Below are 115343 nucleotides of genomic sequence, written 5' to 3'. Positions count from 1 at the left end.
GTGCATATGGTTGCACCTAATACAACGTCGTTTGTCATATCAACAAAGAGCTCGCCGTTTTTTTCTGGGGTCATTTCGGCTAACAGGTTGTATAAGTTATTACTGTATAATTGGCTCGATTGCGTAGCTAGGCGACTTGGTAAATCGGTGTAACCAATGATCGACACACCATGACACACGGCAACCTTTCCCGGGACTGTTAGTTCACAGTTTCCGCCTTGTTCAGCAGCGAGGTCGACTATTACGCTGCCGCTGTTCATTGATGCAACCATCTCGCTGGTGATCAACTTAGGCGCTGGTTTTCCGGGTATGAGCGCGGTAGTAACAATTATATCAACGTCTTTAGCTTGCGCTGCAAACAATGCCATTTCGGCTTCGATAAATTCATCGCTCATTACTTTAGCGTAACCGCCTTCGCCTGAGCCGTCTTCATCTTTAAAGTCGAGCATTAAAAACTCAGCGTCCATGCTTTCAATTTGCTCTTTTACTTCAGCGCGCGTGTCAAATGAGCGAACAATTGCGCCCATACTTTTTGCTGATCCTATTGCGGCCAAACCTGCAACACCTGCGCCTATTACAAGTACCTTGGCGGGAGCAACTCTTCCTGCCGCTGTAATTTGTCCGGTAAAAAAGCGACCAAAATGTTGGGCTGCTTCTACAATTGCACGATAGCCAGATATATTAGCCATTGAGCTTCGGGCATCCATTTTTTGTGCCCGAGAAATACGAGGAATGCTATCTATTGCAATGGCGGTGATGCCGCGTTGAGTTAAATCTTTTAGCATCTCTGGATTTTGTGCAGGCCATAAAAAACAGATTAATGTTTGTCCACTTTTTAGTAATGTATTTTCATCACCTTCAGGTGCTTGTACTTTGAGCACAATATCAGATTGTGCCCATATATCTTGTGCTGAGTTAACTACTTCACAACCTGCTGCGATATACGCATCATCTGTGTAATTAGCCGCCATACCTGCACCCGCTTCAATGGCGACATTAAAACCAAGTTTTATTAATTTACTTACAGCATCAGGGGTTGTTGCGACTCGGCGCTCACCTGTGCGAATTTCTTTTGGAACACCGATTTTCATTTTATACCTCAGATTTTAATGCCAAGAGTAGAGATTAGTGTTTTAGGGCGTGGAATCAGTAATACGGTGGTGGTTGTTGCTTATTGGCACGTGTCCACCGTATTTATTGCTATCTAAAGTGTAAAATCAATAACTACGCGAGAAGGGACCTTGCCATTTTTGAGCCTTTCAAAAATGTTATTGATAGCGCTCAAAGGCTGTAATTCAATATCAGCTTTAACTTTGCCTTGTGCTGCAAAAGCCAATGCCTCGGCCATATCTTTGCGATTACCAACGAACGATCCTTTTATAGTGATACAATTTGCTACTACATCAAATAGCGGCGTCGGAAACTCGCCTGGCGGTAAGCCAACTAAAACACATGTACCGTGTTTGCGGGTCATGTTAACCCCTTGCTCAAATGCAGGCAGTGAAGGCGCTGTAATAAGCACGCCATGCGCACCACCTTGCGTTATTTCTTTGACTGTATCAGCGGCATTCGCTTTTTTTGCATTAACAACCACATCTGCGCCCAATGAGGTGGCATGTTCAAGTTTTGTATCATCAATATCAACGGCACAGACTTTAAGACCCATAGCTTTGGCATACTGAATTGCTAAATGACCAAGCCCTCCACAGCCTGAAATTGCTACCCACTCACCTGGTTTAGCATCGGTTTCTTTAATACCTTTGTACGTTGTAATGCCAGCACAAATTATAGGAGCTGCTTGTACTGCTGATAAACCATCAGGAATATGCGCTACGTAATTAGGGTCAGCGATAATATATTCGGCAAAGCCGCCATTTTTAGTATAACCACCAAACTCAGCATCAGGGCAAACGGGTTCATAGGCACTTAAGCAAAACTCACAGTGTCCACAAGCAGAATAAAGCCACGGAACACCGACCCTATCGCCTACTTTTACGCTTGTAACACCTTCACCAATTTTGGTAACTAGCCCAATGCCTTCATGACCAGGAGTAAACGGTGGAGTTGGTTTTAATGGCCAATCACCGTTTGCTGCATGTAAATCTGTGTGGCATACACCGCAGGCTTCTGTTTTAACTAATATTTGCCCTGCATTAGGTGATGGAATATCTAAATCACGTAGAACTAAAGGTTTACCAAATTGCTCTACAACGGCTGCTTTCATTTTTTGGTTCATAATTTTTCCTATAATATTAAAAAGCTAGAGACAGCGCCTTTAAAAAGGCGCGTCAATATCAACAACATTAAATGTTAAGTCGGCTACATCTTTTGCACGAAGTAATATAGAGAACAGCTCCCCATCTCACTGACTACAGGGTGATGTAGCTTGCATTTCATTCACTTGCTGCCGTAAGCCAATTTTCCTTAATCGAACACCTTGTCCGCGACCTTATCGGTAGACGATACCACCATCAGTAATGATTGCCTGGCCAGTTATGTAGTCTGAGTCTGGGCTTGCGAGATACGAAACTAGGCTTGCAACATCGTCAGGTGTTTCTGAACGGCCTAGCGCAATGCCATCCACGAACTTCTTGTAGGTTTCACCAACAGCAGCCCCCGTAACTTCTGAAAAGCGTTTATCAATTGTTACCCACATATCAGTACCCACAATCCCAGGACAATAGGCGTTTACGGTGATACCATCGCTGGCATACTCTTTCGCAGATACTTGTGTTAAAGCTCGGATTGCAAATTTTGTTGCAGAATAAACACCTAACATAGCAAAACCATCATGTCCGGCTATCGATGAAGCATTAATGATCTTTCCTGAATGTCCTAGAGCTTTGAACTTAGCTGCTGCTGCCTGAATTCCCCATAGCACACCTTCAATGTTTATTTTTAAGATACGCGAGACTTCTTCAGGTTCTACATCGGCAATAGGGTTAACCTGTGCGATACCTGCGTTGTTAACCATGACATCAAATCCACCTAGTGTATTTTGAGTATGTTCAACGGCAGCATATACTTCATCGCGGTTACTTACGTCAGCTTTAAACGTCGTTACTTTACGACCAAGATTTTCAATTTCTGAAGCGACTGCTGCCATTTTTTCTTCGTTAATATCAACGATTGCAATATCAGCCCCATCGCTTGCAAGCCGTAATGCAATACCGCGTCCAATACCCTGACCAGCTCCAGTAACAAGTGCTACTTTGTCATTTATATTTTTCATAAAAATGTCCTCTAAACTTGAATTTATAGATATTTATATAAATAATTTTTCTGTATGCTATTTAACAGCGCCTTTAAAAAGGCGCGTCAATATCAACAACATCAATAAGTTTATGATTCACAAATTCTTTAATCCCTAGGCCAATTAACTCACGACCAAAACCAGAGCGGCGTACGCCACCAAATGGTAGGTCTGCTTTAACCATTGTTGGATGATTGACAAAGATCATGCCGGTAGATATTTGCTTAGCGACTTCTAAGCCATGTTCAGGATTTGAAGTAAATACTGATCCACCTAAGCCAAATGGAGAGTCATTTGCAATTTTAATTGCGTCATCTTCATTTTTTGCACGAAATAACATAGACACAGGACCAAAGAATTCCCAGTTGCGAGCCGGATTATCTTCGCTAATATTCGTTAAAATAGTGGGTTGTACAAAGGCGCCTTGACTAGGTACTTTAGGGCCCACTTCAGTGGCAGTTGCACCAAGCTTGATCGCTTCGTTAATTTTAACTTTTAGTTCATCAGCTGCACCTTGTGATGACAATGGTGCCAAAGTAGTAGTTGGATCTAGTGGATCGCCTGCTTGCAACTTAGCAACACCAGCAGTATAAAGTTCAACAAACTCATCATAAACTTCATCTTCGATGATCATTCGTTTAGACGATACGCATACTTGTCCACCGTTCCAATGACGACCAAATACAGCCCAATTAACCGTTTTTTCCATTTCAGCATCAGCAAGTACAACAAATGCGTCTGCACCACCAAGCTCTAATGTAGACTTTTTAAGTGCTTTACCAGCGGTAGAAGCAACGATTGCACCAGCGCTTTCAGAACCGGTAAGTGCAACACCACGAACTAATGGATGAGAAATGATCATTTCTGTTTGGGAATGTGCGGCGTATAGGTTTTTAAAAGCGCCTTTAGGTAGGCCAGCTTCGATCATGAGAGCTTCAAATGCTGCTGCACATTGTGGAACAATCCCAGCGTGCTTGAGTAACATCGTATTGCCCGCTGATAATTGTGGCGCAATGATACGAGCAACCTGGTAATACGGGAAATTCCATGGTTCAACAGCAAGTAGTACACCAAGCGGTTCGTGTACAACAACTGCTTCACCTTCAGCAGGTTCTGCTACGGGTAAATTTGTAGGTGCAAGAAGTTTTTCAGCGTTGTTAGCGTAGTACTCTAAAATAGCGGCTGATAATTCTACTTCGGCTTTTGCTTCTGATGTTATTTTTCCCATTTCTAGGGTTAATAAATTAGCGTATTTAATAACATTTTTGCGTAATAAGTCGGCCGCTTTTTGCATTATTTTTGCGCGTGAAGAAAAAGATGTTCGCTTCCAAGATTGGAATACCGAATCGGCATTTTCTATTGCTTGAGTGATTTCAGCATCAGTAGCATCAGGAAAGGTTTTTACAACCTCACCTGTATATGGATTTGTTGTTGCGTAAGCCATGATAGTACCCTCAATTAAACTAAATAAGATTGTTAACACTTTCATTTTTAATGAATAACGCCGAGAAACTGCGTATGTAACTATCCTAGAGTAAGTATTGAAGTGAAACTATTGGTGATGTTACGTAAAAACATGTGGAAAACCACAGCTTGAAAAGTTAAGTAATTGACTCAATAGAGCTAATTTTATTGTTTAGTTACCTCTTGACGCAAGTGTAAGCGAGGAGGATTATTAAGCAAGGAAGTGCGAGATAAGTAAGTTTACTCGTTATTAATCAACTAGGCGTTAGTGTAAATTCACTATGAACTACAGCGATAAAGAAGCAAAGCTATTTTCCTCATCCCAATTAGCCATTTTATGGTATGCAATAATACTTGGTATGCTGGTTACGTGCTTAATGATTATTATAGTCTTCCATATAGATTCTCAAGAGCGAACATATATTGAACGCATAACCCAAGACACCGCTGAAGGCATTAAAACACTACTTAAAAACGATTTAGAAAAGCGAATAACATCGCTTTCAGAGCAATCTAAACTATCGGTTATTTCAAGTGGTATGTCGCAAAGTGATTGGGATGCGATTAGTAAAAATTTTTATGGTACACAATATGGTTATCAAGCTATTGGCTGGATTGACAACACCTTTCATGTTCGAAAAAGAATACCAAAGCACAATAATGAAGTGACTATCGATTTTAATTTAGCGTTAAACCCACCTGCCTTATTAACAGCAATAAAAGCAAAAGATACACAGCAAAGGGCAGTCATAATGCCTTTGGCGTTTATTCATGGAGATGAAGGGATTGGAATACATATCCCAATTTTTAACGCCAATACAAGAGGCAATAAATTAGATGGTTTTATCTCAGGTGTATTGCTGTTTAAACCTTATATTAAGTCTGTTGTGCCTGATTTTTTACTCAACGAGTATTATTTCACACTGTTTATTGATGGGCATAAAGTGTACTCAGATCAAAGCAACCAACCCGCTATTGCATATGCCTGGAGTAAAAGCTCATCTTATTATTTGCAAGGTCATGAATGGGAAATAAACGTATCGCCCAACGATGAGTTTTTATATATTGCTCACTATAAAGTAATGAGAATTTTAATTGCACTGGGCCTTTTTATCACTTTAATAATTGTATTGGCTGCTTACACCTATTTATTTGCACGTAGTAAACTAAAAGATGAACGTTATAAAATTGAACACTTGTTAAAAAACCTTCCAGGTATGGCGTATCACTCATCTAACACTATAAACAGGCCAATGATACTTGTTAGTGATGGGTGTGAAAATTTAACTGGTTACTCTCGGGCTGAGTTTAAAAAAAATAGAATGCTGTGGAGAAAAATAATACATGAGGATGATTTTAAACGGGTAGAGAAGTCACTTAACGAAGCTTTTAAAGTAAACAGCCCCTTTGAACTTGAATATAGGATCATCACTAAAAATAGCGATATTAAATTAGTATGGGAAAAAGGAGGCCCAGTTAGTTCTATTTTTAATGGCGAAATAATCATTGAAGGGTTTATCAATGATATTACTTCTATTAAGGAGGCTGAGGCTGATTTAATTAGTAGTTATGCCTTCTCTGATGCGGTAGTAAATTCAGTAGTTGAAGCGGTTATTACAATTGACCAGCATGGGCTTATTCAAAGCTTTAATTTTGCTGCACAAGTTATGTTTGGTTATAGCGCTGATGAAGTGAAAAATAAAAACATAACAATACTAATGCCTACACCTTTTTGTGATCAGCACGATCAACATTTAGCTCAATACTTAAAAACAAAGCAAACGCATATTATTGGTGTAGGTCGAGAGCTTATTGCTAAACGCAGAGATGGCACGCAGTTTCCAATTCATTTATCGGTAAGTGAAATACAAAACCATGAAAATACGATGTTTGTTGGTTTAATTCGAGATATCACAAAACAACGGGCTTCTGAAGAACAAGCTCGGCTTCATACTGAACAATTAGCTCATGCCGAAAGGGTAAATGCATTAGGAGAAATGGCAGCAGGAATTGCACATGAGATAAACCAGCCTCTGACTGCAATTTCACTTTTTTCTCAGACAGCTAAAAATTTTTGTGAGAAAGGAAAGTTTGAAAAGCTCCCCTCAATATTTGAAAAACTAAGTTTGCACTCTCGTCGAGCGGGAGCCGTTATTGAGCGTATGCAGTTAATGACCAAAAAAGGGCAGCGCTCAAAAGAAGTCATCGATTGTATATTTATGATAAAAGAAGTAATAAATCTTGCTGAGTCAGAAGCACGGCTTCGCAATATAACTATACGAATGACAGCATGTGATGAGGCTGTTGATGTATTTGTTGATCGAGTTCAAATAGAGCAGGTTATTCTTAATTTGTTGCGCAATGGTATGGAAGCTATGCAGTTAAATACTTGTGATAATGGTTCAAAAATAGAGCTTGAAATAAAACTAAATGAAGATAAAAATGTTGAAATATCAGTGACCGATACAGGGGCAGGATTGGCCCAAGAAATGAGAGAAAGATTATTTAAACCATTTTCGTCAACCAAAGAAAATGGCACAGGTATTGGCCTATCAATATCAAAAAGTATTATTGAAGAGCATGGCGGTCATATTAATTTTTGTGATAATAAACCAACAGGGGCCATTTTTATGTTTACTCTGCCAATTTATGAAAAAAGGAGTCGCGAATGAGTGATAAGCAAAGCGTGTTTATAATTGATGACGATGAAGGTGTGCGTGAAGGGCTTGCAATATTATTAGACTCCATTGGAATAGATGCACAGAGTTTTAGCTCAGGGTCTGCATTTTTAGATGTATATAATGAGAATATGACCGGTTGCTTAGTGCTGGATATACGTATGCCTAAAATGAGCGGCTTGGAAGTGCAGCAAAAACTTAAAAATTTAAACTGCTCACTACCTATTATATTTATTACCGGACATGGTGATATTCCAATGGCAGTAGAGGCTATGCGTTTAGGCGCAATTGATTTTATTAGAAAGCCATTTGATGAGCAGCATTTGATTGATCGCATTAACGAAGCATTGATATTTAATGAGAGCCAACATGAAAAATTACTCGATAAACACAAAAATAAAATTAATGTAGAGTCGCTATCGAGCCGAGAGCGAGAAGTATTTGAGCGAGTGACGGATGGTGCAATGAACAAAGTAATTGCATGCGATTTAAATATTAGTGAACGTACCGTTGAGGTTCATCGCTCCCATGTAATGAGCAAATTGGGTGCTAAAACACTTGCTCATTTAGTGCGAAGTAAAATTATGTATGAGCAATTAAATTAATTATCAGTCCATCTATTTAATAATGCTGAAATGACACAGACTTTTAAACAGCCCCCATGTGGGCCTTTATCTAATATCTAATATCTAACTAATTTAAACTATTATGTCTCGTTTATCAGAGTGTTTTTTGTTTAGCGCTATTAATAAACGTTTAAACTTAGTTTACAGCCTTGTACTTCTATAGATATTGAACAACACTTTAGTTAATAATTTAACGGGTGGCAGGCTATGCAAAAGAGTAAACTCTGGCTTTTCAAGTACTTCAAAGGTATCTCTTTTGTCTTATTTTTAATGATGCTTATTAGTTTTAATTTCGTTTTAAATGATGCATTACATCAAAAAGTTCATGCTTCTGGGCAGCAGTTCGTTAAACACGTTTACGAGCTGAATTTATCTCCTTCTATAAACAATGAAGTGTTGGCCGCATTAGCTAAAAGTGAAGGTTTTGTGTTGGAGGTGCCAAAGCCTGCAGAGCATTTTAGGCATTTAGTGAATATAGAGCGCGAAGTTTTTTCTTACAAAACATTAAGTTTGAGCCTCTATCACTATCCTGCTTGGGTAACACAAAGTTACTTATTTATATTGCTAAACTTGATCATATTAGGCGCCGCTGGCTGGTCTTATCGTTGGTGGGGCTTATTAAATGTAAGCCGTAGAATTACACCCAAAAATACAATGATACAACCTACTAAAACTATTAAACAAAATAAAATACGATTAATTAAACAAGTAAAAAAATGCGAATTAAGTTCTTTGTATGGGGTTAATAGAGCATCACATAGCTTATTTTTACTCATTGAATGTGACTTTGATAAGAAAACCGATAAAGAAGCTATTTTTAAAGTGTTAATCACTCGAAAATTGACTGAATTTAAAGATGTGTCGGTAAAAATACTAAATTCCAGTTACTTGGCCGTCACCTTGCCACATATACCTACTCCCGAGTTAGACAGCTACGTTGAAAAGCTCCATCAGAGCGTGTTTTTACTATGCCAAAATTATCAAAAAAGTATGACTCATAAAAATATTAAAATAGGTGCGTGCGACTATCGATTAGGCGCAGATAAAATTGCGGTTTATCAGTTAGCAAAATCAGCACTTATGCTATCGCAAAACAGCTCAGTACAGCACTCTCACCGCTTAGCGTTAAATTACTGCCAAGAAAAACCACTTTCTAGTAAGCAAGTTATCGAAAATATTAAAAAGAACAAATTTATATTATTCTTCCAGCCTTTATTTAAGCTCTCTAGCGGGGAAATTTTAGAACATGAAGCTCTTATCAGAGTTAGGCATAGCCAACTTGGTTTACTAGCTGCTCGTTATTTTATTAATCAGGTTTATAGTAATCAAGACGCTTTAATATTAGATAAAGCAGTAATAACACAAGTTAAAAAGCTAATGCTGAGTGAATCTTCGGCCTTAACAGTTAGTGTAAATCTACACCCTAAAAATTGGTTTAATAATGTATTTTGGGAATGGTTACCTAGTCAAATAGCAGAGCTTAAATTAAGTGCTAAATTACAATTTGAAATAAGTGAGGCTGAGTTTTTTACTCATAGAGAATCGATAACTAATGCACTTGATGTAATTAAAAAAAACCGTTCACAAATTGTGATTGATAATGTAAAAAGTAGTGAGAAAGTAGCTGTATTAACTGATTATAACCAAGTATGCGGGCTTAAATTATCATGCGAACTAATTCATTTATTAAATGAAAAAACTCAAAATCAAAGGCAAATAAAAAAGATAGTCGAAGCCGCAAACCTTTTAAATTTACCTGTATATGCCGTTGGTGTAGAAACTCAAAAAGAGTTATTTACGCTTGCCAAATTGGGAGTGGTGGGAGCTCAAGGGTTTTACTTTTCCGAGCCATTTCAAGAGTTTACGCAAGCGGTATTTAATTAAATTAACCCTCTGTATTTAAGTCCATTTAGCCCCTGAAGCCCGCCAGTATGAACCGCAATAATTTTACTCCCAGATGGGAAATAATCTTGCTCAATAAGCTGCCACAATGCATACATCATTTTTCCGCTATAAATAGGCTCAAGCGGTAGATTATGTGTACGGCTCATATCTTGGCAAAACTGCCATAACTCAGGTGAAAACTTACCATAGCCACCACCATGAAACTCTGTGAGTAACTGCCAGTTGTTTTGATTATTAGCTTTAGCGCTCAGCTTTTTTATTTCTTCATTTAAATAATTAGCTTGTTTTAATACTGCTACACCAATCACTTGTGTTGTTGAAGCACTGCCTTCTATTAATCCAGCAAGCGTGCCACCACTACCGGTAGGGCACACTAAGTAGTTATGCTCAGGTAAGCTTTGTACTAACTCTTTACACCCTAATAAAGCATGTTCATTTGTACCACCTTCAGGAATAATATAAGCATTTGGAAAGCGCTCTTGCAGAGCATTAAGGTAATCGATGTCGTGGCGTTTTCGATATTCTATACGGTTAACAACATGTAGGTGCATACCGCATTGCTTAGCAAATTGAATAGTTGGGTTGTTGTTATCAAGTTCTGGTCCGCGAATAATTGCATGTGTTTTAATGCTAAATTCTTTTCCTGCTGCTGCGCAGGCGTGAATATGATTTGAGAACGCGCCACCAAAAGTCAGAATTTCTGTTTTATTTATCTTTTGCATATGCGCTAAATTATATTTTAACTTTCGCCATTTATTACCACTTATTAATGGATGCAGTAAATCGTCTCGTTTTACACCTAAATAAATATTTCTCTTTTTTAGAAACGTTGTATCTATTTGCTGAATATAGTTATTTTGGTTAGTTTCAAATGATTTATGCATATTTATTAGTTTTCAACTTGGCAAAGTAATTAAAATGTACGACACTTCGTTAATACATAATTAACAATAGTAGCTATATGAAAGAAAAGCTGTTTTCTTGGTTAAATCGTAGTTTAGATCCTAATACAGCTATTGGTGTTGCGACGTATGCAGATACTGTAAACGCAGTATGTTTAAAAAAACAACGCGACCAATGGATGGTGCATAGTTCACATAGTGTAAATGTATCTGAGCAAACCGATTATACCGCTGCTATTGTTGCTTGCACAAATCAAGTTTCTAACGACGTGTGTGCAGTCAATTTAGTTGTACCACACTATTTTTATCAAATAGTGCAAATGGATAAACCAAACCTTAGTGATGAAGAGATAATACAGTCACTCCCTTGGACTACAAAAGATTTAGTTGATATAGCACCTGAAAACATAGTTGCTGATTTTATCGATTATCCAATAACGTTACCGATGCAAAGTAGCAAAATGAATGTATTTATTACTAATAAGCTGCAGCTACTTCCGTTTATAGATAGTTTTGAGCAAACCAAGCCTGTTTTACGTGCAATGACCTCCGAAGAGATGATTTTAGTTACCTTGTTTGGCGCGTATAAAGAAGCGCATATGCTGATTGTGCAACATGTTAATCATGAGCCTCGAATCTTAATTATTCGTAATGGACAATTAGTATTAGCTAGACGATTAAACGGTTTTTTAGGTATTTCTGATAAAGATCAAAATCAAGAATTAGTAGAAGCGTTAGGATTAGAAATTCAGCGTTCTATGGACTTTTTTGAAAGCCAGCTCAAGCAACCGCCAATTCGCAGCATTCAGTTGCAGTGCGACGACTTATCGTCATTGACTCTTAGGGCTGGTCTTGCAGAGTTTTTACAAGTAAAGGTAGTGGATTTTGCGCCCAATTTAGAATTAGCGAAGCAATTAGAACCTAACTTTTATTATGCACTCGGTGCTGCCTATCAATTAACTGATCCGGAGTCTGTGCTATGAAAACCCGGATTAATTTTTATCAAAAAACCTTACGAGTACGGCGAGATCCAGTCCCTTTATCAGGAATGATTACGCTGTGGTTAGGTGCGCTATTAATTATTGCAATCACCTGGGCTTTTTATAGTTATAAAGCCTATTCAAGTGAGCTTGATTTAGAACAAAACAGGCAATACCTCAAGCAAGGGAAAGCCCAGCTAGAAGTTGTAAAACAGCAATTAGCAGAGAAGCAAAAGAAAACGCTCTTCATTAATGAGTTAAAAACACTTCAGCAAGAAGTTTTACATAAACAGCAAATATTTAGCTATTTAGAGCAAAGTTCGAATCAATCTGCAACCGACTATGCGCAGGTTATGCAAGATTTAGCCAAGTATCACGAGCCTAACATCTGGCTTACCCATATTAAATTTGTAGGGCAAAGTGTTACGTTTCAAGGGCAGGTATCGCAGTCAAAATTTTTACCTATGTGGTTTAATAATTTAAAGCAATCACCTTTTTTCATTGATAAAGAATTTTCAGTTTTAGAACTGTCAACAAAAGATGGTTTGAGTGAATTTAATGTGGCGACCGACCTTACTGATAAAGGCGCTAAACCATGAACAACAAAATAAATAGCCAAAGTAAAAAGAACAAAGGCTGGCCTATGTGGGCTAAGTATCAAGCGCAATTTTCATCGCTGCAAAAGCGTGAGAAGTATTCAACAGTATTTGTTGGCTTATTTGTGGTGATTTACCTTGGCTTGTGGTTTGTTATTTTTCCACAGCAAGATGAAGTTGCTCATATTCGTTCTGAACAAAATGCAGCGCTGCAGGAGTTACAGCAAATAAATGCACAGCTTTCAATGCTAAACCAAGCACTAAATCACGATTATACTAAAATTTTACGTGGTCAAATAGCACAAACAAGAAATGAACTAGAGGACATTAATAATCAGCTCAATAGTTTTAGCCAAGGTTTTATTGCTGCTAAAAATGTACCTGCTGTTTTAAAAGATTTACTCGTAGATAGTAGCGATGTGAGAGTAAGCAGTTTTAATGTAAAACCTGCGCAGGCTATAGATGTTGAAAAATTGGGTGAGCATGATACGCAAACATTATTTTTTGAGCATCAGATGGTGGTTACTTTAGAAGGTAGTTATTTTAGCTTACAAAAGTATTTAGCAGCATTAAAAAATAACCAAGAAAAATTGTTAATACAAGAGTTTAGTTATCAGGTACTAACGTACCCACAAGCTGAGCTAACTTTACAAATTGCTACAGTGAGCGCTAATGAAAAATTTATCGCATTATAATTTATGTTTTTTATTACTTTTGTTCACTTTCGCACCCAGTGCATTAGCGCAATTACGTGATCCTACTCAACCAAATATGTATGTAAATAACAACAAGAGTGTAACTCAAAACACAGAACTTAAATTGCAATCTATTATTAAAAACAGTACCGCATTTAAGGCTATTATTTCTGGCCATATTTATCGAGTGGGTGATGCTGTAGACGATTTTCGGGTGCTAAGCATAAACTCAAAAAAGGTTGTGCTAGCAAATGACGATAAACAAATAAAATTAGAATTATATGACTATGAAATTAAAAAATAATTTATCTTACCCGTGGCTTGTTCTCCTGTTATTGCCTACATTTTTAACGGCTTGCCATAGCTTTAAGCCTGGTAAAGAAGTTAAAACTCATATAGAACAAGAGCTGGCTGAAAAACCTGTGGAAGCTAAAGCGATTGCGCCTTTACAGATGCCAAGTGAGCTTACACAAAGCCTACTATCATCAATAAATAATGAGCAAACTATAAGTGATGATTTATCTATAAAGCGTTTTGATGTAGCCGCTAATGACGTTGAAATAGGCGCCTTTTTTACCGGCTTAACAGACGACACCCCTTTTAGTGTTGCTGTACATCCTGAGGTGAGTGGCACTATTAGTTTAAATCTCAAAAGTGTGACATTTAATGAAGTGATTGCGGTTATTAAACGCATGTACCCTTTAGATATAGTTAACGAAGGGCGTATTGTACAGGTGCTACCAGCTAAAATGCGTACCGAAACAATACCTGTAAATTATTTAATGATGCAACGCCATGGTCAGTCTACAGTGAGTGTTGTTGCTGGTGGGGTGAGTCAATTTGCACAAAGTGGCAGTGGTTCGAGTGGTTCAAGTTCAGGTAGTAGTAACCAGCAAAATAGTGAATTTGGCGGCGATAATCAAAGCTTAGATTTGAATGGTTCTCGTATTCAAACAATTAATAAAAATGATTTTTGGAAAGAGTTAGAGCTTGCTCTTAAGTCGTTAATTGGTGCAAGTGAAGGGCGCTATGTTGTTGCTAGCCCACAAGCAAGTTTGGTAACGGTTAATGCATTACCAAGTGAGATTAGTCAGTTAAAAGAGTTTTTGCGTCAAAGCCAAGAAAACTTACAGCGCCAGGTTATTCTTGAAGCTAAAATTATAGAAATAACCTTAAAAGATGAATACCAGCAAGGGGTTAATTGGGAAAAAATATCAAGTGGGTTAGAAGGTGGTGTATCGTTTGCAACAACCGCAGGTACAACTATTAGTAATAGTATATCGGCTGTTTTAGGCGGGTCATCGTCGTTAACAATTCAAAAAGGGGATTTTAACGGCGTTATTAACTTGCTTGAAACACAAGGTGATGTGCAAATGCTATCTAATCCTCGGGTAACCGCAACTAACAATCAAAAAGCTGTTATAAAAGTAGGACAAGATGAATACTTTGTAACGAATGTATCGAGTACAACAGTGACAGGTACTTCAACAACAACATCGCCTGAGATTGATTTAACGCCTTTCTTTTCGGGTATTGCCCTTGATGTAACACCACAGATTGATAAGTACGGCTCAGTAATTTTACATGTACACCCCTCTGTGACTGAAACCGAAGAGCAATTAAAAGTAATCACGTTAGATGATCAGCGTTTTGAGTTGCCACTAGCGCAAAGCAATATTAGAGAGTCAGATACGGTAATTCGTGCACAAAGTGGTGAGATAGTTGTTATTGGCGGTTTAATGCAAACGACAACAGAAGATGAAGAATCAAAAACACCGGTATTAGGTGACATTCCGATTTTTGGTAATTTATTTAAAAGTATACGTAAGCGCCAAGAGAAAAAAGAGCTGATTATTTTAATCAAACCAACTGTTGTTATGCCGGATACTTGGAAAAAACAGCAAGGCGAAACTCGCAGACTTTTAAATACTTGGTATGAAAATTAACTATGTATTTGCGCTTTTTCAGTTTAAGTGAAATGCCTTTCACGTTAACCCCAAATACGGAGTTTTTTTGTGCGCTTGAACCTCATCACGAAGCTATGCAGGTACTTACAACCGCAATAGAAATGGGTGAAGGGTTTATTAAAGTCACAGGTGAAGTTGGCACAGGTAAAACGCTACTTTGTAGAAAGTTATTAAACCAGCTTGAGCCAGATTACATTGTTGCTTATTTACCTAATTCTTATTTAAGTCCTGAAGAGCTTAGATGGGCCATTGCAATAGAGCTTGGTATGGATGTAGATAAAGCATTAGATCAACAAGCACTTGGGCAGCTTATAAATCATCATTTATTGGATTTACAAGAAGATAATGAGCGTGTAGTCCTTTTGATAGATGAGGCGCAATGCTTGAGTTGGGAGACTCTAGAAGCACTGCGATTATTTACAAACTTAGAGACAGAAAGTGAAAAGCTAATTCAAGTTGTGTTATTTGGGCAACCTGAACTTGATGAAAAACTAGCTAATAATAAAGTAAGACAATTACGCCAACGTATTAGTTTTTCGTATAAGTTACGGGCGATGACTGGCGCTGAGGTTGTTTATTATATTAATCATCGCTTACAAGTTGCAGGATTTAATAGGCCTCCTTTATTTAATAATAGTATGGGGCTTAAGATTGCCAGAGCAAGCCGTGGAATTCCTAGGTTAGTTAATATTTTATGTCACAAAGCACTATTACAAGCTTACGGTGAAGGGTTAAATATAATAACAAATCGCCATATTCAGCTTGCCATAAAAGATACCGAAGACTGCGCAAAATATCGAACCGGTCAATATTGGAGCTACAGCGCGTTAATGTTTAGTGTTTTAGCTATTGCTGCCATATGGGTTTGGAGGCAGTGGTTATGAGCGTTATAAATAATATGCTTAAAAATATTGAGCAACGTGAAGCTAAACAAGTGAATATTCAAGAAGGTATAAGCGTAAAGCCAATATATGATGTAAAAAACATTGTATTTAAAGCCGCAATTTTACTTATTATGCTAAGTGTCATTTTTTTAGCATACCTGTATTTACCGACCGCCGACAAAAAAGAAACTCAACGTGAGTCTGTGCTACCACAGCAAAAAATGGTCGCGGTTTTGAGCTCTAATTTATCTGATTCTCAAGATGAAAAAAGCACTGTAGAGCCTTTAGTTGAGCAAGAAGTTGTGAAGAAGGCTGTGCAAGTTGAGCAAATAAAACCAGAAGTGAATGATTTAGCTGAATCTAAGTTGAGTGAAGCAACATCACTGGTTTCTCAACCAACGGCTGAGCCGGTTGTAATTGCCGAGGTTGAACAAAGCCCTGCACTAGCTAAAGATAATGTGTTAGTGGCTAGCGAAGTTATTGTCAGCAAGCCAAAAATCACTTCAGTGACTAAAACTAAGCCACAAAATACTATGATAAAAAGCGCAGCAGAAACTAAGTCACCACAGGCTTTATTGGTCGAGCAATTAGCAGCAGCTAAACAGGCAATACAGTTTGGCTTATACAACGAAGCTATTAGTGATTTAAACATTATTTTAGCGCAATCGCCTTTACATATTGAGACCCGAAACTTACTGGCTGCAACTTACTTTAAACAACAAGATATAAATTCTGCGCAACAGGTTTTGCAATCAGGTATTCGCCAAAACCCTAACGTACTTGAATGGCGTATAATGCTAAGCAAAATACTCATTATGCAACAACAGTATGAGGGAGTATTACTGCTTTTAAGTGATGAATTTGAATCCCAGGCGAATCTTGATTTTTGGGTGCTGCAAGGTACTGCTGCGCAAAGTGCGAGTAAGCACCACAAAGCACTTGAAAGCTTTAAACATCTTACACAGCTCCAGCCTAGTCAAGCTAAGTGGTGGCTTGCACTTGCAACCTCAAAAGATGCACTGGGAGAGTACCTCGATGCTAAACAGCTTTATAAAGTAGCTCTAGATTTAGGTGGGTTAAATACCGCTATGACCCAGTATGCATTACAGCGTTTAGTTGCACTAAAGGAGGCCGTATGAGACCTAGTTTAAAAATGCGCTTAGGCGATTTACTTGTCCACGAACACATGATCACCGAAGCGCAACTAAGTGAAGCATTAAATGTTCAAGCGGCGACTGGTCGTAAATTAGGTTCCACACTTATTACCCTTGAGTTTATTAGTGAACCACAATTATTACGCTTTTTAGCGCAGCAATTACAGGTACCTTTTTTAGATATATCACAGCGAAAAATATCACACGATGTATCTAAGCTTTTATCTGAGGTATATGCGCGTCGTTACAGAGCACTAGTAATTGAAGACAATGGTGACTCTGTTTTGGTCGGGATGAGCGATCCTGCTGATTTAAGGGGGCTTGATCAACTTGCGACTATGCTTGCTCCTAAACGAATAGATTTAGCTGTTGTACAAGAAAGCCAAATCATGGCTGCATTTGATAACGTATATCGTCGTACAGATGAAATTACCAACTTTGCAGCACAACTCCATGAAGAATACCAAGATGTAGAAGAGTTTGATTTAAACTCTTTAGGTGATGAGACATCTGATGCAACCGTCGTAAAGTTACTGCAATCAATATTTGAGGATGCTGTTCAAGTTCGCGCATCTGATATTCATATTGAGCCAGATGAAGGTTTGCTTCGCATTCGTCAACGTGTAGATGGAATATTACAAGAGCACACTCTTAACCAAGTAAAAATAGCATCGGCACTAGTGCTACGTTTAAAGCTTATGTCGGGATTAGATATATCTGAAAAACGCCTCCCTCAAGATGGCCGGTTTAATATAAAAGTGCGCAGTCATAGTATTGATGTACGCCTATCTACCATGCCGGTTCAGCATGGTGAATCAGTTGTAATGCGTTTGCTTGATCAATCTGCAGGATTATTATCGTTAGATGAAACAGGCATGCCGGCACACATATTAAAACGTGTGCGCAGCATTATAAAACGCCCACATGGCATGGTTTTAGTTACTGGGCCAACAGGCTCGGGTAAAACAACCACACTTTATGGTGCATTAAGTGAGTTAAACCAACAAGAAAGTAAAATTATTACCGTAGAGGATCCCGTTGAGTATCGTATTGGACGTATTAACCAGGTACAAATAAATAATAAAATAGGGCTAAGTTTTGCCAGTATTTTACGGACCGCTCTAAGGCAAGATCCTGACATCATAATGGTTGGCGAAATGCGTGACCAAGAAACCGTAGATATTGGATTAAGGGCCGCTTTAACAGGCCACCTAGTACTATCAACGTTACATACCAATGATGCAATTACCAGCGCTATGCGCTTAATCGACATGGGTGCACCGGCTTACTTAGTCGCAAGTTCACTGCGAGCGATTATTGCTCAGCGATTAGTAAGGCGAGTATGTAATGACTGTAGAGTACCGTACTTGCCAGATCGCCAAGAAATAAGTTGGCTAAAATACTTAGGTGAAGATGTTACTGAAGCTCAATTTTCTAAAGGGCAAGGTTGCACAGCATGTAATCATAGTGGCTATAAAGGACGTGTAGGCATTTTTGAGTTACTCGAAATGGATGATGCGATGATGGATGCCTTACGAGTGAACGACACACAAGGTTTTGCGAAAGCCGCTAAAAATAGCGCAAACTTTTCGCCGCTCTCGGCTATGGCATTAAATTATGCTAAGAAAGGTATTACCTCTTTAGATGAAGTATTTAAAGTGGCTGAATATATCCCCGAAATAGTAGGGGATATTGATGCAACTATATAGCTATAAAGCGAAAGACAGCAAAGGTGTATTAGTAAAAGGCCAATTAGAAGCGAGTAACCAAGCTGGTGTAGCTGATAGTTTAATGAAGCGTCAATTTATACCAATATCAATTTCTTTAGTTGAAACAAAAAATAACATTAAAATTTTCGATAACTTATTTGTTGAAAAAATAACGCTAGACGACATGATTATGTTTTCTAGACAAATGTATTCGCTACTAAAAGCGGGTATTCCAATTATACGAGCAATGATTGGATTGGCAGATACAACACAAAATAAAGAATTTAAAAATGTATTGATGGAAGTTACCAGGCAACTTGAGCAAGGCCGGGACTTATCCAGTGCAATGGCAATTCATAACGAGGTATTTAGCCGTTTAACCGTGTCAATGGTAATGGTTGGTGAAGGTTCTGGCCGGTTAGAGGATGCTTTTTACCAGCTCGCTATTTACTTTGAAAAAGAACAGGAAACTCGCAAACGGATAAAAGCAGCGATGCGCTACCCTACTTTTGTTATTTTGGCTCTTGTAGCAGCTATGGTTATTTTAAATATTTTTGTAATTCCTACCTTTGCTAGCATGTTTGCCAAATTCGATGCCGAATTGCCGTTAATGACTCAAATATTAATTGGTACTAGCAGCTTTTTTGTTAATTACTGGTGGTTATTGTTGGTAATGGGTATTGGAGCGGTATTTGCGTGGAAGCGTTATTTAAATACAGAACCTGGACGTTTTAAGTGGGATCAATATAAATTAAAAATTCCATTTATTGGAGATATTTTAAAACGCACATTGCTTGCGCGCTACAGCCAAAGTCTAGCTATGGTATTGCGATCTGGCGTACCTATGACCACGGGGTTATCGCTAACAGCGCATGCCGTAGATAATAGCTATATGGAAAAAGCGATTATTACTATGCGCCAAGATATAGAAAAAGGCGATAGCTTACTTAGAGCCTCAAAAAGTTCTGAGCTGTTTTCTCAGCTTGTATTACAGATGGTCGCCGTAGGTGAAGAAACAGGCCGGGTTGATGAGTTACTTCAAGAAGCAGCTGATTATTATGAGCGTGAAGTTGATTACGACCTACGTAGTTTAACCGCCAAAATAGAACCTATTTTAACTGTGTTTGTTGCCATTATGGTGCTGATTTTAGCATTGGGTATTTTTATGCCGATGTGGAACATGATGTCGGCAATTAAAGGGAATTAAGGTGAACACAACAATAGCTTACTCAAAAGGTTTCTCATTATTTGAGTTAGTTATTGTTGTTATTTTACTGGCAGTAATTTTGAGTTTTGCTATACCTCAATATATAGGTATTAAAAATCAAGCGCATAATGCAAGCGTAGATGCTATTGCGGGGAGTTTTTCATCGGCTGTTGGCATGGTTAGAGGTCAATGGGAATTAGAGGGAAGGCCAAATAGTAAGTCAAACAAAACATTTGTTAATTATGGAGGTGTAATAGTTGGTGTCGATGGAGTGTTAGGTACACCAACAAGCGATGAAACAGAAAAAAAAGATACTCGGGTAAAAGCTCTAAATGCTAATAAATGTCGCCAAGTATTAAATGTAATTTTACAAGATGCACCCAGTAGTACGTTAAGTAATGAAATATCAAGAATAAAAAGTGTAAGTTTTTTAGTTAGGTACAATGCAGAAAGTTCGCAATGCGTCTATTATTTAACTCATACCATTGATATTAAAAGTATACCTAGCAATACGGGTAAAATATTAGGGTTAACAGGTTTTTCATATTTTGCTAAAACAGGCAAAGTAAAAATATTTAAAAATTAAGTAATTAAAAAGAGGCTTACTTATGAAAACGCAATCGTTAAAAAGTTTACCAATGAATAAACAAGCAGGTTTTACACTTGTTGAATTGATCATCGTAATTGTTATTTTGGGCATTTTAGCTGTTACTGCAGCACCTCGTTTTTTAAACTTGCAAGGTGATGCAAATGCTTCAACACTTGAAGGCTTACAAGGCTCTATTCGCAGTGGTATGAATATTGTGAATGGTAAGGCTATTATTGCTAGCACGCAAAAGGAAGACACAGAAATTGTTGCAGTTGATACAGGAAATGTTGCTATTGTGTATGGCTATCCAGCTGCAACAGAGGCTGCATTTGAAGCATTTTTGGATGTGGATTTCGATGGTACTGGAGCTGATTTGGCAGACTTTAACCTTGTAGTAACGGCTAATGGTACTAACGGCCCGACTAATGCTGGTAGTGTACCAAAAGTTACTATTTACCCTAATAGTTACACTGCAACAGGGACACCAACTACAGATGATGAATGTCGTATTGAGTACACTGAAGCAACGGCATCTACTGGACCAGTGAAAATAACACCACCTAAGGTTGAACTTTTCACGGACGATTGTTAATTTATATAAATGAAAAGCAGTAGTAAGCAACGATTGCGTGGCTTCACACTCATTGAGTTAATTATTACTCTAGTGATATTGGGAATACTGTCGGTAACGGCAGTTCCCAAATTTCTGGGCAGCTCAACAGAAGATGCATACTCATATCGAGACCGTACTTTAAATGCACTGAGAACAGTGCAGTTACGTGCAATGCAAAATACAGCGACAACAAGTTGCCATACTCTTTATATAACCTCCACACTTATTGCTCCCCCCACACCTGATACATGTATCGGTGGCGCTGATACCAACAACACCGATCATTTAGTAGTACAAATAAACACGCAAAGAAGTGATATAACATTTAGCGCTTTAGATAGTAACGCAAATATATTTACCCAAATTAGTTTTGATCCTTTAGGTAAATCAAATCAAACTTGTACTACGCAGTGTCGAATAGACGTTGGATTAGCTGGCGTATGCATAAGTGGTGAAGGGCTTATCTATGCGTGCCCTTAAAGTAAAAGGTTTCACTTTAATTGAGCTTATTATTGGCATAGTCATGTTTGCTATTGCATTAAGCATTATTACCGCGCTCATTGCCCCGCAAGCAAAAAGAAGTGCAGAGCCAATTATTGCTTTAAGAGCGTCTGAATTTGGTCAATCATTAATGAACGAAATTCAAAGTAAATCGTTTGATGAGCACAGCGATAGAAGTGCACCTTTTAGGCGTTGCGGCGAAACAACCTTGGGTGCTGAGCCTTGTACCGCAGAGGGCGATTTAGGCGTCGATAGCTTAGGGGCAGGCCTAGAAACCCGAACCAGTTATAACGATGTAGATGACTATATTGCACTGTCTAACCAGCCTATCACCAATAGCTTAGGTGAGGTGTTAAGCCAATACAGTGACTTTAACTTAGTTGTTACTGTTGAGTACGATAGCGACTTTAACGAATTGACCATCAACGATGGCACAACCTTTAAGCGTATTACTATTGAAGTAACATCACCCTTAGGCGAAGTTTACGGATTTAGTGCATATAAAGGGAATTACTAATGCAAAGAGCTAAATACCAAAATGCATTTACCCTTATAGAGCTATTACTTGTCATGGTTATTATTGGTATTTTAGCCGTAAGTGCATTTTCGTTTATTGGTGCTGGAGTCAGTATTTATTCGCAAGGGGTTGAACGCCAAGAAGCTGTAGCCCAGGCCCGCTTTTTAATAACGCGACTTAGTAAAGAGCTTCGCCACGCTACGCCTAATTCATTAAGGCTCTCTTGCGATAACAGCACTAGCGGGGCCTGTAGTGCTCAGCAGTGTTTAGAATTTACGCCGTTTTTATCGGCCACTCACTATACAAATTACCTACCTACCGTAGCGCCTTTTAATGTTAGCGCTGTTGATTTTGAACTTAATAATTTAACGCAGCCGCAAGCTGGAGATTGGGCAACTATTTACCCATTAAGCAGTGCTGATATATACGATGAAAACAATAATAAGCGCTTGCAAGTATCAGCATTTAATAGTTCAGCGAGCGAAATTGATGAGTGGCAATTTAGCAAAGCATTTACCCAAGAGTCGCCGAGTAAACGCCTTTATTTACTTTCAGAACCTGTAAGTTTTTGCGTTGAAGGGCAGTATTTATATAGATATACCAATTACGGTTTTACTGTTAATCAATTAGATGCCGTGAGCTTACAAATAAGCAGTGGTGTTAAACGTGATTTATTAGGTATTTACATTGCCAATAATTTAGCGAGCGATTTATTTTTTACTCTTGATGCGCTCTCCCTACAAAGAAACGCTGTGCTTAATGTGAATGCGCAAATGCAATTTAACGATACTGAAGTAATGAACTTTAACCATGAGGTACATATTCCTAATGTACCTTAAAAAAAATCCTCACGGAAAAGCCTTACCCAGTAAACAAAAAGGGAACTTAATAATTGTTTCTTTAGTAATTATTGTTGCTTTATTAGCACTAGGATTAGCATTAGTTAAAGTGCTTTCTGGTGCATCTCAACAAAATACGATTGAGTATTATGGGGCTCGCGCTTTTATGGCAGCACAAAGCGGCCTAGAAAGTGGTTTAACGCAACTATTTCCAACAAATAGCTCAGTTCAAAGCTGTACATCAGTTACTACTGATTTAACCTTCCAAACTGCATATTTAGCTAACTGTAAAGTAGTGGTGAGTTGCGATGAATATATAGACTTACCTGATAGCAGTACAACCAACGGGCTTGTGAATATATATTACTTACAAAGCAGTGCAACGTGCGCCGCAATTGATTGCCCTGCAGGTAGTAGCTGCAGAAAAGATTATTGGCAAACACAAAGAACGCTCAGTGTGGAGGCTAAAACTTTACCATGATGAAAAACGCATTGGTCATTATATTTTTTAGCTGCGTGTTACTTTGTAATTACGCAAATGCAGTGCCTCCAAAAATCGAGGGCCGTTATATAGAACTGCAAGATACATATACATCGCCTGTTTGGACAAAAGTTAATTTTCAACAGCAATATATAACGCCTCCTGCTGTTTTTATGCTCTCAACAAACCAAGGCGGAAACCCTGCAATAATAAGAATACGTAATATAACCACAACTAGCTTTGAGGCCTTACCGCTTGAACCTTCAGGAGAGGATGGTGGACATATTAGTATGGGGGCGCACTATTTAGCTGTTGAGTATGGTGTGCATCAATTTCCAGACGGCACAATTATGGAAGTAGGTAATACTGATCTATTGCTCGAATTACAGTATGGCTCTAAGTCTGGTTTTGCTCCACTAACACCTAAAGGCTATAAGCCTTTAACATTTGCTGAACCGTTTACTCAAAGGCCAAACTTTTTTCATTCGTTACAAACACTCAATAGCATAGACAGCAATCCACCAACGCAAGCATTAATACCATTTTTAACAGTTGCAGTTGAAAGTAATTCTCTATCTGCCAGCGGCGTTAATATTGCTTTAGAAGCATCTGAAACAGCACTTGGGCTTATAAAAACCGAAACTGTTGCTTATATGGCTGTGGAGCCCGGAAGTAACCGCACATTTTCTGACGATAATGGCGTTGAGGTATCGTGGGAAACTTTTTTCACAGGCTTTGAAGTTGACGGTTGGAGCAATGGCTGTAATTACTTTAGTTTTACTAATAATTTTAGTGTGGCTCCGTTAGTTGTAGCAAGTAAAAACTCACGCCAAGAAGATGATGGCGGGTGGCTACGCAGCTGTAACCTAAGGACCGACAGGTTAGGGCTAGTTGTTGACGAAGATCGTGATGGCGATAACGAGCGCCGTCACGTAAACGAGGAAGCATCAATACTCGCCATGACCAGTACCTTTGTATTTAATGGTGATATTTTAGATTGTGATACGTTATTCCCGGGCGCTATTTCTACTTATAACAATGGTGAAGTGCAGCTGGTGCAGGGAGTAGAAATAACCGATGGTAATGCGCAGTTTGTCACCACCACAAGTTTAATTTCTACAGCGCTGACGAGCCCTCCTTTGTGTAATGGTCAGGCGTGTGTTGCTGGTGGTTATAACTCTTTAGAACCGAATCAAGCGGCGCAGGTGCCAACGGTTACAAATGATGGTAGCTCAACAGGGCCCGTACCTACTTCTTTAGCTGGCGACTATTATTACGATGAGTTGCAGTTAAGTATGCTGGAAACACAATACAGAGTAACAGCGCCTACACGTATTTTTTTAAAAGACACAACCTCACTTCTATCAACTTCATTTTTGAATATAGGTAAAACAAATATAGTAGTAGAAACTGGCGCGTACTTGGCTATTTATGTGGATGGTGCGGTTGCTATTGCAGCCGATGCAAATATTGCGGGCTATATTGTTGCAACTGGTGAGGTAAGAATCGCTCAAAATGTAACGTATCAGGGATCAATTACATCGGCTACTCAAATTATTACCGAAGGGAGCTCAACGTTTGACGCTTTACCAGTACCCGAAAGTATCCCTGGTTTTTGTGGTATTTATACACCAGAAACACTGGATCATTATCGTTTAACAATAAGCGATAACAAAGGTCTAACGTGTGAAGCTAAAGAAATGACACTAACAGCCTGCGCTAATGATGCCTGCGATTTATTATTTGCGGAACCCTCTAGTTTAAACCTTTCTCCAGATAATAGTGGTCAGCAAAGTTGGGTTACAGGGGAGAATATTAATTTTACAGGCTCAACAACTGTTGAGTTTGCTAAACGCACCACAGGCAGTGTTACATTTGGATATAACACTGCTGATCCTTCTGCACCTCTTCGTTGTTATATCGGTGGTAATAATGTTGGTTTGAGTGGCTGTAAAGTTACGTTTTCTGATGCTGGATTTATTTTTAATAATGATACTGATGGAAATACTACAATTCCAACTCAGTTATCAGCAAAGCCTTCAAATACTGGATTTAATGCAAAAGCGCTATCTATTCAAGCGGTAAAAACAAATACCACTACGGGCGTATGCGAAGCTGCATTTCCCGCTGGTGGCGATGTAAGCTTAGATTTATCGTATACATGCAGTACTGGTGCAAGTTGCTCCGATACGGTTTCACTTAGTAATAACAATAATACCTTTGCGGTAGAGCAAGCCTCTAAATCATTCATACTTAACTTTGATAGTGATTCTAAAGCCCCGATTGTTATAAATTACCCCGATGCAGGAAAGTTGAGTTTAAATGTAAATACCAATTTAATTTTAGACCCACTAACTAATTTATCAGTAAATTTAACGGGTAGTTCAAATGAATATGTCGTAAAACCATTTGGATTAGCCATGGAGGTAGCAAGTGATGGTTATGCAGCAGATGCCAATGGGAGCTTATTTAGATTAACGGGCGAAGCATTCGATTTAAAAATGAATGCGGTGCAGTGGCAAACAGGGCAAGACACTAACAACGATGGTTTCCCAGACAACTACAGCAATATTACAAATAACAACATAGCTAAGCATTTTATTACAGAGCAACCGCTTGTAGAGGCATTACTTAAAGCGCCTACGCCAGGCATTCAAGGTACGCTTGAAGCGATGAGTACTGTTGCGTTTAGTGATACAGGTAGTTTGAGTGAATCTATATCGCAATATAATTACGACCAAGTTGGCATAATTGATTTAACAGCAGGCCTTCAAGATGCCGATTATTTTGGTGCGGGAGATGTAAAAGGTGAGCTATATAACGTTGGTCGTTTTGCACCTTCGCAGTTTCAGGTAGTGGGGGTTCAAGCCGCCGCGCAATGCACGCAATACGGCAGTAATTTAACTTATCTTGATCAACCTTTTGAACTTGGCTTTACAGTACAAGCACAAAATCAAAATGGTGAGCTAATGGCTAATTATAAAGCGGGCTTTAATAAATCGAGTGTAGACGTTAATGCCGAAAATAATGAAGTAGGTAACTATGTACCTGCAACTAATTTTACTAGCCGCTTAGTAAACCTAGGAAATAACAACTGGGGAGATATAAGCGACGGCCAATGGCAAATGAGCCAACTCAACACGACACTTAAAAGATTAGGTGTAGGGCAAGCAGACGGACCGTTCGCTATGGTGAGCTTAATGGCAACGCTTTCTAACATAGAAGGAGCAACACTCATTGATGCAAATGATAAACCTAATACACAAACAGCATGCTCGGGTGGTTGTAATAGCGTACGACTAAATGCATTACCGATAGAGTTTAGGTTTGGACGTTTAGTCCTTGGCAATAACGTAGGCTCCGATCTCGACCCTTTACTTATTCCTATGCAGGCTCAGTATTACAACGGCAGTGGATTTGTAAATAACACTGAAGATAACTGTAGTGTATTTGATCATACCCAAATCACTCAAATATCACCTAGCAGCCCACAATTAACCTATAAATATGGGACTGGTGTATCTGGCCAGCTAGAAGCGGGAGTGTATCCGGCAGATAACGGTATTTATGCACAGCCAAATGGTTTGGGTGAATTTACCTTAGAATATAATACTTATGATTGGTTAAAGTGGGATTGGCAGGGCGATGGAGCACAGCTTGATCCTCGTACTATTTTACAATTTGGACGCTTTAGAGGAAATGATCGGGTTATTTACTGGCGTGAAACACGCGAATAGTTGTAAACTAATATAATAATTGAACAAAGCTTGTGTTTTGTGCTGCAAGTACATAGCATAAGGCTTTAATTATAAAAAATAATAACGACCAAATAATTGCCGCTTTTTGGGACTGGAATATATGCGAATTACTCCTTTATCTCTGTTAATTTCAGCTAGTTTGTTAGCTAGTAGTGCATTTGCACAAGACACAGCTACAGTGACTGGAATTGACTCAGAGATTAGTGTTAAACAGACAGAATACGATAACTCGACAAGAATACTTGAAAAACATCTTAAAGAAGAAAGTCAGTTACAAAATCAATTAGAGCTACTTCGTTCTCGTTCTACAGAGCTAGATAAAGAAAAAAACCAAGCGCTCGATGCGATGAACGAAATGTACCGTCGTTTAATTGACGATCCCACTATTAATATTAGTGCGGCTCAATCACGCTATCAAAAAGCGGTGATTGATCATAAGCAAAATAAAGATGACATTTCTATGCAGTTGGCGGCAATTGCATCCCACCGTAAAGATATAGAACAAATTCGTGTTGCTAAGCATACGCTTTTAAATACATTAGAAAGTTTAAAAGAGCAGTTAACCACAGCCCGCGTAGAGCGTTTACGTAACGAGTTTACACGTGAAGGTACGCTTGAGGTTAACCACACTATTAACTGTAAGCGAACAGAAACGCTAGCAGCATGTGAGCAACGCGGTCAGCAAATGGGTCTACAAAAAGCAACTAAACGCTTTGTTGATCAAATTTTTGCAAATCTAACAGAAGAGCGCATTGTTGAGCCAAAACGCAATTTGGCGGGCGCTCAAGTACAAATATTAAGTAGCCATGTAGTTAACAGTGCATTTAGCGGCCAAGGTAATTACAACGTTAACTTAAGCGTAACTATGCGCGGCGAAGTTAATAGCAGCCGTTTATGTAGCTTATTAAGCATAGATAACCGCTATTGTTCTGAGTACGGCACGCCACTTACGGCTGCTTATCAACCAGCGTATAACAATACATTTACTGATAGTCAGTTAACATTCAGTAATAGCGCGGATAATAGCAACACGGTGTCGGTTTCTCGTTTAAATGAGCAGCCAGTACGTGATTATTCAGTTAAACCTGCATCGGTGAAAAAAGATTACCCTTCTATCCTTAATAAGAAGAAGGATCAATCAGTAGAGCTAACATTACGATCAAACGTATACGACGATGAAGTGTTTATCGATGGTGTAAGCTTTGGCTCAACACGCTTGATTACACGTTTACCGCCGGGCATTCATAACATTGAAATACGTAAACTTGGTTATAAACCTTATCAAGCACGTGTTGATTTGAATAAAGCGCAAACAATTAATGCAAATTTAGTAAAAAAGCCTAAGTCGATTGCTGCACCGACCTATACTCGAGAGCAACCAGAAGTAACAACACGCCAGGTTAGTGAAAACGTTAATGTATTAAATGCAAACGTTGAAACGCCGGTTGTCGTTATTCCTGCAGGCAAATTTAAAATGGGCGATATTAACGGCAATGGTTTAGCTAATGAACGTCCAGTAATTGAAAAAGTAATAGCAAATTCTTTCGCTATGCAAAGTAAAGAAGTAACCGTGGGTGCCTACGAAAAGTTTGTAGCAAATACAGGTTATAAAACTCAAGCGGAAAAAAATAAAGGGTGTGCGTATTATTTAAATGGCGAACCAGTATGGGAAGCAAATTTAAATTGGCGTAATCCTGGTTTTGAGCAAGGCAGTGACTTTCCTGCTGTATGTTTAACTTATAACGATGCAAAAGCTTACGCTGAGTGGTTATCTGGTCAAACAGGACAGCAATTTCGTTTACCTAACGAAGTTGAGTGGGAATACGCAGCACGCGCAGGAACTGAAACAGAATACCCTTGGGGTAACGAAATTGGTAAAAACCTAGCTAACTGTGGTTGGTGTGGTAGTGAATGGTCAAACAGACGTGCATCACCAGTAGGTTCTTTTTCTCCAAATGCATTTGGATTATACGATACCGTAGGCAATGTATGGGAATGGACCGATAAAGAATCAGGTGAGTCTGATGTAGCAGTAAGAGGCGGAGCGTGGAACTTTGCACCAAGCCTTGCTCGTGCATCTACGCGTTTAATTTTAGCGCCTGATTTTAGATCTAACTACATTGGTTTTCGCTTAGTTCGCGAACGATAAAACTCAATTAAGGAAGCTTTGCTTCCTTTTTTCACAAATTCACAAAGGCGCTGCGCTTTATATTGCTCATATAGTTGAGCATGTTAAAGTGAGGCAGCTAATATAAGAACGTATTTCAAAGGTCATCCAGCCTCATGTTTAAAAAACTCCGTGGTATTTTTTCTAACGATCTATCGATCGACTTGGGTACAGCCAATACCCTAATTTATGTAAAAGACGAAGGCATTGTATTAAATGAACCTTCTGTTGTTGCTATCCGCCAAGAGCGTGCTGGTGGACCTAAAAGTGTTGCATCTGTAGGTACAGAAGCAAAGCTTATGTTAGGTCGTACACCGGGTAATATAAAAGCGATTCGTCCAATGAAAGACGGTGTTATTGCTGACTTTTTTGTAACAGAAAAAATGTTACAACACTTCATTAAACAAGTGCATAACAATAACTTTATGCGTCCAAGTCCGCGTGTACTAATTTGTGTACCGTGTGGTGCTACTCAAGTAGAAAAACGTGCAATACGTGAATCTGCAATGGGTGCAGGTGCTCGTGAAGTTTACTTAATTGAAGAACCAATGGCAGCAGCTATTGGCGCAGGCTTACCAGTATCAGAAGCAACCGGTTCTATGGTTGTTGATATTGGTGGTGGTACAACTGAAGTTGCTATTATTTCACTTAACGGCGTTGTTTACTCATCATCTGTTCGTATTGGTGGTGATAAGTTTGACGAAGCTATCATTAATTATGTACGCCGTAACTTTGGTAGCTTAATTGGTGAAGCGACAGCTGAAAATATTAAGCATCAAATTGGTTCTGCGTTTAAAACTGATGAGCCAATCGAAATTGAAGTGCGCGGTCGTAACCTTGCTGAAGGTGTTCCGCGTTCATTCACACTTAACTCACACGAAATCCTAGAAGCTCTACAAGAGCCATTAATGGGTATTGTGAGTGCAGTAATGGTTGCGCTTGAGCAATCACCACCAGAGCTGGCATCAGATATTTCTGCACACGGTATGGTACTTACTGGCGGTGGCGCATTGTTAAAAGATTTAGACCGTTTATTAATGGAAGAAACGGGTATTCCGGTTGTTGTTGCTGATGATCCACTTACATGTGTTGCACGTGGTGGTGGTAAAGCACTTGAAATGATCGATGTTCATGGTGGTGACGTTTTTAGTTACGACTAATGAAATTAATGTTTGGACGCACAGTCTCTTTGCAACTGCGACTTTTTGTCGCAGTGCTTTTGAGTATCGTACTCATTGTTGGAGACAGATATACGCAAGGTGGTACCGTTGTTCGTACCAGCCTCAATACCTTAGTTAGCCCACTAATTTATGTTGCTAATTTACCCTACGAATTATTTAGCTTAAGTGCTAAAAGCCTGCATACGCGAGAGCAACTTCTTACTGAAAATGAAGCGCTGAAAAAAAAGCAAATGCTACAAAGCGAGCAACTTCAGCAGTATCAATTTCTAGCCAGAGAAAATCAAAAACTACGCGCCTTATTAGGCTCATCTGCAAAGCAATCAAATCGTAAAATTATTGCTCAAGTACTTTCTGTGCATTCAAATCCGTATAGCCATCAAGTTGTTATAAATCGTGGTACCACCGATGGACTTAGTGAAAGCCAAGCCGTCATTGATGAGATGGGTGTAGTAGGGCAATTAACTAAAGTAGGGTCAACTACGTCACGCGTATTGCTCATGACCGACACTACGCATGCCACACCTGTGCGTATACTGCGTAACGATGTGCGAACGGTTGTTGAGGGCATAGGTAAAATTAACGTCGTTAAGCTCTCTCACGTTCCGCACAGCTTAGATGTGCGAATTGGCGATGTACTTGTTACATCAGGATTAGGTGGCACATTCCCAGAGGGATACCCGGTGGCTGTAGTAACCGAAATAAACCGTGATGAAGGCCGCCCGTTTGCACAAGTTTTTGCAGAACCTATTGCGCAATTAGATCGCATTCGTTTGCTGGTTATTTTATGGCGTAATCAACAGGAGCAAATCAGCGATGATTAACCGTTATTCATTGTTAATTGCGCTAAGTATCTTTTTTGCGTTAATAATGGCATTAATGCCGCTCCCTTTTTCGTTTGAACCATTTAGACCTGACTGGGTTTTACTTGTACTTATGTATTGGTCGTTGGCAGTACCGCATCGTTTAAATATTGGTACTGCTTGGGTTGTTGGTTTATTAATAGATTTAGCATCTGGCTCACCGCTAGGTGTGAACTCGCTTACATTTTCAATATGTATATTTGTAACCGCGAGCAACTTTCAAAAAATTCGTAACTTTTCGCTTTGGCAACAAAGCTTATTAATTGGTTTGTTTTTAACGCTGTATCATTTAATGCAGTTTTGGCTAAATCACTTTTTGTTAGGGGTTTACTTTAATCCACAGTATTTATGGCCAGTAGCAACCGGAATGGTTAGTTGGTTTTGGGTGTTTTTACTACTTCGTAAATATCGCAGACATTTTAGGATCAGGTAATGACTACCGCAGTATATTTGGCATCAGCCTCTCCCCGTCGTAAAGAGTTATTAAGCCAATTAGGTGTCGAATTTACACAATTTAGTGTTGATGCAGATGAAAGTCCACTTCCAAACGAGCAACCTAGAGCACTTGTTGAGCGTTTAGCTCGCTTGAAAGCCCAAAGCGGTGTAGAGCTTGGATATACCGATCGCCCTGTACTTGGTAGTGATACCGTGGTTGTTATCGATAATGAATCACTGGGTAAACCTCGTGATAAAAACGATTTTATACACACATTAAAACGTTTATCAGGTAACACACATCAAGTACTTACCGCAGTTGCATTTGCGACGCAAAATGATGTGCTTAGCGGTGTTGTAAGCACAGATGTCACCTTTAAAACTTTAACTGATGAAGAAATAAATACCTACTGGGATTCTAATGAGCCACAAGATAAAGCTGGTGGCTACGGTATCCAAGGTTTAGGTGGTCGCTTTGTAACTCACATTGCGGGTAGCTATTTTTCTGTTGTAGGCTTACCTTTATATGAAACCGAACAATTATTAAAAACATTCTTAAGAAGGTAACATGAGTACAGAATTACTGATCAATGTCACACCGAGCGAAAGCCGTGTTGCCCTAATAGAAAACGGTGTACTGCAAGAAATACAGCTAGAGCGAATTGGTAATCTAGGTATTGTAGGCAATATTTACCTAGGAAAAATAAGCCGCGTACTTCCGGGTATGCAGGCTGCTTTTGTTGATATCGGCCTTGAAAAAGCGGCATTTTTGCATGCATCCGATATTGTAAATAGTGCCTCTATTGTTGAAGGCGTAGACGACGTACCAATAAAAAAAGTACAAGATATTAGAGAGTTAGTTCGTCAAGGCCAATACATTATGGTGCAAGTGGTAAAAGATCCGCTAGGCACTAAAGGCGCAAGACTCACCACTGATATAACTATTCCTTCTCGCTATTTAGTGTTTATGCCAGATGCGACCCATGTAGGGGTTAGTCAGCGTATTGAAACTGAAGAAGAGCGTTCACGCCTTAAAAAAATAGTCGCAGAATATGGCGATGAAAATGGCAGCTTTATTGTACGTACAGCAGCCGAAGGTGCTAGCGAAGCAGAATTACGACACGATGCCGGTTTTTTAAGAAAACTGTGGGAAAAAATTACGGCTCGTCGCAAAAAAACCAGTAAGGCCAGCATCCTTCACGAAGATTTAACGCTTGCCTTTAGAACCCTACGTGATTACGTAGGCGAAGATATGGAACGCATTCGTGTTGACTCTAAACTTACTCATGAAGAGCTAAAGTTATTTACTGAAGAGTTTGTTCCACAACTGTCTCAAGTACTCGAATACTATCCAGGTGAGCGACCTATATTTGATTTGTTTGATGTTGAAAACGAAATTCAAAAAGCACTACATCGTAAAGTTACACTAAAATCTGGTGGTTATATAATTATTGACCAAACAGAAGCAATGACGACTGTTGATGTTAATACTGGTGCATTTGTAGGACATCGTAATTTAGAAGAAACAATTTTTAATACCAACGTAGAAGCAACCTCTGCAATTGCTCGCCAGCTTAGGCTGCGTAATTTAGGCGGTATTATCATTATCGACTTTATCGATATGGTAAGTGAGGATCATAAGCGCCGAGTATTGCATTCACTTGAATCAGCACTTGCAAAAGATCGCACTAAAACAAATATCAATGGGCTTTCAGCACTTGGGCTTGTTGAAATGACACGTAAACGTACACGCGAAAGCTTAGAACATATTTTATGTGATGTATGCCCTGCGTGTTCTGGTCGTGGTTCGCAAAAAACAGTTGAAACGGTTTGCTACGAAATACTACGTGAAATAGTACGCGTTAATAGAGCATACGCTGCCGATAAGTTTATGGTATATGCAGCGCCTGCTGTGAGCGAAGCCCTACTAAACGATGAGTACCATAACCTTGCCGAGCTTGAACTATTTATTGGTAAGCAAGTCAATATTCAAACAGAGAGCTTATACAGCCAAGAACAGTTTGATGTGGTAATGATGTAATGAAAGCAAAAGCGGTCTGTTTTTTTTGTTTTAGAAAGTTATGGCAGACCTGCGCCATAATTTTGGTATTACTGGCCGTTATTGTTTCAATTTTAAAATATACCCTCCCGTATGCAAACGAATACAAAGGTAATATAGAAAGCTATTTACACGAAAAGTTTGAAATAAGCTTATCTATTGGCGAAATATCAGCAAGTTGGCAGGGCAGTGGTCCTGCATTAGTACTAGAGAATTTATCGTTTAAAGATAACGAAACTGCACCAATATCACTCACCATTGCTAAAACCAGCTTAGAGCTAAACTTATGGGAAAGCTTAAAAGCACTGCAACTTAGATCTAATTATTTTGTTATTAATGGTTTTCATACCAGTGTAAATATCACCAATTTATTTAAAACCGGTGACAACGACGAAGTCTCTTTTGAGCAAAAAGAGCTAATTGAAGAACTGTTTTTGGGTGAAACGGGTCATTTTGCAATAGAAAATTCCAGTATTAACTTTGTTCTAGAAGACGGTAAAGAGCGTAAGTTACTCCTCAAAAATATTGTTTGGCAAAATGAAGATGAGCAGCATCTTGGTAGTGGGAGCTTAGCATTGCCGGGTATTTCGGTCGGTGATTTTGATGCGCGAATAGCACTTACTGGCGATACCCTAGAGCAAGTTGCGGGCGACATTTATGTGCAGGCTAATAAGGTCGATGTATCTAACTGGTTAGCGCAATATATAAATACGCAAAAGCAACAACTGCATAGCGATATTAATTTACAAGCGTGGCTAAAACTAGATAAAGGTTTTGTAAGCGATATAAAAATGCAGTGGCTACCAAGCTTTGTGCGTTGGCAGCGAGAAGAGCAAAGCCAACAAGTTAGCTTGAGTGAAGGTGGATTCCATCTATATCCCGAGCAAAATAGCTGGCACTTAAAAAGCACCGGTTTAACATTTAATAGTAACGATAAAGCATGGCCAAGTTTAGAGTTTGAAGCTCAACTAGGGGCGAAAAATGAAGTGTGGCTCCATCAAGTTGATTTTGAATTACTGAGTAACCTAGCAGGGCTAAGTAATTTTGATGCACTTGAACCATTTTTAGAGCGCCAACCTAGCGGGCAAATAGATCACGCTTATTTAAATTTTTCTAATGCACAGCAATGGCAATTATGGTTTGAGGCTGACAATATTGGTTGGCAAGAATTAAGATCGGTACCTGCAGCACAAGGACTTAGAGTAAATGGTTTACTTAATCAAAGTAGTGGTCGAATAAATTTATTTGGCGAAAATGGCACATTAGTTACAGGCGAAAGCTTTAGTAACGACATAAATTATAATCAGCTAAATGTAGAGCTAGATTTAGCTAAGCGAGATGATGGCTGGCATATAAGTAGTGACAATATATGGTTTGATAATGATGAAGTTACTCTTGCTGCAGAATTACAAATTAGTCTAACAGATGATCCTCGATTAGATCTTTACGCTGAAGCCTTCGCCCCAGATGCCAAAATTGCAGGTCATTATTTCCCATTAAAAGCAATGAGCCCTGAGCTCGTTAGCTATTTAAATGGGGCAATTAAAGGCGGAGAAGTATCTAAAGCACAAGTCTTATTTGCAGGTCCTTTATCGGGCTTTCCATTCACCGATGGCAGTGGCCAGTTTGGTGTATTAGCGCAAATAGACAACGCAACCTATGAGTTTGATCCTGATTGGCCTTTGGTCACCAATGCCGACGTACAGCTACATTTTGATAATGAGCGTATGGACATATATAGCCAGCAAGGTAAGTTGGTTAATTTAGATATTGGTAATAGTGTACAGGTAAGCATTGCAGATTTAATGCATGCTGATGAACTTATTGTGCAAATTGATAAAAAAGCACAAATGGAAAAGTTACATGATTTTTTTGCCGCGACACCTATTGCCAAACCTCTTGCTGAAATTTTTAAAGTTGTACAGGGCAAAGGCGAAGCCGATGCCAGTATTGAGCTTTTAGTAGGCTCTAAGTTTAAAGGTGGAGCCAGTGTTAGCGGCAAAGTTAATTTAAATGATTTGCCAGTATTTATAGCAACGCCAGGTATTGAGCTTAAAAACTTAACTGGCGAGCTTAATTTTAAAAACGACAACATCACACTTAAAAATGCGACTGCGAAGTGGTTGGGTATGCCGCTAAATATTAATTACAGCAGTAAAAGTGATGCTAAAAATTACCAAGCAAACATAGATATAAACGCCAAAATTGACGCTGATACACTAATAGATAGTGGACAAGGTATATTAAAAAATTATTTAAGTGGGCAAAGCGATGTTGATATTGGTTTAGTACTTAATTTTACCGAACAAGGCTTTAATTACCGTGCACAGGTAAACTCAGAACTACTTGGCTTAACGAGTAACTTACCCGCACCTTATAATAAAAATAGCGAACAAGCGTGGGCACTTGATGCAGTAGTTCAAGGTGATGATATTTCTAATCTCATTACAGCAAACGCTAATCAACAGTTTTACTTTAATGCTATTTTAGAAAATGGAAAATCACAGTTTAGTAATGTCCATTTTGTGCTCGGAAAACAAGATTTAGGATTAAACCAAAAAGACTTAAGCGTAAATATAAATCTTGAGCAGAGTGAATTAGTGCCTTGGTTTGATCTGATTGATCAAATAATTAAAGCAGGTAAAGCAAACCCAGATAAAAAATCAAAAGGGATTATGCCACCGCTTAATGAGGTGGTCGCAAATATAGGTATGCTTGATGCGAGTAACATCATCTTTAATGATTTTGAAATGCGTTTAGCACCATCAAAAGACGATTTATACCTAAAGCTAAATGCTAAAGAACTTAGAGCTGGGGTTTTTATCCCTACATCACAGCCTAGCCAGCCCATACGAATTAATGCCGATTACTTAAGGCTTAATTTTGCACCGCACAATGAGCAAGTACTTGAAATAACAGATGTACTTCCTGAGAAAGACTTGAGCTGGCTTACTAAAATACCTGCCATTGAGTTTGAATGTAGTGATTGCAAAATTGACCGCTACCAACTTGATAAAGTGAGTGCGTCATTATTAGGTGATGGAGAGCGTTTATCAATATCAGAACTTGTAGTCGATAAAGGCGATCATTTACTGCGCACTAAAGGGCAGTGGCAAAATGGATTAACAACGCTAAGTGGCGAGCTTAAAAGTGATGACATAGGCGCACTGTTTGGTGAGTTTGATATAACCTCCGCGATTAAAGACTCAAAAGCCGATCTAAATTATGATCTTACTTGGCAAGCAGCACCTTATGATTTTGATGTGAAAAGTTTAAGTGGCGAGATAGCTTGGGATTTAGGAGAAGGTCACTTAACTGAAGTTAGCGATGGCGGGGCACGCGTATTTTCGTTACTGAGCCTTGATTCATTAGTACGCAAGCTGAAACTTGATTTTAGAGATGTGTTTTCAAAGGGCTTTTTTTATAACAGCATGCAAGGCACTATGCAGTTAGAAAACGGTATTGCTTACACTAAAGATACCAAAATGGACGGCGTACCCGCCGATTTAACCATTAAAGGTTATGCAAATTTAAACACGCTTGATATAGATTATGATCTTGCTGTAGCGCCGCAGGTAACCTCGAGTATTCCGGTTATAGTTGCATGGATGGTAAACCCAGTAACAGGGCTTGCTGCCTTAGCAATTGATAAAGTTATTCATTCTGCGCGTGTCATCTCAGAGATCAACTTTAAAGTAACGGGTAAAATGAACGATCCTATTGTTCAAGAACTCGACAGAAAAAGTCGTGAAGTTACGCTTCCTCAAGCTGCGCAAAATCAGCCACAAGCATCAGTCGATTTAAAACTTAAAGATGCACAAGTAACAGTAACGCAATGAACAAAACTGAAATACTAAGCACTCCCACAATAGTTGCCCTGCAAATGTGTTCAGGGCTAAGCCCTGATGACAACATAGCAAGCTTAAAGCGTGCACTTAAAACACTCCCCGCAACAAGACCATTACTTGTTTGTTTGCCTGAGGCTTTTTTAGTGTTTAGTAAAAGTGGTAACGATACGTTACGTGTTGCTAAGCAAGTTGAGCGATACAAACTACAACTTAGTGAATTGTGCCAACACCATAATATTTGGTTAAATGCAGGGACAATGCCTGAGCCATTTAACGAACATAAATATTATGCAGCATCGCACTTATATAATAATCAAGGCGAGCTGGTTGCAACGTATAACAAAATACATTTATTTGATGTAAACGTAGATGATCAAACAGGTAGCTATCGAGAGTCAGATTTTACCCAAGCAGGTAGCGATGTGGTTGTTGTTGATTCTCCCTTTGGTAAAATAGGCTTAACAGTATGTTATGATCTGCGCTTTAGTGGCTTATTCAACGAACTAGTACGCCAAGGCGCCGATATTATTTTAGTACCAAGTGCATTTACAGTCGTCACAGGACAAGCGCATTGGCAGCCATTATTAGCAGCTCGCGCAATAGAAACACAATGTTATGTAGTTGCAGCAGCTCAGTACGGTACACATGAAAATGGCCGACAAACATATGGCCACAGTATTATTATTTCGCCTTGGGGAAGTATCCTGAGTGAATTGCCAACAGGCACCGGTTTTATAAGCTGCAACGCAGATTTAGACCAGTTACAAAAAATTAGACGAGATATGCCCGTGCAGTCTCATCAACGATTTAGAGAGCATTTATTATGAATTCGGTTGAACAGCATTTACTACACGACAGCCAGCTAAATAGAGAAGAGCTCGAAAAAACGCTCGCTTACATACATCAGCATAAAGTGGATTACGCCGATTTATATTTTCAATCAAGCCACCACGAATCTTGGGTGCTTGAAGACGGCTTAGTTAAAGAAGGCTCTTATAACGTTGAACGTGGCGTTGGGGTACGTGCTGTAAGCGGCGAAAAAACAGGTTTTTCTTACTCTGATGCAATAAATCTTGAAGCACTTAATAAAGCGGCTACAGCAGCACGTAGTATTGCAGATGCTGGCGAAGATAGAGCGATTAAAGTATTTAGTGATGTTAAAGCTAAAGAGCAGTTTGCACCGCATCAGCCAATTTCGAGTATGAGCGATACCGACAAGGTGAGTTTATTACGCGAACTTGAAAACTATATTCGTGAACTAGCACCCGATGCAGAGCAAGTAATTAGTTCAATGTCGGCGGTATACGAAGAAGTATTAATCGCAGCAAGTGACGGTACGTTTGCCACCGATATTCGCCCGCTTATTCGTTTAAACTGCTCAGTGCTGCTTGAAAAAAATGGTCGCCGTGAACGCGGTGGCGCAGGTGGTGGTGCACGTTTAGATTATGGTTACTTTAAAGAACTTGTTGATGGTAAACCACGTTGGATGGAATTTGCTGAAGAAGCTGTACGCCAAGCTAAAGTAAATCTTGAAGCTATTGATGCACCTGCAGGCACGATGGAAGTTGTACTTGGTAATGGTTGGCCTGGCGTGCTTTTACACGAAGCAGTAGGGCATGGACTTGAAGGCGACTTTAACCGCAAAGGCGCGTCTGCGTTTAGTGGTAAAGTGGGCCAAAAAGTAGCATCTGAGCTGTGTACTGTTGTTGATGATGGCACCATGGCCGATCGCCGTGGGTCACTTAATGTGGATGATGAAGGCACACCAGCCGCTTACAACGTACTCATCGAAAACGGTATTTTAAAAGGCTATATGCAAGATAAGCTAAACGCGCGTTTAATGGGTGTAAGCCCTACAGGTAACGCACGCCGTGAGTCGTATGCGCATTTACCAATGCCTCGCATGACTAACACCTACATGTTAGGTGGTGAGCACAGCCAAGCCGATATTATCAGCTCAGTTAAAAAAGGGGTATTCGCGCCTAACTTTGGCGGCGGACAAGTTGATATAACCTCAGGTAAGTTTGTATTTAGCGCATCAGAAGCGTATTTAATCGAAAATGGTAAAATTACCCAACCAATTAAAGGCGCAACGCTTATTGGTAATGGACCAGAAGTAATGCAGCAAATATCTATGGTTGGTAACGACTTAGCACTTGATAAAGGTGTTGGTGTTTGTGGTAAAGATGGTCAAAGCGTACCCGTAGGCGTAGGCCAACCAAGCCTTAAAATTGATCGGTTAACAGTCGGTGGTACAGCTTAAATATTACTCAAGCGCGAAGTGAATTCGCACCTACGTGCTTGATGTTTATTGTAGGTGAGGTTTTACACCTCGCTTTTTACTTTTAAGCTGGGCTCTATGCGCGAAGTAAATTCGCACCTAAGCGCTTGATGTTTATTGTAGGTGAGGTTTTACACCTCGCTTTTTAAATACAGACTTAGAAATAGAGCGCGAAATAAATTCGCACCTACGATTTGTATTTTTACTTTGTGTAGGCGAGGTTTAGGCTTCTCCTTCATCCTCTTTATTTTTTTCAGCCTCTTTGTACCATAACGCAAAAAAGCACTCTGTTAATTTATGCTCTATCTCAAGTGCTTTTTCTGTTGGGCAAAACAAGGTAAAGCTTGCTTTAAATTCACCTAAATCGGTTGTACCAAAGTGAATTACTGGCTCCGGGCCAGATATTTTTGCATCAAGTTTGCGCTCAATCATCGAATTATAACGGCTTGCTACTTCTTGAAACTCTTCGCAGTACAGTTTAGCTTGCTCAGTCAGTGTGTCGTGAATAGGGTACGGATTAAAGCTCTCTCTTCGGACAATAATAAAATGATGTGTAACAAAGCGTTTTACAAAGTTTAAGTTTTTAATAGAGCTGGTAATCAGCTTATTATTAGGTATGTATATCGTTTTTCTAGAAAATTGATAAGTATGTATATCAATTTCATGCATGGTAGTTTTTATCCAATCCGTTTCAGCTACTTCACCAAAATAATCACCAACTTGTATCCAATCACCGACTCTAAACGGGCGAGTTGTTACGAGGTAAAAAAAGCCTATTACACACTGAATAAACTCACGCGTTGCAAGCACAATCGCCACAGCAAAAGCAGCAATAGAAAGTGCAAAGTTTTGAATTTCGGTAGACCACACAAACAGCAGCGATATCATCATTACAAAATTAATAAAATGCTTAATATTGTGTGCGATATAACGAATATCTTTTTCTTTTTTTTCTGCGCGATTTTTAGCCAGCTTATCAACAAGTACTTTTAGTACAAATGCAATTGTGATCATTACAATTGAAAGAAGAAACGGATGCAGTAATATATCTTTAGTCATAATATCCAATTAAACGCGAGTTGATAAAAACAGGCTCAGTATATTGATTTATTAAACCAATTAGCAAATTTAGTGCAAAAAAAGTAACCAATAAAAATGGAGAAACGCTATTGAGTTACTTCATCAGTGCAATGTTTGTGATTTTTAGCCATTCTTGTTAGGCATATGAGTACAAGCTCAATGGCTGAAATAAAGATTAGAGTATAGCCAAGCGTTTCTATACCCTCTTCAACAATGTTTTTTACTGCACGTACGTAGTCATCGCCCATTACTGAATGCCAAAATGCGCCTTTGCCCATCATTCGCGAAAATGCGAGTAAAGTAACCATGCCTGATAAGCAAATTCCATAACTAGGAGTGAGGCTATAGGCTTTTAAAGAGTTAAAAATACTTCCTCTGTTTGTTATTAAATAAACAAACACGCCAGCTAAAATTGAATAGACGATACTTTGCCAAGCGCCATCAAAAAAGTATAAGTCGAGGTAGGTATCAAACTCTCTCACAAACATCATTGCAGATAACGCAGCTAGTAATACAGCTGGTATTTTGAGTTGAAAGTTAATTCGCGAAGCATAAAAAAATAAAATACAACTTAAAAAAGTTAAAATATCTTGCATATGTTCGGTAAGAGTTTCTTCACTGTAAAGTGCATACTGTTTTAATTCAAAACCTTCAAGTTGAATTAAATGAGCAACACCCGCTAGGCATAATAAATAAATAAAAGATCGCAGTAAAAACATAAATAACCAAGAGAAACTATAAATGCGCGGGATTCTAATCGTTAAAATGCTTTAAAGCCAAAACAAAATTTAAACTTTTAACCTTTTTATCGGTCTAAAATTTTTGCTGTTAAAATAATGGCTTGGATATTTATTTAATGTTGAATGGATGTTTTTAATGTGACGTTTTAAGTGGTTTGTTGTGCAAAATATAACAAGCATTAAAAAGCCCTTACTAATTACTTAACAAGGGCTTTTTATAATTGAGCGCTTAGAGTTTAGCGCCTAGCGCATAGTAACAAACTCTTCAGAACCTGTTGGGTGAATCGCAACAACGGCATCAAAATCAGCTTTAGTAGCGCCCATTTTCATGGCAACTGCAAAACCTTGAATCATTTCATCAACCGCAAAACCAATACCATGTAGGCCAACTACTTTTTCGTCTGGGCCGGCACATACAAGCTTCATTTTACAAGGCTGGCGATGTTTAGTTACCGCTGTGTACATAGCTGTAAAACCAGATTGGTAAATCTTAACGTTTTCTTCGCCATACTGAGAAATAGCTTCTTGTTCAGTAAGGCCAATAGTACCAATTGGTGGGTGACTAAATACAACAGTAGGAACTAGGCTGTAATCCATTTTTAAATCATCTGGTAGTTCTTTATTAAATAAACGCTCTGATAAAGTACGCCCTGCTTTTACTGCTACCGGTGTAAGTTCAATACCGTTTTCGATAATATCGCCAACCGCGTATACATTTTTAGCTGTGGTATTTTGAAACTCATCAACTTTAACAAAACCATCGCTGTTAACTTCTACGCCGGCAGCAGCTACATTAATTGCATCTGTTGTTGGCTGGCGGCCAATGGCCCAAATTACTTGGTCAACGTTATGAGTTTTGCCGTTATCTAAATGCAGTGTTACAGAGCCATCATCTTCTTTTACCAATTTATTTGGTACAGATTCTGTATGAAGAGTAGGGCCTTCGGCAGCCATTACTTCAACAAGCGTATCTACAATATATGGGTCAAAACTACGAAGTGGTGCATGCTTACGTACAAATAAATGTGTCTCAGTACCTAAACCATGTAATACACCAGCAAGCTCAACGGCTATGTAGCCTGCGCCTATTACTGCAACGCGTTTAGGTTGCTCTTTTAATTCAAAAAAGCCATTTGAATCGATACCGTGTTCAGCACCTTCAATATGCGGAATGCTTGGGCGGCCGCCTACTGCAATTAATATATGATCGGCTGTGTAGTGCTCGCCGTTTACTTCAACTGTTTTATTATCTACAAATTTAGCAAAACCTTTAATTACAGTAACGCCATTGCTAGCAAGACCACTGTCGTAACCTTTATGAATTCGGCCAATGTAGGCTTCACGGCTTTCTACTAGTTTGCTCCAATCAAAGCCTTTAACTTCAACATTAAAGCCGTAATCTGGGGCATATAAATTAATTGCTTCAGCAACCTGAGCACCGTGCCACATTACTTTTTTAGGTACGCAGCCTACGTTTACACACGTGCCGCCCATGTGTTTTGCTTCTATAAGTGCTACTTTAGCGCCACGCATTGCCGCTCTATTTGCAGAGGCAATACCACCACTGCCACCACCGATTGCAATATAATCAAAGTGTTGTGTCATTTTATGTCCTTAGGCGTTGAGTTTTATGCGCATTAGCATAACATTAAGTTTTAAAAATAAAGAGTGTTTAGGTGACCTATGTTTAGTAAAAAAACATTCGAATTTCTTGCTCAGCTTGATAAAAACAATAATAGAGACTGGTTTAACGATCATAAATCACAGTACGAGGAATACGTAAGAGAGCCAGCTTTAGATTTCATTAGGCAAATGCAAGCACCACTTGCTGAGGTTTCTAGCCATTTTGTCGCATCAGATAAAAAAGTGGGTGGTAGTTTAATGAGAATCCATAAAGACGCGCGTTTTAGTAAAGATAAAACCCCATATAAAATTAATGTAGGGATTCAATTTCGCCATTTTATGGGAAAAGACGTACACGCCCCGGGTTTTTACTTTCACTTAGCAAATGACGAATGTTTTGTAGGTGCTGGTATTTGGCGACCAGAGTCAAAGGTGCTTAACGCAATTAGAACCTGCATAGATGAAAACCCAAATAGCTATAAAAAAGCAATTTATGATGAGCAATTTAAATCTATATTTGAAATGTCAGGAGAGTCGCTAAAACGCCCGCCAAGAGGTTTTGAAAAAGAGCATCCCTTAATAGATGAGCTCAAACGAAAAGACTTTATAGCCATTAGCCCACTTACTCAAAAGCAAATATGCAGTAATAACCTAGTTGATACGGTGTTAGAACGTTATAAAGTGGCCGACTCATTAATGGGTTATTTGTGTTTTGCTTTAGAGCAACCTTATTAAAATTAAACAACTTAAAAGCGGCTGAGTTGTTTTTTTACTTTTAGACCCAATTTAAAATGTAATGCATTAACGCAAAGAGAGTATTTATGAGCAACCCATTAATTGGCCTTGAAGGCTTACCACCATTTTCAAAAATAAAGCCTGAGTACGTAGTACCAGCACTAAAAGACGGTATCGAGCTTTGTCGTAAAGCCATTGATGACGTGTTAGCTAAAGGCTCGTATACGTGGGATGACTTAGTATTACCCCTTGAAGAAGCCGACGATAAATTATCGCGCATGTTCTCCCCTGTATCGCACTTAAATTCAGTAATGAATAACGACGAATTACGCGAAGCTTACGAGCAGTGCTTACCGTTAATATCTGAATATTCAACATTTGTAGGTCAGCACCAAGGTTTATACAACGCGTATAATACGCTTTATAACAGTGACGAATTTAAAACGCTGACTACAGCACAACAAAAAACAATTACTAATGCGCTACGTGATTTTAAATTATCGGGTATTGCTCTGGCGGCAGAGCAGCAAACACGCTACGGCGAAATTAGCGCGCGTTTATCAGAGCTTGCCTCAAAATTTGGTAACAACGTAATGGATGCCACACTTGCTTGGCACAAACATATTACTGATGAGAGTGACTTAGCAGGCTTGCCAGAATCTGCTTTAGCACTTGCAGCTGATACAGCAAAAAGTAAAGAATTAGAGGGTTGGTTATTTACACTCGATTTTCCATCATACTTACCAATAATGGCTTACGCAGATAACCGCGAATTACGCAAAGAAACTTACACCGCGTTTTCTACGCGCGCATCAGATCAAGGCCCTAACGCCGGTGAGTTTGATAACTCTGATATTATGAGCGAGGAGCTTGCGCTTCGCCATGAACTTGCACAGTTACTAGGGTTTAACAGCTATGCTGAAAAGTCACTGGCAACTAAAATGGCCGAAACACCAGAACAAGTATTCTCATTTTTAGAAGACCTAGCAGCTAAATCAAAACCACAAGCAGAGCAAGAAGTGGCCGAGCTAAAAGCGTATGCTGAGCAAAAACACGGTATTTCTGAATTAGAAGCATGGGATTTTGGTTACTACAGCGAAAAGCTTAAGCAAGAAAAGTATGCAATTTCAGACGAAGTACTACGTCCTTACTTCCCAGCAAATAAAGTGCTTAGCGGCTTATTCGAAACCGTTAATCGCTTATTTGGTATTAGCGTAAAAGAAGTTACTGACTTTGATACTTATCACAAAGATGTACGCTTTTTTGAAATTGTAGATAGTAGCAATACTCTACGCGGACGTTTTTATCTCGATTTATATGCACGCGACCACAAACGTGGCGGCGCGTGGATGGATGACTGTATGGGTCGTAAAGTACGCGCTAACGGCGAACTACAAACTCCAGTGGCTTATTTAGTGTGTAACTTTAATAAGGCGGTTGGCGATAAACCTGCGCTGTTTACTCATGACGAAGTAACAACCTTGTTCCACGAGTTTGGTCATGGTATTCATCACATGCTTACACAGGTTGATGCTGCTCCTGTTGCGGGTATTAATGGCGTGGCGTGGGATGCGGTAGAGCTTCCTAGTCAGTTTTTAGAAAATTGGTGTTATGACGAAGAGGCCCTGAGCTTTATTTCAGGTCATTATGAAACGGGTGAGCCGTTACCTAAAGAGTTACTTGATAAATTACTAGCGGCTAAAAACTATAACTCAGGCGTACAAATGCTACGTCAAATTGAGTTTTCGTTATTCGATTTTAAAATCCATAACGATTACAAAGTGGGTGAGCAATGCCAAATTCAAGCAGTACTAAACGATGTACGTAGCCGCACATCAATTGTTAAACCGCCTGAGTTTAACCGTTTTCAAAATGGTTTTAGCCATATTTTTGCCGGTGGTTATAGTGCAGGTTACTACTCGTATAAATGGGCTGAAGTACTTTCTGCTGATGCATTTTCTAAATTTGAAGAAGAAGGTATTTTTAACGCTGAAACAGGGCAAGCCTTCATGCAAAATATTTTAGAAAAAGGCGGCAGTGAAGAGCCAATGGAATTATTTAAAAAGTTCCGTGGTCGTGAGCCAAATGTCGACGCGTTACTACGCCATAGCGGTATTGCTGTTTAAAAATTAATATTTAGCACAAATCAAATTAAAGCGCCTTAATGGCGCTTTTTTATTATTTTAAAATTATTATCTAATAATTTTTAGTAATTTCATCCTACCGTACTATGCTTTTAGCACACCTAATAAAATGGACTAAGGCATGGCAAAGTTGGTATTGGCAATTGATGACGACAAGTATGTTCATCATATAATTGAAGAGTCTTTAGCAGGGTTTTGTAAAATAATTCATGCAAAAGATGGCGATGAAGGATTAAGGCTAACCAATAAATACAACCCAGATATTATTTTACTCGATATTGAAATGCCAGGTATGTCAGGTTATGACGTATGTAAAACAATAAAGCAAAGTCAAAATACTCAGGATATTCCCGTTATGTTTCTCTCATCTAAAATAGAGCTAAGCGATCGGGTAAAAGGTTATAGCGTCGGCGCATCTGATTACATTACAAAACCTTTTAATGCAGAAGAGTTAATAGCGCGAATAAAGGTACTTTACGAATATAGGCAAAAATGCGCAAAACTAAAATTGGATATAGTAAAAGCGAATAAAACAGCTGAAATGGCAATGACAGAGTCAGGCGATATGGGGCGTATAATGCGCTACGTTGGACAAAGTTATCACGCTAATAACTTTCAATCGTTGAGTGAATACTTTTTTACCTTTTTTGCTCCTTTAAATTTAGATGTTGTGGTGGTGTTTTGGTATCAAGGAAAAGGTATTTTTTACAGCCAGCAAAGTGGTGTTTGCCCGTTAGAGCAAGAGCTGCTTGAGCAACATCGAAATGCTCAACGATTTGTTGATATTGGTAGCAGCACTATTATTAATTACCCCAAAGTGTCCCTTTTGATAAAAAATATGCCAGTTGATAACGATGCTTTGTATGGGCGCTACAAAGATCTGTTCCCGCATATATTAGAAGTAACTAACGAGAAGGTTGTTACCATGGAAAGAAGCGAAAGCAGTTATGAGCAGGCAGCTCAAATAAGTACAGCCCTTCAAGATATTGTTAAGCAGTTAACTACTCAAAATGTAGAGCAAAACAAAAGTACTAAAGAGTTTATAGAGCAGCTACATGAACTTGACTGCGCTATTAAGCTACAACAAACACAAGCAAACCCTGCGGATCTCACTTTATATATATCTCAATTGGATCAAACAATGCAGTTATTTGTATCGGCTAATAGTGATTTAGCCTTTATCAAATATCAGCTTAAACAAGTTGCCGAAAGCCGCAATGAACTTATATCTAATTTACGTACTAAAGCGGAAGCCGCAAAGGTCAATACGAATCATCATAGTGATATAGAGCTATTTTAGTGCTTTAAAGTAAAGCGGTTGATATACTACAGGCGTATTTTATCGTCGGAGTTTATTGTGGTTATTCAGTGTGCTTTTAAAGAGTTACGCCCTTATTTAAATGAATTAGAAACACGCTTTGGTTTAGCCCAATGGGCGCAAAATTGCAGTGGCTTTAGCTTACATTACGATGATAAAGGGTTAAGTCTATTTAAAACCGACGAGCCTAAACTAGGTGCAATTAACGTTGATTTTGTAACCGGTGCTGCCGCCCATAGGCGTAAATTTGGCGGTGGTAAAGGGCAAGCAATTGCCAAAGCGGTGGGTTTAAATAAAGGCGCAACGCCTGTTGTACTTGATGCTACCGCTGGTTTAGGGCGAGATGGTTTTGTACTTGCCTCGCTAGGGTGCAAAGTTATATTACATGAACGTCACCCGGTTGTAGCTGCACTTTTATACGATGGTTTAAAGCGAGCCTATAGCGATATTGAAATTGGTTTGTGGATGAAAGAAAACATGAGCCTAATATTTGGCTCAAGCCATACTTTGCTCTCTCAATGCGAAAGCATGCCTGATGTTGTTTATCTAGATCCCATGTTCCCGCATCGCGAAAAATCAGCATTAGTTAAAAAAGAAATGCGCGTATTCCAAGAGCTTGTTGGTGCAGACAACGACGCTGACGACCTACTTGATTTTGCCTACCCACTTGCCAGTAAGCGTGTCGTTGTAAAACGCCCCGATTACGCTCCATTCTTAAACGAAAAAACCCCAAGTATGCAGATCAAAACCAAAAAGAACCGTTTTGATGTCTATGTAAAGGCGGCAATGGTTTAAGCATCAAAACAAATCGACGTTATATCCCTAGAATTTACCCATGTAAGAATCGTTATATTGGGTTTGAGCATAGGATCTAGCCTTTTGAATCTAGGATCTTATTACATTTTCATGTTAGAATTTGCGCAATTTTTTGGCATAGCAAAGTAGCACAGTAATGATCTTAGATGATATTCGCATTGTTTTAGTTAACACGTCACATTCCGGCAATATTGGTTCGGCGGCTCGCGCCATGAAAACCATGGGTTTATCAAAACTTTATTTAGTTGATCCTGCTTGCGAAATAGACAGCCAAGCAAGTGCATTAGCTGCAGGCGCAACTGATGTTTTAGGCAATGCAGTTATTGTAGGTACCGTTGAAGAAGCTATCGCTGACTGTACATTAACGATTGGCACAAGTGCGCGTTCTCGTACGCTTTCGTGGCCAATGGTTGAACCACGTGAATGTGGTGAAAAGCTCGTTGCTGAAGCCGTAAATGGTCCTGTAGCGCTAGTATTTGGTCGTGAAAACAGTGGTTTAACTAATGAAGAATTACAGCTTTGTAATTACCATGTGTGTATTCCTGCTAATCCAGAGTACAGCTCGCTTAATTTAGCTATGGCCGTACAAACACTTAGCTACGAAACTCGCATGGCATTTTTAAATCAACAACCTAAAAAGGTTGAAGAAGACGATGCAGTTTACCCAAGCTCAAAGCAAACAGAGCTGTTTTATGATCACCTTGAAGACACGTTGTTTAAAACAGGTTTTATCATCAAGCAACACCCTGGTTTAGTTATGACTAAATTGCGCCGTTTGTTTAACCGAGCTCACCCTGAAGATGCTGAAATGAATATTTTACGCGGTATTCTCACCTCAATTAATAAGGCTATCCCTAAGTAACTTAGGTATAGCTATTAGTTATAAAAGACCTAGACTAATTAACGCGCTAATACTTGACTAAATTACTCAGGTAATTACAATGGCTGTAATACTTGACCAAAGAGGTCAAGTATTGAAAATTTGTTAACTCTACAATTTAAAAGTAAGAGTTTCTAAATCAAATTTTTATCAAGTGATAATACTTGACTAATTTACTCTGGTAATTAAAATTTGCACTCTTTTGTGCAGGGGGCGTTATGAAGTTAACATCAAAAGGCAGATATGCCGTTACAGCTATGCTGGATGTTGCACTACACACAGGTGTAGGTCCTGTAGCCCTTGCTGATATTTCACAAAGACAAGAAATTTCTTTGTCTTACCTTGAACAATTATTTGCTCGTTTACGTAAAAATGGCCTAGTAAGTTCTGTTCGTGGACCTGGTGGTGGTTATTTACTAGGGCGTGAAGCGAGCGTTATCTCTGTTGGCGATATTATTAGCGCCGTAGACGAATCGGTCGATGCAACACGTTGCCAAGGTGCCGATACCGGCTGTCAGAGTGGTATGCGTTGTTTAACACATAATTTGTGGTCAGACTTAAGCGCACGCATAGAAGAATTTTTGAATAATATTACCCTTGCTGAATTGGTGGAAAAATCAGATGTGAAAGAAATAGCATCGCGCCAAGATAACAGTATTAATAATGCAATTAAGCAGTTGGAAAACATTCAAGTAAGCTGTCAACTTTAAGGTTGACCTGCAGCGGAGAGAGAAATGAAGTTACCGATTTATTTAGATTACGCAGCGACCACGCCTGTTGACGAACGTGTTGCTAAAGAAATGATGCAATGCCTGACAATGGACGGTAAGTTTGGTAATCCTGCGTCACGCTCACACCGTTTTGGTTGGCAAGCAGAAGAAGCTGTTGACCAAGCACGTACAGATATTGCTGATTTAATTAATGCAGACCCACGTGAAATTGTTTTCACATCGGGTGCAACAGAATCAAATAACCTTGCTATTAAAGGTGCAGCACAGTTTTACAAGAAAAAAGGTAAGCACGTTATTACCGCTAAAACTGAGCATAAAGCTGTAATCGACACATGTCGTGAGCTTGAGCGCCAAGGTTTTGAAGTAACTTATATGGACGTTGAAGAAAACGGCCTACTTGATTTACAAAAACTTGCCGACACAATGCGTGACGACACAGTACTTGTAAGCATTATGCACGTTAATAACGAGCTAGGTGTAATTCAAGATATCGCGACTATTGGCGAAATGTGTCGCGAACGTAAAATTATGTTCCACGTAGATGCAGCGCAAAGCGCGGGTAAAGTACTAATCGACGTGCAACAGCTTAAAGTTGATTTTATGTCGTTCTCTGCACATAAAGTGTATGGCCCTAAAGGTGTTGGTGCACTTTACGTTCGTCGTAAACCACGTGCTCGCCTTGAAGCGCAAATGCACGGTGGCGGACATGAACGCGGTATGCGCTCTGGTACACTAGCTACTCACCAATTAGTGGGTATGGGTACAGCGTTTAAAATTGCTAAGCAAGATTTCGAAAAAGATCACGCACACATCAGCGCCTTACGTAATCGTTTAATCGACGGCATTATGGCTGATATGGACGAAGTATACTTTAACGGCACGCAAGACCAATCAGTACCTGGCATTGTAAACATCAGCTTTAACTTTGTTGAAGGTGAGTCGTTACTTATGGCAGTAAAAGACATTGCAGTATCGTCAGGTTCAGCCTGTACATCTGCAAGCTTAGAGCCTTCTTATGTATTACGTGCACTTGGCCGTAACGACGAATTAGCACATAGCTCAATTCGTTTTAGTATTGGTCGCTTTACTACCGAAGAAGAGATTGATTACACCGTCGAATTAATGAAAAACTCTATCGGTCGCCTACGTGAGATGTCTCCACTTTGGGAGATGCATCAAGAAGGTATTGATTTAGATTCAGTTGAATGGGCTCACCACTAATAGTGTGAGCACATACCCTAGCAGGTAATGAGGATAGAATAATGGCTTATAGTGATAAAGTAATCGACCACGTAGAAAACCCACGTAACGTAGGTACTCTAGATAAGAACGATCCGTCAGTGGCAACGGGTATGGTAGGCGCACCAGCATGTGGTGACGTAATGAAATTGCAAATTAAAGTATCTGCCGAAGGCGTTATTGAAGATGCAAAATTCAAAACCTACGGTTGTGGTAGCGCAATTGCTTCATCTTCACTTGTAACAGAGTGGGTTAAAGGCAAAACGCTAGATGAAGCAGCGACAATTAAAAACACTGATATCAGTGCAGAGCTTGAATTACCACCAGTGAAAATTCACTGTTCAATTTTAGCCGAAGACGCAATTCAAGCAGCAATTGCAGACTACAAAAGCAAACAAGCGAAGTAAGAAGAGAAACTCATGGCAGTGACATTGACAGATGCGGCAGCAAACCGCGTACAATCATTTTTAGCAAACCGCGGTAAAGGTTTAGGCCTGCGCGTTGGCATTAAAACGACGGGCTGTTCAGGTCTTGCTTATGTACTTGAGTTTGTTGACGATTTAAACGAAGACGATGAAACTTTTGCGGCTAAAGGTGTCACATTAATTGTTGACGCTAAAAGCTTAGTTTACATCGATGGCACAGAGCTCGACTACACTAAAGAAGGCTTAAATGAAGGGTTTAAATTTAGAAACCCTAACCAAGCAGATGAGTGTGGTTGTGGCGAAAGCTTTACCGTTTAAGCTTAAAATATCTTTGTAGTATAAATAAGCCCTGCCAGTTAATGTAGGGCTTTGTTATTTCTGAATATTATTGGTTGAAGTTATGCGTTACTTTGAATTATTTGCAATACCAGTTGATTACAATATTGATTTAGCAACGGTTAACAAGCACTACTTGGAATTACAGCGTACTGTACATCCAGATCGCCACGCGAATGCGAGCAGCCGCGATAAGTTAATGGCAGTGCAAAGCGCCGCCGAAATTAACGATGCGCTACAAACATTAAAGCACCCAGTAAAACGTGCTGAATATATGCTGAGCGAGCTAGGCGTTGATATTCGTGCAGAGCAGCAAACCTTGCAAGATCCAATGTTTTTAATGCAGCAAATGGAACTTCGCGAAGAGCTTGAAGAGCTAACATCGTCGCGCGATCCTGATACCGCCATTGCAAATTTTGAAAAACAAATTAAGCAACTAAACACGCAGTACAGTGCACAACTTGCCGAACAACTAGCAAGTAACGATGAGCAGCAATATCAACTTGCCGCAGATAATATTCGTAAACTGAAGTTTGTTTATAAGTTACGTGACGAACTAGAGCGTATTGAAGACAGTTTATTTGACGATTAATTACTTGCTGCAAAGCGAGCAACACGAGTTTAAAGAGCATTATGGCATTATTGCAAATTGCTGAGCCGGGGCAGAGCGCGGCACCACACGAACATAAACTAGCTATTGGTATTGATCTTGGTACAACTAACTCATTAGTTGCAACAGTACAAAGTGGCGAAGCCCGCACGTTAACTGATGATCTTGGCGCGGCTATGTTACCGTCGGTTGTTCGTTATCAAGCAGGCGGTATTACTGTTGGCGCAGAGGCTGCACAAGCAGCAACGCAAGACCCTGCTAATACACTTATTTCGGTTAAGCGTTTTTTAGGTAAAACTCAGGCTGAAATAGAGAAAAGTTATGGGCAACTACCGTATGAGTTCTGTGAGCACAATGGTGCGCTAGCAATAGAAACTGCGGCAGGTAAAATCAGTCCAATTAAAGCATCAAGCCATATTTTAGCTGCATTAAAAGCACGAGCTGAGCAAAGTTTTGGCAACCAAGAAATTTTAGGGGCTGTAATTACAGTACCAGCGTACTTTGATGACGCACAGCGCCAAAGTACTAAAGATGCCGCAGAGCTGGCTGGTATTAACGTACTACGTCTATTAAATGAGCCAACAGCAGCAGCGGTTGCTTATGGTTTAGATTCAGGTCAAGAAGGTATTATTGCTGTTTACGACTTAGGCGGTGGTACATTTGATATATCCGTACTTAGATTACACCAAGGTGTGTTTGAAGTAATGGCAACTGGCGGCGACTCAAGCCTCGGCGGCGATGACTTTGACTCACTACTTGTTGATTACTTTAAGCAGCAAACTGGTGTGTCAGCGTTGTCACCTTCGGTTTTACGTTTATTTATTAATAAAGCAAAAGCGTGTAAAGAAGCATTAAGCCAATACGCTAAAGTAAACGTGGGTCTTGAGTTTGACGATCAAAAATACACAGTAGAAGTAACACGCGAAACGTTTGACGAAATGGCTATGCCTCTCGTTAAAAAAACACTGCGTTCGTGTCGTCGTGCTGTAAAAGATGCTGGCATAGAAAACGACGAAGTACTGCAAGTTATTATGGTAGGCGGTTCAACCCGTATGCCACTGGTACGTAGCCAAGTACAAAGCTTTTTTGATAAAGAGCCGCTAACTTCAATCGACCCTGATCGTGTTGTCGCTTTAGGTGCTGCGCTTCAAGCCGACGTGTTAATTGGCAATAAGCCCGATTCTGACATGCTATTGCTTGATGTATTGCCGTTATCGCTAGGTCTTGAAACGATGGGTGGTTTGGTTGAAAAAATCATTCCGCGCAATACGACGATTCCGGTAGCACGCGCGCAAGAATTTACGACGTTTAAAGACGGCCAAACAGCTATGTCATTACATGTGCTGCAAGGCGAGCGTGAGCTTGTTGATGATTGTCGTTCGCTTGCTAAGTTTAGCTTAAAAGGTATTCCACCAATGGCGGCAGGCGCTGCGCATATTCGTGTAACCTTTAAAGTTGATGCTGATGGCCTATTAAGTGTTTCAGCAATGGAAAAATCAACAGGCGTACAAGCTGAAATTCAAGTTAAACCTTCGTTTGGTTTATCTGACGACCAAGTAGCTAACATGCTAAAAGAGTCAATGAGCAACGCTAAAGGCGACATGCAAGCACGTATGCTTAAAGAGCAACAAGTAGAAGCATTACGCGTAATAGAAGCGCTTAATGCATCACTTGCAGCCGATGCTGCATTACTTGACGATATGCAACTTGCTAACTTACGCGCTGAAATTGCAGAACTGGTAAAAGTGCGCGAAAATGCACAAGAGCCTGGCGAAATTAAAGCAGCTATCGAAAAAGTCGATAATGCGAGTAGCGACTTTGCATCGCGTAGAATGGATGCATCAATTAAAAAGGCCCTTACAGGGCAGTCAGTAGACAACATTTAAGAGAGATTAGAATGCCACAAATTGTTTTTCTTCCACATCCTGAATTATGTCCTGACGGCGCTGCAATTGAAGCTCCTACAGGCCAAACGGTACTCGACGCTGCACTTAAAAATGGCATTAGCATTGCACATGCCTGCGAAAAGTCGTGTGCATGTACTACGTGTCATTTAGTGATTCGTGAAGGATTTGATTCACTACAAGAGAGTGATGAGCTAGAAGATGACATGCTAGATAAAGCATGGGGTTTAGAGCCTGAGTCACGCCTTGGTTGCCAAGCAATTATAAGAGATGAAGACTTAGTGGTTGAAATACCTAAGTACAATCTCAATATCGTTAATGAAGAGCACTAGTTTTTAACGATGTATATATTAAAAGCCGCTGTTTGATACAGCGGCTTTTTTGTTTCAAGAAAGCATTTATAAATACGTAGCAGCGACTTTATGTCGCGTTTTTAAATCTCAAACGTTTTAAGTTAAATTTTTCTAATCTCAAACTTGAACATCAAAATGATCACGTATTTTTTCAGATTATATAAACGCGGGGTAAACCCGCTGCTACGAGTTCAACCCAATCCCTAAAATCTATTTCGGAGGTTTATTTTGAGTAATCTTATTTTCTCAGACTCATTTATTAACGGCGAATTTTATAAAACTGATACGCACTTTAGCGTTAACGATCCCGCGACCGAAAAAAGTATTGTTGAAGTAAGCGATATTGACGAGCAGGGTGTAAATAGCGCAATAACAGCAGCTCAAGGGGCTTTTGTTAAATTAAAAGCGACAAATGCGACCGAGCGAAGCGAAACGCTGATGCGCTGGTATGAGTTAGTTATAAAACACAAACAAACACTTGCAGAGTTAATGACCAAAGAGCAAGGCAAGCCGCTCAAAGAATCCCTTGGCGAAATTAACTACGGTGCAGGTTTTATCAAATGGTTTGCAGAAGAAGCCAAACGTAGTTACGGAGATGTAATTCCGCCAACAGATAACTCGCATCGTTTAACCAGCTTTAAGCAGCCTGTAGGTGTTGTTGCTGGTATTACGCCGTGGAACTTCCCTGTTGCTATGGTTACTCGTAAAGTAGCTCCAGCTTACGCTGCGGGCTGTAGCTTTATACTTAAACCTTCTGAACATACGCCATTATGCGCTATCGCACTTGCTTATCTGGCCGATCAAGCTGGTTTTGTTAAAGGTGCATTTAATGTACTGGTTTCACAAGATGCCAAAACAGTAGGTAAAATGCTGACTGACTCAGAAGTCGTGCGTAAGTTTACATTTACCGGCTCTACCGGTGTAGGTAAGCAGTTGCTATCTCAATGTGCAGACACAATTAAACGCACCTCGATGGAGCTTGGCGGCAATGCGCCTTTTATCATTTTTGATAATGCAGATTTAGATGAAGCTGTAGAAGGGCTAATGGCGGCTAAATTTAGAAATAGTGGGCAGGCATGTGTTGCTGCAAACCGTATCTTTATACAGCGTAATATTCTCGACAAAGTACTGTCAAAAATCACGCCTAAGGTTGCAGCGTTAAAAGTGGCAAATGGTTTTGAAGACGATGTTGATATTGGCCCACTCATTTACCCTAAAGCCAAAAAGAAGGTACAGCAGTTAGTACAAGACGCACTCGATAAAGGTGCTACGTTGATTGGCGATAATAGTGACTTAGGTGGCAGCTTTCAAAACCCATTAATAGTAAACAACGTAACTACAGAGATGGATATTTACCACGAAGAAGTATTTGGTCCAGTATTAACGGTTATTCCTTTTGATGAAGAAAGTGAAGTGCTTGCACTTGCTAACGATGTACCATTTGGTCTAGCAGCCTATTTTTATAGCCAAAATATTAAGCAAATTTACCGAATTAGTGAAGGGCTTGAATTTGGTATGGTAGGTGTAAACGAAGGTGTTATATCAAACCCAGTAGCGCCTTTCGGTGGCGTTAAACAATCTGGTTTAGGCCGAGAAGGTGGGCATCAAGGGCTGGATGAGTACCTAGAAGAAAAATACGTTTGTATTAAAATATAACGGCAGTTAAGTATACGAGCGCGAATTTACTTCGCGCTTTTTTATGACGTTAATATGGCAGATATATGAACTTTACCTTTTACTGTTGCTACCCAAAGCGCTAAATGCTACCTTTGGGAACATATTTTTTGTTAATAAAACAACATAAAAAAACAAATAAAAAGTAAAAGGATTTCTATAAGTAGAAATAACCCCGTGTGTAAATGCCACCGTAAGGTGGCATTTTTTTGTTTGGATAGGTATAGGCTGTAATAAGCGCATTTTGAATAAAGGCATGGCTTATAGGTGCTAACTTATAGGTGTGTAACCGGGTAAGTTATCAAAATCTATCTCATCTAGCTGCTCTGGGTTAGCATATTCATTGATATAATTTTTATAGACTTGCGACTCAATAAAAATAGCAAAAATGTCAGCATCAAGATGGTTTTTAGCAACCATTGAGCCTAAAATAAATAAACACTCACTGACCGGTTTTGCTTTTTTGTAGGGCCTGTCTACCGCAGATAGCGCTTCAAAAATATCCGTAATAGCCATTAACCTTGCAGGCACCGACATTTGCTCTTTGGTTAAACCTCTTGGGTAACCAGTACCGTCAAGTTTTTCATGATGACCTAAAGCATATTCAGTCACATTGCTTAAGTGTTTAGGGAACGGCAGGGCATCTAAAATATTTTTAGTTACATCCATATGACGTTTCATTACTTCACGTTCGGCTTCGGTCAACGTGCCTCTTCGTATTGTTAAGTTTTCAACTTCATCAGCTGAGAGCAATGGTGTATTAATATCATTTATAACGAGTTGGTATTTGTTTGCAATGCGTTCAATGTGCTCAAGTTCTGCATCACCTAAAAACTCGCCCCCTACATTCACACGCTGTAATAATGCACGGTCTAATGCTAACTGTTTAAGCTCGGTATCAAGTAGGCGTTCAAATTGTTGAACTTCGATAGGTTTTTGCAGTTTCATCGCACAGATGATTTTTTGCTGATACGCTATTTTTAAATCTCGGCTAATTATTTCAAATTTAGCATCTACATATTTTATTCGATCAAAAATAGTTTCTAGTTTTGTCGACTTTTCCATAATGTGATCGGGGGTCGCGATTTTCCCACAGTCATGTAACCAGCCTGCTATATCAAGTTCATGCCGGTCGGCTTCACTCATCGAAAATGAAGCCAAAGGGCCTTTATTTATATCATGTACGGCATCAGCTAGCATTAACGTGAGTGCTGGCACTCGTTTACAATGGCCACCGGTATGAGGAGACTTTTCATCTATTGCCATCGCAATGGTTTCAGCAAAGGTCGAAAAAAGATCTTCCATTCCCTTTATTAGTGTTGAGTTAGTTAGTGAAATAGCGCCTAAAGAGGCAAAAGATCGAATTAGAGTGACAAGCTCTTCACTAAAAGGGATATTTTTATTTTGCGCATCTTTTACATTTATAAGCTGAATGACACCAATAATGTCATCTTCATGATCTTTTAAAGGAATTGTTAGCATGGACTCAGAGCGGTAACCCGTGAGGGCATCCATTTTGCGAGCTGCGCTCATATCAAAGGGCAGGGCATCATACACGTCAGGAATGTTAATCACTTCGCCAGAGTTTGCAGAGTGGGCAACAATAGCGGTTTCGTTTGGTTTGCCATCAATAAAAAGATCTATATTAGGAAAATCAACAGGACCACCTAATGTGCCGCCTAAATAAAGATTCAGTGATTTGTTTATTACTGTTTCAAACTTGAGTTGTTTGTTTGAGGTAATAGAGTAAATGCTGCCTGCATCAGAATTTGCTATCGACATTACAACTTGCAGTATTTCATCAAGTAACTTAGACGAGTTTTTTTCGGTTGTTAGTCTAATGCTAATATCGATAAAGTGTTGAAGATTTGTTTTGTCTTTAATGTGCTGTCGCATATGTTTACTACTTTTTAGTATGTTTGAAGGCACCATTCCAATCCTTAGCTAGTGTTTGCAAATCAGTGCCCTTAATACGTTCGATAAAAATGGTATAAACGTCAGAGCTAAATACGGTCGTGCTGTGTAGTTCTTTAAATAAGCTAAGCGCTTGTGGCCAGTTTTTATTATAAAAAAGCGTCATGGCCTGCTGTGATTTTTTAACTTCATTTAACTGTTCTTCATCGAGCTTATCTGTAAAATTTATAGGCTCAAACAACTGTATAGCCGTTGTTTTTCCGACAACTTGTACTTTATCTATTAAACGAAATGAAATATGGGGGCATTCGTTCATCGTTTCTTCTGTAACAAGAATAGCTACGCCATAAAATTTGGTCAAGCTTTCTACTCTAGCACCTAAATTAACAGTATCACCAAGAACTGTATAGGCTTTACGGTAAACCGAACCCATATCACCTACATTCATATCGCCAGTACTTAAACCGATACCAATTTTTATTGCAGGCTGATTGTTTTCTGCAAATAACTGATTTACTTGCGTTAACCCGTTAATCATACCCATTGCGGCTTCAACACCATGGCGAGCGTGGTTTTCATCTTTTAGTGGTGCATTCCAAAATGCCATCACCATATCGCCTACGTACTTATCAATAGTTCCGTTATGATCAAATATGATTTTGGTAATAGCCGTAAGATATTCGTTTAAGTATTCACTTAACTGATGGGGCGACATACTTTCTGATAGTGAAGTGAAACTACGAATGTCGGCAAACAACACCGTCATATTTTTTCGCTCACTTTTTTGAGATAAACTTTTACCCTGTAATATCATCTGATTTATACGCTCAGGAGGCATATATTGGTCAAACATAGATTTTATTTTTCGGCTATGTTTCATTTCAGCAATAGAACCAACAATGATGTAATAACCCGCTAATATAATGATGAGTAAAAGAGGCATTAATAAAGGTAAACTAATTTTTTGCACTGACCATAAATAAACGTTTAAAAATATAACGACACTTGTGACTGTAAGAGACAAAACAATAATAAAACGTGCGCTCTTACCGTGGCTAAAAAACGACAGTACGCTACCCGTTAATGTAATGATGAGTAAGCTTGCTCCCAGTGACCAATTAGGTTTAGATGGCAGTAGCTCTGGGTGCATTAACCCTTCAAATATATTGGCATGTACCTCAACACCGGGATACTGTAAACCAACAGGTGTTGATCTTAAATCAGCGAGTCCAATTGCCGATGTGCCAATAAAGGCTACAGTGCCTTCTAATTCCTCTAACCCAATTTTTTTGGTCAAAATATCGGTAGCCGAATAATAAGGGAAGCTATGTGCACGCCCTTTGTAAGGAATTAATATTTGCCCATATTCATCAGTTTGAATCCACTTATCTTGAAACTTTATACCTTCGAATAATGTTATACCATCTAATATATTGGAACGGGTTTCTATGTTTTCAGCAAGGGTATAAAGTCGAGCAACTTCAAGTGCTAAAGAAGGATAAAGCTTATTGCCAACTCGATTTATAAGAGCTGCTTTACGTATAAAACCATCTTCATCGCTATGTGCATTGATAAAACCGGTACCCGTTGTAGCATTTTGTAACTGTGGAATATTTACAATAGCACCAGGAAACTGGTTTATTTGTGAATTAGTATGATCCGCATTTGCCCATATAACACTGCTTTTAGCTGGCAAGTTTTGATTAGTGAGTTGTTCATCAATCAATAAAAAACCAAGAACAGTATCATTTTTAGATAATGCGCTTGCTAGTTTTGTGTCTGCATCGACTTGTTTAGTAATTTCAGCAAAGGGGATGGTGTACTTTTTTGATAAATCAGGAATTTCAGACATAATTTTTGTAACAGGGTTTTCTTCCTGTTCAGAAAAAAATATATCGAATGCAATAACAATAACACCTGCATCAGTAAGCTTTGTAACAAGGTCAGCTACTTTTGAGCGACTCCAAGGAAAGCGTCCTTGTTCTTGCATGCTCTTTTCATCGATATCAATTATTACAACGGTTTCATCAATATGCCTAGGCGTCTCTGAAAGTGTTAGTAACAACCGAGAGTCGTATATTATACCTTCTACGCGGTTCACTAACTTTGCGAGCGACCCAGTTGAAAATAGCTCTATTGATGCAATTAATAATGTAATAACAGCGCCAATGAAAAAGTGCTTTGAAGTAATTGGTTTTAAGGAGCTAATGAGTAACGCTCCTTGATAGACTAAAAATCAAAAACTCGTCCTTCTCGGCCGCATTCTATTTTTACCTGTTGAGCGTACTGCGTGTGTAAATATTTTTCTATAGCTAATAACTGTTCATCGGTTCTTGATGGATCGTGGCTAATAATAATCACATTTTTAATACTCGCTTTTATAGCAAGCTCAGCAACCTGATCTATGGTGCTATGACCCCAACCATGCTTAAGAGGCAAGTCTGCATCTATAAATTGAGCATCATGAATTAGTAAGTCAGCGCCTTCAATAAAATTGACCCATTCGCTAATACTTGTGTTTGCTTTTTCTGGCGGATTTAGCTCATTGTCGGTAACGTAGGCTATCTTTTTTTCATCTGCTTTAATGCAATAAGCAGTACCACCACCTGGGTGATTTAGTGGAGCAGTCGAAACCAAAAAACCGTTAAGTGTAAATAGCTTTTGAGACGATAAATCAGTATTAAGCGTAATGCTGGCAGGTAAATCCTGATAACACACAGGAAAGTACGAACCACTCATTTGCTTTAATATGGCATCTTGGCTTTTTTTATCATCAACGTTGCCAGCTACAATGGTTATATTGCGGTTGGGTTGGTAAATAGGTTTAAAAAAAGGAAACCCTTGAATATGATCCCAATGATTATGCGTTAGCAAAATATTGATAGGGCTTTGTGTTTCTAGTAAACGTGCACCGAGTTCTACAATACCAGTACCAGAGTCTAAAATAAGATCTTTACCATTACTTTGTTCAATGTACACACACGAGGTATTTCCCCCAAAAATGTGTGTATTACTTCCAGCTGAAGGCATTGAGCCTCTAACACCAAAAAATTCAACTTTCATAATTTAAGGCTAAGCTCCATCTGCTTCAAAATTGAATTTAGAAATACTAACATTGTTAGAGTTAGTGTCATTACAAGTGCTGCTTACAACAACTTGGGTGTCATTTTGCAGGATGATTGAAGTAAATACATGTGTACTGGTACATTGGCTTGCTTCATAAAATCCACTGCTATTCGCCCCAAACGTATCGTCAATTGTGCCATCAGCTAAAATACGTGCCAACATACCTTTATTATTGCCCATACCAACTAAAACAATATTGTTGTTGCTATCAAAAACGGCACTTTTTACTTTGGTATCCCCCGTTGAAGCTAACGCGTATTGGCCTAACGGATAGCTGTCATCAATTACTCCGGATGCAAGTAATCGCGTAATACTGGCTTTATTAGGCGTATCTACAACGTTTGCAATTAAATATAATTTATTTGATTCGTCGACTAAAACTTTTACCATTTTATTCTCGGTATCAGTGGTTGTTTCACCTGTGTATTTGTAGGTTTGCTCGCCGTCGGAGTCGAGCTTTAATGCTACTAATTCTGAACTGGCACCTGATACAGATTTACCACCAATAAAAATATTATCATCATTAATAAAAACACTTTCATAATATTCAAAAGGTGTTCCTATAATTTTTCCATTACTACCAAAGTTATCGTCAAGTGTACCGTCAGAATCTAGCATCATGATAAACGAGCTAGGAGTATCAGCTATAACTACAGAGCCAACTGCAACAATGTCGCCATCATGAAGTGCTAAATCAGTTAAGTTAAGCTTTTCAGCACCTGAAATAGTAGTATAGTAAATACCATCACTGGCGAATGAGGTATCTAAATCACCATTTTGATCAACTTTAGCTATAAAGCCCTCTTCACCGTCAGTTTTACTTTTAGATCCCGCAATAAATAAGCTTCCGCTATTGTGTTCAACCAACGCTATATTAGATGCGCTTAAATCTATGGCAATTTCTTTATGGCCACTTTCGCTAAAGCTAGTATCGATAGCACCCGCACTCGTAAAGCGTGTTAATACTAACTTAGTAATTGAGTCCGATTTAGCCGTTGATGCAAGAATATACTTACCGGCATGAGGGTCATTGCTAAGTTGTAAAACGTGCATTGATTGATCGTCAGATTCTGCGCTTATAGTATCAAAAGCAAGATAACCAACGTCTGCAAAGTTGGTAAATAATGTGGCTTGCTCGTCAACTGCAGCAACAAATGGTTTGGTGGTTGAGTCGTCAACAACACCCGATATCCATACAGTATCATTAGCATCTATAGTTGCTGATTTGGCAAATTGTTTTCCATTGATATCTGAAATGATATTAATACCTGATGCACCATAAGTACTATCAAGTGAGCCGTCTGAAGTTAAAATACGGGCAGAAAATAACTTTTCGTTAGCTGAAACACCGGTAGTGCCAGATAAAGTAATTCCATTTTTAATTGGCTCGTGTTTTACGCCTGTTACGTTCGCGCCACCATTACCTGCACCACCGTTACCATCAATATCGTAAATAGCAGTACCTGCATCACCAAAACTCGTTATAAGAGTACCCGTTTTATCAATAGCCAAAACCACGGCTTCTTTTTCACCACTGTTACGAGTTATGTAACCACCTGCAAAAGCTGTAAAGTCGGTATTTTTAGCGCCGCCAATTGCAAATAATTCATCATCTTTATTATTCTCAGACAAGTCGAACGATAGTGCTGCGCTACCATTAAAACTTCCGTTGTTTTCACCATCAGAAATTAAATAACGAATAAGTACGTCTTTATCGCCAGTTGCACTTGTTAAACTGCCGGCAACCATAAGATCAGAGCTATTGAAATTTTTAATAGCAAACGCTTCGTCATCTCTATTAGCGCCGCTCACATCGACTATTTTAGGACTTCCGGCTTCATAAGCGAGTGTAGATATATCGTATTTTATCCATAAGCTATCGTCGTCGTTACCATTAAATGACTTACCAACAGCTTGAATTTTATTATCGCTAAACTCAAGGTCATTAATAACGAGAGTGCTTGCTAATGCGGTACAGTGAATACCTGAATTATTATCTCCAGAGTTATTACTTAATACGCCAGCGGTATTCATTTTCAACAAACATGCTTCGGTATTTGTGCCATCAAAACTAGTGTAAGCAACAAAGAGGCTTGTACCATCAGAGATAATAGCAGTTGCTTCTTCATCATTTTCTAAATCTAATACTTTAACGCCATCACTGTTAAATGCTGTATTTATTACACCACTCGTTGTATAGGATGCAATAACAATATCTTTGTCGCTGTTATTACTAAAACCTACAAAGTAAAGGTTATTATTTAGCTCAATACTGTCATTAAATTCACCACTTGAAAAAACACCCGAAAGCTCAAGTTCACCTGTTATAGGACGACCAAATGTTTCATCTTCAACAGGAACTAGAGGCTCCGCATCATCAGTGACATCAATTATTATATTAATAGTAGTTGTTTCGTTAGGCGTACCGTCGTCAGTAATAGCTAGGCTCAATATGTACTGAGGAGTTGCTTCAAAATCAAACGGGCTTTCACCTTTTACAGTTAATAAGCCAGAATCATTATTTATTTCGAATATGGGAGCACCACTGAGCAGGGTGTAACTTAAATTTTGGTTCTCAATGTCTGAGGCACTAACAGTCCCAATAGTGTCACCATCGGTTGCGTTTTCGCTAATATTAAAACCTTGGTTTGACGCAACTGGAGCATCGTTAATAGGAGTAATCGTAATTGATAAACTACCAGTATCTGTAGCGTTATTCCCATCATTTACAGTATAACTGACAACAACAATACCGTTGGTATTTGCAGCCGGTGTGTACTGTAGTTTGTTATCGACAACGGATACTGAACCGCTATCGACTGACGCTGCTGTTATGCTTAGGCTATCACTATCCGCGTCTGTATCATTAATCAGCACATCAATGAGTAGCGGCGCAGCATCTTCATCCATAGTCGCGGTGTCGGCATTTGCAATGGGTTCATCGTTTACGGGAGTAATAGTAATAGATAGTGTTGCTGTGCTGGCACCACCGTTGCTATCAATTGCCGTATAAACAACAGTTGCGAGTCCATTTACATTGGCTGCCGGTGTATATTGAATTTGATTGCCAACTACTGAGACCGAACCAGTATCTGCCGAGGCTGCACTGATAGTGAGGCTATCGGTATCCACGTCTGAGTCATTTGCCAATACGTTTATTAGTATCGGCGCTGCATCTTCAGCCATGGTAGCCGAATCGGCGTTTGCTATTGGAGCATCGTTTACGGGGGTAATAGTGATAGTTAACGTTGTTGTACTGGCACCACCGCTGCTATCGCTTACAGTATAAGTAACTGTTGCTACGCCGTTGTCGTTGGCTGCCGGTGTATATTGAATTTGATTGCCAACCACTGATACAGAGCCAATATCAGCTGATACTGCGCTTATGGCAAGGCTATCACCATCCACGTCGGAGTCATTTGCCAATACGTTTATTAGTATTGGCGCTGCATCTTCATCTATTGTTGCTGAGTCTGCGTTTGCAATAGGAGTATCGTTTACGGGAGTAATAATTATTGATAAGTTTGTAGTTGCAGTACCACCATTACTATCACTTATTGTGTAGCTAATAATTGCTGTTCCATTTGTATTAGCAGCAGGCGTGTATTGGATTTTATTATCAACAACAGATGCAGAACCTATATCTGCAGTAGCAGCTGTTATTGCAAGAGTATCGCCATCAATGTCAGAGTCGTTAGCTAGTACGTTAACTAATAACGCAGGAGCATCTTCGTTCATCGTTGCTGAATCATTATTTGCAGTAGGGGCATCATTAACGGATGTAACGATAATCGTCACACTTGCTGTTCTGTCGTCTATGCCTTCATTACCAGTGCTATAGCCATCCGTAATGGTGTAAGTTAGTACTATCTCACCTGAAAAGTTTGCTGGTGGAGTAAACTGTATTTTTCCGGCGACAATAGTCGCTTCTCCAGCAATATTTTCTATGTTCGAAATACTAATCGTATCGCCATCTGCATCAGTGTCGTTAGCTAGCACGTCTAATAAAGATGCAGAGCTGTCTTCGTCTAACGTAAATTGATCGTTATTGGCTTCTGGAAAAGTATTAACGCCGCTTTCACTTAATGTTACTTGAGCTGTTGCAGTTAAGCCTTGCTCATTTGAAATTGAATAAGTAAAGCTATCTACACCAATAAAACCTAAGTCTGGTTGGTAGGTAAATGAACCATCAACTTTTAATGTAAGCTCGCCATTTTGAGTTGCATTGATTGCCGTGGTGTTAACTGATAAATCGCCAGCCTCAATATTAAAATCGTTAATTAATAAGCCATTTTGTACTGTTACTTCAAATAGTTTATTTTTACTAAATTGATAGGTATCATTTTGTGCGACAGGGCTATCGGGTTCGCTGTTTATTACTAAAGTTACTGTGGCTGTAGAGGTTGCACCTAATGAGTCGATAGCTTGATATTGAAATTGATCAACACCATTAAAATTAGCATCCGGCACATAACTAAAGCTGCCATCAATTGCTAATAATAGTTGGCCATGTGTTGGTGCCACAATAAATGTTTCATCGACTGAAAAACTGTCATTATTTGGGTCAGTATCGTTACTAAGCACACCATTGGCTGCTGTAACCACAAGTGTTTCATCTTCGCTTAAACTATAGCTATCATTTTTTGTTACAGGGGCTACGTTAGTGTTTGAGCTTACAATAGTTACATTTGCAATAGCCTGAGCACCTTGTGCATCAACAACTCTATACTGAAAGCTGTCTTGGCCTTGCATGTTCTGCTCGCCTTGGTATTCAAAGCTACCATTATCAAAAAGGGTTAATTGTCCTCTTGTCGGTTCGCTAACAGGCGTTGTATCAACAGTTAAGTTATCTAAATCAATATCGCTATCGTTAATAAGTAAGCCAGGCGATAGGACAACTAAGGTTCCATTGTTTGTAATGTTATAAGTATTATCAAGCGCAACAGGGGCGTCGTTAACAGCTAAAATAGTTATCTCTACAACTGCGGTATCTGTCATACCTAACTCGTTAGCAACTTGATAGCTAAAGGCATCTTCACCATTAAAGTTTGCAATAGGGATATAAGTAAAATCCCCATTTTCATTTATATTAATGGTGCCATGCTGCGGTAGAATTAATGCATCTGCATTTACACGTAAATCGCCACTGTATTGATTCGTATCATTTGTTAGAACGTTGCCTTGCAGAGTTTGATCTTCATTTATCTGAAACTGATCGGCATTAGCTTCTGGTGCAAATGCAAGCTCTCCACCCACTGGTGCTATGTTTATTATATTAGCAAAGCCACTTTCACCACTGCCATCAATACCGGTAATAAGTACTTGATAACTTTTATCTGTAAGTGACTCGGTAATGCTTAATGCAGTATCTTGAATACTTAAAAATTGTTGCCCGTTTTCTAATTCATTAATATTAGTAGATGAAACTCCAGCTTGAGTTGCAATATAAACGTTATAACGATTAAGTTCGGGGTTAGCTTGCCACGAAAGATTAATATTATCTTCGTCTCGCTGAGCTGTAACACCTTCAATTTGATATGGTTGCCAGTTAAAAGTAATTGCATCAGCAAGGACTTGATTATTTAAAGTGTCAGTTATCCATATTTCTAGGCGTATCTCTCCTGGAATTACGCCATAAAGCACAGGGCTGAGGCCTATAATTGATTTTTCGTAGTCAAAACCACAATCAGAAGAACACAGTGATATGCTTTTATTGACGCTAGGGAGCACTAAACTAACTTCAGCAATGCCATCAGTATCCGAAGCTTCAAGTAAAAAAGAAACGTTGCCTTGCACAGTTTCGTTTGTTTGTGAAAAAACAATATTAGCGCGTGTATTAGCTATGCTTGATCCAACTACTCCTCTACTTGAAGTGACAGCACCTAAAACTTTTGTATTTTTGGTTTGATTGCTCGCTATAACACCAGCCAAATTTATATAGCTAGTCACCGTTGGCGTTACTACTTCAGCCGTAGGTGATTGTATTGTCTCTTGAGCAGGGCTTTCTTCTGAGCCTCCACAGGCACTTAACAAAAACACCATAGAACCAAGCAAAAATATATTTTTTGCTGTCATTTTAAATACTCCATAATAAAAGCTTTGTATCCAATGTGTTTATGGTTCTAATTTAAAAGAACCGCTAGCATTTACATCAGGATTATTTATTTCGTTAAGATTAAAGTTGCCAGTAATATTGTCTAAGTCATTCAAAAATATTGCATCAACATCGCCCTCGGCTTTATTGTTGCCATGGGATGCAAATGTAACGGCTAAGTCAAGTTCGCTTAAATTTATTAAACCGCTGTAAGCCGCATACCAATTTCCGCCCGCGTCATTAAAACTAATTTCGCCATCAGGCACTGTGCCATTATCAAAATCAACAGCCATAGTCATAGCAAAGTCAGTAACAGCACCCACACTCGAATTTACATTAAAGCTTGATGCTTCATAGTTAAATACACCTTGGCGCTGAGCTATTTGATCGACTAAAGATGCGCTGCTAACTGTTTGAAATTGTTGTTCAGAATATATATCCATAGTATCTGTATCTGCTTCAAAAGCATTTACTTCAACTTCAGTTACAGATGCTTGTTCAGTCTCTTCTTCGTTGTCATCTTTAGGGTCGATCGTTACTATATTTTGATCAAACACACGTGCCGCACGCGTCGTTTTTAATACTTCACCAGAGGCTGTAATTTGTGCAAACGAAAATGCCTCGTTATCACCCAAAGAAACCACGCTATTATTTTCCAAAGTTAAATCTATTGCGCCATCCCATACAGCTAAAAACACATTGCCTTCAACGAGCTGAACTTCAAAATGTGTTCCACGTATACCAATAGAGCCAACAGGGGTTTTTACATTATAAGAGCCGCCATTTTTTTTAATCACACCCGAAATAGAGCGTAAACCACCTTTAAGTAACTCAATAGAAGCAGAACCTTGTTGGGTATTATCATCAAATTCATAGTTAGCAATATTTAGTTCTGAATTTTCTTTTAAAGCGATTAAACCACCATCCGACATTGAAAATTGCGCTTTGCTTTTCTCTCCAGTCGTAATGCGATCTACACCAAAAACGGTATCTCTGCGCTGCAACTGCCGTTGTTGTTCAGAGCTTCCATCAACCGCTAGTACAGAGCCTCGCGCTAAAATAGTTTTACCAGCAGGATCATTTGCTTGTGTATAAAAACTTACACAAAGTAAAGTGGTAATTACAGGGAGTAAATGTTTCATAAATACCTTAAATTAAAATGAGTAAGAAGCGCTTAAATTGATATCTAAACGGTCATATTCGAATAAAGAAATATTACTGGATTTATCTTGATAGTTGGCAGCCAACTGTATTGCTAAATCACGATTAACTAAGTAGCGAACAGAAGTTGAGAACATAAAGAGGTTATCGGCACGTTCTTGTAAAAATAAAGGGTGATCATCTTTATAATTAATCCATTGGTATCCAGCAAGAGATAACAACTGCCAATGTTGAGCTGGTTGAGTGTTCACTTGGTAGTATAAACTCGTAATATTACGGCTATTAAATTCACCTTCAGTAATATCGGCTTCTTCATTTTTAGCGTTAATGCTTAAGCTTTGAAACCAATTTCGAGTTGCGTAGCTAGCACCCGCATTTATCGCATAAAATGAGTTATCGAGCTTTTCATCAAATTTATTGTTTAAAACACCCGCAGTCGCAGAGCTAAATAAATTAACTTGTGTATTCAGCTTATAACTAGCACCTGCTGTTAAAGCTGATTCAGTACGATAAAGATCGCCATCAAGCATTAATGGAGTCGTCGATACTTGTGCAAACCAACTTATGTCATTTTGTTTATATTGATAGGCAGCACTAATATGCGTATTTATACGATCGTATTGGCTGAGTTCTGCAAACTTGTACCACCCGGTATTAACGCTCAAAGTGATTAAACTTTTTTGATCTATGGGGTGAGAGTACTTTCCTCTGTAATTTAGTCGCGCATAGTTGTCTTGCGTACTTTTACTTTCTGGCGATAATAAAAATTCACCAATATTAGGAATTATAATCGTATTTTCTGCCGTACCCGCATTTACGTTGCCATCAACGCCAAGTGCAAGCTCAATATTTTGCTTATAAGAACGCCCAGCTTCTTGCTTTTTAAGTGTGGTTGTATCAAGTAACGACTGTGCCGAAAACTTTATGTTATTAGGTGTGTTAGGTGAGTTAATCAGTATTAAAGCTTGAGTATCGGCAGCAGGTAAATTATTAACGGTTAAATAAGCACGAACTAAGTACAAGCGAGCTTCATACCATCTAGGGTTGTTTTCAACCACGCGTTCAAAAGCAAATACAGCAGGTGCCGCATTTCCTGTTTTAAGCGCAGAGACCCCAAGTAAAAAATCATAAACAGGCTCACCTAAGTATTGAAATTCACTGTTACTTTTTTCGTAAGCCTGAGTATATTTCTTTTCAAAAACTAATTTTTGCAGTTCAATCAGTAGATTATCATATTCATCATTGATTTGAGCCAATGAGCTAAAACTTATTAAGGCCAAATAACTACATAGTAAATTTCTTAAAAGCTGTTTAATCATGCTTAATTTTATATCCCATAGGAAGTTTGATGTTTTGTAATAAAGTGATGTTATACCAATCTGCTTATATGTGAGGTCTATTTAACGTTAAGAAAATCACGCTAGAACTAGGCGAAAATTTTTGTATCTAGTTGTTCTAAATAAAAATTTTTAACAACGTTTTAGTGAAATTTAATTCGTTAAGTTGCTCAAATATTTATGCAGGTTTGGTATTAGTACTAGAAATCTAGCACTTTTTGTACTTAAGTACAGCCAATGTAATCACATTGGTTAAATAAATGTTATTTAATTGCAGGCTAAATACTTGCTTAATAAATCTTCAAGTTAAACTAATTAAAAAGGGAGAGGTTGCTGATAAACTAATTTTGCTTAAAATATTAATTAATTTGGGTAACAAAGCTTAGGTATGCTGTATAGAATATTAAAAAATATAATTTAGGGGAATTATTAAAATATAAATAAGGGTATTACTAGGAGAAAAAGTGGGGCGATTGACGGGGCTTGAACCCGCGACAACCGGAATCACAATCCGGGGCTCTACCAACTGAGCTACAACCGCCACTACACACACCTTGTTTGGTGTGGCGCGCATAATACATAAAATAATAAATGTTGTGAAGTCTAAAAGTGAAATAAATTAAAATAATTTAAATAAACAAATTTAATCAGTGTTGGACAGCTAATATTTACGGGGATCAGGTAACATATTTGTCGCATAACCTTCGCGAAAAATCGAATATAGGCGACTTTAATAGTATTAATTTATTATTCTATGAGAATAAATTGTAAATTAATGTATAATAATGCTCGGAAAACGCTTAATAAAAACATTTGGAGTAAATATGGATTCAGTACTTAATTGGCTTAACGATAACTCAGGCCTAATCTTACACTACGGTATACAAGCTGTTGTTGCGCTTGTTATCTTTTTACTTGGTAGTCGTATCGCTAAGTTTTGTTCTAACTTAACTGAAAAAGGTTTTGCTAAAAAGAAAGTAGATAAAGCTGTAGGGTCGTTTGTTTCAAGCATTGTGTACACACTTGTATTTGCTGTTACTATTTTAATGGCACTTTCGCAAATTGGTATTGAAACAACTTCGTTCATTGCTATTTTAGGTGCTGCAGGCTTAGCTGTTGGCTTAGCATTACAAGGTTCATTATCTAACTTCGCATCAGGCGTACTTATTATTTTACTTCGCCCATTCAAGTCTGGTGACTTTGTTGAAGCAGGTAATAAAATGGGTACTGTTAAGAAAATCGAAATATTCTCAACTGAACTTCGTACTCCAGATAATAAAGTAATCATCGTACCAAACTCTCAAATAATGTCAGGCGCTATTACTAACTTCTCGCGTGAGTCTACTCGCCGTATCGATTTAGTTATTGGTGTTAGTTACGATGCTGATTTACGTCAAGCAAAAGAAGTATTAAAATCTGTATTAGATGCAGAAACACGCATACTTAAAGACCCAGCTTATACAGTAGCTGTATCTGAGCTAGGTGATTCTAGCGTAAACTTTGTTGTTCGCCCTTGGGTTAACGCTGCTGATTACTGGCCTACTTACTGGTCATTAATGGAAAATATTAAAATTGCATTAGATGATGCAAATATTGCAATCCCATTTCCACAAATGGATGTTCATTTACACAAGCAAGACTAATTTTAAATAGTTATTTAATTAAAGTTATCTTTAATTGTTTTAGTGATAAAACGGCTATTAGACATAAAATTTCATGCAGTATTTGCTGCATGAAATTTTTTACATTATTACTTAGCTGTTTAGCTTGCTCTAACAAGTAATGCTTTAATAAAATAGATATACATTTATACAAAGGTTATTTTTTAATGAAATTAAAGCTTTTATCAGTTTTAGTTGCAGCATCTGCTGCAACAAATGCATTCGCTGCAGACGCAGATCAAAAAACGTGGGAAGTTACCAGTGAACTTGGTGCTATTATCACAAGTGGTAATACAGAAACGACCACACTCAAAGGTGGTATTAAAGTACAGCACAACCTTGAACACTGGAACAACGAATACAAGCTAGATGGTATCTACAAAGAAGATGAAGTTGAAGATGCGAATGGCGACAAAAATAAGCAGCGCACAAATGAAAAGTACTCGATTTCAGCGCAAGGTAATTACAAATTAAATGAAGATCATTCTCATCTATTCATTTATGGTTCACACGTTTCAGATTATTTTGGAGCATATAGAAGTGAGTCAGTAATTTCTGCAGGTTACGGTCTACGTTTATTAAACGAAAAAACAATGTGGTTAAGTGCCGAAGTTGGTCCTGGTTATAAATATTTTGAATACCCAGATGACAGCACTGAAATAGATGATAACGGTAACTCTCTTGCTGGCGAGTTTGAAGGCGAAGTAATTGCCTTAGGTAAATTAGATTACAACTGGCAAATTTCTGAGAGTGCACGTTTTACTCAATTAGTTGCTGTAGAGTATGGTGATACAAACACTAAAACTCGTTCAGAAACTGCATTGCTTGCAAAAATAAACGGCTCATTACAAATGAAAGTCGCTTTTAATGTCACTAACAACTCAGATGTTGCTGACGACAAAGAAAGTACAGACACTGAAACGTCATTCACGTTGGTTTATAGTTTTTAATACCATTTAAAATTATATAATGGGTAAGCATGCTTACCCATTTTTTTTACCTAAAAAATGATGTAGTATGCCGCGAATATCTTTATTTTACTGGAAGGAAACTTTGTGAAGCTAATTAAATTAATTACGGTATTGCTTGTATTTTCAATTGCTACGCCATCTTTTTCGCAAGGTAGTGGTCAGGGTGTTGCACCAACAGAGCAACAACTAGAGCAATTTAAAAAACTACCAAAGGCACAGCAAAAAGCATTAGCTGAAAAGTACGGTATCGATTTAGATTCATTAGGTATTTTGGATGGTGGTCAAGCTCAGGATAAAGAAAATAGAGATCAAGAAAGTCGTTCAATATTACCTCGAGATTCAGACAATGAGGGTACTGAAAATTTAACTGATGAAGAAAAGTTCAAACCCAAAGAAGAAGAAATAAAGCCATTTGGATATGAGTTATTTTCTGGTGAACCAACTACCTTTACACCTTCTGAAAATGCACTAGTTCCAAATACTTATGTAGTTGGCGCTGGTGACTCATTTACTATCAATTTATATGGTAAAGAGTCATTTAATGATGAAGTTATAGTTGATAGAGAAGGCCGTTTAGCAATAGACAAGTTGCAACCAGTTAATGTTGCTGGTATGCAATATAATGAAGTCGTTGAATTAATAAAAAATAAAATAGAACAAGAGATGATAGGCGTAAAAGCATTTGTTTCAATGGGGAAAACTCGAACAATTAGGGTTATGGTCTTAGGTGAAGCTTATAAACCAGGTGCCTATACTATCCCTTCCTTATCATCAATAACGCATGCATTATTTGTAAGTGGTGGACTTTCTGATATAGGTTCATTACGTAATATTCAATTAAAACGCGCAGGAGAAACTATTCAAATTCTTGATTTATATGATCTTCTTATTAAAGGTGATAGTTCAGATGATGTTAATTTGAAACCTGGTGATGTTGTATTTATTCCACCAGTAGGAAAGCAAGTAACAGTAAGTGGTGAGGTTCGTCGCCCTGCTATTTTTGAACTAAAAGGTTCAGAGTCAATTGACGACTTAATTGCCATGGCCGGGGGGTTAAATGCACAAGCTTATCCGCAAAAAACTGTTGTTGAGCGCTTCACTGGTAATAGCTCTAAAACTATTTTGCAATTAGAACTGACTGAACACACACAATATATAGCTAAAAATGGTGATACAATTAAAATCCCAGCATCAAGTGATGAACTTGATAATGCAGTAACATTATTAGGAGCAGTTACTTATCCAGGTAATTATTCTTGGACAAAAGGCGATAAAATCAGTCGATTATTTACATCTATTAAAAGCGACTTATTACCAACAGCTGATTACGACTATGCACTAGTTGTTAGAGAGTTTAATGAAAAAGGTGATATAGAAATACACCAGTTTTCTCCTCTTGAAGCATCAAAAAACAATAGTAAAAGTAATATAGAACTACAGCCAAGAGATATAATTGTAGTTTTTAGTCGTTTTCAAACTAAAGATGAAGAAGAAACAGCTTTGAAAACACTTGCTCTTACAAAAGGGCAGTTAGAATTACGCGAAAAAATAAAGTTGTGGAATAAATATGAAGAGAAACAATTTTATGAATTTATCGATTTAGGCGGCTCGTTAGAAAAAGAATTAGCAGAACAATTAGCTGAAGAAGAAAGTAAAAAAATCACTAGTATTACCGACCTTCTTAATAATCAGGAAAAAGAGCTAAAAGAAAGTGATTATGCTGCTTTTAGCCGTGAAAAGTTATTAAAGCCGATTGTTGCTAAGCTTAATCAACAATCAACATATAGAAGTGATGTTAAAATATTTGGTATTCGTGGGGAAGTTCGCTTTAGTGGAATTTATCCACTACCAGTAAATGCAACAGTAAAAGAAGCTGTACTTGCAGCCGGAGGTTTAAAAGAGTCAACATACCTAGATAAAGCAGAAATTACGCGTTATGACAATCAGAAAAAAAGTTCTTTAGAGCATGTAACTATAAATTTAAATGAAGCACTTGCAAGCGATACGAGCGAAAAATTTGGAATTCAAAGTAAAGATTCAATCAGTATTTATCCAATACCGAATTGGCAAAAAGATTTACAAATTGAAATTGTTGGCGAAGTTCGCTTCCCTGGTGTTTATAGTATACGTAAAGGTGAAGATTTAACTAGTGTATTACAAAGGGCTGGTGGTTTTACTGAGTTCTCTTATCCTCAGGGGGCAATTTTTACTCGCGAATCTATTCGATTTCAAGAGCAGCAGCAACTTAATAAATTATCTGAAGACCTAAGGCGAGATATAGCTACAAAAAGCTTTAACAGTTCTATAACAGATTCATCTCTTAGTTATAAAGATATGGATAGCTTAATTACTGACTTAGCAAAAGTTAGAGCCGTTGGGCGCTTGGTTATAGATTTACCAGCTATTGAGCGAGGTAAAGAGCATTTACCATTACAAAATCAAGATGTACTTTACATTCCTACAAAAAGTAACAGTATAAGTGTGGTCGGAGAAGTTAATTTTGCAACTTCGCATATTTATAATGCGGGTCTATCTCTTGATGATTATATTAATAGAAGTGGTGGGTATAAACAGCGTGCAGATGAAGACCGTATATATATAATTAAAGCCAGTGGTTTAGTTGAAGTGCCAAATGAAGGGTCATGGTTTGCTGCAAATAAAGCGGATCATTTAAACCCTGGAGATACAATTGTTGTACCATTAGATACTGAACACGTAGATAATTTAACTATGTGGAGTACAGCTACACAAATCCTTTATCAAATGGGTGTAGCATTAGCTGCTATTAGTTCGCTGTAAACATGAAGTATATTTCTAAAGAGAAATTGGGCCTTCGCTATGATATTTGAACTTGTTATGCTGTTTTTTGCATTTGTTTTTTCGTACGTAGTTATATTCGCTATAACACCATTAGCTGTGAAATTTGGTTTAGTTGACACGCCATGCAATCGAAAGCAACATGATGGAGCAATACCGTTAATTGGTGGTTTATCAATTTTTTTAGCCGTATTTATATCTGTTATAACTTTTTATCCATTAACAACACAGATTATTAGTTATTTAGTATGTGCCGGTGCAATCGTTGTATTGGGGGTGGTCGACGATTATCGTCAGCTTGGTGTGAAAATACGGCTATGTATACAAGTAATCGTTGCATTAGTGATGATTTTTGGCAGTGACGTATATATAGAAAACCTTGGAGACCTGTTTTCTTTTGGTGACGTTAACTTAAGCTGGTTTGGTATTATATTTACGATAATTAGTGTCATAGCCTGTATAAATGCCTTTAATATGATAGATGGCATAGATGGATTAGCAGGCTCACTTAGTATATTAACGCTGCTTTCTGTATTTATTTTAATGTTACTTAGCGGTAATTATGCTTTTGCTTATTTACCCCTTATTATCATAGCCACTGTGGCGCCTTATCTTGCATTTAACTTAGGTATCAAAGGCCATAAAAATAAAAAAATATTCATGGGTGATGCTGGTTCCATGTTTATTGGTTTAAGTGTAATTTGGTTTTTAATGGTAAGCACACAGGCAAGTGAATCTGCTTTTAGGCCTGTAACTGCTCTTTGGATTATTGCAGTACCGCTAATGGATATGATGGCAATTATAATTCGTCGCACTCGAAAGGGAATGTCTCCATTTCATGCTGATAGAGATCACTTGCATCATATATTTATGAGAGTAGGCTTTAGCCCTCGTCGAGCTTTAAGTCTCATATTATTCTTTGCAGTTATTATGAGCTCAATTGGAATCCTTGGTGAAATACTCCAAGTGCCGGAGTGGTTAATGTTAGCGTTATTTATACTTGTATTTGTATTTTATGCGTTAACATTACAACATTGCTGGAAAGTAGCACGATTTTTAAGACGAAAAAACATTAAGCATAAGTGAATTAAGAGAGAGTTATGAAAAAGAATCACGGTTTTACAATGATGGAACTACTCGTTGTTATTGTTATTTTAGGTTTACTAATGTCGTTAGTAGCACCTAAGTTTTTCTCAAAATTAAGTTCATCTGAGAGAAAAATTGCAGCAGCGCAAATGTCATCATTTGAAACAGCAATAGACACTTATCGTCTTGACCTAGGTAAATACCCAACAGAACTATCGCAGCTACGCCAAGGCGATGAGCCTCGTTGGGATGGTCCTTATTTGCCAAAAGATGTTCCGCTAGATCCTTGGGGAAACCCATACATATATAAAGTACCAGGTACAGAAGGTAATCCGTACAGCTTAAAATCATATGGCAGTGATGGCAAAGAAGGTGGCACAGAAAATAACGCGGACATCATTCATCAATAATGCAACTATATGACCTACTGCTTAACAAATTTAGCATCGATCCGCACGATCTTGAACGTGCAACAAGCTACCAAGCAAAATACAGTGGCCGACTTGAACAGATTCTCGTTAATATGGGAAGTTTGCCAGAGGATCAAGTTGCATTATTGCTAAGTGAATACTTAGATATTCCTTTATTTACCAATGACCAATATGCAAACTTTGCTCCTTTAATGATAGATAAACCAATACTTGATATTTTTATATCGCAAAACTGGGTGCCTATTAGCGAAGAAGCTCAGCATATTGAATTTGCCTGTAAAGACCCGCTAAACCAAGTAATGAACGAATGGTTAATTAAAAATAATCAAGCGTACTCTTTATTTATAGCAAATGAAGTTGATATACAGCTGCTAATAGCTAAATACGAAGAGCCCACAGCGGATATTTTTGACGACAACCCACTTGACGAAGAAGAGCGCCTTAAAGAGTTAGCAACAGAAGCACCAACGGTAAACTTACTTAACTCTCTTATTAGCCGAGCACTGCGTCAAGGTGCTTCCGACATGCACCTTGAGCCGTATCAAGGGCGCTATCGCGCACGTTTTCGTGTAGATGGAGTATTGCACGAAGCTGAAACAATATCAGCTCGCAAGCAATTACCAATAATAACTCGATTAAAAATACTTTCGGGTATGGATATAGCCGAAAAACGCCGTCCGCAAGACGGCAAAATAGAAATGAAAATTGCCAATCAAGAAATCGACATTCGTGTATCGGCACTTCCATTAAACGACGGCGAATCGGTAGTAATGCGTTTTTTACGCAAAGAAAACGTACGTTACGACATGTCAGTTCTTGGTTTATCGTCAGATATAAATCAATTGATTTTAGAAGACATAAAAACCACCTCCGGAGTGGTATTACTTACAGGCCCTACAGGGTCGGGTAAAACCACCACCTTATATACCTTTTTAAATGCGTTAAATAACGACGATGTAAAAATTATTACCCTAGAGGACCCGGTTGAATACCAATTGCCGGGTATAAACCAAGTGCAGGTTAATAGCGATATAGGTTTTGACTTTTCGGCAGGTTTACGCTCAGTAGTACGACAAGATCCCGACATAATAATGTTAGGTGAAATACGCGATAAAGAAACGGCTCAAATTGCACTGCAATCGGCGCTTACGGGGCATTTAGTATTTAGTACGGTGCATACTAACGACGCTGCAAGCGCATACACACGTTTACTTGACTTAGGGGTTGAAGAGTTTTTACTTAACGCCGCATTAGTATCAATTGTAGCGCAGCGTCTAGCACGTAAAATATGTGCCCACTGCTCAGAATCAGAACCAAACGCACAACAGCTAATAGAAAAATACGATTTAAATAACTTTGCTCAACGTTTTGAACTACCAAGTATTGAATTAAAATATGGTAAAGGCTGTGATCATTGTAGCCAAACCGGTTATAAAGGGCGTATGGCTGTAACTGAGTATTTACGTTGCGACAGTGAAATAAAAGCCATGCCCAAAAATGCCGACTTTATCCCTAAAGCAAAGCAGCATAACCAAAGCCTAAATAGGCGTACATTATTAGAAGATGGCTTATATAAAGCGGTGCTTGGCCAAACTACCATAGCAGAAGTAATTAGGGTTGCTGGTTAATGCCACTATTTAATTACAAAGCTTACGATGGATCGGGTGCTAAGTCGCATGGGCAAATAGATGCCATCGATCAGCAAGATGCTCTTGCTAAGCTAAAATCCCAAAAGTTACTTGCCTTCGAAGTAACCGAAGAAAAAAAGCAAGTATCGTTTGGACTATCGTTTAATAGTAAAATATCGTTGTCTGATCTTGAATTTTTAACCGCCGAGCTCAGTTTATTGCTTGCAACAGGTGTAAGAATCGACCGTGGCCTCGACATTATAAGGCGCACAAAAGCAAAACCTGCGCTGGCAAAAATGTTAGGCGATATAAGTAATACAATAAAAAAAGGCAGTAGCCTATCGCAGGCATGTAGGGCGCATCCCGACGTTTTTGATAACCTTTATTGTAACTTAATTGAATTGGGTGAAGCCTCAGGTAACTTAAGTGAAATATTTGCAGGGCTCGCTAAAGATCTAAAATTTAAACGCGAGTTACAACGTAAAATTATTGGCTCGCTTACCTACCCTTGCGTTATTTTATTTGTATGTATACTAAGTATATTTTTTATATTTAATTTTATTATACCTAAAATGGCCGACATGTTTAGCCAGCTAGAAACCATGCCATGGTACACCGAAGTTATGCTCTCTATTAGTGCATGGATGAACCAATACCAAGGTCTATTAGCATTAGGAATAATCGCTATTGTGCCAGCAATTATGTGGGCCTCTAACAAGCCCGCATTTTTAAAGTGGTGGCATAAATCGGCACTAAAGCTACCAGTTATTGCCAACGCCACTATTACCGTAGAACGAATTCGTTTTAACAGCGGTTTAAGTTTAATGCTTAAAGCGGGTGTACCTATCGACCAAGCGCTTGAACTTTCAACCGGTAATATTAAAAATCACGTGTTAAATCACGAAATGAATATAGCCCGTAAAAAAGTTAAGCGTGGTAGCCAGCTAACCCCCGCACTGCAACAAACATCATTGTATCCACCATTTTATATATCATTATTAGAAGTGGGCGAAGAGTCAGGAAACCTCGATATTGTATTTGAAGAAATAGCTAATCGCTCTCGTCAGGACTTTGAAACATGGACCGATAACATGACCGCGTTAATAGAGCCACTCATGATTTTATTTATGGGCGGGTTTGTAGGTGGCATTGTTGTAGTAATGCTAATGAGCATGGTTTCGTTAAACGACGTAGGTTTTTAAATGCATTTAGTTGGTTATAGGTTTAATAAAGGGTTTACCCTAATTGAGCTTATTATTGTACTTAGTATTGTAGGTTTGCTACTTGCTATAGTTGCGCCTATATCTATTAAAGCGGTAGACAAAACTGAGGCTAAAACAGAGCTATTAAGCACAACCAAATGGATTAAAAACATAGGTTTTCAGGCATTTATAGAGCAACAAAATTACACCTTAGAACTCAAAGGTAATACTTTAAACTTATATCAAAAACCAAGTAATATATTAGTTAAAACTAAAACGCTGGAGTCGTTAAGCTTTACTCAGCAGTGGATTAATTTTAATGCCAATGGCTTTGTAACTCCAGAGCACATTGAGGGGCATTTTAGAAATGAGCCATTATCTATTTTGTTAGAGCCAGCAAATGAAAAATAAAAACAGTAGCGGCTTTACCTTAATAGAACTGTTAGTTGCCACCATTATTTTATTTATGGCAATGGGAGCCGTGTCGCTAATTTACCGTGGCGCATTTATATCAAGCGAAAAAGCCAGTAACCACGTTAATATAGTGGCTAATGTGCCCGCATTATTAAGCCAAATAAAACAACAAGTACAAAGTGCAAGCGCCGAGCAAACACAACTAAACGGCCAAGGCAATGCATGGCAAAGTACTTACACTTGGCAAGCAAACGTACAACAAACAAAAACAATTACCGATGCCACAATGGCACTGGAGTTTGGTGAGGGTAACTCAGTAAAAACGCAATTTAAACTATGGCAAGTAACCCTCGTCATTAATAGCCATGGCATTGTAAAAAATTACACATTTAACGAAGTGAGCTGGCACGATGCGTAAGCAGCAAGGCTTTACTTTAATAGAATTACTAATATCGGTTACGTTACTGTCGTTACTTATGTTTACTGGCAACTATGTGTATATGCAATTAGCATCACGTTGGAACAAAGAGTTAGGTAGTTTTGAGCAAAATGCCGCGCAAACTAAGGCCGTTTACTTATTACAAAACACGCTTGATGGCGTAGAGCCTTACTTAATTAAAAATAAAAAAGGTCGCCCCGAAATGTTTTTTGTAGGGGGCAGTGACAGTTTGTTAGCCATTACCAAGCGCGGCCTTATAGATACGCAAAACCCCGAAATATTTAGGTTAACTGCCGTGCAAACCCCAAGCGGAAAATATAATTTAGTTTATCAAGCTATATCCGGTAGTGAGTTATTGCTTATTAATACCGAACAAAATATAGAGTTTACCCAACAAAAAGTATTATTAACCAACCTAGATGAAGTTAATATAAATTATTTTGGCTGGAAAAACCTAGATGAAATGGCAATGCAAACTCCCGGTGTTTTACCCACTTGGCAAAATAGCTACTCGGGGATCGACCAGCAACTAACACCACAAAAAATAAGAGTCACCTTAATTAAAAACCAGCAACCACTTACGTTTTATAGCCAGTTAGATAAAGAAGCAAACACCTGGTTTAGTAATTACATGCAAACGGGCGACTTTTAATGCAGCGTGGTATAGCGGGTATAGCGGGTATAGCATTAGTACAAGTACTGTTAATTGTGGCCGTACTTTCAATACTTGCTTTATACTTTACCCAATCGGCGCGTAATCAGGTACATAACGCCACTTTAATGGTCGACAAAGCACAAGCCTATGTAGAGCTACATAACGCACAAGCAAATGTACTTTATGCATTACTTACTGAACAAAAAGATCCAGAGCAAGCCAATAAAAATAACCAAAGTAATAATGTGCTTACAAACAATTGGAACTTTCATGGAGCCCCATTTAGCTATAACCAGCAAGTAACTGTAACACTGCAAGATTTACGTGGGCTGCTTAATTTACATTACCCAAACAAGCAGCGGTTAAGGCAACTATTGACCTACAGTGGCTTAAATGATTATGATGCGCAGCTAACTTCGCAGCAAATAATAGATTGGCAAAACTTAGATACGCGCTCCGATTACCTACCCAGTAATATAACCGCGCGTCATGCCGCTATTCACGATATAAGCGAGCTTAAGCACTTAGGCTTGAAAAGTGATCAACTAAATGCGCTGCAAGCTAACACAACACAATATAAAAAAGGGGCGTTTAACCCCATGAATGCACCCAACTCGCTGCTTAACGCATTATTAAGTAGCGACGTAGCAGCCCATGTTATTATGTTGCGTAATACAAAACACTTAACAGTGCAAGAGTTTGCACAAGTAACGGGCTTTAGTGAAAGTGAAGATATTATTTTATATCCGTCAAATTTATTTAAAGTAACCTTGCAAGCTCATGTGGGCGATGCAAGCATACAGAAAGTAATTTATTACCATTTGCAACCAACAGGCAAGCCAGTGGTCAACATAGTGGCAGTTAAGGCGCAGTAGAGCATTTAATGATAAAAAGTAAACTAACATTGTGGATAAAAAAATGGCTGTGCAAAAATGTAGTTTACTACAGCGATAAGCCCCACCGCTTTGTACTAAATAACCAACAGCAATTTACCTTAGAGCCGGCTAATAGCGATTTAAACGCAATTACAGCATTAATACAAATTGTGGGGCGTAAACACTACTCAGAGCAAAGTGAAAATTACCCTATAAGCAATAAAAAAGAGCTTGTAAATTTAATAAAAATTAACAGCCAAACAGCTTATAGCGAACCTAATACGCATAGTGCTTATATTATTAACACCCTTGAACAAGATCAAAGCAAAGTAACGCATTGGCGTTTTACAAACTTGCCTAAAGCGTGGTTAAACCTGCCCGAAACCGTATTAATTAGTCAAACACTTGCGGCCGAACAAGTAGTCAGTACTCATATTTTTAGTGCATTGTTTACTACGCAGCATCAACAAAGTGTGTTTTCGGCCTTATCAAGCCCGCTTATTAATAGCCCTGAGCGTTTTGCTGCCATGTTTGGCGTACCATGCAAGCACGTTATTAATATTAACGAGCCAGCGCATTATGCACACACCCTTATAAAAGGCTTAAAGGTTTTGCCTATAAAGCAATTAGCCTCATTTTTTACGCTTCCCGGTGGGCTGGTTAGTAAAGGGCAGTTTAAAAAAATAGCCGTTATTATTTCTGTGCTATTTATTGCTTATGGGGCGCTAACAAGTGGTTATTTAGTGTATAAAATGCAAAGTTTGCAAAGTCAGCTCGAACAAAATAAAAGCAATGTTAACCAAGCGCTTACAATTCTTGAACAGTTTCAAACATCAAGCGACAAGCTCAGCACTTTACAAACATTTACGAGTAATCAGCAAATAGCCAGCTCATTATTTTTTGTGTTGCAGCAATTGCTTACCACCGCAGAGCTTAGTAATATACGCTTTGAAGATAACCGCTATATATTACGTGGCAACGCCGATAAAGCCACCAACGCCCTACAAATAATAATAAACAACCCTCGTGTAAATAATGCCAAGTTTGACTACCCATCGCGTAAAGAGCGCCGTGGCGAGAGCTTTGTAATTAGCTTTACACTTAACACCCTACAAGATCAGGCAAAGCCAATGGTAAGCAACCCAATAAGCGAGGCTGAATAACCATGTTTGACATGAAACAGCCTAAACAACAAATAGCGCTGGGCGTACTTGCATTATTAATAGTGTTAAAATTTATTGTTGTACCACTATTTGATTGGCAAAACGAGCAGTTAGCTAACTTAGCTAATTTACAAAAGCGGGTAAGTAAATCGCAAAATGTAATTGCTAACCAAACCCAAATAACTCAAAGCCAGCAGCGTATTAGTGCACAGCTAAAAGCCATTAATAGTTTATTTATAAATTACAAACCCGAAGACGAGTTTAAACTGGCCATGCAACAACAAATAGAAAAAACCGTTGCTAATCAACAACTACAAATAAACACCAGCAATTGGCTGCCTAGTATTTTAGTGGCAAATAAGCAACTAATGCGCCACCAATTACGGTTAAGCATAAAAGGTAAAATGCTCGACTTTACAAAATTAATTACAGAGCTTGAAAGCGTAACACCCAAAGCTGAGCTAAAAACCTTTAATATAAATAGTAAAGGTCAAAATGCCGAACAGCTAGGAAGGGTAGATGGAATTATAGAGCTGGCGTTTTATATGCAACAGCCAAATGTAAATAACGTACAAATGCAGGAGGCGCAATGAGAAAATTAACTATTGGCGCTATTGTTGTATGTATATTGTTATTAATAAGCGACTTTACCGGGCGTTTTATACAAAGCTCACCACATGCGCAAAACAACTTTGATACAGGTAATAATAACACTCAGCCTTTACCGTTGTTATCGAGTAATGCGCACAAAGAGCTTACCGCGTTATTTAGCCGTTACGCGGAGCCCACTAAAAATACACAAACAGAGCAAGGCTTAACTGCTGCGCAACAGGCAGAGCAAAATGGCGAGCTACTAAGTGTATTTGCCGGTAATTTAGAGCTAAAACTAAAGGCTGTTATTTTTGCGCCTATGCCTTATGTACTTATAGAGCAAAAAAATGTTAAAACGCAGCAAACAACACTCGTCAAATATATAAACGAGGAAAGTATACAAGGGTATACGCTTAGCATACTGTCAAACACGCAAGTGGCACTTTACAAAGCGTCGCAACATATTACTTTAGTAATGTACCAGCGCGGTTAATAGCCCAATACACTATTGCACGGAAAAATTATGAAACACAGCAAAACACTTATTTTAGGATTACTTGCAAGTAGCGTATTAGCTGGTTGTAAAAGTACTAACAGCGCTATAGCACCTAAGCCATCGTATTTACAAAAAGATACCGTAGTAACGGTAAGTGCTAACGATGACGAAAACCCAAGTACCGAGGCTGTAAAAACTGCCGCACAACACGGTATTACTTACCTAGAACCATTAGCAAGCAACAAAACAAGCCAAAGTGAGCAAACCGATTTAGCCAATCAATTTAGTAACACTGAGTTAGTTAAGCTAACCGCTGATAGCTTGTTAGTAAAAGATTACCTGCATTACGTATTTGGTGAGCTGCTTAACGTAAATTATATTTTAGGTGAGCAACTAAATAACTCTAAAGACCAGGTTACCCTTAACCTGCAAGACGAGCTCAGCAAGCGTAAGTTATTTACTCTAAGCGAGCAAATGCTGCAAGAGCGCAATATACTTATTCGCTATCAAGATGGTGTTTATTATATTCACAAATCGGAAGATGGTTTATCGAGTAACTTAGTTTATGGTTATGGCGCGAGCCCTGAAGATGTACCAAATACTTCCAACGAAATTGTGCAACTTGCACCTTTTAAATCGGGTATGCAAACACCATTGGCTAACACTATAAGGGAGTTAACAAATGTAAGTGCTACTCCGCTGTTTGACCAACAAGCCATAATGTTTAAGGGTAAACGGGGCGACATAATTAAAGCACTTGAATTTATGCGACTGGTCGATCAGCCTGCATTTAGAAACCGCTCTATCGGTATGTATAAATCAACCTTTATACCGGTGGATGAGCTAAGCAAGCAATTACAAAATTTAATGAAACAAGAGGGTATATCGGTCAGTATTAACGCCTCAACCGAGCAAGCCGTCTCAATAGTGCCTATAGAACGTACGAATACACTCGTATTTTTTACTAACGATAAACGTTTTATAAAGCGTGTTGCATACTGGTCTAAGCAGTTAGATAAGCCGGCTGATGGTAACCAAGAGCAGTACTTTGTGTTTAATCCTGAATTTGCCAGAGCGTCAGACTTAGGAGAAAGCTTACAAGCGCTTTTAGGCGGAGGCACATCGCAAAGCTTAAGTAACAATACTTCCGCAGCAAGCCAAAACCAGCAAGTTAATAGCCGCACAAATAATTCAAACAGTATTCCTAAGCAAAGCGCATCGGTAAGCGTAGAGGGCATGAAAATGGTTGTAGATTCACGCTCTAATTCTCTTATTTTTTACACAACAGGGGATGCTTACCGTAACTTATTGCCGATGATTAAGCGCCTAGACATAATGCCAAAGCAAATAGTACTTGAGATGATGATTGCCGAAGTCACCCTAACCGATGAGTTTAAACAGGGGGTTGAGTTTGCTTTAACTAACCAAGGGGCAAATAAACAAGGGGGGTTTAACCTTGAAAACAACGACGCAGGCTTAAGCTATGTATTAAGTGGCACCAATGGCAGCTTAGAGTTTAATTTATTGCAAAAAAACACCTATGTTAATGTGTTATCGCGCCCAAGCTTAGCAGTGCGCGACGGCGTACAAGCCAGTATTACGGTAGGTAACCGCATACCTATAGTGGGCGATATAGTCACCGATCCGGTCAATGGCTCGCGCACCTCGGTAGAATACCTCGAAACCGGTATAGACTTACAAGTAACCCCAACAGTAAACGCCCAAGGGGTAGTGCTAATGGAAATAACGCAATCTATTAGCAACCAAGCAAGCAGCAGCGGCGCAGAAGGCAACCCTATTATTTTTGAGCGTTCACTACAAACTGAAGTTATAGCAGGTAATGGGCAAACCATAATGCTGGGCGGGCTCATCAGCGAAAATAGTACACTGAGCGATCGCAGCGTCCCTTTTTTTTCAACAATACCATTAATTGGGAGTTTGTTTGATGGCACTGACAACAATACTAATAAAACAGAATTGGTAGTATTAGTTACTCCACGTATTGTTAATTCAACGGCAGAGTGGGAAAGTGCATACAACCAGTTCAAAATGAGTTTAACAGAGCTTAATTTAGATGAGAATAAAGTTGATGATGTAACTAAAAAGTAATAATTAAGCGCTTTTTAAGTTGTTATTTTTGATGTAAAATTACTCTTTATGGTATTATTTACAAATTAAGCATCGTTAAATTTATTTTTTTATAGCAATTTATCTGTTGGTAGATAAACTTTTTACACTACGTTAGATATTTACTAAATTTATTTGCTAGTAAAATTATTAACTACAAATTAAATAATATTATTAATAATTTGAAAGAACATTATAAACTATGCTTTTCTGTTGCCGTCACTTTACCTCCTTGATTTTAAAGAGTTATTTGCTGTTGTAAATAGGTACGTAAATCGGTAGAATTAACCCGTTAGTTTAAGCTTAGTTAATTACTTGACAATAAACTAACAATGTTTAGACTACTCTTGGTCTGATTAGTAGTCACTTAGGTGACGGCCTATGGTGCATGGTCAGCCATAAATATAAAAGGGAACAATGAAAGTTCCTGTTTCATGAAACTTTTGGAGAATAAAAAATGTTTAAAAAAACTTTACTAGCGTTAGCGCTTACAAGTGTTGCTGGTTTTGCTAATGCAGCTGTTACTAGTGCTACACCTAACGTAGTATCTTTAGAAGGTGCTGTAGGCCAGGCAACTATTGCTGTACCAACATACACAGTTACACTTGCTGCTGAATACGCTGCTGGTGACACTTTCACAATTACATTAAGCGGTGCTGAGTTTGATACTACATCTGCTCCGTCAATCGCTGCAATGGGTTTTACTAGTGCACCTACAGTAGGTCTACTATCTAAAACTGCATCTACAGCTACTTTTCGTGTAACAGCCGTTCCTTCAGGTGAAACTTTCTCTGGTAACACTTTTGTTTTAACTGGTGCAGTGCTTAAAACTACTTCAGTAACAGATGCTGCTGGCGATATTAAACTTTCTTACGCTGCAAAAACATCTACTGGTTTAGATCTTGATAACGTTGGTACAGCAACTTCTACTGTTGTAACTACTAAGTCACAGTTAAGCTCTTCACCAACAACTAAACTTGACGCAGTAATTGACGTTGAAAACGAGCGTAAGCAATTCACTGTTGGTAACAATACAATCACTACTGATATTTTAGTAGTTACTCCAGTTGTTGCAACTGCTGGTACAAACGACGCAGTTTACACTGGTGCTACTCACGTAATCAAGGGTGATTTCTCTTGGATGGAAAGCGATGGCGACGCAGGTATTGATGCTGCTGAGCTAGCTGCTGCATTCAGTGCAACTGGTGGTACACTAGCAACTCCAACGATTAACACTGCTGGCGATGCAATCACAGTAGCTGCTACTGGTGCTGTTGCTCCAATGACTGCAACATTTACTGTTCTTGGTAAAGCAAACGCTAAAGCGCCGATCTTACCTACGCAAATGTTCACGATTGATACTACAATCAAGTATAACACTGCTGCAGGTACTGCTTCTACTAAGACTATCCCTTCAGCTTCTGCTGGTGCTTGGACTTTAAATGGCTTTGACGAAAACATCGTTTTCATGCCGTTTGACGCCCAGTACGCTCAGTCAATCAATGTTTCTAACACTGGTTCTGTAGCTGGTGCAATCACTGTAGATATTACAGCTGGTGGCAAAACTTACACTAAAACTTTAACAGCTACTGCTACACCTAAAGCAACTACTAACATTTCTGCTGAAGTTAAAGCTTTTGCAACTGAAAGTGGTGTTACTGGTAATGCACACGTGAAAGTTGTTGTTAACTCTCCAGCTGCTGACATCGACGTAAGTGGTGTTTACTACCACAGAGCTGATGCTGACCGTGTAAAAACTAAGTAATTAGTTTTACATAAACCAGTTGGTTTATAAAAAAAAGCGAGCTTAAGCTCGCTTTTTTATTGCTTGTAATTTAATAAATCAGGAATCTAGATTCAATATCCGTTGTTTGCTACACTGTTGCACTGTTTAGTTTTTTGAGCATTCAAAGTGAAATACCCCATTGTTAAGCCTTTTTTACCACCGTTAAATGATTACACTGCGCATATTACGTCGATATTTGAGCGTAACTGGCTTACCAATAATGGCCCGTGTTTACAAAAGCTAGAACAACAACTTGCTGAGTATTTTAATGTTGAGCACTTATTATTAGTGGCTAACGGTACCCTAGCATTACAAGTGGCCTTTGCTGCACTTAATATTGATGCTAATAAAAAAAGTAGCGTGTTAACCACTCCTTTTTCGTTTGCGGCTACAGCCAGCTCCCTTTGTTTTGCCGGTATTACACCTGAATTTGTTGATATTAATCCTAACACTTACAATATAGATATAACCAAGGTAACGCCTGCTCAGTTAAGCAACGCGAGCGCTATTTTGGGGGTACATGTGTTTGGAAATCCGTGCGATGTAGATACTATTGAGCAAATTGCGAAGCAACATGATTTAAAAGTTATTTATGATGCTGCTCATGCATTTGCTAGTAATCTTAATGGCGAAAGTGTACTGAGTTATGGCGACATAGCAACACTGAGTCTGCATGCGACTAAACTATTTCATAGTGTTGAAGGAGGCGCTATTATTTTTAAATATAAAGCCGATTATTTGAAAGCAAAACAACTTATTAATTTTGGTTTTGACGCACAACAAAACCCTGAATTTGTTGGCATAAACGCTAAAATGAGCGAAATGCATGCAGCCATGGGTTTAAGCCTATTTAAAAGTTTGCCACATATCACAGCCCAGCGCCGTGCATTGACTGTTCGCTATGCAGAGCGCTTAACTGCTATTGCTGGGTTGGAATTACAGCAATGGCATGACAGTGGTGAGAATAATGGGGCTTATATGCCTGTATTACTCAATAGTGAAACGGTACTCGTGCAGGTTCAAAAAGTATTAACGGAGTTCGGTATTCAAACGCGTCGTTATTTTTATCCGAGTTTGTCATTAGTTCCCGCCTATGGCATGCAAGGTAGTACCCCCATAGCAAATAATATTAGCGAGCGTATTTTATGCTTACCTATGTATACCGATTTAGCGCTAGATGGCGTTGATGAAATTTGCGAGTGCTTAATTATAGCGCTTAAACAGGCTAGTTAAAGCGAGCTAGTTAAAGAATACAGATTTTACTATTAAAAGGAGTTTTTAATTGGCTATATATACAAAGCAACAGCTGAAAAACTTAGGTTTTTTAAGTGTTGGTGAAAATGTTCGCATTTCTACCAAGGCATCGCTCTATGGTGTTAGCTCAATAAGTATTGGCGATAACGTGCGCATTGACGACTTTTGCGTATTAAGCGCCGGAGAAGGTGGAATTACTATTGGTAGCCATGTACACATTGCGGTATTTAGCTCGTTAATAGGCGCAGGAGAAATTACTATTGGTGACTTTTGTAATGTATCTTCAAGAGTGGCAATTTATTCTAGTAGCGATGATTACTCCGGCGGGTATTTAACTAACCCAACTATTAATAACGAGTTTACTAATGTAGAGCATGCACCTGTTACGCTTTGCAAACATGTTATTTTGGGCGCGGGTTGCGTAATTTTACCTAATGTAACACTTGCTGATGGCGTTGCGCTTGGTGCATTAACGTTGGTTAATAGCAGTCTACAGGGATGGGGTATTTACGCCGGGCAACCTGCTAAATATATAAAACCACGCAGTAAAGATTTACTAAATTTAGAGTCTGCATTTTTAGCGCATTATAATAGCGAACAATAATAAGCCAGCGATATGAGTAAAACTATATGAGCCAAGTTATTCATGTGTTTGCCGACACTCCGCACCACTACCTACCAATGAAGCAATTTTTTGAGCTGCAATGTAAGCCCAGTTGTACACAGCAATTTTGGGTTAAATCGAGTGCGGCAGTTGATGGCTGCGTAAGTTATGCAACGAATGTTGAGCTATTTGAATTATTAAACAGTTTAAATAGTGCAGAGCAAGTGGTATTTCATGGCTTGTTTGATATGCACATTTGGAAAAAACTGCTTTTTAATCCTATTATAAAACGCAGTAGCTGTGTTTTATGGGGGGGGGAGTTGTATCGCCACACAAAAGCAGGGCGCACACTTAAGCAGCGTATTGTGCATGTTCTGCATGCGCTAGTAATAAGGCGCTTTAATAAGGTGTTTGCACTAAACCCCGGCGATGCACAATTGGCGCAAACAGTGCTGTGGCGCAAAAGTGTAGCTGTACTACCTTACCCGCTGATAGGTATGAAAGTAGCTAGCACAACAGCGCCGAGTGAGCTTAGCCCATTAAAAATACTGGTAGGTAACTCAGCTGCGCCGAGCAATAACCATATTGACGCGCTTAATAAGTTAGCGCACTTAGCAAGCCGCAACATACAAATAGTAATGCCGCTTAATTATGGTGGTGAGCCAAATTACGTTAGTGATGTGATTAGCCACGCAAATGCGCTATTTGCTAATAAAGTACATGCTATTACAACAATGTTAAGTAAACAGCAATACGATGCCTTATTAAATGAAGTTGATGTCACTGTATTTGCGCAGCATAGGCAGCAAGGTTTATATGTTGCCTATGCGATGCTACTTATGGGTAAGCCGTTATATTTGTTAGGCAGTACCTCCAGCTATAGTAACTTGAGTTTATTAGGCTTTAAGGTTTTTAAAACAGAGGCGTTAGCCGAGGTTAACTTTGATCAGCTTTTGCAATTAACGAATACTCAATGCAACGAAAACGCACACTTAATGACCCAACACTTTACCGAGCAAGCACTTGCACCAAAATGGCGAGCTATGCTGCAAACTTTACCTAAAAAAGCATAATACAATGAGCTTATTATATATAGAGAATGCTTTATGAGCGCAGCACGCGATGCGATAAGTGGCGTGTCGTGGACGGCATCCTCAACCATTATTAAAGGCTTATTACAATTAGCACAATTAATCGTATTAGCACGCTACTTAACTCCTAGTGAGCTGGGGGTATTGGCTATTGTGCAGTTGGTGGTGAGTTTTGCCCAAATTTTTGGTGACGCGGGAATTTCTAATGCACTTATTTTCCATAAAAATTTAGTTAAAGATCAGCTTAATCAGCTTTACATAGTTAACGTGCTGCTGGGGTTGTTTATTTCGGCTGTGGTGTTTGTAATGGCGTTTCCGGTGGCGATTTTTTTTGACATGCAGGCGCTTACGTTATTGTTGTGGTGGTTATCGCCGGTATTTTTAATTCGTAGTTTTGGCCAGCAGCCTTTAGCTTTATTACAGCAAGCAATGCGCTTTAATAGCATTGCAAAAATAGAGATATTTGCCAGTGTAGTTGGTTTTGCCGTGCTTATTGCGTTTCTTTTATTTGATTTTCGTTTGCTTTCGGTTGTTGTATCGCAGTTAGTAAATGCAGTAATGCTTAGTAGTTGCTTGCTGATTGGTTTTACACATTTACGCCCTAAGCTCACGCGTTTACGCTTAAACAGTATTATAGAGCCTATTAAATATGGCTTATATCAAACGGGTGAAAGCTTTGTTAATTTTATAAGCGCTCAGCTAGATCAGCTTTTAATAGGCAAGTTATTAGGCGCAGAAGTATTAGGTGTTTACGCTTATGTAAAAGCACTTGTATTTAGGCCTGCATTACAGCTTATTAATCCGGTTGTAAATAAAGTCGCGTTTCCGCTCATGGTTAATCATCAACATACACACAGTTTAGCGTTGTTATATAGCATGATATTACGTTTACTTAGTTTAATTAATATTCCTTTATATAGCCTTGTAGCATTATTTCCGGGCTTAATTTTAAGTTTAACGTTTGGTGAGCAATGGCTTGGGCATGCTGAGTTATTACGTTGGTTAGCTTTGTATATGCTTATTATTTCTATGATGAATCCTATTGGCGTACTTTTAAGAGCCAGTGGCCAGGTAAAGCGTGGGTTTTGGTGGAATATTGCAATAACTATAGTCAGGCCGTTAATTATTGTGTTTAGCATTAAGTTGGGCATTGTTGAAATGGTCAAAATGCTGGTGTTATTGCAAGTTGTGTTATTTGTGCTGCATTGGGTGTATTTAATAAAACCGGTTAGTGGCTTGTCGTTTGAGCGGTTATGTTTGTCGCTTGCGCCAGCTGTGTTGGCATTTGCTATAGTGTCGTTGTTTGTTTTGATTTGTGTACAGCCTTTATTAATGTTACCGGCAGTATATTTGTTTGCGTTTATTTGTGTTGGGTATGCGCTTGCTATAGCTCCACAATTAATTAAAGTATTTAAGTTTATTAGAGGTTAGTAAAATGCCCGGCATAGTAGGTTTTATTAGTAAAAATATGTTACCCGATACTCACCCTTGTTTATTAGAGGTGGCAGGTAAAGTTTCAAGTAGCTGGTGTATAGAAGGGCAATATCAACAGCTAATAAAAACAACGGCAGGTATTGCACACCATCATTTTGACAATCAAAATTTAAACGTTGATATTTGGGGTGATGTGTACTCAATAAATGGTATTGATTGCCAGCAAGACGATTTGGCCGAGCTTGTAGCTAATCAGTATTTAATTGGGAACCTAAGTGAGTTATGCAGCCAATTAAATGGCTACTTTGCATTTGTTATTTTTGATAAGCAGGCACAAAGAATTACCCTTGTAACCGATCGCTTTGGTATAAAACCACTTTATATGTGGGACGACAATAATTTAGTTAAAGGGTTTGCAAGTGAACCTAAAGCGCTTGTTTTAAACCCTGACTATAAACAAAAAGTTGATCTCAGTGCCCTTAAAACATTTGTTGACGTAGGGCATATGCTCGGTACACAAACCTTGTTTAGTAATATTAAACGTTTAGCTCCGGCTTCAATAACATCTATTAATATGACTACTTTACAATACGACACCGCTCAATATTGGAGTTGGGCCAATATTAAAACAAGTAATATAATAACGTTTAATGAGGCAATAGATCACGCTTATACATTATTTGATAATGCAGTTTCGCGTTGTTTAAAAACAATTAAGCAACCAACACTTGCTATAACGTTAAGTGGCGGGCTTGATTCTCGCGTGTTACTTGCAGCTGCAAAAGAGCATTTTAAAGGCACAATAAAAACCTATACCTTTGGTGAAGCAGGCTGCGATGATGCTGTATTGGCAAAACAAGTAGCACAGCTTGCAGGTGTATCTAATCAACTTGTAAGTATTGATGAGCATAACTGGTTTGAAGGACGCGAGCAGGGTGTATGGCTAACCGATGGTTTAAAAAATATTTTACATATGCACGCGTTAAGTTCGGTAAATAATATTTCAGCTGATTCTAATTATTTACTTAACGGTTATTTAGGGGATGTTACTTTTGGTGGTAGTTATTTATTTACTGAGGACAAATCATTACTTTCACAACAGCAACGATTAGCCCTGCGTTACTTTGAGCATACTCCTAATGCCAATATAACTGATGATTATTTTAAATACGCTAATGACGACCCTATTCTAATTTATAACCGAGGTGTGCGCTTTATTGGTGCAGGTAGTGATTTACTAAGCCATGAACTACATAATCTAAAACCCTTTATAGATAAAGACTTAGTGGAATTATTGTATTCATTACCTGATGAATATCGCCGCAATGGCAAGCTTTATCATGCGATGTTACTGCGTTATTACCCTGATTACTTTAAAACGATTGCGTGGCAGCAAACAGGAAAGCCGATTTCGTTGCAATCAACAAGTGTTGAGCCTACAAGAAGCCCTGTAAAGCAACGCTTAAAAGATTTAATCAAAGGCTCTGCTTTTGAAGCACTAGCACGTAAATTATACCGAAACGTAACACCAAAAAGGCATTATGTTGCTTATGATACATGGTTAAGAGAGCCACAATTTAAACATTTTGTGAAAAAAACCTTATGTAAAGACAACAGTGAAGTTAAAAAATTATTAGGCAGTGAGTTTGTAGATGATACTGTAAATGGTTTTTTCGCCATGAGCGATACAGTCAAACCTGAAAAAATAGGTAGTTTATTAACTGTAGAGCTTTATTTAAAACGCTTACAGTGAAGTCTCAAATACGTGCGAATATGGTAAACGTAAGATTATTTTGCGATAATAACCGGCTGTGTTTACGCGTTATACTTAGTAAACAAAAAATAAATAAGTAAAGATAAAGGCTTTTAATGAAAACTATTGTTGTTACTGGTGGCGCAGGATTTATTGGTAGTGCTGTAATTCGTTTTTTAATAAACGAGACACCACATAAAGTAATTAATTTAGATAAGCTAACTTACGCAGGTAATTTACAGTCATTAAAAAGCATCGATAGCTCAGATCGATATACTTTTCTAAAAGGTGATATTTGCGACAGAGTGCATCTAAATAGTATTTTTAAAACCTATCAGCCTGACATAATAATGCATTTAGCTGCAGAGTCTCACGTTGATCGCTCAATTGATGGCCCCGGTGACTTTATTCAAACGAACATTGTGGGAACGTATACCTTGCTTGAAGCGGCACGTGAGTACTGGGGTACTTTAAGCGATACGAAAAAACAAGCATTTAGATTTCATCATATATCTACAGACGAAGTGTATGGCGACTTACCCCACCCAGATGAACAAGATGGTACACTTCCTTTATTTACCGAACAAACGGCTTACGCACCAAGTAGCCCTTACTCAGCAAGTAAAGCAAGTTCAGATCATTTAGTCAGAGCATGGCAACGTACATATGGCTTACCCGTTGTTATTACTAATTGTTCGAATAATTATGGGCCGTTTCATTTTCCTGAAAAACTCATCCCATTGGTTATTTTAAACGCGTTAGAAGGTAAAGCGTTACCTATTTATGGTGATGGCTCACAAATTAGAGATTGGCTATATGTAGAGGATCATGCAAGAGCTCTATTCACGGTAGCAACTGCTGGCGAAGTAGGGCATACATACAATATTGGCGGGCATAACGAAAAGTCAAACCTAGAAGTTGTTAGTACTATTTGTGCCGAGTTAGATAAGCTTATTGAAAAAAAACCAGGTAACTTTGCATCATTTAAAGAACTAATAACGTTTGTAAAAGACAGGCCAGGGCACGATAGACGTTATGCTATAGATGCATCAAAAATAGATAATCAACTTAACTGGCAACCTCAAGAAACGTTTGAGTCAGGTATTAGTAAAACAATAATGTGGTACTTAGAGAACCTTGATTGGTGTAAGCAAGTACAAGCCGGAACTTATCAGCGAGAACGTTTAGGAGAAAACACATGAAAGGGATAATTTTAGCTGGCGGCAGTGGTTCTAGACTACACCCAATTACCCTAGGAGTTTCAAAGCAAATTCTACCTGTTTATGATAAACCGATGATTTATTATCCACTGTCGGTATTAATGCTTACAGGCATTAAAGATATTTTAATTATTACAACACCTCAGGACCAAGCTCAATTTAAAACGTTATTGGGTGATGGGAGTAACTTTGGGATTGAGCTAACTTATGCAATTCAAGAAAAGCCTGAGGGATTAGCGCAAGCTTTTATAATTGGCGAAGAGTTTATTGGCCAAGATTCAGTGTGCTTGATTTTAGGTGATAATATTTTTTATGGTGCTAATTTTTCACCTAAATTAAAAGCGATGGCAAAAATTGAGCAAGGGGCATGTGTATTTGCTTATCAAGTGAACGATCCTGAGCGTTTTGGTGTAGTAGAAGTAGATGAAAATTTTAATGGTATTTCAATTGAAGAGAAACCATTAAATCCGAAGTCTAATTATGCTGTTACAGGACTGTATTTTTACGATAATTCAGTAATACAAAAAGCGAAGCAAGTTGAACCGTCTGAGCGTGGTGAGTTAGAGATTACAGCAATTAACCAAGCCTATTTAGAAGATAAAAATTTAAAAGTTGAAGTATTAGGGCGCGGCTTTGCCTGGCTAGATACCGGCACTCACGATAGCTTAATGGAGGCGTCGTTATTTGTTCAAACCGTTGAAAAACGACAAGGCTTTAAAATTGCTTGCTTACAAGAAATTGCTTATATGCAAGGTTGGTTAACAAAAGATGCACTTGTGGAGCAGGGACACGCACTTAATAAAACTGGTTACGGTCAGTACCTTTTAAAACTGGCAGCAGGAACACATTAATGTCTCAAAATTTAAATCAGTTTCCAACACAAAACTCAGACAATAGTAATGCACTTGACCTTGTTGAGTTATGGCTAATTTTATGGAAAAAAAAGTGGCTGATTATTGTGCTGTCTTTTTTATCTTGTGCAGGTATTTTGGCATATTCATTAACGCTTCCTAACATGTATAAATCGTCAGTGTTACTTTCCCCTCAGCAAGAGCAGCAAAGCGGTGGTTTGTCTTCTTTAGCTGGTCAGTTTGGAGGGTTAGCTAGCGTAGCGGGTATTAATTTAGGCGGCTCAAGTGACAAAACGGCTGTTTATTTAGAAATAATTAAATCAAAAGATTTTTTATATGAATTTATCGAAAAAAACAATGTAAAAGTAAACTTATTTACAGCAAAAAAGTGGGACAAATATACTGAGGCACTTGAGCTTGATGATACTATTTATAAAAATGGTAAGTGGTTAGTTGACGAAGAAACTCAAGAAACACTTGAGCCGACTTCGTACGAAGCGTATGAATACTTTGTAAAAAAACTAACAGTTAAAGAAGATAAGGTAACAGGATTGGTTGAGATTTCGTTTGAGCATATTGATCCACGTATTGCTAAAGCGTATGTCGAAAACATAGTTACGTTAATTAATAAATCGGTAAGAGAGCGCGAAATAGCGGAAAAAAAAGAAAGTATTAAATACCTAAACGAAGAATTAGCCAATACCAATATAGCTGAAATGCAAAACGTTTTTTACACTATTATTGAAGAGCAAACAAAGTCTATGCTGCTTGCTAAGGTGAGGAAGGAGTTTGCATTTAAGGTAATAGAAAGCCCGATAGTGGAAGAGCAGAAATCTTCACCAAATAGAGCTGTTATTTGTATTTTAGGTGCTGCTTTTTCGGTGTTTTTTATATGTATTATGGTTTTGTTAGTTCATTTTATTCGTGATAATAAAGCTACAAATGCACGCACTTAACTTATGCATTTGTGGCCAGCTACAGTGAATACTAGCAATAATATAAATACAGTTAATAACAATGATAGTAATGACGCTAAGTTGTATATATCTGGCTGCCTATTACTTTTAAGTTGGCTGCTTTTACCATTTGCTTTTTGGTTACTAGGGCTTTTTTTATATGCATTTGCAGTAAAGAAAACGCGCTTAGATAGTTTGCTCGTTGCTGCAGTATCTGTTTCACTGAGCATACTTATTACGTCTAGATACATCGGCTATTTGTGGAATGGCTCTGACGATATGCCATCGTATTTAATGGCGTACGACCGCTATGATGAACTCTCAAGTATGCTCAGTGTATCGTTGCTTTATGCTAAGCATGGCGATGCCTTATTTGGATTTTATAGCTGGGCTGTAGCCTGGTTTACCGATAACGATATTTTTACATATTATTTTTTATCCGTATTAATCACTTATGGATTAATCTGGAAATTTTGTAAGTTAGTTGATGGACCAAGCCCGCTATTATGTTTTTTACTGATTATTTTGTTTTATAAATTTTTTCAGTTTCAATGGCACTTGATACGCACATGCATGGCAGTTCCTATTTTACTTATGGGAATATGGTATGCGCAAAAAAATAAAAAACATGGCAGCCTTATTTTTATTTTAGGGGGGCTTGTTCATTTTTCAACGTTTATTTTATTACTTCCTCTACTTATTTTTAGTAAACATTTAACTCGCCGTTGGAGTGCGTCACAACTTATTGTCATATTTTTAGGGTTTATATTAGTGGCTCTAACGGGGGTTTTTGCTATTAAAATACTCGGATCAGTTGTTAATAATTATATGGTGAATAAAATTCTGACGCGATTAGTGTTTGAGCCTAACTTTTCAAAGCTCCCTTCGTTGTTATTTTTTATTGTTGTGAACCTTATTGCACTACCCGGTTATTTAAAAACCAATAATGTTGCTTATTTAAGGTTGTTTAACATGATGAGTTACTTAACTTTACTCAGCTCAGTGGCACTGTTTTTTATAGGTGAAGAGTTGCATCGTATTTTTCTACCTTTGTACTTACTTTACGCACCTATGCTACTTTTTGCTTTGCAATATATAAAACCTAAGTCGATCACTGGCGTGTTTTTATTTTTATTGATGGGCTTTCATATGGCTGCTTTTTCATATGTGGTGCTAATAAATGAAAGTAAATTTTTTTATAAAGGTGATAAACATATCCACCCGTTAGAGAGGCGTGGCTTTGATTACCTTGTGATGTTTAAGCATTATTGGAACACCGAAGTTATTTATTACGATGGATACCGTAATAAATAGTTGTCCACCTTTATTTAGGTTAAATATGAATAAATTAGTTACAGTTATAATACCTACCTTTAAGCGCGCTGAGGCTTTGTCGAAAGCGATTGAAAGCGTTAAGAATCAAACTTATTCATTTTTGGAAATTGTTGTTGTTGATGACAATGACCCCTCTGGTGAAGACAGACGCTTAACAGCTGATGTTATGGCTGGATACGCTAATGATGAGCGTATTCATTATATATGCCACGATAAAAATAAAGGTGCTTGTCAAGCTAGGAATACTGGTTTAGAGGCTGCCAAAGGTGAGTATGTTGCCTTTTTAGACGACGATGATTTATGGGTTGATATAAAATTAGAAACTCAAGTGGCAGCTTTAAATTCGAGCGATGCAGATATTTGTTATTCAGATATGTTTTTAGAATATCAAGGCTGGAAACGGTATTTTAAATGTGTGAGCGATGATGATTTTTATTTGTCTTTGCTAAAGCAAGGGTTTGGTATTTGTACTTCCGTTTTACTTGTATCAACAACAGCTATCCGATCAATTAATGGCTTTGATAGTACCTTACCCAGTATGCAAGACTATGATTTACTACTTCGACTAGCAAAAAAATACAAAGCTATACATATTGCGCAGCCTCTGATCACCTATCAGTTAGCGGATGATGGTATATCGTGTAACCCAGTTTCAAAAGCGAATGGGCATAGGGCGGTTATTGCTAAATATGAGGCTGAATATATAAGTTTAGGCTTAAGGAAAGGCCTTGCGCGTCAATATGAAAGCCTTGCTGATTTTGAGCTAAGAAGTGGTAATCGTACTATTGCGATAACACATTATTTTAAAGCCTTAAAAATGTCATCGCTATCGATGCGCGTATTTGCGAAACTGATACTTGGCAGTATTTTTGGTAAAAAGCCACTTGAGTACTATTTATTGAAACGTCAGCAGCGTTCTTCAGTCAGCATGACTACTTCGGATTATTAAGGGGCGTTTGATGCGTGGCATGTATATTAATTGCGATAAAGAACGACTACCGTCGTCACTTTATTTGACTAAGAACAACAGTCGTATTTTCGATTTTCCACAAGCGTGTAGAGTCACTGGTTGCATTGTATATGACGAGGAAAATTGGTCGCAATTACCGTATGAGCAAATAGAGCATAATATTTTTATTATGTCAGGTTGGTTTATATATAAAGAGAAGCTAAACCCATTAACTCTTTTGGCTAACGATATAGTGACACAAGGAATTGATGTTTTAAATAATGTTTTGACTGGTGTGTTTACGCTTTTTTGGCAAAATGAGCACGAAGAGTTTGTTTTTACTGATCCGCTTGGTTTATCTACGCACTTTATCGATAAGCTATCGACTCAGTTACGTGTTGCCCCTAGCGTTAAAGTGTTAAAAAATGATTCGCATCATCTCAACCATGACATGCAATGTATTTTAAATAAGAAAAACCACTTGTTTGGTAATTATACTCTTTTTGATGGCTTACAGAGGCTAACGCCTGGGAGCTGTGTTGGAGTGATGAGTGAGCGCTCTTATTTTGTATTTCATGAAGCTAAGTCTTTAGATTCATTAGCTGGCGCTGTTAAAAAGTTAATTTCACTTTGGCAAGAACACTCTAAAATACTACCTATCAGTAGTGGTCTTGATTCTAGGTATTTATTGGCAAATGGCACTTATAAATATGGTTTTACTTATGGACCAGATAACTCACCAGAGAGAGAAATAGCTGCCAGCTTTAGTGAGGATTTTAAAACGTATTTAGCTTTTGATTATAGTGAGCAACCATTACATGAACAAGAGCAGGCTATTTTAGATGAAATGGCCTTTGGCACTCTCAACCCTATTCCAAGGTTATTAACTAATTATAATTTTGTAGCGCAACACTTTGAACAAGCAAAAATATTTTTTGATGGTTATTTAGGTGATTTATTTCAGCGTGGCACTTATATAAATTTTAAAGGCAAAAGAGGTGAAGTTTTAAAGTTATTTCCATTTATTTATAGTGTGATTAATTTTAAGGCACAAACTTTAATGCGCCTAAGATACAAAGAACTATCCGACAATGAGTTTGCTATTTTGTGGCAAGACTTCACCAAACGCACACAATGCTTAGTGTTAACAGATTACCAAAAAGTCACCTTTTATGAATTTTTGTATGGGCGAGGCGGTCGGTACACTATCTTTGGAAGTAACGTTTTAGCAGCACAATTTTTTACGGTTGTTTCCCCTTTTGCAGCTAGAGGTATCTTTGATTCTTTTATACAGCAAGATTACTCAAAGGCAGTACGTTACAGTTCACTTAAAAAAATTTGGAATAAAACGGCTTTGAAATACAAAAAAATAAAAGTCGAATCGGGATACTCGCCACTTACTCATCCTATAATAATTCCGTTTATACAATTGGTTTACAGAGTAATGTTCCATTTTATTCCATCACGTGCAAATTATGGCGTAAAAAACAAGCGTATGGAAAACAAAAAAAAATGAAAAAAACGATTCGTGTTTTACTGCTTTCTAATATGGGGCCAAGTAAAAACAAACCTAATTCAGGTCGGTTTGTAATGAACCAGTACGAAGCCTTAAGAAAAAATAGTAATTTAAAGGTAGAGTTTTTTTATCTTAACCAAGAAAAAAAATCACCTTTAGTGCAAAAAATACGCTACCCACTTTTTTTTGTACGCTTTTTATTTAACTGTATATTTTCATCTAAAAAAAAGGATGTTATTCACGTACACTTTTATTTCCCAAATATTTTATTGGCAATAGTATATAAATTTTTAAGAAATTGGCGAGTTAAAATAGTAGTAACGTTTCATGGCAGCGATATTTATAGTTATGTCTCTCCCAATATTATTTACAGAGCTTGTACTCGTTTTATAGATAGTTATATTTTTGTAAGTGAAAAACTAAAAGAACGTTTTTTTAAGCCAGTAGCAGGGCATGTCTTAAGCGCTGGTGTAAACGACATTTATTATCAACAAAAACAAAAGAGCAACTTCAAAAATAAACAATTTGATGTAGTTTTTGTAGGTCATCTTGATAAAAATAAAGGAATTGAAAGGCTAGAGGAGATTTTAATTAAATTTCCTTGTAAAATACGGGTTGTAATTGTGGGAACCGGAAATAGCACTTTTATTAGTCGCGTAGAAAAAAGTAACAGTAATGTAAATATTACTTACTTCGAAAATTGCACCCCAGAGCAGCTAGTAACAATTTATTACACAAGTTATATGCTCATTAATTTATCATATAATGAATCTTTTGGCTTAGTCATGAGCGAAGCAATGGCGTGTGGGGTTATAGTGTTAGCGACACAAACAGATGGCGCATGCGCGCAAATAGTTAATGGAAATAATGGTGTGCTAGTGTTGAATCAAGATGACAGTGTTTGTTCAAGCGCTATTAATGCAATGCAAGATATATTAAGAATGCCTGAAGAACAGTACGTAAGCATAAGTAATAACGCGATAAAAAGTGTACAACAATATCGCCTATCATTAATTACCGAGCAAGTATTTAATATCTACGCCAAATTACGAGCGAATAACGTTAATGATAAATAAAGTAAATATAGGCGGTATAGAGGTAATTGCCTATCCGTCTATTGATGAGTTAATTAGCTCGTCTATTTTAACCACGAACAATGTTTTGCCGGGGGTGGGTGTTGCCATTAATCCCGAAAAAATAATGGCAGCTAATAACGACCCCAAAGTAATGAGTATTTTACAAAAAGCGACCCTTCGCTACCCCGACGGAATTGGCGTATCTTACGTAATGCAAAAGCGCTTAGGTACAAAAGTTGCCCGTATTCCCGGTTGCGAATTGTGGGAGCAATTAATGCTTCGTTCTGTTGAGCAGCAAATACCTGTTTTTTTACTAGGCGCGACGAAAAATACTGTAACGCAAACAAGTAATAAACTAAAAGCATTGGATGTTAATGTTATTGGTTGCAGAGATGGTTACTTTACTGACGAGCAACAAGCAACGGTAATAAACGAAATTGTAAATTCGGGAGCAAAAATTGTTAGCGTTGCACTTGGTTCGCCTCGACAAGAGTTATTTATTTTTGAATGTATAAAGCGGGCACCCCATACTTTTTTTATGGGAGTAGGAGGTACATATGATGTTTACACCAATAACGTTAAACGTGCACCTTACTTTTTCAGAGTATTAAATTTAGAATGGTTATTTAGATTGTTGTCGCAACCATCGCGTTTATTCCGCCAAGGCAATTTACTCAAATACATATATTACTACTTAACAAATAAAATATAGTAGCTAACAAGTGTTTGTACGCTTTTATAAAATTTAAATTTTTGAGGTTTTAATGTCATTTAAAAATGTATCAGTCATTGGTTTAGGCTATATAGGCCTACCAACAGCAGCGGTAATTGCTTCTCGTGGGATGAACGTAGTGGGAGTTGATGTAAACCAACATGCTGTTGATACAATTAATGCTGGTAACGTACACATAGTTGAGCCTGACTTAGATATGGTTGTGCGCAGCGCAGTAAAAGCTGGCAATTTACGTGCAACAACTCAGCCTGAAAAAGCTGACGTGTTCATGGTCGCTGTGCCAACCCCCTTTAAAGAAAACCATGAAGCCGATTTAACTTATATAGAAGCTGCAGCTATCGCAATAGCGCCGGTGCTCGAAAAAGGTAACCTTGTTATTTTAGAGTCAACCTCGCCTGTAGGTGCAACAGAGCAATTAGCTAAATGGTTAGAGCAAGCTCGCCCCGATTTAACTTTTCCGCAAACACATGGCGATGTGGCCGACATCAAAATAGCTCACTGCCCAGAGCGTGTATTGCCAGGTCACGTACTGCGTGAGCTTGTTGAAAACGACCGCGTTATTGGTGGTATGTCTCAAGCCTGCTCAGAAAAAGCAGTTGAACTATACAAAACATTTGTTGTTGGTGAATGCTTGCTTACCAATGCTCGGACGGCCGAAATGGCTAAATTAACCGAGAACTCATTTAGAGACGTAAACATTGCGTTTGCTAACGAGTTATCAATGATCTGTGATGAGCTTAAAATAGATGTATGGGAGCTTATTAAGCTTGCTAACCGCCACCCACGTGTAAATATTCTAAATCCAGGGCCAGGTGTTGGGGGGCATTGTATAGCTGTTGATCCTTGGTTCATTGTAAGTTCAGCGCCAACTACAGCAAAGTTAATTCGCCAAGCAAGAGAGGTGAATGACAGTAAACCATATTATATATTAAAACAAATAGTTGATGCCGCCGACCAGTTTAAAAAACCAGTTGTTGCTTGCTTAGGTATTGCTTTTAAAGCTGACATTGATGATTTGCGTGAAAGTCCTGCGCTTGAAATTACTAAAATGCTTGCACATAAAAACATAGCAAAAGTACTCGTAGTAGAACCAAATATAAACAAATTGCCTGAGTCTCTCGCAGCATTAGGTGTAGAGCTAGTAAGCCTTGATTACGCTTTAGAGCAAAGCAATACACTTGCCGTATTAGTCGACCATAAATTGTTTAAAGCAATTGCACCTGAGTTAGTCGCTAAAAAAATTATAGTGGATAGCCGCGGTATTTTTTAATTCAGTACAATACAAAAACCTGCCTATGCATTAGGCAGGTTTTTGTTTTTAGGAAGCTACATGAAAGTTTTAACTGTATTTGGTACTCGCCCTGAAGCCATTAAAATGGCGCCCTTAGTATTAGCTTTAGCACAAGAACCCGCTATAGAATCTAAAGTGTGTGTAACTGCACAGCATAGAGAAATGCTAGACCAAGTATTAGACCTCTTTAAAATTGAGCCTGACTACGATCTAAATATAATGAAAGCAGGCCAAGATTTATACGACATTACCAGTAAAATACTACTAGGGCTGCGTGATGTACTTGACGAATTTAAGCCTGACTGGGTGCTTGTACACGGTGATACAACTACTACATTTGCCGCGTCAATGGCTGCATTTTATAAGCAAATTAATATAGGCCATATTGAGGCAGGTTTGCGTACAGGTAACTTATATAGCCCATGGCCAGAAGAAGCAAATCGCACCTTAACAAGTGTATTAACTACAAAACACTTTGCGCCTACCCAAGCTTCAGCCGATAATTTGACTCGTGAGCATGTTGCTGACTCTGCTATCGTTATTACCGGCAATACCGTTATTGATGCATTATTAAAAGTTAAGCAAGAAGTACTCACCAAAGAGAGCATTCAGCAGCAAATGAATGCAAAGTTTTCTAATATACTGGATAAGCCATATGTCTTAGTAACAGGTCACCGCCGTGAAAGTTTTGGTGGTGGTTTTGAACGTATATGTGAATCTATTTCTCAACTTGCAACTAAGTATCCTGATTTCAATTTTGTTTATCCTGTGCATTTAAATCCAAATGTACAAGAACCTGTTAATAGGCTTTTAGCTGACAAAGGTAATGTTAAGTTAATCGACCCTCAAGATTACTTACCTTTTGTGTTTTTAATGGATAAATCATACTTAATCCTTACTGATTCGGGTGGTGTTCAGGAGGAAGCTCCTAGTTTAGGTAAGCCGGTATTGGTTATGCGTGAGACAACTGAACGGCCAGAAGCTGTTGCTGCCGGTACGGTAAAGTTAGTGTGTACTGATGTGGATAAAATAGTTGATGCAGTAAGTGAACTTATTGAAAAACCATCACTTTATAAGAAAATGAGTGTAGCGCATAATCCATATGGTGATGGTTTATCAAGCCAGCGTATTATTAATAGCCTACTGGGTAAATAGTCAAAGGGAATAAATATGAGGATAGCTGTCGTAGGTACAGGGTATGTTGGGCTTTCAAACGCCATGCTGTTATCACAACACAATGAGGTTGTTGCTTTAGACATAGATGAGCAAAAAATAGCGCTTTTAAATAATAAGCTGTCGCCTATTGTAGATGCTGAGATTAGCGCGTTTTTAACGCGCAGTGATTTAGACTTTACGGCAACTATAGATAAAGTAGCTGCTTATAAAAATGCCGAGTTTGTAATAATTGCTACACCAACTGATTACGATGTTGAAAATAACTACTTTAATACGAGTACTGTAGAAGCTGTAATTAAAGAGACTATAGCGCATAACCCAAATGCAGTTATGGTCATTAAATCGACTGTACCTGTTGGTTTTACACAAAGCATTAAAGAGCAGCTAGGCATAGATAATTTAATTTTTTCACCAGAGTTTTTACGTGAAGGTAAAGCACTTCACGATAACTTATATCCGTCGCGAATTGTCGTTGGTGAGCAAAGTGAGCGAGCAGCTATATTTGCTAACTTACTCAAGCAAGGTGCTATCAAAAAAGATATTGAAGTATTATTTACCGATTCAACTGAAGCGGAAGCTATTAAGTTGTTCTCTAATACTTACCTTGCAATGCGAGTCGCCTATTTCAACGAGTTAGATAGTTACGCAGAATCACATGCCTTAAACAGCAAGCAAGTTATACAAGGTGTTAGTTTAGATCCACGCATAGGCAATCATTACAATAATCCATCGTTTGGCTATGGAGGCTACTGTTTACCTAAAGATACTAAGCAATTACTCGCCAACTATGCAAATGTACCCAATAATATTATTGGTGCGATAGTTGATGCAAATACGACACGTAAAGATTTTATTGCAAATTCAATAATTAAGCGCAATCCAAAAGTGGTTGGTGTGTACCGTTTAGTGATGAAAACTGGATCTGATAACTTTAGGGCATCAGCGATTCAAGGCATTATGAAGCGTATTAAAGCGAAAGGTATTGAGGTTGTGGTTTACGAACCTGTACTTGAAGAAAGTGAGTTTTATCATTCACGCGTAATTAAAGATCTCAACGAGTTCAAAGAAGTATCTGACGTTGTTGTATCAAACCGTATGGTTGAAGAGCTGAGTGATATTGCTGATAAAGTGTATACACGTGATTTGTTTGGTAGTGATTAGTCGAATAAAAGAGAAAGCTGTTAGAGGTTTTTTTAATTAAGATTAAAAATGATTATGGGAAGTTTATGCTTTAGATAAGTTGCTTCTCAGTCACTAAAACCGTTTTACTTTGTACGCTAGTAATTGTTATTTCTAATATATAAATAAAACCCTATGACACACTGTATCATAGGGTTTTATTTATTCTAATAAACCTAAACTTTAAATTCGTCTACCGACAAGCGAAGCTCTTCAGCAAGTTTTGCTACTTCTGAGCTTGAAATATTAGTTTGGTTTGCACCTTCGGCTGTTTGCTCTGCGATGGCTACAATCGACTCAAGGCGTTCGCTAATTTCTTGCGCTACTTGTTGTTGCTCAAGTGCGGCAGTCGAAATTTCTTCACTTACGTCATGAGCTTGCGAAACCGCAAATGTAATCGAATCAAGAGCGCTACTTGCTAGGTCTGTTTGCTCAACACACGATACCGCACGTTGCTTACCTTTACTCATTGCCGTTACTGCGGCTTCAGCGCCTGTTTGTAGAGACTCAATCATTGATTGTATCTCTTGGGTCGACTCTTGAGTTTTACTTGCTAGAGAGCGTACTTCGTCTGCTACAACAGCAAAGCCACGGCCATATTCACCGGCACGCGCAGCTTCAATTGCGGCATTTAGTGCAAGTAGGTTGGTTTGATCCGCTATGCCGCGTATTACATCTAAAATGCTGCCAATTGATGCGCTATCTTGGTGTAGTTTATTAATTACTTGTGAGGCGTCGTCTACTTCACGTGCTAATTGCTCAATCGTGGCTTTATTGTTATTCGAAATACCTTTAACACGTTCAGCTTCTTTATCAGCATTTTTAATTTCGCTAAGTGCTTGTTGAGCGCTGTTGCTAACCGTTTGCGATGTACTGCTCATTTCGGTTGTTGCCGTTGCGGCTTGTTCAACTTGTGCTTGCTGGTTACGAATTGCTTGGCTTGATTCCGCTGTTATTGCAGATGTTTGTTCTGATGCTGCAGCTAACTGAGTAGAGCGCGAAATAATGCCTTTAATTAGGCTGCGTAAGTTATCAATTAAGGTGTTACAACTTTTAGATAGCTCGCCAAATTCGTCTTTAGCGCTGTCGTCTAAACGTTGTGTCATGTCGCCACTGGCAACAATATCTAAAATTCGGTTAACTTCAGCAAGTGGTTTAGTAATACGGCTAACAGTAATAATAGCAATCGCTACAGCTAAAAGAGTGGCTATAATCATACCAACCCAAGTCCATAAGTTTGCTGAGTCTACGTCGCTGCGCACGCCTTGCTGTAATTTAAACGCAACGTCACTTGCTTGATTAACTAACTCATCAATTTGGTTAAGTGCCATTTTGGTGGCTTGCTCTGACTGTGCAAGCTCTGACTCTGTTAGCGTAATAGAGTCAATTAATCGTTTTTTGTTTGCAGCTAAACCACTACTACCTTTTATATTGTTTTCTAAAGTATCAACATTTTCTTTTAAGCTTGAGTATAAATCGCTGTGAGTTTGCTCAATAGCCGGTTTAATTAAGGCAATGGTACGTGTAACTTCTTCTAGGTAATAGGTTTGCTCGTTTTTAACAATATCGAGTGTATTAAGCGTTTTAACAGTTAGCATATCAGTGCTGTTACTTACCACCGACATAAAGTTATTTTCTAAATTGTTTGCAGCTTGATAAGCACGAGGGTGGTTTTGCTCAAAGCCATCAATGTCAATAATATCGAGTACAACAGAATTGGCATCTTCTGCACTTAGCTCTATATTTTCTAATTGTGCTTTTAATGTTTTGTTTAATGCTAGCTGTTTGCTTTTATCTTCTAACAAGCTTTCAACTGTGCTTAAAAAGCTTAAGTAGGTTTTTTCTACATTTTGGCTACTTTGATTAAGCGTTGCATCATTTTTTACTACGTCTTGAAGTTCGCGATGAAGAGTGTTGAATAACTGCTTTTGCTCAAGAACTTGTTTTTTAATGGGGGCTAGTTCATTTGCAGAAGTAGTGTAAAAGCTCGCTTGAGCGGCTTTACTCATTAAAATAAACTCGGCTTGTAGTTCTGAGCTTTTATTTAGTGCCGGAAGTGATAGTTGGTTCACTTTTTGAGTAGAACGGTCAATATTTGCAATTTTTATTAAGGAGTTACCACCAATTATTAATAATAATAGTGTGATAAATATAAAACCACCCCAAATACGTTGGCTTACTGTCAGGTTCATAAGATTTCCACTCAAAAGTACTTCAATTAAGACTTATCGGCGTTTGTACCAATAAGTTAAGTAATTAAAATCAATTACTTTAACTAATTTTAACTATTAATTGATAAATCTAACAGATGTATTGTTTTTTTTCAGTTTATTTAGACGAAAGGTGGGATTTTTCGATAATTACTTTTTTAGTACTCAGCTCCATTAGGGTCATGGTGTTACCCCATACACAGCCTGTATCTAAGGCGTGAACCCGCGGATTACCTGTCCTACCTTCAAGCGCGGCCCAGTGGCCAAAAATAATATCGTGTTTAGTTTTAGCTATATTAGGATGGTTAAACCAAGGGGTTAATGTTTGGCTATCGGTTATTGCACCCTTTGCATTAAGCTCAAGTTTGTTATCACTTGTTAAAAATCGCATGCGGGTAAAATAATTAACTATGTATCTAAACTTTGCAAAGTCATCAAGATTGCTTGACCACTCAATAGGATGAGGCTGATACATGTGTTCAAAAAATGCTTTAGCATTGTTTGATTGATAACAGCTTTGTGCAAACTGTGCTTGTTTTAGCGCGTCTTCAATAGACCAATCGGGGTTTAATCCGGCATGAGATATAAAACAGTTATATTTTATAAGCTCTAAGGCCAATGGTTGGGTTTGTAAAAAAGCGATGTAACGCGCTAATTTTGGGCTTTCAAATATTGGGTTTAGTTTATCTTTTGGATTGGTAGGTTTGTTAAGAAAGTAGCAGGCAACCATGTGAAGGTCGTGATTGCCTAAAGTGATGGTCATGCTATTTTGATGTTGATAAATGTAGTCTAAGCAGGCTAGGGAGTCTTGCCCGCGGGCAACTATGTCGCCAACTAAATAAAGGTGATCTTTGCTTGGGTTAAAATCAACCCGTTGCAAAAGGGTGTTAAATTCACTAAAACACCCTTGTAAATCACCTATCGCATAATCTGCCATCTAAATGCTTAATGCAAAATGTTAGGACAAGCCAAACGAAACACATTAATAGGCGCCTGAAACTCAGAGCCAAATTCGTTGCGTAACGTGTAGTGGCCTTGCATTGTGCCTACAGGTGTATCTAAAATTGCACCGCTGGTGTATTTATAGCTTTCGCCTGGGCCAATGTCTGGCATTTCGCCAACAACGCCTTCACCTTCTACTACTACTTCTTTGCCATTTGCATCGGTAATTAACCAATAGCGGCTCAGTAATTTTGCACTACATAAACTATGGTTTTTAATCGTTACTGAGTAAGCAAATACGTATTTTTCAAGCTCAGGTTGAGATTGGCCTTCTACGTAAAATGTTTCTACAGACACCTTTACAGGCGATCCAATATTACTGCTTGTTGTCATAAATCCAGTTAGCTATATCAATAAATTGTTGTAAAGATAAGCGCTCAGCACGCAGCGTTATATCAATGCCAATGCTAGTAAGCTCTTCTGCAGTTAGTAAATTACCTAAACTGTTACGCAGTGTTTTACGGCGTTGATTAAAGGCTTCTAAACACACTGTGTTTAATATTTTAACGCTTTTTGCTGTACGTTGCTCTGGCTTTTTAGGTATTAAACGTATAACCGCAGAGTCAACTTTTGGCGCTGGTTTAAAGCACTCAGGTGGTACTTCAACAACCGGCATTGCATTACAGTAGTATTGAGTCATTACGCTTAAGCGGCCAAATGTTTTACTACCTGGGCCTGCTACCATGCGTTTTACTACTTCTTTTTGAAGCATAAAGTGCATGTGCTCAATATGATCTGAAAATTCAAAAAGATGAAACAATAACGGTGTCGAAATATTGTAAGGTAGATTACCAAACACTTTTAATTTTTTGTCATCGCGAACCAAGCTTGCAAAGTCAAACGTCATTGCATCGCCTTGGTTAACGGTTAATTTAGGACCCAAAAATGGGTGTTCAATTAATCGTTGCGCTAAATCTTTATCTAATTCAACAACCGTTAAATGGCCGCTTAATTCGGCTACTGGCTCAGTGATTGCGCCAAGGCCGGGGCCAATTTCTACTAGGTTGTCTTCTGGTTTAGGATCGATCGCAGAGACTATTTTATCGATAATAGATTCATCAAATAAAAAGTTTTGCCCAAAACGCTTACGAGCGCGGTGTCCTAAATGTACTTTATCGGTCATTGATTTTGTGCTTTTTCTTGGGCGAGCTTAATTGCTTCGCGGATCGCTAATTCAAAACTGCCAACGTCAGCTGTACCAGTCCCTGCTAAATCGAGTGCAGTACCGTGGTCAACTGATGTGCGGATAAATGGTAAGCCAAGGGTAATATTTACCGATTTACCAAATCCTTTGTATTTTAGCACAGGTAATCCCTGATCGTGATACATAGCAAGCACTGCATCTGCTTCAGATAGGTATTTATCTTGAAATAAGGTATCGGCCGGTAGTGGGCCAATTAAATTCATACCTTCGCTTCTAAGTATCTCAAGCGTTGGCGTGATTGTTTCTATTTCTTCACGACCTAAATGGCCATCTTCACCTGCATGCGGGTTTAAGCCACACACTAAAATACGTGGTTTTTCTATACCAAACTTAGTTTGTAAGTCGTGATTTAAAATACCCGCCACTTTAGTTAAACGCTCAGGTGTAATGGCACGCGATACATACGCTAGTGGAATATGCGTGGTTACAAGTGCAACGCGTAAGCCCTCTGTTGCAAGCATCATAACTACATCAGCAGTATTTGATTGCTGCGCAAAATACTCAGTGTGCCCACTAAACGAAATACCTGCTTTGTTAATTATACCTTTGTGAACCGGGCCCGTAACGACTGCATCGAAGGTGCCATCCATGTTTTTTTCGCTTGCTATACGCAAGGTATCTAACACGTATTGTCCGTTACCGTCGTTTAGTACGCCAAGTTCTACATCAACCCCTAAATCAACTTGATGAATATACAAGCTGCCAGCAGGTGCTGTGATAGCGGGTGCATTATCATCAAATTTAATTAAGTTTATTGTTAAGCCTAAATGTTTTGCACGCTCTTTTAATAGTTTGCCATCGGCAATCGCTATAAGTTGAACATCCCACGCTTGCTGAGCAAGCGTGAGTAGCAAATCTGGGCCAATACCGGCGGGTTCACCCGGTGTAATAGCAATTCTTAAGGTCATATTTATTGGTCTGCTGTGAAAATTTCAACGTGAGCTTGCTCGCGCATTTCTTGCTGCCAGTTAAAACTTTCTTCCTTAAATTTACGGTTAAACAACATACCGTGAGCACGGTTACGTTTAGCTAGCTCAGTTTTATCAGCTACACGTTTACCAAGTAACTGCACAATATGCCAACCAAACTGTGTTCTAAACGGTTCGCTTATTTCGTCTTGCTTAAGAGAAAGCAATGTATCTTTAAACGCAGGTACGTAGGTAGTTGGATCTGTCCAATCGTACTCGCCACCTTTAAGTGCAGAACCAGGATCTTCTGAGTACTCTTTAGCTAGTTTCCCAAAGTCGGCAGTTCCTGCGCGTAAGTCTTTTGCAAAGCCTGCAAGCATAGAGCGTGCTTTTTCTTCACTTAAAATAATTGAAGGTTTAATTAGTATATGGCGTGAACGCACTTCAGTTGTTTCTACAACTTGTAGACCACGAACATCTTGTACTTTAATGATATGAAAGCCAGCACCAGAGCGAAGAGGGCCAACAATAGCGCCTTTCTTTTGGCCTTTTACTGCTTCAGCAAAAAGTGATGGCATTTCGTTAATACCCATGTAACCAAGCTGTCCACCTTCAAGTGCTTTAGAGCCGCTTGATGATGAAATAGCAATACGCTTAAATTCTTGGCCATCGTTTAATAGCTCAATAACTTTATCTGCGCGTGTTTTTGCGCCAGCAATTTCGTCAGCGTTCGCATCGTTAGGGATATCTATTAAAATATGACCAATGTCGTACTCTTCAGCACTTTGACCTTGGGTTTCCATAATTTTTAAAAGGTTATCAACTTCTTGTTCGCTAATATAAATACGACGATCAACGCTTGCACGTGTTACTTGCTGCGTTGTAATTTCTTTACGAATTTCTTCACGGTAAGCTTGAAAGCTTTCGCCCGAACCTTCAATAGTACGGCGTAAATCGGCAATTGTACCGCCTTGCTCTTGTGCCATGCTTGCAAGAGTTTGATCGAGTTGGCTGTCTGAGATTTGTAATCCCATACGTTCAGCCATTTGTATCATAAGGGCTTGATTAACTAAACGCTCAACAGCTTGTACACGAAGAGTTTCATCTTTTGGTAATTGCTGGTTTTGTTCTTCGGCTTGCTTTTTAACACGATTAATAATGGTGTCTACTTCGCTTTTTAAAATTACGCCTTGGTTTACAACGCCAATAACTTTATCTATTTCTACTGGTGCGGCCATTGCACTTTGACAAAGGCTGGCACTTAAAACTGCTGATGTTAATAATTTTTTTAAATTCATATTCTTTTTACTACTCTTGCTGATAGTACTCTAGTTACTAAGAAAATACGGTCTACGATAGCCAAAAATACCTTGTTGTAATAATTTTTGTGCATCATAACGGCTTTTACTGCCAAGTCCTTTTAATACAAAATTCAAACTAATACCTGAATCAAAAGTTGCTTGTTCTTGGCCTATTGATTGATTTAAATCTGTTTCAATTTGGCGGTGCCCAGTAATTTGGATAGCCCAACAGCATGATTCATACTGTAATCCGCTCAATACTTCGATACTTCTGTTGTTTTCAAGATCTCGATGATAGCTTGCAATAAATTGCCATTCGTCGCTAATAGGAATACTTGTAAATACACCTGCTTGCTCGATTGTATTTCCTGAGACATCATTTGCATAGCGATGGTTCAATTGTACTAGCTGATTATTATCACCTTTATAATCAAGTGTTACATTTGACTGTACCATTTGCTTGCCATCTGTATCGTATTGAATACCTCCAGCGAGGTACCAACGGCGGTGCCAATGTAACATGGTTTGAGCTGCAAATAGTGCATTATAATTAGTGTCTGAGTTCAAGCCTTGCTCTGTTGGCTTGGCATCGTCACTTAAATAAAATATTTGGCCGGCACTAAAATTAAATACTTCTTCTTGTTTTTTATCAAATAGGCGCGTTGTCGCACCTAAAGTAAACTGATTCGCTGCTGCTATGCGGTCAACACCCGAAAAGCGCACATCTCTAAATAAACCATAATAATCGTCTTGTAACTTGGTTGTATCAAACAAGCCAATGTCTGACTGGTCTTTATTAGGTGTATATAAATATTGAATTTGCGGCTCTAGCGTTTGTATAGCATCTTCAAAAAAGTAAGATGCGTCACGCTCAAAATTAAGCTGAGAATACAAACGTACTTTAGGAATAGTACGCGATACGGTATCGCTGTATTGCGTGCCTGTTAAGTTTCCGCTTTGCTTATAATTAGTTTGCAATAAGCTCACTTCAGATAAAAATGACCACGCATGCGTTGCGTAGTTGTAGCGGGCTTTTGGCTCTACGTGTACACGAGTTGCGTTGTCTATGGCCACTTCTGATGAGTCATTAGTAAAATGGCTAATCTCCCCAGACACACTAAAATCAAAATTATCAAAACGCCAAGGCGCAGTTTGCGTAAAATTAACTTGTGGTATTGCAGTGTATGACTCTAAGTGATCGCCCAGTACTTCAAAGTTTTGTACTTTAATATCGGTGCGCCATGTATCACCCAAATGAGTTAGTGAACCAGTACGATAAAGCTGTGTATCGGTTTTACTGGCATAATTTGAGCTTAAATCGGTGATGTAGTTATCATCGCTTACATTGGTTACATCAACGTTTGCGCGCCAGTTTTCACCCAGATAACTTTGCTGTTGCCAATGAAACATATAGCGTTCATTCAAGTCTGGCTCAGAATCATCACTATCTAAATACTCAATCCCTACTAAGCCTTCATGTTGCTCTGTTAGGTATCTAAATTCGGTTTGTAATTGCAGCCCTTTGTTAGACATATAACGAGGCGTAATAGTGGCATCAAAATTAGGTGC

Annotated in this window: 94 protein-coding genes and 1 tRNA gene (2 of these 95 only partly in view); 73 read left to right on the top strand and 22 right to left on the bottom strand. The window is 38.5% G+C overall.

Annotated elements, in window-relative coordinates:
- The 4 genes from GQR45_RS01095 to GQR45_RS01080 form a co-directional block, all read right to left on the bottom strand.
- A protein-coding gene (locus GQR45_RS01095; RefSeq protein ID WP_165724864.1) for a Re/Si-specific NAD(P)(+) transhydrogenase subunit alpha crosses the window boundary here: on the bottom strand, positions 1–1091 show its 5' portion. Its footprint begins 448 nt before the window's first position; only the first 1091 of its 1539 coding nucleotides appear in the window; it begins with the start codon at positions 1089–1091; the stop codon falls past the left edge of the window.
- Positions 1092–1204: 113 nt separating this feature from the next.
- The gene (adhP, locus tag GQR45_RS01090; RefSeq protein ID WP_206008490.1) at positions 1205–2224 is read right to left on the bottom strand and encodes an alcohol dehydrogenase AdhP; all 1020 of its coding nucleotides are present in this window, start codon (positions 2222–2224) and stop codon (positions 1205–1207) included.
- Between the two features lie 225 nt (positions 2225–2449).
- A complete protein-coding gene (locus GQR45_RS01085; RefSeq protein ID WP_165724862.1) occupies positions 2450–3232 on the bottom strand; it encodes an acetoin reductase in 783 nt (260 codons plus the stop codon).
- A gap of 73 nt (positions 3233–3305) precedes the next feature.
- A complete protein-coding gene (locus tag GQR45_RS01080) occupies positions 3306–4697 on the bottom strand; it encodes an NAD-dependent succinate-semialdehyde dehydrogenase (RefSeq protein WP_165724861.1) in 1392 nt (463 codons plus the stop codon).
- 559 nt (positions 4698–5256) lie between these two features.
- Between GQR45_RS01080 and GQR45_RS01075 the strand changes: the two genes are divergently transcribed.
- The 3 genes from GQR45_RS01075 (at position 5257) to GQR45_RS01065 (ending at position 9905) form a co-directional block, all read left to right on the top strand.
- Positions 5257–7389, top strand: a complete 2133-nt coding sequence (locus GQR45_RS01075; RefSeq protein WP_240920092.1) for a PAS domain S-box protein — start codon at positions 5257–5259, stop codon at positions 7387–7389.
- Positions 7386–8000 (top strand): response regulator, encoded by a 615-nt coding sequence (locus GQR45_RS01070; protein ID WP_165724859.1) that lies wholly within the window; start codon positions 7386–7388, stop codon positions 7998–8000. The genes GQR45_RS01075 and GQR45_RS01070 overlap by 4 nt, the downstream gene beginning before the upstream one ends.
- A gap of 228 nt (positions 8001–8228) precedes the next feature.
- Positions 8229–9905: an EAL domain-containing protein gene (locus GQR45_RS01065; protein ID WP_240920089.1), complete on the top strand. Its 1677-nt coding sequence runs from the start codon at positions 8229–8231 to the stop codon at positions 9903–9905.
- On the opposite strand, the gene GQR45_RS01060 is transcribed toward GQR45_RS01065, so the two are convergent.
- Positions 9902–10810 (bottom strand): pyridoxal-phosphate dependent enzyme, encoded by a 909-nt coding sequence (locus GQR45_RS01060; protein WP_165724858.1) that lies wholly within the window; start codon positions 10808–10810, stop codon positions 9902–9904. The genes GQR45_RS01065 and GQR45_RS01060 overlap by 4 nt on opposite strands.
- A 77-nt stretch (positions 10811–10887) precedes the next feature.
- Here GQR45_RS01060 and GQR45_RS01055 point away from each other — a divergent pair, with 77 nt between their 5' ends.
- The 25 genes from GQR45_RS01055 to tldD all read left to right on the top strand — a co-directional run bounded on the left by GQR45_RS01055 (position 10888) and on the right by tldD (position 40131).
- The gene (locus GQR45_RS01055; RefSeq protein ID WP_165724857.1) at positions 10888–11811 is read left to right on the top strand and encodes an MSHA biogenesis protein MshI; all 924 of its coding nucleotides are present in this window, start codon (positions 10888–10890) and stop codon (positions 11809–11811) included.
- Positions 11808–12407 carry a PilN domain-containing protein gene (locus tag GQR45_RS01050; RefSeq protein ID WP_240920087.1) on the top strand — a complete coding sequence of 200 codons (600 nt, stop codon included), beginning with the start codon at positions 11808–11810 and terminating at the stop codon, positions 12405–12407. Before GQR45_RS01055 ends, GQR45_RS01050 begins: the two co-directional genes overlap by 4 nt.
- The gene (locus GQR45_RS01045) at positions 12404–13099 is read left to right on the top strand and encodes an agglutinin biogenesis protein MshJ (RefSeq protein WP_165724856.1); all 696 of its coding nucleotides are present in this window, start codon (positions 12404–12406) and stop codon (positions 13097–13099) included. The genes GQR45_RS01050 and GQR45_RS01045 overlap by 4 nt, the downstream gene beginning before the upstream one ends.
- Positions 13077–13403 (top strand): agglutinin biogenesis protein MshK, encoded by a 327-nt coding sequence (locus GQR45_RS01040; RefSeq protein ID WP_165724855.1) that lies wholly within the window; start codon positions 13077–13079, stop codon positions 13401–13403. The genes GQR45_RS01045 and GQR45_RS01040 overlap by 23 nt, the downstream gene beginning before the upstream one ends.
- On the top strand, positions 13381–15045 hold the full coding sequence (gene mshL / locus GQR45_RS01035) for a pilus (MSHA type) biogenesis protein MshL (RefSeq protein WP_240920086.1): 1665 nt from the start codon (positions 13381–13383) through the stop codon (positions 15043–15045). The genes GQR45_RS01040 and mshL overlap by 23 nt, the downstream gene beginning before the upstream one ends.
- A 2-nt stretch (positions 15046–15047) precedes the next feature.
- Positions 15048–15950, top strand: a complete 903-nt coding sequence (locus tag GQR45_RS01030; RefSeq protein ID WP_165724854.1) for an AAA family ATPase — start codon at positions 15048–15050, stop codon at positions 15948–15950.
- Positions 15947–17089: a tetratricopeptide repeat protein gene (locus GQR45_RS01025; protein WP_165724853.1), complete on the top strand. Its 1143-nt coding sequence runs from the start codon at positions 15947–15949 to the stop codon at positions 17087–17089. Before GQR45_RS01030 ends, GQR45_RS01025 begins: the two co-directional genes overlap by 4 nt.
- Complete coding sequence (locus GQR45_RS01020; protein ID WP_165724852.1) at positions 17086–18813, top strand: GspE/PulE family protein; 1728 nt, start codon at positions 17086–17088, stop codon at positions 18811–18813. The genes GQR45_RS01025 and GQR45_RS01020 overlap by 4 nt, the downstream gene beginning before the upstream one ends.
- Positions 18800–20020 (top strand): type II secretion system F family protein, encoded by a 1221-nt coding sequence (locus GQR45_RS01015; protein ID WP_101217855.1) that lies wholly within the window; start codon positions 18800–18802, stop codon positions 20018–20020. The genes GQR45_RS01020 and GQR45_RS01015 overlap by 14 nt, the downstream gene beginning before the upstream one ends.
- Position 20021: 1 nt before the next feature.
- Entirely contained in the window at positions 20022–20606 is a 585-nt protein-coding gene (locus GQR45_RS01010; RefSeq protein WP_165724851.1) for a prepilin-type N-terminal cleavage/methylation domain-containing protein, read from the top strand.
- Positions 20607–20628: 22 nt separating this feature from the next.
- A complete protein-coding gene (locus GQR45_RS01005; RefSeq protein WP_165724850.1) occupies positions 20629–21201 on the top strand; it encodes a prepilin-type N-terminal cleavage/methylation domain-containing protein in 573 nt (190 codons plus the stop codon).
- A 9-nt stretch (positions 21202–21210) separates the two neighbouring features.
- Positions 21211–21702: a type II secretion system protein gene (locus tag GQR45_RS01000; RefSeq protein ID WP_165724849.1), complete on the top strand. Its 492-nt coding sequence runs from the start codon at positions 21211–21213 to the stop codon at positions 21700–21702.
- Positions 21689–22240 (top strand): prepilin-type N-terminal cleavage/methylation domain-containing protein, encoded by a 552-nt coding sequence (locus tag GQR45_RS00995; protein WP_165724848.1) that lies wholly within the window; start codon positions 21689–21691, stop codon positions 22238–22240. The genes GQR45_RS01000 and GQR45_RS00995 overlap by 14 nt, the downstream gene beginning before the upstream one ends.
- Positions 22240–23079 (top strand): type II secretion system protein, encoded by an 840-nt coding sequence (locus GQR45_RS00990; protein WP_165724847.1) that lies wholly within the window; start codon positions 22240–22242, stop codon positions 23077–23079. Before GQR45_RS00995 ends, GQR45_RS00990 begins: the two co-directional genes overlap by 1 nt.
- Complete coding sequence (locus GQR45_RS00985) at positions 23069–23560, top strand: hypothetical protein (protein ID WP_007586332.1); 492 nt, start codon at positions 23069–23071, stop codon at positions 23558–23560. The genes GQR45_RS00990 and GQR45_RS00985 overlap by 11 nt, the downstream gene beginning before the upstream one ends.
- Positions 23557–27297 (top strand): H-type lectin domain-containing protein, encoded by a 3741-nt coding sequence (locus GQR45_RS00980; protein WP_165724846.1) that lies wholly within the window; start codon positions 23557–23559, stop codon positions 27295–27297. The genes GQR45_RS00985 and GQR45_RS00980 overlap by 4 nt, the downstream gene beginning before the upstream one ends.
- A 121-nt stretch (positions 27298–27418) precedes the next feature.
- Positions 27419–29467, top strand: coding sequence for a formylglycine-generating enzyme family protein (locus tag GQR45_RS00975; RefSeq protein ID WP_007586336.1), 2049 nt, complete (start codon positions 27419–27421; stop codon positions 29465–29467).
- Between the two features lie 134 nt (positions 29468–29601).
- Complete coding sequence (locus tag GQR45_RS00970) at positions 29602–30645, top strand: rod shape-determining protein (protein ID WP_007586338.1); 1044 nt, start codon at positions 29602–29604, stop codon at positions 30643–30645.
- Complete coding sequence (gene mreC, locus GQR45_RS00965) at positions 30645–31487, top strand: rod shape-determining protein MreC (RefSeq protein ID WP_010553767.1); 843 nt, start codon at positions 30645–30647, stop codon at positions 31485–31487. Before GQR45_RS00970 ends, mreC begins: the two co-directional genes overlap by 1 nt.
- Positions 31480–31959 (top strand): rod shape-determining protein MreD, encoded by a 480-nt coding sequence (gene mreD, locus GQR45_RS00960; protein ID WP_007586341.1) that lies wholly within the window; start codon positions 31480–31482, stop codon positions 31957–31959. Before mreC ends, mreD begins: the two co-directional genes overlap by 8 nt.
- On the top strand, positions 31959–32528 hold the full coding sequence (locus GQR45_RS00955; RefSeq protein ID WP_165724845.1) for a Maf family protein: 570 nt from the start codon (positions 31959–31961) through the stop codon (positions 32526–32528). Before mreD ends, GQR45_RS00955 begins: the two co-directional genes overlap by 1 nt.
- A 1-nt stretch (position 32529) precedes the next feature.
- Positions 32530–34002 carry a ribonuclease G gene (gene rng / locus GQR45_RS00950; RefSeq protein ID WP_007586345.1) on the top strand — a complete coding sequence of 491 codons (1473 nt, stop codon included), beginning with the start codon at positions 32530–32532 and terminating at the stop codon, positions 34000–34002.
- Positions 34002–37859, top strand: a complete 3858-nt coding sequence (locus GQR45_RS00945) for a YhdP family protein (RefSeq protein WP_165724844.1) — start codon at positions 34002–34004, stop codon at positions 37857–37859. Before rng ends, GQR45_RS00945 begins: the two co-directional genes overlap by 1 nt.
- Positions 37856–38695 (top strand): carbon-nitrogen hydrolase family protein, encoded by an 840-nt coding sequence (locus tag GQR45_RS00940; RefSeq protein WP_007586349.1) that lies wholly within the window; start codon positions 37856–37858, stop codon positions 38693–38695. The genes GQR45_RS00945 and GQR45_RS00940 overlap by 4 nt, the downstream gene beginning before the upstream one ends.
- Positions 38692–40131, top strand: coding sequence for a metalloprotease TldD (tldD, locus tag GQR45_RS00935; protein WP_101163214.1), 1440 nt, complete (start codon positions 38692–38694; stop codon positions 40129–40131). The genes GQR45_RS00940 and tldD overlap by 4 nt, the downstream gene beginning before the upstream one ends.
- 240 nt (positions 40132–40371) lie before the next feature.
- Here the strand turns inward: tldD and GQR45_RS00930 are convergent, their stop codons facing one another.
- The 3 genes from GQR45_RS00930 to gorA all read right to left on the bottom strand — a co-directional run bounded on the left by GQR45_RS00930 (position 40372) and on the right by gorA (position 43574).
- A complete protein-coding gene (locus tag GQR45_RS00930) occupies positions 40372–41208 on the bottom strand; it encodes a mechanosensitive ion channel family protein (protein WP_024594472.1) in 837 nt (278 codons plus the stop codon).
- A gap of 107 nt (positions 41209–41315) precedes the next feature.
- Complete coding sequence (locus GQR45_RS00925) at positions 41316–41948, bottom strand: hypothetical protein (RefSeq protein WP_165724842.1); 633 nt, start codon at positions 41946–41948, stop codon at positions 41316–41318.
- Positions 41949–42212: 264 nt separating this feature from the next.
- Positions 42213–43574: a glutathione-disulfide reductase gene (gene gorA, locus GQR45_RS00920; RefSeq protein WP_165724841.1), complete on the bottom strand. Its 1362-nt coding sequence runs from the start codon at positions 43572–43574 to the stop codon at positions 42213–42215.
- Positions 43575–43652: 78 nt separating this feature from the next.
- On the opposite strand from gorA, the gene GQR45_RS00915 reads away from it, so the two are divergent.
- The 13 genes from GQR45_RS00915 to GQR45_RS00855 all read left to right on the top strand — a co-directional run bounded on the left by GQR45_RS00915 (position 43653) and on the right by GQR45_RS00855 (position 56739).
- Positions 43653–44327 carry a DUF2461 domain-containing protein gene (locus GQR45_RS00915; RefSeq protein ID WP_165724839.1) on the top strand — a complete coding sequence of 225 codons (675 nt, stop codon included), beginning with the start codon at positions 43653–43655 and terminating at the stop codon, positions 44325–44327.
- Between the two features lie 86 nt (positions 44328–44413).
- Positions 44414–46453 (top strand): oligopeptidase A, encoded by a 2040-nt coding sequence (prlC, locus tag GQR45_RS00910; protein ID WP_165724836.1) that lies wholly within the window; start codon positions 44414–44416, stop codon positions 46451–46453.
- Positions 46454–46592: 139 nt separating this feature from the next.
- A complete protein-coding gene (locus GQR45_RS00905; protein ID WP_007586368.1) occupies positions 46593–47771 on the top strand; it encodes a response regulator in 1179 nt (392 codons plus the stop codon).
- A gap of 57 nt (positions 47772–47828) precedes the next feature.
- Complete coding sequence (locus tag GQR45_RS00900; protein ID WP_010554084.1) at positions 47829–48584, top strand: class I SAM-dependent methyltransferase; 756 nt, start codon at positions 47829–47831, stop codon at positions 48582–48584.
- 157 nt (positions 48585–48741) lie between these two features.
- Positions 48742–49467: a tRNA (cytosine(32)/uridine(32)-2'-O)-methyltransferase TrmJ gene (gene trmJ / locus GQR45_RS00895; protein WP_024589846.1), complete on the top strand. Its 726-nt coding sequence runs from the start codon at positions 48742–48744 to the stop codon at positions 49465–49467.
- Between the two features lie 236 nt (positions 49468–49703).
- Positions 49704–50195, top strand: a complete 492-nt coding sequence (gene iscR / locus GQR45_RS00890) for a Fe-S cluster assembly transcriptional regulator IscR (protein WP_007586371.1) — start codon at positions 49704–49706, stop codon at positions 50193–50195.
- 24 nt (positions 50196–50219) lie between these two features.
- Positions 50220–51437 carry an IscS subfamily cysteine desulfurase gene (locus GQR45_RS00885; RefSeq protein WP_002958425.1) on the top strand — a complete coding sequence of 406 codons (1218 nt, stop codon included), beginning with the start codon at positions 50220–50222 and terminating at the stop codon, positions 51435–51437.
- Positions 51438–51478: 41 nt separating this feature from the next.
- Positions 51479–51862, top strand: a complete 384-nt coding sequence (gene iscU / locus GQR45_RS00880) for a Fe-S cluster assembly scaffold IscU (RefSeq protein ID WP_007377675.1) — start codon at positions 51479–51481, stop codon at positions 51860–51862.
- A gap of 12 nt (positions 51863–51874) precedes the next feature.
- Entirely contained in the window at positions 51875–52198 is a 324-nt protein-coding gene (iscA, locus tag GQR45_RS00875; protein ID WP_007377674.1) for an iron-sulfur cluster assembly protein IscA, read from the top strand.
- Positions 52199–52280: 82 nt separating this feature from the next.
- A complete protein-coding gene (gene hscB, locus GQR45_RS00870; protein ID WP_010554123.1) occupies positions 52281–52808 on the top strand; it encodes a co-chaperone HscB in 528 nt (175 codons plus the stop codon).
- A 41-nt stretch (positions 52809–52849) separates the two neighbouring features.
- On the top strand, positions 52850–54712 hold the full coding sequence (gene hscA / locus GQR45_RS00865; RefSeq protein WP_007586377.1) for a Fe-S protein assembly chaperone HscA: 1863 nt from the start codon (positions 52850–52852) through the stop codon (positions 54710–54712).
- An 11-nt stretch (positions 54713–54723) separates the two neighbouring features.
- Entirely contained in the window at positions 54724–55062 is a 339-nt protein-coding gene (gene fdx / locus GQR45_RS00860) for an ISC system 2Fe-2S type ferredoxin (protein WP_007586379.1), read from the top strand.
- A 249-nt stretch (positions 55063–55311) separates the two neighbouring features.
- Complete coding sequence (locus GQR45_RS00855) at positions 55312–56739, top strand: NAD-dependent succinate-semialdehyde dehydrogenase (RefSeq protein ID WP_165724834.1); 1428 nt, start codon at positions 55312–55314, stop codon at positions 56737–56739.
- 288 nt (positions 56740–57027) lie between these two features.
- Here GQR45_RS00855 and GQR45_RS00850 read toward each other — a convergent pair whose 3' ends face one another.
- From GQR45_RS00850 to GQR45_RS00820, 7 genes are all read right to left on the bottom strand, one after another.
- Positions 57028–58689 carry an HD family phosphohydrolase gene (locus GQR45_RS00850; protein ID WP_165724832.1) on the bottom strand — a complete coding sequence of 554 codons (1662 nt, stop codon included), beginning with the start codon at positions 58687–58689 and terminating at the stop codon, positions 57028–57030.
- Positions 58661–60772: an adenylate/guanylate cyclase domain-containing protein gene (locus GQR45_RS21540; RefSeq protein WP_346774187.1), complete on the bottom strand. Its 2112-nt coding sequence runs from the start codon at positions 60770–60772 to the stop codon at positions 58661–58663. The genes GQR45_RS00850 and GQR45_RS21540 overlap by 29 nt, the downstream gene beginning before the upstream one ends.
- 128 nt (positions 60773–60900) lie before the next feature.
- Complete coding sequence (locus tag GQR45_RS00840; protein ID WP_165724830.1) at positions 60901–61734, bottom strand: MBL fold metallo-hydrolase; 834 nt, start codon at positions 61732–61734, stop codon at positions 60901–60903.
- A gap of 9 nt (positions 61735–61743) precedes the next feature.
- The gene (locus GQR45_RS00835; RefSeq protein WP_165724829.1) at positions 61744–67872 is read right to left on the bottom strand and encodes an Ig-like domain-containing protein; all 6129 of its coding nucleotides are present in this window, start codon (positions 67870–67872) and stop codon (positions 61744–61746) included.
- A gap of 39 nt (positions 67873–67911) precedes the next feature.
- The gene (locus tag GQR45_RS00830) at positions 67912–69033 is read right to left on the bottom strand and encodes a FecR domain-containing protein (RefSeq protein ID WP_007582324.1); all 1122 of its coding nucleotides are present in this window, start codon (positions 69031–69033) and stop codon (positions 67912–67914) included.
- Between the two features lie 12 nt (positions 69034–69045).
- Complete coding sequence (locus tag GQR45_RS00825; RefSeq protein WP_165724827.1) at positions 69046–70371, bottom strand: surface lipoprotein assembly modifier; 1326 nt, start codon at positions 70369–70371, stop codon at positions 69046–69048.
- A gap of 483 nt (positions 70372–70854) precedes the next feature.
- Positions 70855–70930: transfer RNA gene (locus GQR45_RS00820), tRNA-His, on the bottom strand.
- Between the two features lie 283 nt (positions 70931–71213).
- Between GQR45_RS00820 and GQR45_RS00815 the strand changes: the two genes are divergently transcribed.
- The 32 genes from GQR45_RS00815 (at position 71214) to GQR45_RS00660 (ending at position 107131) form a co-directional block, all read left to right on the top strand.
- A complete protein-coding gene (locus GQR45_RS00815; RefSeq protein ID WP_007582322.1) occupies positions 71214–72032 on the top strand; it encodes a mechanosensitive ion channel domain-containing protein in 819 nt (272 codons plus the stop codon).
- Positions 72033–72217: 185 nt separating this feature from the next.
- Positions 72218–73000 carry a DUF481 domain-containing protein gene (locus GQR45_RS00810; RefSeq protein WP_007582317.1) on the top strand — a complete coding sequence of 261 codons (783 nt, stop codon included), beginning with the start codon at positions 72218–72220 and terminating at the stop codon, positions 72998–73000.
- 105 nt (positions 73001–73105) lie between these two features.
- Positions 73106–75820, top strand: a complete 2715-nt coding sequence (locus GQR45_RS00805; protein WP_346774186.1) for an SLBB domain-containing protein — start codon at positions 73106–73108, stop codon at positions 75818–75820.
- A 39-nt stretch (positions 75821–75859) separates the two neighbouring features.
- On the top strand, positions 75860–76924 hold the full coding sequence (wecA, locus tag GQR45_RS00800; RefSeq protein WP_165724826.1) for a UDP-N-acetylglucosamine--undecaprenyl-phosphate N-acetylglucosaminephosphotransferase: 1065 nt from the start codon (positions 75860–75862) through the stop codon (positions 76922–76924).
- 14 nt (positions 76925–76938) lie between these two features.
- A complete protein-coding gene (gene gspG / locus GQR45_RS00795; RefSeq protein WP_165724825.1) occupies positions 76939–77334 on the top strand; it encodes a type II secretion system major pseudopilin GspG in 396 nt (131 codons plus the stop codon).
- Positions 77334–78983 (top strand): GspE/PulE family protein, encoded by a 1650-nt coding sequence (locus GQR45_RS00790; protein ID WP_165724823.1) that lies wholly within the window; start codon positions 77334–77336, stop codon positions 78981–78983. The genes gspG and GQR45_RS00790 overlap by 1 nt, the downstream gene beginning before the upstream one ends.
- Positions 78983–80185 (top strand): type II secretion system F family protein, encoded by a 1203-nt coding sequence (locus tag GQR45_RS00785; RefSeq protein ID WP_165724821.1) that lies wholly within the window; start codon positions 78983–78985, stop codon positions 80183–80185. The genes GQR45_RS00790 and GQR45_RS00785 overlap by 1 nt, the downstream gene beginning before the upstream one ends.
- Positions 80186–80596 (top strand): prepilin-type N-terminal cleavage/methylation domain-containing protein, encoded by a 411-nt coding sequence (locus tag GQR45_RS00780; protein WP_165724820.1) that lies wholly within the window; start codon positions 80186–80188, stop codon positions 80594–80596.
- Positions 80586–81017, top strand: a complete 432-nt coding sequence (locus GQR45_RS00775) for a prepilin-type N-terminal cleavage/methylation domain-containing protein (RefSeq protein WP_165724818.1) — start codon at positions 80586–80588, stop codon at positions 81015–81017. The genes GQR45_RS00780 and GQR45_RS00775 overlap by 11 nt, the downstream gene beginning before the upstream one ends.
- On the top strand, positions 81010–81690 hold the full coding sequence (locus GQR45_RS00770; RefSeq protein ID WP_165724817.1) for a prepilin-type N-terminal cleavage/methylation domain-containing protein: 681 nt from the start codon (positions 81010–81012) through the stop codon (positions 81688–81690). Before GQR45_RS00775 ends, GQR45_RS00770 begins: the two co-directional genes overlap by 8 nt.
- The gene (locus GQR45_RS00765; RefSeq protein ID WP_165724815.1) at positions 81690–82568 is read left to right on the top strand and encodes a type II secretion system protein GspK; all 879 of its coding nucleotides are present in this window, start codon (positions 81690–81692) and stop codon (positions 82566–82568) included. The genes GQR45_RS00770 and GQR45_RS00765 overlap by 1 nt, the downstream gene beginning before the upstream one ends.
- A gap of 8 nt (positions 82569–82576) precedes the next feature.
- Positions 82577–83731, top strand: coding sequence for a hypothetical protein (locus GQR45_RS00760; protein ID WP_165724814.1), 1155 nt, complete (start codon positions 82577–82579; stop codon positions 83729–83731).
- A gap of 2 nt (positions 83732–83733) precedes the next feature.
- Positions 83734–84324: a GspMb/PilO family protein gene (locus GQR45_RS00755; RefSeq protein WP_165724812.1), complete on the top strand. Its 591-nt coding sequence runs from the start codon at positions 83734–83736 to the stop codon at positions 84322–84324.
- A complete protein-coding gene (locus tag GQR45_RS00750) occupies positions 84321–84815 on the top strand; it encodes a hypothetical protein (protein WP_165724810.1) in 495 nt (164 codons plus the stop codon). The genes GQR45_RS00755 and GQR45_RS00750 overlap by 4 nt, the downstream gene beginning before the upstream one ends.
- A gap of 30 nt (positions 84816–84845) precedes the next feature.
- The gene (locus GQR45_RS00745) at positions 84846–86927 is read left to right on the top strand and encodes a secretin N-terminal domain-containing protein (protein ID WP_206008472.1); all 2082 of its coding nucleotides are present in this window, start codon (positions 84846–84848) and stop codon (positions 86925–86927) included.
- Positions 86928–87402: 475 nt separating this feature from the next.
- A complete protein-coding gene (locus tag GQR45_RS00740) occupies positions 87403–88710 on the top strand; it encodes a hypothetical protein (protein ID WP_165724808.1) in 1308 nt (435 codons plus the stop codon).
- Between the two features lie 147 nt (positions 88711–88857).
- Complete coding sequence (locus GQR45_RS00735; protein WP_165724807.1) at positions 88858–89964, top strand: DegT/DnrJ/EryC1/StrS family aminotransferase; 1107 nt, start codon at positions 88858–88860, stop codon at positions 89962–89964.
- Between the two features lie 49 nt (positions 89965–90013).
- Positions 90014–90589 (top strand): acyltransferase, encoded by a 576-nt coding sequence (locus GQR45_RS00730; protein WP_165724806.1) that lies wholly within the window; start codon positions 90014–90016, stop codon positions 90587–90589.
- 26 nt (positions 90590–90615) lie between these two features.
- A complete protein-coding gene (locus GQR45_RS00725) occupies positions 90616–91662 on the top strand; it encodes a TDP-N-acetylfucosamine:lipid II N-acetylfucosaminyltransferase (RefSeq protein WP_165724804.1) in 1047 nt (348 codons plus the stop codon).
- Between the two features lie 33 nt (positions 91663–91695).
- Entirely contained in the window at positions 91696–93111 is a 1416-nt protein-coding gene (locus tag GQR45_RS00720) for an MOP flippase family protein (protein WP_165724802.1), read from the top strand.
- A gap of 4 nt (positions 93112–93115) precedes the next feature.
- Entirely contained in the window at positions 93116–94867 is a 1752-nt protein-coding gene (locus tag GQR45_RS00715) for an asparagine synthase-related protein (RefSeq protein ID WP_165724801.1), read from the top strand.
- Positions 94868–94983: 116 nt separating this feature from the next.
- Positions 94984–96069, top strand: a complete 1086-nt coding sequence (gene rfbB / locus GQR45_RS00710) for a dTDP-glucose 4,6-dehydratase (RefSeq protein ID WP_165724799.1) — start codon at positions 94984–94986, stop codon at positions 96067–96069.
- Complete coding sequence (gene rfbA, locus GQR45_RS00705; RefSeq protein WP_165724797.1) at positions 96066–96938, top strand: glucose-1-phosphate thymidylyltransferase RfbA; 873 nt, start codon at positions 96066–96068, stop codon at positions 96936–96938. Before rfbB ends, rfbA begins: the two co-directional genes overlap by 4 nt.
- Entirely contained in the window at positions 96938–97894 is a 957-nt protein-coding gene (locus GQR45_RS00700) for a Wzz/FepE/Etk N-terminal domain-containing protein (RefSeq protein WP_165724796.1), read from the top strand. The genes rfbA and GQR45_RS00700 overlap by 1 nt, the downstream gene beginning before the upstream one ends.
- A gap of 24 nt (positions 97895–97918) precedes the next feature.
- Entirely contained in the window at positions 97919–99208 is a 1290-nt protein-coding gene (locus GQR45_RS00695) for an EpsG family protein (RefSeq protein WP_165724795.1), read from the top strand.
- A gap of 25 nt (positions 99209–99233) precedes the next feature.
- Complete coding sequence (locus GQR45_RS00690) at positions 99234–100178, top strand: glycosyltransferase (RefSeq protein WP_165724794.1); 945 nt, start codon at positions 99234–99236, stop codon at positions 100176–100178.
- 415 nt (positions 100179–100593) lie between these two features.
- The gene (locus GQR45_RS00685; protein WP_165724792.1) at positions 100594–101694 is read left to right on the top strand and encodes a hypothetical protein; all 1101 of its coding nucleotides are present in this window, start codon (positions 100594–100596) and stop codon (positions 101692–101694) included.
- Positions 101691–102770, top strand: a complete 1080-nt coding sequence (locus GQR45_RS00680; protein WP_165724790.1) for a glycosyltransferase family 4 protein — start codon at positions 101691–101693, stop codon at positions 102768–102770. Before GQR45_RS00685 ends, GQR45_RS00680 begins: the two co-directional genes overlap by 4 nt.
- Positions 102760–103482 carry a WecB/TagA/CpsF family glycosyltransferase gene (locus GQR45_RS00675; protein ID WP_165724788.1) on the top strand — a complete coding sequence of 241 codons (723 nt, stop codon included), beginning with the start codon at positions 102760–102762 and terminating at the stop codon, positions 103480–103482. The genes GQR45_RS00680 and GQR45_RS00675 overlap by 11 nt, the downstream gene beginning before the upstream one ends.
- Before the next feature lie 52 nt (positions 103483–103534).
- Positions 103535–104773, top strand: a complete 1239-nt coding sequence (gene wecC / locus GQR45_RS00670) for a UDP-N-acetyl-D-mannosamine dehydrogenase (protein WP_165724786.1) — start codon at positions 103535–103537, stop codon at positions 104771–104773.
- A 60-nt stretch (positions 104774–104833) separates the two neighbouring features.
- Complete coding sequence (gene wecB / locus GQR45_RS00665; protein ID WP_165724784.1) at positions 104834–105949, top strand: UDP-N-acetylglucosamine 2-epimerase (non-hydrolyzing); 1116 nt, start codon at positions 104834–104836, stop codon at positions 105947–105949.
- 15 nt (positions 105950–105964) lie between these two features.
- Positions 105965–107131: a nucleotide sugar dehydrogenase gene (locus GQR45_RS00660; protein ID WP_165724782.1), complete on the top strand. Its 1167-nt coding sequence runs from the start codon at positions 105965–105967 to the stop codon at positions 107129–107131.
- Positions 107132–107325: 194 nt separating this feature from the next.
- On the opposite strand, the gene GQR45_RS00655 is transcribed toward GQR45_RS00660, so the two are convergent.
- From GQR45_RS00655 to lptD, 7 genes are all read right to left on the bottom strand, one after another.
- Positions 107326–109341 carry a methyl-accepting chemotaxis protein gene (locus GQR45_RS00655; RefSeq protein WP_101163650.1) on the bottom strand — a complete coding sequence of 672 codons (2016 nt, stop codon included), beginning with the start codon at positions 109339–109341 and terminating at the stop codon, positions 107326–107328.
- Between the two features lie 136 nt (positions 109342–109477).
- On the bottom strand, positions 109478–110296 hold the full coding sequence (locus GQR45_RS00650; protein WP_165724780.1) for a symmetrical bis(5'-nucleosyl)-tetraphosphatase: 819 nt from the start codon (positions 110294–110296) through the stop codon (positions 109478–109480).
- 8 nt (positions 110297–110304) lie between these two features.
- Positions 110305–110694 (bottom strand): Co2+/Mg2+ efflux protein ApaG, encoded by a 390-nt coding sequence (gene apaG, locus GQR45_RS00645; protein WP_007585091.1) that lies wholly within the window; start codon positions 110692–110694, stop codon positions 110305–110307.
- Positions 110678–111484 (bottom strand): 16S rRNA (adenine(1518)-N(6)/adenine(1519)-N(6))-dimethyltransferase RsmA, encoded by an 807-nt coding sequence (rsmA, locus tag GQR45_RS00640; protein WP_007585090.1) that lies wholly within the window; start codon positions 111482–111484, stop codon positions 110678–110680. The genes apaG and rsmA overlap by 17 nt, the downstream gene beginning before the upstream one ends.
- On the bottom strand, positions 111481–112473 hold the full coding sequence (gene pdxA / locus GQR45_RS00635; RefSeq protein WP_165724779.1) for a 4-hydroxythreonine-4-phosphate dehydrogenase PdxA: 993 nt from the start codon (positions 112471–112473) through the stop codon (positions 111481–111483). The genes rsmA and pdxA overlap by 4 nt, the downstream gene beginning before the upstream one ends.
- Before the next feature lie 2 nt (positions 112474–112475).
- Entirely contained in the window at positions 112476–113771 is a 1296-nt protein-coding gene (surA, locus tag GQR45_RS00630) for a peptidylprolyl isomerase SurA (RefSeq protein WP_007585086.1), read from the bottom strand.
- A gap of 30 nt (positions 113772–113801) precedes the next feature.
- Positions 113802–115343, bottom strand: partial view of an LPS assembly protein LptD gene (lptD, locus tag GQR45_RS00625; RefSeq protein ID WP_165724778.1) — the 3' portion only. Its footprint extends 711 nt past the window's final position; the window shows 1542 of its 2253 coding nt (coding positions 712–2253); its start codon lies beyond the right edge, outside the window — the gene reads right to left on this strand; the stop codon is at positions 113802–113804.

The sequence above is a fragment of the Pseudoalteromonas sp. SA25 genome (assembly GCF_011378705.1).
Classification (GTDB): domain Bacteria; phylum Pseudomonadota; class Gammaproteobacteria; order Enterobacterales; family Alteromonadaceae; genus Pseudoalteromonas; species Pseudoalteromonas arctica.
This window is presented reverse-complemented; position numbering and strand designations above follow the sequence as displayed.

What these genes read in the sequence shown, in the direction of transcription:
- GQR45_RS00690 (WP_165724794.1), top strand. Translation starts at nt 99,234, where the DNA reads ATGAATAAATTAGTTACAGTTATAATACCTACCTTTAAGCGCGCTGAG.
- mreD (WP_007586341.1), top strand. Translation starts at nt 31,480, where the DNA reads ATGATTAACCGTTATTCATTGTTAATTGCGCTAAGTATCTTTTTTGCG.
- GQR45_RS01040 (WP_165724855.1), top strand. Translation starts at nt 13,077, where the DNA reads ATGAAAAATTTATCGCATTATAATTTATGTTTTTTATTACTTTTGTTC.
- wecA (WP_165724826.1), top strand. Translation starts at nt 75,860, where the DNA reads ATGATATTTGAACTTGTTATGCTGTTTTTTGCATTTGTTTTTTCGTAC.
- GQR45_RS00785 (WP_165724821.1), top strand. Translation starts at nt 78,983, where the DNA reads ATGCCACTATTTAATTACAAAGCTTACGATGGATCGGGTGCTAAGTCG.
- mshL (WP_240920086.1), top strand. Translation starts at nt 13,381, where the DNA reads ATGACTATGAAATTAAAAAATAATTTATCTTACCCGTGGCTTGTTCTC.
- GQR45_RS01065 (WP_240920089.1), top strand. Translation starts at nt 8,229, where the DNA reads ATGCAAAAGAGTAAACTCTGGCTTTTCAAGTACTTCAAAGGTATCTCT.
- GQR45_RS01015 (WP_101217855.1), top strand. Translation starts at nt 18,800, where the DNA reads ATGCAACTATATAGCTATAAAGCGAAAGACAGCAAAGGTGTATTAGTA.
- GQR45_RS00940 (WP_007586349.1), top strand. Translation starts at nt 37,856, where the DNA reads ATGAACAAAACTGAAATACTAAGCACTCCCACAATAGTTGCCCTGCAA.
- iscU (WP_007377675.1), top strand. Translation starts at nt 51,479, where the DNA reads ATGGCTTATAGTGATAAAGTAATCGACCACGTAGAAAACCCACGTAAC.
- fdx (WP_007586379.1), top strand. Translation starts at nt 54,724, where the DNA reads ATGCCACAAATTGTTTTTCTTCCACATCCTGAATTATGTCCTGACGGC.
- GQR45_RS01070 (WP_165724859.1), top strand. Translation starts at nt 7,386, where the DNA reads ATGAGTGATAAGCAAAGCGTGTTTATAATTGATGACGATGAAGGTGTG.
- gspG (WP_165724825.1), top strand. Translation starts at nt 76,939, where the DNA reads ATGAAAAAGAATCACGGTTTTACAATGATGGAACTACTCGTTGTTATT.
- rng (WP_007586345.1), top strand. Translation starts at nt 32,530, where the DNA reads ATGAGTACAGAATTACTGATCAATGTCACACCGAGCGAAAGCCGTGTT.
- GQR45_RS01075 (WP_240920092.1), top strand. Translation starts at nt 5,257, where the DNA reads ATGTCGCAAAGTGATTGGGATGCGATTAGTAAAAATTTTTATGGTACA.
- GQR45_RS00925 (WP_165724842.1), bottom strand. Translation starts at nt 41,948, where the DNA reads ATGTTTTTACTGCGATCTTTTATTTATTTATTATGCCTAGCGGGTGTT.
- GQR45_RS00970 (WP_007586338.1), top strand. Translation starts at nt 29,602, where the DNA reads ATGTTTAAAAAACTCCGTGGTATTTTTTCTAACGATCTATCGATCGAC.
- GQR45_RS01050 (WP_240920087.1), top strand. Translation starts at nt 11,808, where the DNA reads ATGAAAACCCGGATTAATTTTTATCAAAAAACCTTACGAGTACGGCGA.
- GQR45_RS00915 (WP_165724839.1), top strand. Translation starts at nt 43,653, where the DNA reads ATGTTTAGTAAAAAAACATTCGAATTTCTTGCTCAGCTTGATAAAAAC.
- GQR45_RS00930 (WP_024594472.1), bottom strand. Translation starts at nt 41,208, where the DNA reads ATGACTAAAGATATATTACTGCATCCGTTTCTTCTTTCAATTGTAATG.
- GQR45_RS01020 (WP_165724852.1), top strand. Translation starts at nt 17,086, where the DNA reads ATGAGACCTAGTTTAAAAATGCGCTTAGGCGATTTACTTGTCCACGAA.
- hscA (WP_007586377.1), top strand. Translation starts at nt 52,850, where the DNA reads ATGGCATTATTGCAAATTGCTGAGCCGGGGCAGAGCGCGGCACCACAC.
- GQR45_RS01025 (WP_165724853.1), top strand. Translation starts at nt 15,947, where the DNA reads ATGAGCGTTATAAATAATATGCTTAAAAATATTGAGCAACGTGAAGCT.
- GQR45_RS00955 (WP_165724845.1), top strand. Translation starts at nt 31,959, where the DNA reads ATGACTACCGCAGTATATTTGGCATCAGCCTCTCCCCGTCGTAAAGAG.
- wecB (WP_165724784.1), top strand. Translation starts at nt 104,834, where the DNA reads ATGAAAGTTTTAACTGTATTTGGTACTCGCCCTGAAGCCATTAAAATG.
- adhP (WP_206008490.1), bottom strand. Translation starts at nt 2,224, where the DNA reads ATGAAAGCAGCCGTTGTAGAGCAATTTGGTAAACCTTTAGTTCTACGT.
- iscR (WP_007586371.1), top strand. Translation starts at nt 49,704, where the DNA reads ATGAAGTTAACATCAAAAGGCAGATATGCCGTTACAGCTATGCTGGAT.
- GQR45_RS00905 (WP_007586368.1), top strand. Translation starts at nt 46,593, where the DNA reads ATGGCAAAGTTGGTATTGGCAATTGATGACGACAAGTATGTTCATCAT.
- GQR45_RS00715 (WP_165724801.1), top strand. Translation starts at nt 93,116, where the DNA reads ATGCCCGGCATAGTAGGTTTTATTAGTAAAAATATGTTACCCGATACT.
- GQR45_RS00835 (WP_165724829.1), bottom strand. Translation starts at nt 67,872, where the DNA reads ATGACAGCAAAAAATATATTTTTGCTTGGTTCTATGGTGTTTTTGTTA.
- mreC (WP_010553767.1), top strand. Translation starts at nt 30,645, where the DNA reads ATGAAATTAATGTTTGGACGCACAGTCTCTTTGCAACTGCGACTTTTT.
- GQR45_RS00755 (WP_165724812.1), top strand. Translation starts at nt 83,734, where the DNA reads ATGTTTGACATGAAACAGCCTAAACAACAAATAGCGCTGGGCGTACTT.
- surA (WP_007585086.1), bottom strand. Translation starts at nt 113,771, where the DNA reads ATGAATTTAAAAAAATTATTAACATCAGCAGTTTTAAGTGCCAGCCTT.
- GQR45_RS00885 (WP_002958425.1), top strand. Translation starts at nt 50,220, where the DNA reads ATGAAGTTACCGATTTATTTAGATTACGCAGCGACCACGCCTGTTGAC.
- GQR45_RS00945 (WP_165724844.1), top strand. Translation starts at nt 34,002, where the DNA reads ATGAAAGCAAAAGCGGTCTGTTTTTTTTGTTTTAGAAAGTTATGGCAG.
- GQR45_RS00745 (WP_206008472.1), top strand. Translation starts at nt 84,846, where the DNA reads ATGAAACACAGCAAAACACTTATTTTAGGATTACTTGCAAGTAGCGTA.
- GQR45_RS00720 (WP_165724802.1), top strand. Translation starts at nt 91,696, where the DNA reads ATGAGCGCAGCACGCGATGCGATAAGTGGCGTGTCGTGGACGGCATCC.
- GQR45_RS00700 (WP_165724796.1), top strand. Translation starts at nt 96,938, where the DNA reads ATGTCTCAAAATTTAAATCAGTTTCCAACACAAAACTCAGACAATAGT.
- GQR45_RS00980 (WP_165724846.1), top strand. Translation starts at nt 23,557, where the DNA reads ATGATGAAAAACGCATTGGTCATTATATTTTTTAGCTGCGTGTTACTT.
- GQR45_RS00760 (WP_165724814.1), top strand. Translation starts at nt 82,577, where the DNA reads ATGATAAAAAGTAAACTAACATTGTGGATAAAAAAATGGCTGTGCAAA.
- GQR45_RS01000 (WP_165724849.1), top strand. Translation starts at nt 21,211, where the DNA reads ATGAAAAGCAGTAGTAAGCAACGATTGCGTGGCTTCACACTCATTGAG.
- GQR45_RS01060 (WP_165724858.1), bottom strand. Translation starts at nt 10,810, where the DNA reads ATGCATAAATCATTTGAAACTAACCAAAATAACTATATTCAGCAAATA.
- GQR45_RS01080 (WP_165724861.1), bottom strand. Translation starts at nt 4,697, where the DNA reads ATGGCTTACGCAACAACAAATCCATATACAGGTGAGGTTGTAAAAACC.
- prlC (WP_165724836.1), top strand. Translation starts at nt 44,414, where the DNA reads ATGAGCAACCCATTAATTGGCCTTGAAGGCTTACCACCATTTTCAAAA.
- GQR45_RS00790 (WP_165724823.1), top strand. Translation starts at nt 77,334, where the DNA reads ATGCAACTATATGACCTACTGCTTAACAAATTTAGCATCGATCCGCAC.
- GQR45_RS01030 (WP_165724854.1), top strand. Translation starts at nt 15,048, where the DNA reads ATGTATTTGCGCTTTTTCAGTTTAAGTGAAATGCCTTTCACGTTAACC.
- wecC (WP_165724786.1), top strand. Translation starts at nt 103,535, where the DNA reads ATGTCATTTAAAAATGTATCAGTCATTGGTTTAGGCTATATAGGCCTA.
- GQR45_RS00725 (WP_165724804.1), top strand. Translation starts at nt 90,616, where the DNA reads ATGAGCCAAGTTATTCATGTGTTTGCCGACACTCCGCACCACTACCTA.
- GQR45_RS00655 (WP_101163650.1), bottom strand. Translation starts at nt 109,341, where the DNA reads ATGAACCTGACAGTAAGCCAACGTATTTGGGGTGGTTTTATATTTATC.
- hscB (WP_010554123.1), top strand. Translation starts at nt 52,281, where the DNA reads ATGCGTTACTTTGAATTATTTGCAATACCAGTTGATTACAATATTGAT.
- GQR45_RS00975 (WP_007586336.1), top strand. Translation starts at nt 27,419, where the DNA reads ATGCGAATTACTCCTTTATCTCTGTTAATTTCAGCTAGTTTGTTAGCT.
- GQR45_RS00995 (WP_165724848.1), top strand. Translation starts at nt 21,689, where the DNA reads ATGCGTGCCCTTAAAGTAAAAGGTTTCACTTTAATTGAGCTTATTATT.
- GQR45_RS00815 (WP_007582322.1), top strand. Translation starts at nt 71,214, where the DNA reads ATGGATTCAGTACTTAATTGGCTTAACGATAACTCAGGCCTAATCTTA.
- GQR45_RS01045 (WP_165724856.1), top strand. Translation starts at nt 12,404, where the DNA reads ATGAACAACAAAATAAATAGCCAAAGTAAAAAGAACAAAGGCTGGCCT.
- GQR45_RS00985 (WP_007586332.1), top strand. Translation starts at nt 23,069, where the DNA reads ATGTACCTTAAAAAAAATCCTCACGGAAAAGCCTTACCCAGTAAACAA.
- rfbA (WP_165724797.1), top strand. Translation starts at nt 96,066, where the DNA reads ATGAAAGGGATAATTTTAGCTGGCGGCAGTGGTTCTAGACTACACCCA.
- GQR45_RS00680 (WP_165724790.1), top strand. Translation starts at nt 101,691, where the DNA reads ATGAAAAAAACGATTCGTGTTTTACTGCTTTCTAATATGGGGCCAAGT.
- GQR45_RS00650 (WP_165724780.1), bottom strand. Translation starts at nt 110,296, where the DNA reads ATGGCAGATTATGCGATAGGTGATTTACAAGGGTGTTTTAGTGAATTT.
- rfbB (WP_165724799.1), top strand. Translation starts at nt 94,984, where the DNA reads ATGAAAACTATTGTTGTTACTGGTGGCGCAGGATTTATTGGTAGTGCT.
- GQR45_RS01085 (WP_165724862.1), bottom strand. Translation starts at nt 3,232, where the DNA reads ATGAAAAATATAAATGACAAAGTAGCACTTGTTACTGGAGCTGGTCAG.
- GQR45_RS00675 (WP_165724788.1), top strand. Translation starts at nt 102,760, where the DNA reads ATGATAAATAAAGTAAATATAGGCGGTATAGAGGTAATTGCCTATCCG.
- GQR45_RS00810 (WP_007582317.1), top strand. Translation starts at nt 72,218, where the DNA reads ATGAAATTAAAGCTTTTATCAGTTTTAGTTGCAGCATCTGCTGCAACA.
- GQR45_RS00850 (WP_165724832.1), bottom strand. Translation starts at nt 58,689, where the DNA reads ATGGTGCCTTCAAACATACTAAAAAGTAGTAAACATATGCGACAGCAC.
- GQR45_RS00750 (WP_165724810.1), top strand. Translation starts at nt 84,321, where the DNA reads ATGAGAAAATTAACTATTGGCGCTATTGTTGTATGTATATTGTTATTA.
- GQR45_RS00770 (WP_165724817.1), top strand. Translation starts at nt 81,010, where the DNA reads ATGCGTAAGCAGCAAGGCTTTACTTTAATAGAATTACTAATATCGGTT.
- pdxA (WP_165724779.1), bottom strand. Translation starts at nt 112,473, where the DNA reads ATGACCTTAAGAATTGCTATTACACCGGGTGAACCCGCCGGTATTGGC.
- GQR45_RS00660 (WP_165724782.1), top strand. Translation starts at nt 105,965, where the DNA reads ATGAGGATAGCTGTCGTAGGTACAGGGTATGTTGGGCTTTCAAACGCC.
- GQR45_RS01055 (WP_165724857.1), top strand. Translation starts at nt 10,888, where the DNA reads ATGAAAGAAAAGCTGTTTTCTTGGTTAAATCGTAGTTTAGATCCTAAT.
- gorA (WP_165724841.1), bottom strand. Translation starts at nt 43,574, where the DNA reads ATGACACAACACTTTGATTATATTGCAATCGGTGGTGGCAGTGGTGGT.
- trmJ (WP_024589846.1), top strand. Translation starts at nt 48,742, where the DNA reads ATGATCTTAGATGATATTCGCATTGTTTTAGTTAACACGTCACATTCC.
- iscA (WP_007377674.1), top strand. Translation starts at nt 51,875, where the DNA reads ATGGCAGTGACATTGACAGATGCGGCAGCAAACCGCGTACAATCATTT.
- GQR45_RS00840 (WP_165724830.1), bottom strand. Translation starts at nt 61,734, where the DNA reads ATGAAAGTTGAATTTTTTGGTGTTAGAGGCTCAATGCCTTCAGCTGGA.
- GQR45_RS00990 (WP_165724847.1), top strand. Translation starts at nt 22,240, where the DNA reads ATGCAAAGAGCTAAATACCAAAATGCATTTACCCTTATAGAGCTATTA.
- GQR45_RS00825 (WP_165724827.1), bottom strand. Translation starts at nt 70,371, where the DNA reads ATGATTAAACAGCTTTTAAGAAATTTACTATGTAGTTATTTGGCCTTA.
- GQR45_RS01005 (WP_165724850.1), top strand. Translation starts at nt 20,629, where the DNA reads ATGAAAACGCAATCGTTAAAAAGTTTACCAATGAATAAACAAGCAGGT.
- rsmA (WP_007585090.1), bottom strand. Translation starts at nt 111,484, where the DNA reads ATGACCGATAAAGTACATTTAGGACACCGCGCTCGTAAGCGTTTTGGG.
- GQR45_RS00830 (WP_007582324.1), bottom strand. Translation starts at nt 69,033, where the DNA reads ATGAAACATTTACTCCCTGTAATTACCACTTTACTTTGTGTAAGTTTT.
- apaG (WP_007585091.1), bottom strand. Translation starts at nt 110,694, where the DNA reads ATGACAACAAGCAGTAATATTGGATCGCCTGTAAAGGTGTCTGTAGAA.
- tldD (WP_101163214.1), top strand. Translation starts at nt 38,692, where the DNA reads ATGAATTCGGTTGAACAGCATTTACTACACGACAGCCAGCTAAATAGA.
- GQR45_RS00775 (WP_165724818.1), top strand. Translation starts at nt 80,586, where the DNA reads ATGAAAAATAAAAACAGTAGCGGCTTTACCTTAATAGAACTGTTAGTT.
- GQR45_RS00765 (WP_165724815.1), top strand. Translation starts at nt 81,690, where the DNA reads ATGCAGCGTGGTATAGCGGGTATAGCGGGTATAGCATTAGTACAAGTA.
- GQR45_RS00740 (WP_165724808.1), top strand. Translation starts at nt 87,403, where the DNA reads ATGTTTAAAAAAACTTTACTAGCGTTAGCGCTTACAAGTGTTGCTGGT.
- GQR45_RS00780 (WP_165724820.1), top strand. Translation starts at nt 80,186, where the DNA reads ATGCATTTAGTTGGTTATAGGTTTAATAAAGGGTTTACCCTAATTGAG.